Below are 115343 nucleotides of genomic sequence, written 5' to 3' on the forward strand. Positions count from 1 at the left end.
GGTCGACCATCCGGAACCTATGCTAAGTCTGAAGTCAGTTTCTTTAGAACAAGATGTCAGGAACTTTGATGAGACCTGCCGCAAAGAACTTGATACCGATGATCCTGTTTACATTTGTGAACCAAAGTACGACGGACTTGCAGTAGAAATTATTTATGAAAATGGCAGACTGACTCAGGCAAGTACGCGTGGCGATGGCCAAACAGGAGAAGACATTACAGACAATATTAAAACTATTGGAGAGCTTCCGCTACACCTACTGAAAGAATCTGAAAAAGATGTTCCTGAAACCTTGGTTATTCGCGGAGAAGTATTTATTCCTAAGAATGAATTCGAGGAAATGAATAAGCAAAGAGCCGAAGAGGATAAAAAAACCTTTGCCAATCCTCGCAATGCTGCCTCAGGGTCACTTCGGCAGCTTGACCCAAAAGTTACGGCTGAACGACCGCTCCATATTTACATATTTCAGATGCTGTCTCCACAAGATCATGGTTTTAAATCGCATTGGAAGGTACTTCAATCATTGCCAAAGTGGGGATTGAAAGTCAATGAAGAACTGAACAAAAAATGCTCAAATATTGATGAAGTAATAGAAGCTTATAAGGAATTCTCCGAAGCACGCGAAGACCTTCCTTATGAAATTGATGGAATGGTATGCAAGATAAATAAATTTGAGCATCAACAGGCCTTAGGAGTACGCAGTAACAACCCGCGCTGGGCACTGGCCTGGAAATTTCCGCCCAAGCGTGAAACTTCGAAGATAAATAAAATTAAAATTCAGGTCGGGCGAACCGGTAAACTCACACCTGTTGCACAGCTTGAACCTGTAAACATTGCAGGAGTAACGATGACCCGCGCATCTCTTCACAACCAACATGAAATTGATGAGAAGGACATCCGAGTGGGCGACACAGTACTAGTGGAGCGCGCCGGCGATGTGATTCCACAAGTTGTTAAACCAATCAAAGACGAGAGGGATGGTTCAGAAGAAAAATTCAGTATGCCGGAAGAATGCCCTGTCTGTGGGGCTGAAGTGGTAATGAGCGATGATAAAAAACAAACCCATTGCCCCAATATAAACTGTGAAGCTCAGGTCCTTGAGCGTTTAAAACACTTTGTATCAAAAGATGCAATGGACATTGAGGGCCTCGGTGAAAAGCGAATAAAAAAACTACTTGATCATGATTTGATATCACAGCCTCAAGATCTATATAGTATCACCGAAGATGAGCTGAAGAAGCTGGATGATATAGCAGAAAAGACTGCCCAAAATTTATTAAAGGAAATTGAAAATAGTAAAAATAAGCCATTCGATCGTTTTCTTTACGCCCTCGGCATTCCACACGTTGGCAATCATATGTCACGAGTACTGGCAAGGAATTTCACTACGATAAACGATTTGGAAAAAGCTGATAAAGGTAAGCTAACCGATATTGACGAGATCGGGCCTGAAGTTGCTTCAGCCATCACTGTTTTTTTCGCGGAAGAGAATAACTTGAAAGTTATCGAAAACTTAATGGAATCCGGTTTAACACTGGAGAACCCATATTCAGAACAAAAAGAGCAGCCGCTCGCAGGTCTCAAATTTGTTTTCACTGGTAATCTCGAAGAGTGGACTCGCGACGAAGTGAAAGAGTTGGTAGAGCAACTAGGCGGACGAGCCACATCCAGCGTTAGCAATGAAACAGATTATGTTGTAGCAGGCCCGGGTGCCGGCACCAAAAGAGATGATGCCAAGGAAATGGGCGTCCAAATTATCGATGAAGAAGAATTCAAAAAACTAATTGACTAAAAAGGTCAATTTGGTCTGTTGAGGCATTTCTAACAGTTTAAGTTCATATTAAACTCCTAGCCGCCCTTTAAATAATATCATTCAATAAAAAAGACCTCAGGTAAAACCCGAAGCCTTAAAATAATGCTCATAATTCCCTGGATGATTCTTCTATATATCCAATGTAGAGTGATCACCTATATCCATAGTTCCTTTAACGTTTTTTAGTGTTGTGTGGGCACCGATAGTTGATCCTGATGTCTCCACACCTTCAAGGAAAGCGTGATCGCGAATGATCGTATTTTTCAGTTTGGAATTTTTGATAACTGTATCACTCTCAATACTCACTTTTGGGCCAACGGTACTGTTCTCGATCTTTACGCCCTCCCCAATATAAACCGGAGGAATAATGGTTGTACCGGGATATTTATTCTCATCTACACCGTCAAATTCTTTTTCGGTAATGATACCGGTCGTTTCCAGCCATGCAGGCAAGGTTCCGCAATCAAGCCATTCATCAACCGTAGCAGTCTTAAAAATCTTCCCATCTTTGATCATCTTATCCAGAGCTGCAGTAAGGAAATATTCACCACCAGGGCCTTTCATATCATTATCCAACACCCATTCGATCTGCTTCTTGAAATAATTACCATCTTTAAAATAATACACACCAATGATAGCGAGATCTGAAATAAACTCTTTAGGCTTTTCCACGAACCCTGTGATCTTGTCTCCCTCATGCACAGCCACGCCAAATCGTGAAGGATCTTCTACTTTCTTCAACCAGATAACACTGTCGGCATCTCCAAGATCAAACTTTTCTTTGCTGTCAAAAATGGTATCAGCGAAAGCAATAATAACCTCTCCATCTAGATGCTCTTTGGCCATAGCGACAGCATGAGCAGTTCCCAATGCTTCAGCCTGAACTTCAAAAAGAGCTTTTGCATTATGCCGCTTGCTCATTTCTCGTAAAGGCTGTTTGATATCTTCACCAAAATCGGGGCCTAATATATACACGATCTCGGTAATGTTGCGGTCGAGTGTCCGGTTAAAAGTTTCGACAATGCGCTCCACGATCATGGTACCGGCAACCGGTAACAATGGCTTGGGAACCGTGTGAGAATGAGGTCGGACTCTGGTACCCCGACCGGCCATTGGGATAATTAATTTCATATATTTCTCTTTCTTTTATTGAAACATTTACATTTAGTGCGCGGTGAATATACCAAGCTTATAAACCGATTTCGAATATTGGTTTATTTCATAACTTAGTATCATCATAAAAGGCTATTAATCACTTAAACAAACCCTCATAATTTGAATTGGTACTACACGACTCTTAATGTCGGCGCCATCCTTATTAGTGCGATCTTTTTGCGTTATATCATTTACAGAATGCGTTTCTTCTTGCACGCCTATCAGCAGGTGGGTTATAAGAATAATGAGTTCTGGCAGTGGTTAAAAGACCATTGGGAGGAAAAAGTTGTACCTCCCTCCCTTTCTATGCTCATGATACTGATCTTCATTTTGGTCTTGGGCGGTAGCTGGCTGTTAGAATATCTGACATACACATCATTAACACTGATCGTTTTTATTTTAGCGTTATTTTGGTTTGGTTCAGTCAAGAACTACAGATCTGAAAAAGTTAAAAAACCACTTGTTTTTACCCCGCGGCTATATAGATTAATAGTACCTTTTGTACTTTTGACCTCCTTGTTTCCTCTTTACTTTTCGTATATGGCATTCACGGGGTTTATGCCTTTTACACAACAAGCAATCCCGTCTTATTTTGCCGGTGTCTTAAATTTTGACCTGACGATTCTAATAGCCGGATGGGGTTTTGGGGCCATTTTGGTTCCCTTTTTTATACTCCTGTCCGGTTTGTTTACTCGACCCGTTGAAACTTACATCCAAAATGGATTTAAAAAACAGGCTCGAAAAAAGCTAGCTTCCATGCCTGACCTTGACGTAATTGCTATCACAGGCAGCTATGGTAAAACAAGTACCAAATTTATGATCAGGGACTTACTTAAGGAGCGGTTCAACGTATGTTCAACCCCAGGCAGCTATAACACCCCCATGGGAATTTGTAAAGTCATAAATAATGATCTACAGGCCAACCACCAAGTCCTTATCCTTGAAATGGGCGCACGATATCAGGGCAATATTCAGGAACTCTGCGACATCGCCAAACCAGATATCTCAGTTATAACCAATGTTGGTGTGGCTCATCTGGAAACCTTTGGTTCGCAAGATGTAATTGCAAAAGAAAAAGGTACTTTGGTCGATAACCTGGAATCAGGGGATGTTGCCATTCTTAATGCCGATGACCCACGGGTCTCTGAAATGGGCAGTGACAGACAAGACATCAACCGGGTCCTCGTGGGTTTAAACAATGGTGAGATTCAGGCTTCTGGTATCAGCTATAACACCTCAGGCATGTCATTTAATGTTACCTTGGGAGATGAAACTGAGTCATTTCAGACGAAACTACTTGGTGCACATAATGCCCAAAATCTTCTGCTGGCTATAGGGGTCGGCCATCACTTTGGACTGCGATTAAAGACCATGGCCATAGCAGCCCAAAAGATAGAACCTGTCGAACATCGCCTTGAATTAAAACAAAATGGAGATCTATTTATTATTGATGATGCTTTTAACTCCAACCCTGTTGGAGCAAAAAATGCCGTTGAAATCTTAAGTCAGTTCGACACAGGCAAACGTATTATCATAACACCTGGAATGATAGAGCTTGGGGATATCGAAAAGGAAGAAAACTATAAATTTGGTCAGACTATAGGCAAAGCCAACTTGGATCTTGTGGTTTTGGTGGGTAAAGATAGAGCCAAACCTATTCAGGAAGGTATCCGATCAGAGGATTCTGCATCCTTGAACGTCAGAGTTGTTAATAGTCTCTACGAAGCCAATGAGCTCATCCAAAAAGTAGCACAACCGGGTGATGTGATCCTTTATGAAAACGACCTGCCAGACGTATATAATGAGTAAATTGTTAAGCTATATATATTTTCATCACTCGAAGCGGACGGCATCTGCCGGTTGAATCTGGGCGGCACGATGAGCCGGATACCAGCTTGCCAACACACTTAACAATAAGCTGACCACAAGAATTAGTACTATATCCAATGGGTTGATCTGTACCGGATAAGCATCAATTATAAAAGCCGATGATAACTTCACCAATCCAAATTTCATCTGAAGCCAGGTGATCAGTAAACCAAGTGACCCTCCAATTCCGCAACCGATCAACCCGATGTACAGACCCTGTTTTCTGAATATAGACTTAATACCCGCTTTACTGAATCCCATCGACATTAAGATTCCAATATCTCTTTGTTTTTGGATCACGATCATCGTTAACGACCCAATAATATTTAACACAGCTACTATCACAATGAGGATCAACACCACGAAGGAACCCCATTTTTCCAGGTACATGACATCGTAAAGAGGCTTCTGCAGGTCATACCAGGTTGAGATCTTGTAGTCAGGCCCTAATAATTCAGTTAACCTCGATTTTACTGCTTCTGCCTTTTCATTATCAGTAAGTTTAATATCCAGCCCGGAGATCTCATTTCTTACCTTGAACAGCCTTTTTGCCGCTTCAATATCCACAAATACTTTTGGCCCGCCTGCTATCTGTTGCAAATAATAGGCTCCACGAAGATCAAATCTATATGTTTGAGGAACCGTGATCTGCGTAAGCGCATTTTTCATACCTGCTGCACTTAGCAAAGCCAAATCATCGCCTAAGTTAATGCGAAGCCTGTTTTTTAATTCCTCATGCAAGATTATACCCGGAGTTCGTTCACGCACACTTACATCAAAAACGCCGGTAGTTACGCTGTTTTCGATATCAACAAGCTGAAAAAAAACATCTCGCTCTACTCCTTTAACATCTACGACTTCATTTTGAACACCTTCCATGGCAAGTAATGCTTTGCCCTCAACATAAGGTGATATGATACGCACTTCAGGAAGTGACCGGATCTGTTCCATCATTTTCTCATTTTGTGCGAAGGTAGAGGCCCCCGAAGCTTCGATCCTGACATCCGGATCATATGAAAGCAGAAAATTTTTAATGACATCAAAGAACCCATTGAAAACTGATAGAACCACTATCAGCAATGCTGTACCAATGGTAATACCGGTGATGCTAATAAAAGTAAGGGTAGAGATCAGCGATATGTGTTTACGTGAAAACAGATAACGCCGCGCTATAAATCCGGATTTATTCATGACAACAAAATATAGAAACAAGCAATTGAAAGCACTTTAAATGACCTCATACATTTGATAAACTTTTAGTATCTTTTATGCCCTTTCGAATCCAATAACGGTGATGAGTTCAACACTTACAAAAGAAATTATTTCTTCCATATCAGACGGCTCTCATGGAGATCCGTTCTCAGTTTTAGGGTTACATGAAATTAAAATTAACGGTAAGACTAAACTCGTGCTTCGAGCATTCAGGCCGGAAGCAAAAACCGTAACCGCTCTCATTGACAAAAAGTCTTATGAACTGGATCAGATCTCTGATGAAGGTCTTTTTGAACGGGTCTTCACCCGACGGAAGAATCGGTTCAGCTATGAACTTGAGATCAATCCCCACGATGGTAACACCTTTATTATCACGGATGCGTATGAATTCGAATCTTTGATAAGCGATTTCGATCTTCAGCTTTGGGGTGAAGGAAATCACAATCAGGCTTATGAATTTATGGGTGCGCACCCTCGAACCATTGATGGGGTAAAGGGAACTCATTTTGTGGTTACAGCGCCGAGTGCTACCCGTGTAAGCGTGATCGGGGAATTCAATAGCTGGGATGGTCGAGTTCACCGTATGAGAAAATTTCACGACCAGGGTATCTGGGAGATATTTATCCCTCATGTTCAATCCGGTGATTACTACAAGTATGAAATAACAAGCCCCGTTCAGGATCCGCCGCTTAAAAAATCCGATCCTTTTGCTTTTTATTCTGAATTACGTCCGGGTACCGCTTCCATTGTTACAGAAATTGACGACTACGAATGGGATGATGAAGAGTGGTTAGAGTCAAGGGCAGACCGACAAGCCCTTGATCAACCCATTTCAATTTACGAAATGCACCTTGGTTCCTGGAAACGCAAAGTTGGAGAAGACCCCGGTTTTCTAGGTTATCGTGAAACAGCCGACCAATTAGTGCCTTATCTCAAAGAATTAGGCTACACCCATGTAGAGCTCATGCCGGTAGCAGAGCATCCTTACGATCCTTCATGGGGATATCAGATCACAGGATATTATGCTCCAACCAGTCGCTTTGGCGCCCCTGAAGATTTTATGTATTTCGTTGACAAATGCCATCAGGAGGGAATAGGAGTACTCGTTGACTGGGTTCCGGCTCACTTCGCAAAAGATGATCATGGACTTCGCCGATTCGACGGCACCGGTTTATTTGAGCATGATGACCCACGCAAAGGAGAGCACAAAGACTGGGGCACCTGCATTTTCAATTATGGCAGGACTGAGGTTCAGAACTTTTTAGTTTCTAATGCCGTCTATTGGTGTGATAAGTTTCACATAGATGGCCTCCGTGTTGATGCAGTAGCTTCCATGCTCTATCTTGATTATTCAAAAGATGAAGGTGAATGGGTTCCCAATAAATATGGTGGCAGAGAAAATATAGAAGCTATCGATTTCTTGAGAAAATTTAACGATATCGTACATCATCATTTTCCCGGAGTGATCACTTTTGCTGAAGAATCAACATCTTGGGGGGGTGTTTCCCGCCCAACTGAGACGGGGGGCCTTGGTTTTGATTTCAAGTGGAACATGGGTTGGATGAATGATACCCTTACCTATATTGAAAAGGACCCTATCTTCAGAAAATATCATCAGGATCAGTTGACCTTCTCTCTCATCTATGCATTTTCAGAGCACTTTACCTTGCCTTTTTCGCATGATGAAGTTGTTCATATGAAACAATCCATGATATCGAAGATGCCTGGTGATGACTGGCAAAAATTCGCCAACCTCAGATTGCTCTACACTTATATGTACGCACACCCGGGTAAAAATCTTTTATTTATGGGATGCGAATTCGGACAATGGTCCGAATGGAACGAATCAAATTCCCTTGACTGGCATTTATTGGAATGGGAGAAGCATAAGGGATTACAACTGTTAGTTAAAGACCTTAACAAGATAAATAAAGCTGAAAAACCCCTTCACCAACTCGACTTTGACTGGCGTGGATTTGAATGGATAGATGCCAGTGACGCTGATAACAGCATTATTTCTTTCATTCGTCGTGCTGAAGATCCGGATGATTTTTTGATTATCTTATTAAATTTTACTCCAACTGTACATTATGGCTACAAAGTTGGTGTGCCCCATGCCGGAGAATATGAAGTGCTTATAAACAGCGACTCAGAATATTATGGTGGCAGCAATGCCGGAGATAATAAGATTCATGGCGAGTGGGGTGAATGGCATGGCCAAAAAGCAAATATATCAATTACAATACCGCCTCTTGCAGGTGTAATTTTAAAACCAAAGAGTTAGATATTTCATGAGGTTTCCACGCTCTTGCGGTACACTGGTACATCCAACATCTTTTCCCGGTAAGTATGGAATGGGTGATTTTGGATATGAAGCCCGCAATTTCATCGACTTTTTAGAACGAACCGATCAAACCATATGGCAGGTACTGCCATTAACCCCCACAGGATATGGAAACTCACCATATGCCAGTTATTCTGCTTTTGCAGGAAATGTATACCTGATAAGTCCGGATCTTCTCCACAAAAAGGGCCTGCTTACACAGAAAGAAATTGAAGGCATTGAATTGCCTTCTAAGACTGAAGCAGACTACGACACTTCCTTTGAGAATAAAGACAAAGTTTACAAACTAGCCTCTGACCGGTTCTATGAAAAGATGACCAAAGAGGAAGAGAAAACCTTTGATGCCTTTAAAAGCCAGAATAAACACTGGCTTGATGACTACGTACTTTTTATGGCATGCTCACTGCATTACAATAAACAACCATGGAATACCTGGGACGAAGATATTGCACAAAGAAAACCGAAGGCATTAAAAGCCTACCGTAAAAAATTCAAAGATCAGATCGACTTTCAGTATTGGTTACAATTTGAATTTTATAATCAGTGGATCGCCCTAAAAGAATATGCTAATAACCGCAACATCAGAGTTGTTGGGGATATACCGATTTTTGTTGACCACAATAGTGCCGATGTTTGGGCTAACCCGCAATATTTCGAGGTTGATAAAAAAGGGAATCGTCAGCTTGTTGCCGGTGTACCTCCTGATTATTTCAGTAAAACCGGACAACTTTGGGGCAACCCTCTTTATAAATGGGATGAACTTGAGAAGGATGGGTTTTCATGGTGGGTCGATCGGTTCAAACACATGTTTGAAGCCTGTGATGCCATACGTGTAGATCACTTCCGTGGTTTTGATGCCTATTGGGAAGTAAAAGCAACTGAAAAAACGGCTGAAAAGGGAGAGTGGGTGGAAGGCCCGGGTGAAAAGCTCTTTGACACGATCTTAGAAAAATGTGGAGAGCTGCCGATAATTGCCGAAGATCTTGGATTTGTAACTGAAGGTGTTGAAAAACTTCGTGACAAATATAATTTCCCGGGAATGAAGATCATACAGTTCGCTTTCGATTCAGACTCAACAAACAGTTTTTTACCACACAATTACTCGCAGAACAGTGTGGCTTATTCTGGAACTCACGATAACGATACCGTAATTGGCTGGTATAATTCTGCTGATGAAGCTGAACAACACAGAGCAAGGATCTATACCCGCACTGACGGAAAAAATATCCATTGGGAATTTATTCGCTTGGGTATGTTGTCTGTTTCTGATCAAGCGATATTTCCACTTCAGGATTATATGGGTCTCGATGATGCACACCGCATGAATATTCCCGGCACATCATCTGATAACTGGCTTTGGAGATATACATCTGACATGATGGAGGCAGTTGATGAAGATCACATTCGCCACCTCATTGAGCTAAGTAACAGGAACATAAACCGAGATAAATAACTATAGTTTAGCCCGATTTCATATACAGGTAGTGTTTTTGTATATTTCAGGCTTACATATTTCAACTAATTTATGGCATTTACACTCAAAAATTTACCCTACAGAACTGAAAAACCCAGAATAAAAGGCCTAACACTAGCCTTGGACAAAGGTTACAGCGTAAGGCAAGCCGAAGACCTTGTTGAAACCAGCTCTAACTATATTGATGTAGTTAAACTTGGATGGGGAACTTCATACGTAACTCAAAACCTCGAAGAAAAGATCGCTGTTTACCAGAATGCTGATATTCCGGTTTATTTTGGCGGCACTCTTTTTGAAGCCTATCTGCTCAGAGACCAACTTGATGCTTACGTAAAGCTGATGGAAAGATATAACATATCTCATGTTGAAGTCTCTAACGGAACCATTTGGCTTTCTGATGATCGAAAACAGTCTATAATCAGCGAATTAAGTAAAGATTTTACGGTTTACTCAGAAGTTGGGAGTAAAAATCCTAACGAGATCATTCCTCCTTACAAATGGGTAAAAGTTATAAACGAAGAATTAAATGCAGGTTCTGAAAAAGTAATTTGTGAAGCTCGGGAGAGTGGAACAGTGGGTGTTTTTCGACCAAACGGGGAAGTTCGTTCAGGTTTGATCGAAGAGATCACAGATCAGATCTCTCAGGACAAACTCATTTTTGAAGCACCTCAGAAAGAGCAACAGGTTTGGTTCATCCGAAAATTTGGAAGTAACGTAAACCTTGGGAATATTGTCCCTGCTGATGTTATAGCATTGGAAACATTAAGACTCGGGCTACGAGGTGACACCCTCCTGGATTTCTATTCATTGGATGATGACGAAGACTTAAATCAAGTAATAAAAGACAATAATACAATCTCTAACAAAGAGTAATCACTGAGAGTATATATTTATGAAAATTCTATACGTTGCAGCAGAAATTTCTCCATTTGCACGCATGACCTACACAGCAGACCTACTTAGGTTTTTGCCTGCATCACTTCAAGACAAGGGATTTGAAATTCGGATCTTGCTTCCTAAATACGGTACTATCAATGATAGGAGAAACCGTCTGCATGAAGTGATCCGTCTCTCCGGTATTGAAGTTGAAGTAGGGGATAAAGTTGAAACCATGAAGATCAAGGTGGCCAGCATTCCCAATGCTAAACTTCAGGTTTATTTCCTCGATAATGACACCTATTTCAAAAGAAAAGGATTATTCAGAAAGCCTGATTCTGAAGAATTTTATGAAGATAACGACGAGCGCTTAGCCTTCTACAATAAAGGCGTGCTGGAAACAGTTATTAAGCTTGGCTGGGAGCCGGACATCATTCACTGCCATGATTGGCCTGCAGGATTGACGCCATTATTGGTTAAAACCCTGTATAAAGATGAGAAGATCTTCAAAGACACTAAGATCGTTTACAATCTCCATCACCCAATTAACGAAGGTGATTCAGATTCAGCACGGGTGCTAGAACTTCTAGGATTACCGGCCGATACCGACATTGATAACCTGACTGAAGAAGGAAAGGTTGATCTATTAAAACTTGGACTTAAATATAGCGATCACGTCGTCACCGGAAATTATCTGAAGGATGAATTCGATGACGTATTTGATGAACTTGGCATTACACCAGAAAAAATTCAGGGCTCTCCTGAAGACGTTTCTGACAAATTTGCTGAATACTATCGTACAATTTCTGACGCAGAATAACAGAAAGAGAACTTTTTAAATATTTTCTTAATGACAACACACAATAAGGGTTTTGTTTCCTTATATATTTCGCTGTTAACTTTAATATTAGTTTTTAACGGATGCGAAGACCCCGGCAGTGTAGGAAGTGGCTTTATTAATGAGCCCTCTATCGTTACTGATACCTTAACACTTGACAACACTGCTTCTGAAAATTTTATAGGCTATACCGGGAATTTTAGCCTGTTCAGTATCGGCAGTTACTCCGATCAGCTATTTGGTGATGTAAGCACAGTTGGTTTATTAAAACCGGTTAGAAGCGTTGACATCCCTGATAGCCTTGGCATCGTAGGTGATAATTTTTCCATGAAACTGGAAATTCAACTTGATAGTCTCAACACCTATGGTGATACGCTTTTCTCATCTGAGTTTTCAATTTATGAAGTCTCTGAAACCTGGAGAGGTAATGAAATAAAAACGGATTCTGAAGTGACTTATAACAGTGCTTCACCTATCGGTTCATTCACCATTGGTCAGGAAAAGAACATCATAGTTGACCTGAATGAGGCCTGGAAAGATCAATACTATACCTATTTTAGTAGCACCGAAGCAGACGCAGATTCAACCTATCGCTATGAATTCCACGGTTTGGCTATTGTTCCTCAAAATAATACCAATAAGATCTCATTCGTTAGTTCCTCAGCCAGTCAGTTTCTGATACTTAGCCCTGATGAGTCAGACACTGTTAGTGTTGGCTTAAACAACTGGGCTTATTTATTAGAGAGAAACGGTAGCACGCAAACTGCTGAAACAACCTCTCTTCATACAACGATAGAGGAAATGATGAGGATCGATCTTCCCCTTGAAACACTGAAGGCAGAATACAGCGCTAAAAATATTTTAAGCGCACGGTTGTTAGTTCAGGAAAATACTAATGACTTAACCAGCACACTTGCTGCCAACCATACCCGGCCTAATATCAATTTGTTAAACCTACATCTTGGTACTGAGTTTGACGAATCTTATGAATATCAGCTTACACAACCTGAGTTTAGTGCTCTAAGAGACACCGTTGAAACCGACACTTTCAAAAGCAACATCACTCTTCTCCTAAACAATGTGTTTTACGGTAGTGAAGTCACTGACGAAATATACGTCGGAATTGGCTCTCTGTCCGGAGTTATTCGGTCCACACAGGTTTATAACGGAAACGCACCTGAAGAATTCCGCCCCAAATTAATTATCTCATATATAGTGAATGAATAAATTGAAATTACAGACCTATTTCACTTCGTTATTTATATTACTCTTCGTTCTAAACAGCAACACTTTTGCCCAGAGCGATGAAAGCAGCATTAGTAAAAGTGGCTCCTTTTATTCTCTGTTTGGAATTGGATTTCCGGTAGAGGCCAATACCTCCCGTGAATTGAGCATGGGTATTTCCGGGATTTCTTTAGATAATACCCAATCCAATGGATTACATAACCCGGCATTATGGGGAACCAATACTTTCTCCACAGCTTCTACCGGCTTCAGTTTTTCAAAGATCCTATCAAAAGACAATACAGCTGAAAGTAAAAATACCGCACTTCAAGCCGGGTATTTACAGCTTACCTTTCCCATTTATCGAGAAAAGTTTGGGATCTCAGCTTCCATGTACCCGGTTACTCGTTCCAACTATCGATTTTTCAGCACCAGCAGTATTTTGAATGAACAGAATCAAACTATAGATTATGCCTCTGACGCTTACGGAACCGGTGGCATAAACAAACTTGAGATAGGATTTGGATGGAGTATAAATAAGAATATTTCCTTAGGCTATGCTCCATCACTCGTATTTCTATCTCAGAATAATACAAGAGAACTCTTTTTTGATGACGGTTCTTTTACGACCAATGTTATTGATTCTAAGATAACCGGCTCAGATTTTAGCCATAAATTTGGATTACTAGCCTCCATCCCAACAATATTCAATTCAGGAGACAGGTTAAGTTTTGGTGCTACTGCAATACTACCGGTAGATATTGATACCGATGAGGCCATTCTGAGTAGAAGACGTGTTAACAACCAGGTTCAGGAAGTTACTTTAGATGAAAATATTGGCGGAGGTGCAAAACTTCCATTAGAACTAAACAGCGGCTTTACGTATTACCCAAGTACACTTTTCAATGTTTCTTTAGAGGGTAAGTTTCAACAGTGGAGTGAAACAAATTCAAATTTAAATACCACTAATGACACTTTTGAGCTTTCAGACCGATACAAGTTGGGCTTAGGCACAGAATATCACGCTTACAGAACTAATTCAGACAGTTTTTTTTCCAATTTTCGGTATAATGCCGGTTTATCCTATGATTCAGGCCATCTCAAAACCGCACAAGAAAAAATCAATACACTTTGGTTTTCTGCCGGTTTAGGAATAATTTCATCGTTCTCCAATTCAACCATCGATCTAAGTGCCCGTTACGGTTTGAGAGGAACCACGGCTAATGACCTCATACAGGAAAGAATTTGGTCTTTCAATATTTCTGTGAACTTAACTGAGCTTATGTTCTTCAGACCTAAATTGAACTAATTATTCCTTTATTATAATAAATAAACACTCTGATTAGTTTTATAAACTAACAGCTCTAATTACAGTTAAGAAAAATGAAACAAATAATTACGCTTTTAGGGATTCTCTTTGTTAGTTCTCCTATCATCAACGCACAGGCAGAATGTCAAGCAGAGCCACCAAGTGGTTTATCACCTCTGGCAGCCTATTCTATATTCTATGAAAATTATCGTTCCGGCGACTATGAGTTTGCCCTCGACTATGGTCGGTGGATGGCTTGTGCTAAACCGGAAACACTTGAGGGTAATCCTCGCTTCAGCCTTAAAACTCAATACGAGCGTCTTGTTAAGATCTATGACGAGGTTGGACGAAGTAAAGAAGACCCTTCCATTAAAGCGGCTTATATTGATACCGCTGAAACGTTGCTAAATGAGGCTATTGAATTATTTGGTGAAAATCCACAAGACAGGTTTGACCTTGTATTTGATAGAGGACGATTCTACCAGCAAAATTACAATGTTATTGATGGTGGCCTTCAGAAAGCCTATCAAGACTATGTAATGCTCTTTGATATCGACCCTGAGCGAGCAGCAAACATGGGTAACGGTTATTACCTCAGACAAGCCCTCAATTATATTATTGACGAAGGACGTAAAGAAGATGCCCAGAATCTTATAGACACCGTAAAACCATTGGTTGATGGCGAACTGGCAAATTTTCTTGAAGAGAAACAACAAGATATTCTTGGATCTCCGCAAGAACAGGTTGCATACTTTACTCCTATAGTTGAGGAAGATCCAAATAATCTGAAAGCCTGGAAGGCTCTTGAAGATGCCTATGAAAGTCTTGATCAACGAGATAAACTCAACGAGGTCAAGATGAAGATCAATGAGTTAGAGCCTACTTATGAAAGTGCCTATAATTTGGCAGAATTCGATCGTAGTAATGCTGACTATCGTGAGGCTATCACATACTACGGACAGGCCCTTGAAAGAGCCGAAACAGACCAACAGCGCAAGCAAGTCTATCTGAGACTGGCAGATATGAATATTAATCTTGAAAATCTTCAGGAAGCTAAGCGGTACGTGCAACAAGCACTTCAGATAGATCCTAATGATGGTAATTCCATCATTAAGATGGCAACCATTTATGGCGCTGCAGTTACGAAGTGTACTCAAGGCAGAAAACTTGAAGCCTCTGACAAGGTAGTATATTGGGTGGTTATCGATTATTTAAATAAGGCCAAGCGTGCCGATCCTTCTGTTGCCGGAACTGTTAATCAACAGCTTTCAACTTATCAAGATGTGACTCCAAACTCTGAAGATAAGTTCTTTACCCTCAATCTTGAAGACGGAGATACAATAAGAGTAGATGGTTCGTTAAGAGACTGCTACAGCTGGATCAACGAAACAACAACTGTTCGTTAGTTTGGTATCATTAAAAACATTTGTATCTTTTCTCATCCACTAAGATTTCAGGTGCGGATCTTGGATCCGCACCATTTTTTCTCTCCCTCCTATCTAATTACTAAAACATTTCTGGTTTTCACTTCGATATCGGGAGAATTTCATAATAATTCGCATCAACTATATGGCACGGAAAAAGAATTATAAAAACCGTAACAAGAATCGCAATAACCGCGGTAGTAAAAATAATAACGTCTTTATACCAAAGTTTAACTGGAAAAGTAACCAGGGTGTTGCGGGCCGATATGCCGGCGTGTTAGAAATAAACTCTAAAGGTTGGGGCTTTATCAGAAAGCTTGATTATGAGTTTACCTATCAGCCTCAGGACCCTTTCTTAAAACCAGATGAAGTTAAAGAGCTGGAACTACGCCCCGGCCTCATTTTAGAAGGTGAATTCGAAGAAGATAATAAAGGGCATAAACACGTTTCTTCCGTTGATGTTATCAACGGAAGACCGGTTGAAGCCTGGAAAAAGTCGAGCCGATTTGAGCGTCAAACTCCAATTATGCCGGTAGACTGGATCAAACTTGGATATCAGCCGGATGATGTTGAAATGCGTGTTATCGATCTTGTTGCCCCAATTGGCAAAGGACAGCGTTCTTTGATCGTTGCTCCTCCTAGAACAGGTAAAACCGTGTTACTTAAAAAAATTGCCAAGTCGCTTACAGATAATTATGATGATATTCATGTAAGTGTGCTATTAGTGGATGAGAGACCTGAAGAAGTTACTGATTTCATCAGAACCACACAGGCCGAGGTATTTGCTTCCTCAAACGATAAAAACACCGAAAGTCATATCCGTATTACTGAAATGGCTCTTGGATATGCCAAAAGAAAAGCAGAGATGGGTGAAGACGCAGTTCTTCTCGTTGACTCGCTGACTCGGCTTGGTCGTGCTTACAATGCCATTCAGACAAACAGTGGCAGAACACTTTCAGGTGGTCTCGATATAAGGGCACTTGAGATACCTAAAAAGATATTCGGTTCAGCACGTAAAATTGAAGGTGGCGGTTCACTTACTATTATTGCGACCTGCTTGATCGAAACGAATTCACGAATGGATGACCTTATCTTTGAAGAATTTAAGGGAACAGGTAATATGGAATTAGTTCTGGATCGTGAACTGGCAAATGATCGTATTTATCCTGCTATAAATATTCAGGCTTCCGGGACTCGAAATGAGCATAAATTCATTACAGATTCTCTTGAAGAACGTAATATGGTGAGACGATATCTTCTTAAGAAGTCACCAAAAGAGTCAATGCTTGGATTACTGAAAGTACTTAAGAATACAGACAGCAATCAGGAACTTTTGAATCAAATAGCAGCCTTAGCTTAGATCAGGTTAACAATTAAATAACAGGCAGTGAAGGGTCAATTTCTTTGGCCCATCGCTTCATTCCGCCTTTCAGGCTTATCACATTTTTAAAGCCAGCTTCCATCAGCTTTTTACAGGCGTCAATACTGGTATTACCCGAACGGCACATCACAATTAACTCTACTTCCTTATAGTCATCAATCTCATCCAATCTGTTATCAAGATCATCATAAGGGATATGATAGCCACCTACGTTCGAAACTAAGTATTCATGGTAATCACGTACATCCAACAAGAAAAAAGAGTCCCTATTTTCTTTTTTTTGTTTCAGGTTCTGAACTGTGATCATTTTCATAGACATTAATCTGAAGTGTATCGGTCTAGTTTAAATTGTTTGCCTAAGTATAATTTCTTTGCCTTTTCATCTTCAGCCAGCACATCCGCCGAACCTTCCATCAGAATCTTTCCTTCAAACATGAGGTATGCACGATCAGTTATAGCTAAAGTTTCGTGTACATTATGGTCTGTAATAAGAATACCAATATTCTGATACCTCAATCCAGATACAATTTGTTGAATATCTTCTACAGCGATGGGATCTACACCGGCAAAGGGTTCATCCAACAGAATAAACTTTGGATCGGTTACGAGGGCACGGGCGATCTCACATCTTCGGCGTTCACCACCAGACAAACTGTAACCCTTGCTGTTTACAACTTTGTGAAGGCCAAATTCTTCTATTAGCTTCTCAACCTTAAGATCGATCTGTTTTTTTGGAATCGACAGAAATTGTAAAACCGACTCTAGGTTTTCACGAACAGTCAGATTTCTAAAAACACTGGCCTCCTGCGACAAATATCCGATACCCATGCGGGCTCTTTTATACATTGGCATCTTCGTCAGGTTCTTTTCATTTAAAAAGATCTTACCTCTGTTTGGTCTCACCAAGCCAACCATCATATAAAAAGTAGTTGTTTTACCTGCTCCATTTGGCCCAAGCAATCCTACCACTTCACCCTGTTTAACTTTTATAGAGACTTCATCCACAACCGTACGCTTCTTATAGCGCTTAACCAAGCTTTTGCTATGCAACGTAAGTTCAGGTTGTGTTTCTGTACTCATATTAAAGTTTTAAGCTACAGAAAGTGAATTCAGAATAGATTCAAAAATCGGTTTTCCATCCTCTGAACCAAGTAATTTTTCCATCGCACGCTCAGGGTGGGGCATCATACCCAATACATTACGCTGTTTGTTAACGATACCGGCTATATGATCTACAGACCCGTTGAAATTAGATTCTTCTGTCAGCTCGCCATTTTCATTGCAATAGCGAAACAAAATTTGATCATTATCCTGCAGAGATTTCAAGCCATCTTCTTCGATAAAGTAGTTTCCTTCTCCATGCGAAACAGGAATATCAAGAATCTGACCTTTTTCGAGGCCTGAAGTAAAAATGCTATCCGTGGATTCCGTACGTATATACACATTCTTGCAAACGAATTTGAGCTTTTCGTTATGCATCATGGCACCTGGGATCAATCCGGCTTCCAGTAATATTTGAAACCCATTGCATATTCCCATCACAGGGCCTCCTTTTTCAGCGAACTTAATTACCTCTTGCATAACCGGTGAGAACCGCGCTATAGCGCCTGAACGCAAGTAATCGCCATAAGAAAATCCACCGGGAACGATCAAGAAATCAATTCCGGAAAGGTCGGTGTCTTTGTGCCAGAGGAACTTAACATCAGAGTTCATCACGTGTTTCAAGGCATGATAGGCATCATGATCGCAGTTAGAGCCGGGAAATACTAATACGCCAAATGTGGCCATTTTTCTATCCTTTTATTTCAGTAACAAGTTGAATTTCTTTGAGCACACTGTCAATTTTTAGGCATTCTTCAAACTCGCCCTCATGAACAGTTGCTTTGCCATCATTATGCACTTTCCAAGTCATGTCTTCAGCCTTTTCTAAGCTGCATCCGGTGGCTTTCATTAGTTGTGCGATGACCTCATCAAAGGTGTGAATATCGTCGTCATAAAGAATGAGTCGCCAAGGTGTATTAATGGCTTCCTCAACATCGGTTTCCTCTTTGGTTTCCGCACCATAGTCAACGCTTTCTTCGCTCAGTAAAATATCAATGATATGTTTTTGAGCAAGAGGACTCATGAATCAGGATTCAATCGTAATTTCGAAGTTTTCCATAACTTCATTGGCCAGCAACTGAGCGCAGGCTGATTCTACAATTTCTTTAGCCGCAGCTTCATCTTTGGCATCCACATCAAGCTCAATGAATTTACCTATGCGAACCTGCTGAATTTCATTCAATCCAAGGTTTTGAAGTGCATGATGTGCGGCTTTTCCTTTGGGATCCAAAATTGACGGGCGGAGCGTCACATTTACTTTAGCTTTGTACATAGTCGGGCTTCGTTTTAAATGAGTTCCAAAGTTAACCTTTCTGTGACTTAGCTGCTAACTTCTCTTTGAGAATACAAGAGTGAGTGCTCAGGATTCAGAATTCTTCTCTGAGTACTGAATTCCGAGTTTTGACTTCCTTTTAATATTTACTTAGTCAGTTCAATTCATTAATAATTTTTTTCTTCATCCTCTCAACACTCATCTCGTCCGGCTCCAACCATCTAATGAAATCCCAGCGTTTGTACCAGGTCATTTGCCGTTTAGCATATCTTCGGGTACTCGTTTTAATCTTTTCGATGGCTTTTTCCAGTGTCCATTCTCCATTCAGATATTTTAAGATCTCCTGATACCCTACCGTATTCAGGGATTGGAGGTCTTTAGAATGACCTGCTCCAAGAATAGACTCTACTTCATCAACTAAACCTTTTTCAACCATTTGATCTACGCGTCTGTTAATACGAGCATACAACTTTTTTCGAGGCCACCTCAAGCCAAACACGATAGTGTTTTCATCTGGTTTAATCTTGCCACTTTGATGAAAACTGCTGAAGGGCTTCCCGGTCTGCATCCATACATCAATCGCGCGAATGATTCGCTGCCGATTCATCCCGTCCATCTTTTTAATATACTCGGGATCTATTTGTCTAAGCATTTCATATAGCGATTTGAGTCCTTCACTTTCAATTCTTTCATTTAATTTAATAATGTTTTCTTCATTCGCTTCCGGCATTTTATTGAAAGGTTGAATAAGACTTTGAACATGAAGTGTACTTCCACCCACATACAATACATGATCAGAGTTCTGCAAAATTCCCTGTTCCCATTTTTCAGCTCTGCGCTGAAAACTCATGGCATTATCATCTTCTTCCAGGTCCAAAAGAGAAATGTTATGATGACTCACTCTTTGTAGCTCTTCAGGTGAAGGTTTTGCAGTTCCAATATCTATATGCTTGTAGCATTGCCTAGAATCTGCTGAAATGATAGACGTGTCCAGTTCATCTGCAAGTTGAGTGGAGAGCTCGGTTTTACCGGAGGCAGTAGGGCCTAAAATTATAATGCGCAAAATATAAATAGGGTTTTAATGTGATTGTATTAAAGTAAGAAGGTGTTATCAAATAAAAGCTAAAACTCCATAACACCATCACCCTGAGACAGGATCTGATATAAAATAAGACACCCTACAGCTAAACCAATATCAGTCCTACCCGTTACTAGGGCGATGACACCAATTTATACAGACAGAAAATCATTCCTCTACTTAGTTTGTTAGTTTGGCCAAAATGTGCCATTGTTGCAATGGTCAAAATTAAGAGAACCCAAAGCGTCAGATGAAAGCAGCTTTTTTAATGGTTAAAGTTTTAAATTATAATTACGCTAATTAGTTACAATCAGTTACTTGACGAGCGTAGAAATTGCACTTTCTGTGGTTGCAGAGAGAGTCAGTATTTCTTAGTATAAGCACACTTCAATGAAAGGGCAATATCGGATTAAAACGCCCTTAAACCACATTAAAACCTGCGTATATGAAATTTTCCGTATCGAGTAATGAACTGAACAAAGGACTTTCGGCCGTTATTGGAGCCGTTCCTTCTAAAGCCACTTTGCCCATCCTGGAAACCATTCTTTTTGAGAGTGAAGACGGAAAGCTTAAACTGACCGCCACCGACCTTGAGATCTCCATCATTGAATACATCAATGCGGATATTGAGGAAGAAGGTGCCGTTGCCATTCCTGCACGTCGTTTGCTCGAAACCTTACGTCAGCTTCCAAACATTCCGGTGTTCTTCGTTGTAGATGACCGCAAGAATATCAACTTCCGCACCGATAAGGGTACTTACAAACTGGTTGGGGATGATGCCGATGAATTCCCTGAAGTTCCAACTTTAGATGATGGAACTACAATCAGCACAACAGCTGACCTCATGCACAATGCCATTCATAAAACACTATTTGCCGTTTCAAGTGATGACCTGAGACCGGCCATGATGGGTGTTTATTTTCAGATCGGAACTGATGAAAGCAAGTTTGTAGCAACCGATGGCCACCGTCTTGTTAAGTACACCAATCGTGATATTACTGCAGATAACGATGTGAATTTCATTGTACCGGATAAAGCCTTGAGTCTCATCCAAAAAACCATTGAAGGTGATAACTGTGACCTGACCGTAACTGAAGATCACGCACGGTTCAAAAGCGGAAGTACTATCGTAATAACCCGACTGATAAATGAACAATACCCTAATTACGATTCTGTAATTCCAAGAGACAATGACAAGTTTTTAACGATCAACAAAGAACAAATTCTTTCTACCGTAAAGCGTGTATCTATTTTCTCAAGTACGACTACCCGTCAGATCAGACTTCAGCTTGGATCGGATAAATTGACTATCAGAGCAGAAGATCTGGATATGAGCAGTGAAGCTAAAGAAACCATTGAATGTGAATATTCAAATGATGAAATGGAGATCGGCTTTAATGCAAAATATCTTGGAGATGTACTAAGCAATATTGACGATGACGAAGTAACGTTTGAGTTTTCTTCACCAAACCGCGCCGGTATCGTAAAGCCATCCGAGGAAAATGAGAACGAAGATATCCTAATGCTTGTAATGCCTGTTATGCTCAACAGCTATGCCTGATGAGTCAAATAATAACCCTCACAACTGATTTCGGTTTACAAGACCATTACGTGAGCGCCATGAAGGCGGTCATGCTGGGGATTGCTCCTAATGTCCGTTTTGTGGATGTATCTCACGAAATTCCTGCTCAGGATATCATGGCCGGAGCCTGGGTCGTTAAAAACACCGCTTTTTTATATCCATCCGGAACCGTTCACCTCGTGGTTGTTGACCCCGGTGTTGGCACCTCTCGCCACCCCATTGCGCTCAAAGTCAAAGATCAATATTTTGTCGGGCCCGATAACGGCATCTTCTCTCTTCTGTTCAAAGAGTACAATTACGAAGCATATAAACTAAGCAATAAAGAATACTGGAGGCAAGGGCTCTCAAACACTTTTCACGGGCGAGATATTTTTGCTCCTGTTTCTGCTCACCTGAGCTCCGGAATACCCCTTGATAAGATCGGTGAACCCATCGATGATCTGGTCACTTACCATTGGGCCGTTCCCATTGCTGATAAAGATGGGCTACAAGGGTGGGTCGTTCACATCGATCGTTTTGGCAACCTTATCACGAATATCTCGGATAATTTGATCGAGGATCACCTAAAAAGGAAGAGTGTTAAGATATACGTTGGCAATACGATGCTTAACAAAGTTGTCTCGACTTTTGGGGATGTTGAGGAAGGTGAGCCGGCAGCTTTTATTGGTTCTTCCGGCATGCTTGAGATCGGCATAAACAAAGGAAATGCTGCCCGTATGCTTAGTGTTGATAAAGGAGCCCAGATTTCGATCGTGCTACAGAAGTAGTCGCTTAATTTATATTCTTATTTCAGTCTTTTATAAAGTAGCTGAAACACACTCATACTCAAAAGCGTATGCCCATTAAAAATGACCTATTATGAAATTAGAATTACGCTCGCCCATAGATGAACGTGCCGGAATCTCAGTCCCTGATGAAGTTGAAAAGCTTTCCACACCATTTAACGGTACACTCGGTTCCAAAGAGGGAGATGAATATCAGGTTAAGAATAATATCATTGATCTTTTAGGGAAAGAACCTGAATTCACTTCTATCGCCCAAAGCACCAATCACTGGAAACTTACCGCGGCAATGTATGAGGATATCTGGCGCAAGCGATCACTCTCATTATTATCAGGAGAGGATTTTCCCATTGAAAAAGAACATGAACTGCTGATCGATTGGACAGAACCAAAAGAGGGAGGGTGGTATCTGGATCTTGGCTGCTCCACTGCTCTGTATGGCAGAGCCCTTAAAGCAGCTCAAAAAAAATCCCATATTGTAGCACTCGATTTTTCATCTCAAATGCTGGAAGAAGCTCGTCTCAAAGCCGAAGCCGATGAAACCGACATGTATTTTCTTCGTGCAGATGGCCGGGAATTACCGTTCTTTTCTAACACCTTTGATGGTATTGTAATGGGTGGCACTCTCAACGAACTCACTGAGCCACTCAAGGTTTTATACGAAGCCAAACGAGTTCTGAAAAAAGAGGGGATCTTCTTTATCATGCACCTCATCAGGTCAGATGTATGGTATGGCCGCCTTTTACAGGAATCAGCTGCCCTCGGTGGTATCAAATTCTGGTCAGTCAATGAGAGCAACAAACTATTCGATCAGGCTGGATTTAAAGTTGAAGAGCAACTGGTCAAAGGGATTGTTTGCTTTACGAAATTAAGGCCGGCGTAGCTGAAATGAGAATTTTTAATGTTGAATGTTAAATTCACTCAGCGCCAACGGCGCAGTAACATTTAAAATTGGCTTCAGAGTGGAAACACTCAATCTATTCCTCAAACCTTTTAATCTCTGTTCAAAACTATTTTAATAAAAGAATTAGGAACTTCTGCTTCTCTATTTAGGGAATAAAGCGTATCTGTTTGATGCTCGTTGAACAGAATTAAGGGTACATCCGATGATTCTTTTAATAATTCTCCACCATTCGTAGTCAACATAAAGCTTACCGACTTTCCACCTTCTCCGGTTAAGTTTTTCATAAACTTAATACCAACATCGCCATTACGCATACAATACAGCCCCGCAATCCAAGAGGCTTCTCCATATTTTTTAACCGTTTCATTCGGGTTATTTGGGTTTTCTACTGTTTCCATCACTGAAAATAATTCAGAATCGATAGCTTTATTTTCAATTTTTCTTCCTTCAAAATCAAAGAAAAAAAGTTCTGGAAGCATCGAGTGGGTCGCAATAACTCTATCTCCACATACTATAGCGTAGGAAGACTCTGCCAAAGTTAATGGTTGCATGGCATACTTTTCCGGATCAAAGGGCAATGGAAAGAATTCTTCATTTACAACCATATCATCCGGGTCAAAGAGGTAAAGTAAGTAATGATCTTCAGCTGTGTATTTATTACCGGTTAAAAGAACTTTTCCATTTGGCAGGAGTAAACTTTTGTTGAGGCGATTTATTTTCGTTGCTACTATATCTATCACTTTTCCTGAAAATGAAAATTTAGTAATCCTGCCATTAAATTCCGTAACTAAGATATTACCATTCGGGAGTTTTAAAGCTGACGTTGGTTGATTTAGATCTCCGGGCCCATTTCCTTTTCTTCCCCAAAAAGATAATAGATTTCCGTTTCTGTTGTAGGTAAGCAGGTGAGATTGAGCTTTATCAACAACCAGAATGGTATCATCTTTAACGTTTTGAATTTGTGTATTTCCACTCAACAAAATCTCATCAGTTTCCTCAAAAACCAGTCTATCAATCGTCTTAAATAATTGAGCGTAAATATTACAAAATGGAAACAAAACGAGAATTAATACCGATAAGAATAGCCGCTTCATTGAGTCCTGTTGATCATTATTTAGACGAAACTAATCTTCAAATATCATAATTCAAAAGTTATATAACACATGGATTAAATTAAAATATTGACTTTAAGATGAGTCCGGCTCCATTTAACATTCAACATTCTCTCATTTAAAATTACCTACATCTGTTCCGGTGCCGAAATACCTAAGATTCCCAGGCCATTTCTTAGAACCTGTGCAGTTGCTCTTGCCAATTCCGTTCGGGCTTGAGCCAGTTCTTTATCTTCACCCAAAATCCTACAATCGTGATAGAATGAGGTAAAGTCTGATGCCAGGTCATTTAGGTATGTTATAACATGATGAGGTTCTCTTAATCTGGCTGCATTTCCTATTGTCTCAGGAAACTTGAGCATGGTTTTTATAAGAGCGATCTCACTTGGATGATTCAGCAAACTTAAGTCTGCCTTTCTCGTGATGTCGTATTCATCAGTCACCTTTCTAAGTATACTTGAAATTCGAGCATGAGCATACTGCAGGTAAAACACCGGGTTTTTTTCACCGGCTTCCTTAGCCTGAGCGATATCAAATTCCAGATGAGTATTTGGGGAACGCATTAGGAAGAAGAAGCGGGTTATATCGGCTCCAACTTCATCCATCAGGTCATCCAAAGTAACAAAGTTGGCCTTACGGGTACTCATTTTGAACGGCTTACCGTCTTTCACCAACGTAACGAATTGATAGACCACAACATCTACTTTTTCCGGATCGTAACCCAACGATTTGATCCCGCTTAGCACGTCCGGATATGTTGCTATATGATCGGCTCCAAAAACATCCACACATAGATCATAACCCCGATCCAGCTTGTTGGCATGATAAGCAATATCCGGAAGTCGGTATGTCGGTTCACCTGAACTTTTCACTAAAACCGTGTCCTTTTCTTTTCCAAACTTCGTGGTTCTGAACCACACCGCTCCATCTTCATCATAAGCGAGGTCTAGATCACGTAACTTCTGAATAGTGTCCTCGATCTTACCATCTTCATAAAGGCTGTGCTCATTGAAGTACGAGTCCATTTTGATATTCATTCGCTTTAAAGTAGCACTGATATCAGCAAAGATCTCTTCTTCTGCTTTTTCCTTGAAAGGTTTTTCATCCTCTGCACTTAGAAGTTCTTCACCAAGTTCATCAATCAGGGCTTTTGCAATATCTTTGATATACTCACCTTCATATCCGCCTTCAGGGAACTCTACGTCCTTACCCAAGAGCTCGAAGTAACGGGCACGGACACTTTCACCCAATACCCGCATTTGTCGCCCGGCATCATTGAAATAATATTCTCTATCTACTTCGGCGCCGGTCCATTCAAGCAAGCGAGCTACTGTATCTCCTAACACTGCATTTCTGCCGTGACCAACTGTCAATGGTCCGGTTGGGTTTGCACTCACAAACTCTACAAGAACTTTCTTGCCTTCATTTGTATCACTTTGTCCAAATGATTCACCTTCTGTCAGGATCTCACTCAACTCATCAAACAGATAATCATCCGAATACCGGAAATTGATAAATCCAGGTCCGGCTATCTCAACGGCCGATATTTTATCGGTGTCATATTCAAGTCCATCAACGATCTGTTGAGCTATAGCCCGGGGATTGTTTCTAAGAGGCTTAGCCAGCATCATGGCCACATTTGACGAGGCATCTCCGTGTTCCGGTTGATTAGGAGCCTCAATTCTGATCTCAGGCTGCTCTTCCAGATCAAATTGTTTCAGTGAATTGCTGATAATGTCAGCTAAATATTTCTTCATGGTAAATAAGAGTTTCTGGTTGTTATAAAGATAAGACAAAAACAGACTATGAATCAGCTTCCTTTATAATCTCTGCAGCATAAAAAAAGGGACAACATTTCTGATGTCCCTCAAGATCTTCTACAGTTAAAATTAGTTCATATGACTCTCAACGAGTGCTTTGAATTCCTCAAAAGTACGAGGGTTTTGTTCTACTTTTACTCCGTTGATGTAGAATGTAGGAGTTGAATTTACGTTGAGGCGCATTCCTTGTCTTTTATCAGCCATTACAATTCGCTGCATGTCAGCAGAATTAAGATCGGCCCGAAATTTTTCGATATCCAGATCCAGGCTATTAGCATAACCGATGAACATAGATTCTGCATTGCCACGTGACCACTGCTCCTGACCCGCAAAGATCATGTCGTGCATCTCCTGGTATTTCCCCTGAACCCGAGCGGCCTCTGCTGCCCGTGAGGCAAGCTGAGCATATTCGTGCATATTCAGCGGAAAGTGTTTGGTAGTCATTGAGATATCATCACCGTATTCTGCTTTCAATTGTTCTTCGATGGGAACGTAATACTTACAGGCCGGACACTGGTAATCACTGTATTTAACGATCTCAACTTTTGCATTCGAGCCCTCACTGCTTTGAGCCATAAGTGAACCACTGAACATCAACGCAAAAATAGTGAGTAAAAATAATCCTCTTTTCATGATCCTATCCTTTCTTTCTGTAGAAATTTACTTTATCAAAATGTCGTGCTAAGATAACACTCATTTTCTCAATTATCTGTGGAATTTGACCAACATTGTTTCCTTTTCCAAAAGATAAACGTATAAACTCCCTGGCTTCTTGCTCACTTTTTCCTAAAGCCATCATAATTTTGCCCGGCTCTTCTGAACCTGCCTGACAGGCGCTGCCCGTTGAAACTGCCAAACCGGCCTGATTACATTCCAACATTAAGTATTGCCCTTCCATACCGGGAAAACGGAGTCCCAAAATATTAGGAACACTGTCACTTAAGTCTCCTTCAAAACTTACCTCAATGCCCATTTTTCTGATCTCACTGATCAGTTCTTTTCTGAATTTTTTTATGCGCTCCTGTTCTAAATTTTTTTCATTATTGATCATCTTTGCTGCTGTTGCAAAGGCCGCAATGGAAGGCACATCCTCCGTTCCCGACCTCAATACACCAGGCTTGTCAGGATTTGGAATAACAGGTTTTCGGCTAACATTGGGATCTATCCAAACTGCACCCACACCTTTTGGACCATAAATTTTATGAGATGAAATTGTGATCGCATCTACATTGAAGGCCTGCATATCTAAAGGCAGGCGACCGTAGCTTTGTACACAATCACTGTGAAATACAACTCTTTGCTTCTGTAAAAAGCCTCCGATCTTTTGAATATTCTGAATTGTACCGATCTCTGAATTCACGTGTTGTATTGAAACCAAAATGGTGTTCTCTCGGATCGCCCTTTCGAGCTCCTCAAGATCCACTCTTCCTTTCTCATCAACTGAAAGTCTGGTTACCATGTAGCCTTCTTCTTCTAGTTTCAGAAAAACATTATTAACCGATGAATGCTCAATTTGTGAAGTGATAATATGATTCCCCTCCGTTGCATTTAACAGGGAGTTGATTGCCAGGAAGTTTCCTTCTGTTGCTCCCGATGTAAAAAACACATCCTGCGCACGTGCATTCAGCGTGGTGGCAATAGTCTTTGCTGATGCCTCAAGAATTTGCTTGGCGGCAGAGCCTTCGTCATGCAAACTGTTTGGGTTACCAAAATAATGCTTGGCTACGTTAACATATACTTCCAGAGCTTTGTCGCTCATTGGCGTTGTAGCCGCGTGGTCTAAATAGATCATCAAAGATCGCTCTTGAGATTAAAAACAGGTATCTTTATCAGCCTCAAAAATAGATAAATTAAACGCCTCAATCATAATGATGCATCTACTTGAGCTAACAAATATTCTTGAAAAAGCTTTTATCGAAGATATTGGAATGGGTGATATAACCTCGGAGCCCATTTTTTCATCTGAGGCAACCGGGAATGGAGTTTTTACCGCTAAGGCAGATGGCGTCGTGTCAGGACTTCAGACCATCGAAACAGGCTATCGTATTTTAGACCCAAATATTCAGGTTACCTTATTTAAAAGTGATGGAGACAATGTTATAAAAGGAGACAAGATCGCAGAGGTTTCAGGTGCTACCCGAGCACTTCTGACCGGAGAACGCGTGATCCTGAATCTGATCCAGCATCTCAGTGGAATCGCAACTTCTACGCAGGATGTAATTACCCTGCTTGATGATCCATCCATCAAGGTTACCGATACCCGCAAAACACTGCCCGGATTGAGGGTTCTTCAAAAATATGCTGTGCGATGTGGTGGAGGCAAGAATCATCGATTTCGTTTGGACGACGGTGTGATCATAAAGGATAATCATATCAAAGCGGCAGGCAGTCTTACACAAGCTGTAGAGTTAGCTCGAAATCATTGTGGGCACATGGTCAATATTGAAGTGGAAACTGAAAGCAGGAACCAGGTTGCAGAAGCAGTCTCAGCAAAGGCTGATGTGATCATGCTCGATAACAGATCAGCGAAAGAGGTTAAAGAACTTAGAAAAAATATTCCTGAAGGCATCTTAGTTGAAGTATCGGGTGGCATCACTCCCAAAAATGTCGGTAGCTATAAAAACTGTGGCGCAGACATAATATCACTTGGCTGGCTTACTCATTCTGTAAAAGCTCTTGATATCAGTTTTAATCTTAATTAAAAGCCTGTTTACAAACCTAATTCAACGAATATTTTCATACCTTTATGGTTGACTCAAATTGAATTAGCTGTAACACAGTTGTTGTTTTCAAAGTATCTGAAAAGTTTATGGAAGTTTTAGACCTGTTAGAGATCGAATCAGAAGTTTCCCTACCTAAACGCTACAGTGAATTAACTGTGGTAGAAATGAAAAACAGGGTAAAGGAGATCAAGGCTAAATTTGGAGAACGACTTTTCATTCCGGGCCATCATTACCAAAAAGATGAGGTTATTCAATTTGCTGATGCTCGCGGTGACTCTCTGAAACTTGCCCGGATCTGTTCTTTAATGCCCGAGGCAGAATACATCGTTTTTTGTGGTGTACACTTTATGGCTGAAACAGCAGATATGCTTACCGGGTCCGACCAAAAAGTGATCTTACCGGACCTTCGCGCCGGCTGCTCTATGGCAGACATGGCCGATATCGATCAAACTGAAAGTGGATGGAGTAAAATGCAAGAGATCTGGGGCGATTCTATTTTACCTCTTACCTACGTGAATTCCACAGCTGCCATCAAGGGATTTGTTGGTAAACATGGTGGAGCTACGGTTACCTCATCCAATGCCAAAAAAATGCTGGAATGGGCTTTTACTCAAAAAGAACGCATCCTGTTTTTACCTGATCAACACCTTGGGCGAAATACCGCTTACGATCTTAGTATTCCCCTCAAACAAATGGCCGTTTATGATCCAATACAAAGAACGTTTGAATGTGAAGGGAAGCTAGAGGATGTGAAAGTGATACTCTGGAAAGGTCACTGTTCCGTACACGAAAAATTTAACGTGAAGCATATCCACAACCTTCGAAATCAGAAACCTGATATGAAGGTCATTGTGCACCCCGAGTGCACCTTTGATGTAGTTCAGGCTTCGGACCTCAATGGGTCAACCGGCTTCATTATAAACACCATTGAAAATGCGCCTTCCGGCTCTAAATGGGCCATAGGCACAGAAATGAACCTCGTGAATCGGCTGGCTCAGGAGCATCCCGATAAGGAGATCATTTCCCTGAATCCTTTTATGTGTCCCTGCCTAACTATGAACAGGATCGACTTGCCGCATTTATTATGGTCTTTGGAAAAACTCGAACAAGGAGAGGTTGTAAATCACATTACTGTTCCGAAAGAAATTACTGAGTATGCTGTTCTTGCACTTAACCGAATGCTTGAGCGGTCTTGATGATCAATCCATGGAGGTGCTGTGATGCTTCATTCCGGAACAATAGGCCATACTTGCAGTACATCTTTTTCATTAGCTAAGCCTTAAACCTTCTCTCAATTTTTAGTACATTCAGGAAACGCAATTCTATGATGAGTAAAACACCTATATTTTTTCTTTTTATTGCATGTTTATTTCCGGCTATCACTATAGCTCAAGACCGTCAGGCTGGAGCAGATAATACACTTTTACCGGAGATCAACCCACAGGATATTGAGATCCGCAGTGAATTTAAAGCTCGCTTTCCTGGGCTTAGACGGCAGCCTATTCTTGGTTTCAACCCAACACCGCGTGTATTTCAGATCGACCCCAATCGAATTCCATTTATTGAAACACGAGAAGAGGCCGTTGCTAATATTGCTGTAACCCAGCTTGGCCGTCCTGAGCCTCCAACCCGTTCCGTATTGAGAGATCCTCAGCGAGTGAACGGTTACCTTCGCTCCGCTTTGGGCAGCTATTTATCTCCTGATATTAACGGTTATGGTTATTATGCTCTCAGTGAAAATAGTGCCGTTAACGGAAACGTGAACTTGCGCGGCTCAACAGGCCACCTTGATGGCCCTGAAAGTTCCTTTCGTTACCTGGATGCCAATGCCAGTTTCGTCCACAAACTGAAAAATGGCATTCGCCTTTCTTTCGATGTAGGAGCACTAAATGATTTTAATGATCTTTACAACATCGATGATCCAAACATTCAAAGCCAGATCGGAGAAACTGCCTCCAAAGATTATTATGGCTTTAACGGACAACTACGCCTCCAAAAAGTTAAGAATACATTGAATGGATGGGACCTGACTTTAGGTGGTAATTTATTTAACACCACTCTTGATGCAGGTTCAACCGCACTTAGTGGTGAAACTGATGAAAAAGTAAGTCACTTATCCTTTTCATATTATTGGCCCGGCCAAAAGATATACGAAACCATTAGGGTCACGGGTAATCTGGAATCAGCGACCTATTCGGCTGATACTTTTGATCCTGAAACCTGGGTAAACGCAGAAGCAGCTCTCACCTATGAAAGGCTGTTCAACTTTTCAACCAGGGTTAAAGCTAAAGGAGGCGTCAGCTATATTACTGATGCCTTTGACAGCAAGGTTATGCTGAGTCCTGAAGTAGAAATTATTCACTATTTGAATGAACGGTTATCTGTGACAGGGACTGCATTTGGCCGACCGAAACTAAGAACCCTTCAGGAACATCATCAATATAATCGTTTTCTTTCCGCTGATAATCTTCTGAGGCATTCCTATGATATTGGAGCAGGGGCAGAAGCCAACTTTCAACTTTTTGGAGGCAACAGGGTCTTTGGAGGAGTTACATACACCCGCACACAAAATTACGCCTTTTACCAGCGAACACTTCTGGCACCAAATGACACTCCCGGTTTTTATTCTTTAACCTATGGTGACGCGAACATTTTTGAGATCTATGCAGGTGCAAATCAACAGTTAGTACCTCATAAATTCTGGGCTAATGTTAAAGCCTATGCACGAAGCCCTAAACTATCTGCAGGCGGAGATATTCCATATGAGGAAAAAATTGGCCTGGAAGGCGCTCTTTCCTTTAAACCGGTCAAAGAACTGACGTTGAATACCTGGGTGGAATACCTTGGAAAGAGACAATCACCGGAAACCGGTACCGAATTAAAAGCATTTGCATTACTTAACGCAGGTGCCGAATATCAGGTTAACGACAAAATTGGCGTTTTTGCTAAATTATTAAACATCACAGGACAGGAATACGAGATTTGGAAAGGCTATCAGGAACGTCCTTTTCAGATCTTTGGCGGTATAACCTTAAAACTATAATTTCTTATGACGGATAAATTTTTAGAGGCATTAGGTATTGTAATACGGGATCAGATCATAATGAAAAATTCTGTTGAGATAGATGGACTTGGTACATTCAAACCGGTTCATCACAATCAAAAACAGGAAAAGCGGGCTGATGGCACAAATGTAATGCAGCCTCCTAAAGATACCGTAGAATTCACATCCGCTAAGAAGGGATAAGCTATGCATATAGATCATTCAAAACTTGTAGAACTGCTCGTTGAAACTTCAGGAATTGAAAAAGAGAAGATAGAAAACCAACTTGCCGATCTCGTTGAGGAGATCAATGAAGCTATCGATGAAGGTGAAGCCTATGAAGTGGAGGGCTTTGGTGTATTCAGCGCTATTGGTAATAATGTGGTATTTATTCCTTCCGATGAGCTTGCCACAGAGATCAATTACAAATACGTTGGCATGGAAGCCATCGAAATGGATGAAGCTGTTGGAACTGCGGATGAACCTGATGCTCAGGATCAGGATGATCCTTTTGCCGGATTGCTTGATGATGAACCTAAAGATACTTCAACGCCAAAGTCTGATATTATAGACGAATCGGAACCGAAAAGTGAAGGCGACGCAGCGAAGGAACAAGATGATATGGATGGTGATTCACCTTTTGGTTTTGAAGATGAAGACCAGCCTGGGACGGAAGAAAAAGACCTTGAAGAGAAACCCGGCCCTGATAAATGGGGAATAGACACTTACAAGGATGAAAGTGATGAAAATATGTTCTCCGGTCTATTAGGTGACACTCCCAAAGAAGAAAGTGAACAGGAGGAAGAACATTTTAAAGCAGTATTCGACCATGAAGAGGATGGGGACGAAGATCTTGAACGAATATCCGAGATAGAGCGTGAACTTTCTGGCGAGGCTGATAGTGACAAAGGATCCAAAATTGATGAAGAGGATGAAGACGATATTGATCCTTTTGCATCATTGGCAGGACTCGATGAAGGGGATAATAGTGAAGAAGAAAAAAACCTGGATCGAGCACTTGAGTCTTCAATTTCAGATGATAAAGACGAAGATGATCTGGAAGAGGCTCTTTCTTCTTCTATAAGTGAGAAAGATGACGAAGATGATATTGAACCGGTTCCGGTAATAAAAAACATAACTTCAGGTAAACCCGGAAAGGAAGAAGAGCCAAAAACAGAAGACAAGAAAAAGGATAAAAAGCGTAAACCTTTTAAACGTCCGCAAAAAGCCAAAGGGCCGGGTAGTCAATCAGCTATACTTCTTATAATTATCATAATTATAGTACTTGGAAGTGGCATCTATGGGCTCGGTTATTTCGGCTTTGTCAATATTCCTGGAATTACACCTGCTGAGATTCCTGCAACAACTCAAACAACACCACCTGCGCCGAACCCTCAAGTTACTGAGCCTCTGCAAGAGTCAACCGAGTCAGGTGAACAGTCACCGTCTGAAACGACTACGGATGAAACATCACCAACAGAGCAAATTATAAGTGAAACGGAACAAGAGTCCGAAACTCAGGTATCAGAAACACAAGAGATACAGGAACAAGCACCTGCCGGAGAAACCTCGTATGGTTTAAGAGGGACACTCAATGAATCAGCCAATGATGGTTATACAATCGTTGTTTATTCACTGACCAATGAAGATAATGCCCGGGCCAAAGTTTCTGAATTATCCGAACAAGGATATCGTGTTATTTTAGCTTCAATACCGCATCAACAATATGGAACGCTTTGGAGAGTTAGCTTAGGGCAGTTTGAAACCATGCGCGATGCAGCCTTGGCAGGTCAAGATCTCGGCGATCCTTTTACAGACAATTATTTCATAACTCAAATTCAGTAAATCTAAAGATCATCTACATGCACCCTTTATTGATATTTTTGCAGGACACTACTGCAGTTGACTCCCTGATGGCTATGCAGGAAGAAACCATTTCATTCTTTGACCTTCTTATGGAGGGAGGCGTTTTAATGATCCCGATCGCTCTCTTATTTATGATCGGTATGTATGTTATTGTTGAACGATGGAGGGCCCTTAACCGCTCTCATGTTGATCCCGACAAGTTTCTGAATACCATAGGAGATATGCTGAAATCCGGTAAAGGGGGAGCAAAGAACGCAATGGATTACTGTGATGAATTCGACAAGCCTATTTCCCGCATCATTAAAGCAGGTATTCGTCGCCTCGGCCGACCAATAAGAGATATTGAAGATGCCATTGACAATGCAGGTAAGAAAGAGATTTTCTTCCTTGAAAAGCGCATGAATTGGCTGGCTACTATTGCCGGTGTGGCACCATTGCTAGGTTTTACAGGAACCGTAACAGGTATGATCGAAGCCTTTATGGATATTCAGTCGCTGCAGGGAAATGTAAACCCAAGTGTTCTTGCCGGCGGTATATGGGAAGCCCTTATAACTACAGCTGCAGGACTTATTGTTGGTCTGATCGCCTATGGTTTTTACAACTTCCTTCTTGGTAAGATCAGTCGGTCAATATTTGAACTTGAAAATGCCTCTGCTGATTTTCTGGATCTGTTGCAATCACCTGCTAAAAAAGAGAATAACTGATTATGTCACGCGATTTCAGAAGAGGAGATAAACGGTTGCCACCCCTGTCATTGTTTTCACAATCGTCACTGACGGATATCGTGCTCCTGTTGCTTATTTTCTTTCTCTTAACATCTTCTTTTGTTACCAACTTCGGCATTCGTGTTGAAGTACCTAAGGCAGAAAGCAGTGCGGCTACTGAACAGCAGTTTATTTCTGTTGCTGTTACCAAAAATGGCGAGTTCTATGTGGATGGTGACCTGACGGCACGAGGTTCTTTAGCTTCCGCAATCAGAAACGCTCGAAATAATAAGCCTCAGGGAACCGTTGTATTAAGAGCCGACAAGGATGCCAAAGTTGATGACGCTGTAAGAGTGATGAATATCAGCAAAGCATTGAATCTAAAAATTATCATGGCTACAGAACAAGGATCCTAACCGTTATGGGCCGCTATAAATTCACAGAAGATGATCGTTTTGCACTAAAGGTTACCCTTGGTGTAAATGCCGTACTCTTGATCTTTTCTCTGATTTACACCTTTGAAATGAATGCCAACGTACGGCCGTCTTATATTGAAGTGGAATTTGGTGAATTCAGAACCGGACAGCTTGCCGAATATTCTGAAGTGCAAAATGAAGAAGTGGCGCAACGACCGAATCCCTCTGAAGTTGAGCCTGACGAACCGGTAGAAGAAGTTCAGGAGCCAGAAGTTACCCCACAAACAACAACCGAAGAAGATACCAAACCGGTGGACTTACCCGATCAGGTTGAAGAGATTGAAGCAGAAGAAGTAACCACTCCTGATACTGAAAAGATCGATCCTTCTCAACAAGAGACCCAACCCCAGGAAGAGGAAGTTGAAATTCCCCCCGTTTCCCAAGAAAATGAAACTATTACCGAAGGAGCCGATGAAAGTGGTGATGTTGATGGAGCTATCGGAGATATGCAATCCGATCAGGGAATTGGTAATGATGAGGATAAAACATCTCCTTATGAATTAAGCTGGGAAGGTGAAATTGATCGCTCACCTATGGTCCAACCCCTCCCACAAAACGCCACCAATTCAGAAGCTGTTATTACAGTACGATTTGAAGTAAGACCTGATGGAACTGTAGGCCGTATCATCCCTCTTAGAAAGATGAATCCTGAATTGGAACGTGAAGTAATGAGTACATTGCGATCCTGGAGGTTTTCAAGGCTGCCGGGTGGGGTACCCCAACAAACTCAATGGGGAACCATTACTTTCCGTTTCGTAGTCCAATAAATTGACCCCAATATGAAATTTTCGCTATTAATATTGCCTGTATTGCTTTTACTAAGTATAGGGTGCTCAACAGGTCAATCAATAGATGATTCAAACTATGAGACGGTTTTACCTGAACAGTTAGAAGTGATCGAACAAAATGAACGTTCTGTAACCTTCAAAATGTCTAATTCCTGTGGATCAGCTTGTTGGGCAAATCTTCAGGAATTAATTGAACGGGATGAAAATACCTTTGAGATCAAGACCGTTGCCGAGGTAACTTCTGAAATTTGTACGGAACAATGTGTTCCTTATGAGAGAGAGTACACGCTCGAAATTCCGGCACCAGGTTATTATACCTTTCAATTCATTCACCGAGACAGTGTTTATCAAAGTCTGGATCTCAGCTTCCCTTAAGTTTCAGTAAATAAAGTTATTTATCGGAATCAGTTTTTGAATCTTCCGAGCCGTGTTCAGTGTTCTTTTTCCCCTCATGCAGTCCTGATCTAACGTGTAAATCGCGCTGTGGGAATGGAATCTCAATATCATACTCAGCAAATTTCCTTACGATAGTCTGATTCAGATCATTCTGAACCTTATATCTTTTTTTCACATCTGGTACCCACACTAATAATTTCATGTCCCAGGATGAATCCCCAAAGCTGCGTAAATGCACATCGTGTTCCGGATATTTAAGAACGTCTTCACTCTCTTCTGCCACTTCATTCAAGGCTTTCAATACTTTATCCAGATCTGAAGAATAAGAGACCCCAACATCGATACTCAACCGGTACGTTGTATCACCATGAGAAAAGTTGATCACATTTCTGGAAACAAATTCAGAGTTAGGAACAATGATTGAAATATTATCAAGTGTTTTTACCTTGGTCGACCTAATATTGATCTCCTCAACATCTCCCTCTATATCACTTACAGAAACACGGTCACCAACGCTAATAGGGCGCTCAAATAACACGATCAAACCTGAAATAAAGTTTGAAGTAACATTCTGTAAGCCAAAACCTATCCCTACAGAAAGGAAACCGAAGATCACAGCGAGTCCGGTCATATTTATCCCCAGAAACTGGAAAGAAATAAATATTCCAATTACTATAATAATGTACTGAGACATCCGAGATAGGGTGTAGCAAAGGCCACTGTCTTTGATGAAACGAGGCAGTATTCGGTTATTCAGTGTCCGCTTCACAAATGAGGCGAGCAATGAAAATCCGATCAGAAGTAAAACAAAAACGATCACTTTCATAAAAGTGACCGGTGTATTTTGAATTGTGAATAATTGTACCTGAAGAAGATCCCAGATATACTCAAATGTATCACCAACTGTATATTCGGATGGATCGGGCAAATTGAGTGCAGAATCAGCTGAAATAATGTTATCGGCACTGTCAGTTACCAAAGAATCAACTTGTGGTGTGGATGTTGTTATCTGGAATTTTTTCATGGTTCTAAGATAAAATTTTTATCATGACAATCGAATATGGTTACAAAAAAAAGAGGCTAACCAAATGGCTAACCTCTTTCTCAAATACCTTTGCAGGTAGCACTAATTATTTCAGGCTCTCTTTCGGTGCCTTCCAGATCTCATCATTGTAATCATTAATGGTTCGATCACTTGAAAACTTACCGATATTGGCGGTGTTGAGTATCGCTTTGCGGTTCCATTCTTCCTTATCTTTAAAAGCATCAGATATCTCATCTTGTTTTTTAACATAGGCCTCATAATCTGCCATTACCATGAAGTAATCACCTTCATGTAGCAGGGCATTAATGATCGGTTCAAACAGCGACTTATCTCCGTTACTGAAAAATCCATCACGGATCTGATCCACTGCCTGCTTTAATTCAGCATTGGAATTGTAGTAATCCCATGGATTGTAGCCTTCTCGCCGCACCTGTTCAATTTCTTCTTCCTCCAATCCGAATATGAAGATGTTTTCATCTCCAACTTCTTCCTTGATCTCAACATTAGCACCATCCAGAGTACCGATAGTAAGCGCACCATTTAAGGCAAACTTCATGTTACCGGTTCCTGAGGCCTCCATTCCTGCCGTTGAGATCTGCTCAGATAAGTTTGCCGCAGGAATCAACTTCTCAGCCAATGTTACGCTGTAGTTTTGAAGAAATACACACTTAAGCTTTTTATTCACATCCGGATCCTTATTCACAATTTCGGCAATACTGTTGATAAGCTTAATGTGCAATTTGGCCATCGTGTAGCCGGGAGCTGCTTTACCCGCAAATATTACCGTTCTTGGTGAGATATCAAGATCCGGATTTTCTTTAAGTCGATTATATAACGTGATCACATGAAGGGCTGCCATCAGCTGACGCTTATATTCATGTATCCGCTTGATCTGAATGTCGAACATGGACTTTGGATCCACATCAAGATGGTTATTTTCTTTTATGTAATCAGCCAGGCGTTTTTTGTTCTCCAGTTTTATATCAGCGAACTGCTTTCTGAATTTCTTGTCCTCAGCATATTCATTGATTTTTTTGAGCTCATCCAGGTCCGTTACCCAATCCTCACCGATCTTTTCAGATATCAAACCTGAAAGCGCCGGGTTGCATTGCTTAAGCCAGCGGCGTGGGGTGATGCCATTGGTTTTGTTGGTAAATTTATCCGGATACATCTCTGCAAAGTCCTTGAACATGGATTTTTTCAGCAAACGGGAATGCATTGCTGCAACACCATTTACTTTTCGGGCACCCACAATCCCGAGATGGGCCATATGTACCACGGGTTGCTCACCTTCACTTACAATGCTCATTCGGCTTTGAAGGTTCTTGTCATCACCTAGCTTAACCTTTACATCGTCAAGAAAACGCCTATTGATCTCATAGATGATATTCAGATGACGTGGCAACAGATTTCTAACCAGAGAAACCGGCCATTTTTCAAGTGCTTCAGGCAGTAAAGTATGGTTGGTATAAGCCATTGAGTCTACTGTAATGTCCCAGGCTTTATCCCAATCCATGTGCTCTTCATCCAGCAGGTGACGCATCAGTTCAGGGATGGCAAGATTAGGGTGAGTATCATTGCACTGAATGGATACTTTATCAGGAAACTTCGTGAAATCGTTATACTGCTTTTTGAAACGGCGTATTATATCCTGCATAGACGCTGAAACAAGGAAATACTCCTGCTTCAGTCGCAGCTCCTGACCAACGAACACCTTATCGTTCGGATACAATACTCGTGAGATATTTTGTTCAAGCTGATTATCCCTGACTGCATCTATATACTGCCCCTGATTAAAACTCTTCAGGTCAATAGACGAAGAGGATTCAGCTTTCCAAAGGCGTAAATAGTTTACAATACCATTATCATAACCGGGAATTGGAGTATCGTAGGCAACGGCTTTAACCCGATGTGTGTTTTCCCATTTATAGTAGGTATTACCGTTGCTGGATTCTTGAACACCCTGATTCCCGTAAAACTCAACAGGATACTGAACCTTAGGTCGAACTGTATCCCACGGATTTCCATATTTTAGCCACAGATCCGGCCTTTCAACCTGGTAGCCATCCTGAATTTTTTGATAGAAGATGCCGTAGTCGTAACGAATGCCATGACCAATTGCAGGAATTCCAAGTGTTGCCATGGAATCAAGGAAACAGGCAGCAAGCCGGCCAAGCCCTCCATTACCGAGTCCAGCATCCCATTCCTGATCGCGAATATCTTCGTAGGAAAGATCCAACTCATCCAAAGCTTCAGCCACCAGATCTCGGACATCTAAATTCACCAGCATATTATCCAACAGGCGACCGATCAGGTACTCCATGGAAAGATAGTAAACGCGCTTGGCATCGGTCTTATAATAATGTTGCTGAGTATTGAGGAGCCGATCATTTAACCGGTCCATGATAGTGAGAGTTACGCTTTTGTAGCGATCCCAGTTTGTTGTGGAATATTCATCCTTAGCCAATGTATGCCGAAGGTGGAGTTTAATGTCTTCACGAAGAGAATCTTTGTCCATCCCTGAGCGAGTGTTCACGCTTGTTGTTTTTTTCTTACTCATAATTACTTTTCTGATCTAAATAGTCTTTTACTTGATGAAGTGAGGAGTGATAATATAAGATGTATTATGATAACTGATTATAACAGATAACGTAAAGCTGTTATAGCTTCTTTATTTTCATAGGAGTTACTAGATTACTCCTTATTCTATTATCCTTCCTTTAAATAAATTCCTTGGTCCGGCTTAAATTTTGGTCTGGTAATATTGGCCGGAAAACCGAGCTTATGAAACGATTCATACGCATTAATTGCAACAAAATCCTGTTCAAAAACACCAAAAACACTGGAACCGCTTCCACTCATACTGGCATATTCAGCACCGAACTCATAGAATTGATCTTTTATATTTCCAACTAAATGCAGCCGGGAAAAGATTACCTTTTCCAACTCGTTCAGCAGCAGGTATCGCCACTCCTCCGGTTCCTCGTCCAAAAGTACATTCTTCAGTGAAAATTCAGGTTCTGGATTCGGTTCACAATACTGGTAGGCCTTTTCGGTACTGCTTTCAATATTTGGATAGACGGTAACAATAAAAGCATCGGGTTGAATATCCAAGGGTTCGATCTCATCGCCTAAACCGGTTGCAAACCCGGGCTCTCCTTTAATGAAAAAAGGTACATCGGCCCCGATATTTTTGCCTAACTTTATGAGGTCATCCTGGGAAAGACCGAGGTTCGCTATCTTATTCATCATTCGCAGAGTAGTAGCGGCATTACTGCTTCCGCCTCCCAAACCCGCTCCCATGGGTATATTTTTCTCTACTTTAATATTATACTCATCCTTTAAACCGGCTTCTTTTTGCAGAAGTTTAATCGCCTTTACGATTAGATTTGTATCATCAACCGGAATTTTTGGGTCGCTCATTTCCAGATGCATCCTGCCCGGTTTTACCTCAAAGCGATCTTTCCATTCTATGAAACAGAAGCCCGTTTCGATGGAGTGATAACCGTTTTCAAGTCTCTCAAGTATATTCAGACCCAGATTTATTTTACCATAGGAATCAGAGATCCAAAGTTCAGCCATTGTTTAAAAATTCGTTTTTGTGTTCCATCATATAATTAAAAGCCGCATCATGATCGTTTGGGATATCTCCGTTCAGGATCGCCTCTTTTATGGTGTCTTTGACATCGCCAACTGTTCTGCTTGGTTTGATATCCAAAGCTTTCATTATCTCCTCACCGGAAAGCGGGTTCTTCCAATTTCTGATTCGATCTTTTTCCTCTACTTCTTTAATCCGTTGTTCTACATAATCGAAGTTCTGCTGATACTTCACCTGTTTATAATCATTCTTTGTGGTGATATCTGCCCGGCATAATTTCATCAGGTCGTCAATGTCATCTCCCGCTTCGTAAATTAACCTGCGTATAGCAGAATCCGAAACCTCATCTGACACCAAAGCAATAGGCCTTAGGTGCAGACGCACCATTTTTCGCACGTACCGCATCCGTTCATCTAGAGGCAGGCCAAGCCGGCGAAAAATTCTCTTGGTCCATTTAGCACCCAAAGCATCGTGGCCGTGAAATGTCCAGCCTATTTTTGGATGGAACCTCTGAGTAGGCGGTTTGGCAATATCATGCATAATGGCGGCCCAGCGTAACCAAAGGTCAGCCCCAAGCTCGATCACGTTATCCAATACTTTAAGTGTATGCCAAAAATTATCTTTGTGGCGAATTCCCTTGATCTCCTTAACACCATGCAACTCGTGCATTTCCGGAAAGAATTCTTTCAGTAAACCCGTCTTAAAAAGCATGGTAAAACCTAGGGAAGGATTATCGCTTAATATAATTTTATTCAACTCATCAATGATCCGCTCTTTAGAGATGATATTGATACGCGAAGCCATTTCAGTGATCGCGTTAAAGGTTTCTTCCTCTATCCTGAAATTGAGCTGAGAAGCAAACCGTATGGCCCGCATCATTCTAAGCGGGTCATCACTAAAGGTTTGGTGGGGATCGATCGGCGTTTTTATATTCTTATTCTGCAGGTCCTCCATTCCGCCAAATGGGTCAACCAGCTCACCATAATTATCTTCATTAAGCGACCAAGACATAGCGTTGATGGTAAGATCGCGCCTGAGCTGATCATCCTCGAGCGTTCCGTCTTCCACGATCGGCTTTCTGGAATCTCTTCGATAGCTTTCCTTACGAGCACCCACAAATTCCAATTCCAGTTCCCCGGTTTTTACTTGAGCGGTTCCAAATTGTTTATAAACAGCCAGCGAAGAGTCTTTTATCTTATTTGAAACAAGGGTAGCTAATTTTATTCCGGAACCGACTGTAACAAAGTCGATATCCATAGCTCCTTCTTTTAGTCTGTTTAGGTAATGATCGCGAACATAGCCACCTACCACATAAACAGGGTAGTCTAGTTCCTCGGCAGCTTTGCTTATGATCTTAAAGACTTCTTGGTGCGACGTTGGTATGTTTTTCATGTGTTTCAAAGCACATCAAAGATAGGAATGTTAAGCATTGCTTTCAGAGGATTACTGAGATATTTTTATTACCATGGTACATTAAACAAAGACGTCCATTAAGACAATAAATTGATATGGGAAATACGAATACATGGGTTATAGCAACAAATGGAACGAAATACGCCAGTGAAGCTGTAAAATATGCAGCTGAATTATATCGAGACCTGAGAACAGAACCTGAAATATACATCTTGGTAGTGGCAACAGATGATACCGCCGTCACACAAGCCAAAGCTATCCTTGAAATGGCAAAATTTACATTTGAGGACATTGCCGGAAAGGAAGGAACCCTGACAACCCTAGTTGAAACCGGTGAACCGGGGGATGTCATCATCCATCAGATGAATGCCCTGAAAGGAGACCATTTATTCATTGGTGGTTCAGATTTCAAGTGGGATATAAATGAAGAGGGAGAGGGTGGTATCAGTAACTACATTATTGAGAACATTTCGGGTGGCATAACTCTGATCAAGTAAAGTACTTACGTACAAAAACAATTTGTTAAAAAACCTACTGATTTAGATTTTACATATAATATTCACATCTGCCTGTATATTATATAGTAAATAAACTTTATGCATCATGGAAGCTCATTTACTTTTGGAAGCAAGACTACCGATGCTGGGCTCTGCCACGGATTTCACCTACAAATGGTGCGTGAACATGGGCTTGGAGCGAAATGATGCCGCAAAAATGGCTTTGGCTTCTGATGAAATCCTTACGGATGTGCTTCTTCATGGCTATAAAAATGAATCTGGCTACATCGAGATCTGGTTTCAGTACACCTTTTCAGAAATTGAGATCGCCATTCAGGAAAAGGGAGAGCCATTCGATCCGGAAAAACACACCTATGATGCTGAAAAAGCAATCAATGAGCATGATTTTGAAGGAGCTGCCTTAAAGACGGTTAAAAAGATGACGGATCAGTTTCTTTTTCTGAACCGCGGAAAAGATGGGAAGGAATTTCGACTCGTCAAGCAATTCACTTCTTCACACATCAAAGATATGCTTCCCGAGCACTTTGAGCCTGAAGATCTGGATGAACCTGAACCGGATAGTGATTACCTGTTAACCCCTGCTACATCAGAAGATGCGGAAGATATTGCAAAGCTAATATACCAATCTTACAGTTATACATATTCAAAAGAAGACCTGTATTTTCCAAAACGAATCGAAACAGCTATCAAACATGAATATAAGTTTGGTACCATTATTCGAACTGAGGGAGGTGGTCCTGTCGGTTATTTTGCGGTCATCAGGAGTACAGATTCTATGATCGGCGAGGTTGGTGAAGCTGTTGTCTCACCCAATCACCGCGGCCGTGGCCTCATGAAAAAAATGATGAATGAACTCATAAAAATGAGTAAGCAAAGGGGATTAAAGGGCTTATTTGGTATGGCATCCACCTTTCATATCATAAGTCAGAAGGTAAATGACAAGTTTGGCTTCAAGAGCACCGCTCTTATTATTGCAAAATCACCCAGGAAGCTTTACAAAGGTATGACCTCAGAAACCTCTGAAATTGTAAGTGTTATCATGGATTTTCTCCCACTTACAAAGCTCTGGAGGAAACCGGTTGTACTGCCTGAAGCTTACAAAGAGATATTAACTGAGATCTATGCTCAGTTCACCGAACAAAACAATTCTATAAGTTCAGGTAAACCAACCTTCGAACAAAAAGATAAAACCGATCTTAGCCTTACCATTAATTATGAAACAAAAAACGTATTGATCACTGTTAAACAATACGGTAAGACCTTTGAGACAAGCTGTCTGAGATTATTTCGAAGCATAGAAGAGCTGAACCTGAATGCGGTTTACATTGATCTGCCCCTTAATAGCCCTCGAATAAATAGAGCCCTTGAATGGCTCAAAGAAGAGAAATTCATTTTCAGTGGGTTAATGCCTCTTTTCCATCAGGAAAGCGACCATATGCGTATGCAGAAGATCAAGGTTGATATGGATTTTGAGCAGATCAAAACTTACACTGATCTTGCTGAAAAAATGAAGAAACTCATAAAGCAGGAGTATGATGCATTACAAGAAAGATAGACGTAAGATCGAAATTGAACTGCCGGGTGATTTTAACCTGAATGCTGTTCGCCTCATCAGTGAACAGCTGGGTGAGCGTAAAGATCTGCGTATCGATCTTTCGAAAGCTCATTTTGTAAACAGCAAAGCTATCATATTTTTGCATAAACTTATGTTCGGCGAAAAAAAGGTAAGGGTAAGGCTTAAAGATCCTCCAAAATTATTTTTTGAAATCCTTCAAACTCTCGGCCTCCACCATAAGTGGAAACTAGATGAAATTGTAGAACCTTAAAGGACACCCTCATGGTAAATAAAAACGAAAATGCTATAACACGGCTTAACCTTGAGTTTCCTGTTTGGGACCAGATATTTACGGTTCATCCCCTGGTTATCGTAGGAACGATTGAGCCGGATTCTTCTCCCGATTTCGCCCCCAAACACATGGCTTTTCCTCTTGGTTGGAAGAACTATTTTGGCTTCGTATGCACCCCGAATCATTCAACCTATCAGAATATAAAACGTACCGGCGAATTTACGGTAACTTATCCAAAACCGGATCAACTGGTTTTAACGAGCCTGACAGCTTCTCCACGCTGTGATGATAATACCAAACCCGAATTGAAAAGCATAGAAAGCTTTCCCGCCACTGATATTGATGGTAAATTTATACAAAATGGCTACATCTTTTTAGAATGTAAACTCAAACGCTTTGTAGATGGATTTGGTGAAAACAGTCTAATTCTGGGTGAAGTTGTTGCTGCTCATGCTGCTAACGATTTCATCAGGAAGCCATCACAACCGGATGATGAAAAGCTTATCAAAAACCCACAGTTGGTGTATGTATCTCCGGGACGTTATGCCACAATCGATGAAACACAAGCGTTTCCGTTTCCCAAGGACTTCAAGAAATAGGTTATGAAGAAAGCCGCAATCAAGATATATGATATTGATATTGAATCCGGGTATAGATCCTATTTTCTAAAGCTTCTAAAAAAATTGGTTGAAACTGAAACACCACCCGCTAACGCCTCTTCTCATCAAAAAATATTCTCTATCCTTCAGAAAGAACTTGAGAGGTTTGATTATGACGTACAGTTGTTGAAAGGAAATAATAGCGGCGGGCAGTTATATGCCCGGCCTAAGACAACGCAAAGCAATTGTTATCAGATGCTACTTGGTCATGTTGATACGGTATGGCCAAAGGGTACCCTTAAAAAAATGCCATTCAATATTGAAGATAATATTCTGACAGGGCCTGGAATTTATGATATGAAAGCCGGCATCGCCATGATGCTGACGGCGCTCAAGATCATCCGAGATGATAATAAAATAAATCCTGAGGTTAGCCCTATACTCTTTCTTAACTCAGATGAAGAAAGCGGCAGCACTGAATCAGCCTCAAGAGTCAGATTACTGGCAAGACCCATGAACCGCGTTTTCGTTCTTGAACCGTCTTTGGATCCTGATGGCAAGATAAAAACCCGGAGAAAGGGAGTCGGACATTTTGATATTATTATTAAAGGAGTTTCATCCCATGCCGGTATTGAACCTGAGAAAGGCAGAAGTGCTATTCTGGAGTTATCCTATCTTATACAAAAACTGCATAAGCTAAACGATCCTGAAAATGGGGTGTCTGTTAATGTAGGAACCATTGATGGAGGTATCAGCACAAATGTGGTAGCAGCAGAAAGCAGGGCCTCAGTGGATGTAAGAGTACAGACCAAAGCAGATGCCAAGCGCCTTACTAAAGCTATCACCTCCATGGTTTCTGATACCGACGATGTAACACTTGAAATCAAGGGCGGTTTTCGACGTCCCCCACTGGTTCAAAATAAACGTAATCGAGCCTTATGGAATTTAGCTCAGGAGATCGGAAATGAACTTGGACTCGAACTGAAGGAAGGCACATCCGGCGGTGGCTCAGATGGCAGCTTTACCAGCCTTTATACGGCCACCCTCGACGGACTGGGAGCCGTAGGTGATGGAGCCCATAGCCCAACTGAAAGGGTCTTTCTGAATGAGTCTCTCGACAGAATTCCCCTCATCGTAAATTTGCTGATTCAGCCACCTCTAACAGATTGAGGAGCGATGTCAGGAATTATTCAAAGATGAAACCTTGAATATTTCCGGCAAAGGATCCTGAAGCGCATAATACAAACCGGTTTGCCGGAATGAATATGAATGTTCTTTATTAAATTTAAACATTTCTTTGATAGCCGATCTTGTTAATACAAAGTGAGTATCATCGTATTCAGGAACCGGAAATGTTTCTCCAAGTGCACTTTGATAAGCCAAGTATGGAAAGTTTACGCCTGCTACCAATGAACCGAGAAGAGTGGTCCAGAACCGAGCATTAAAGTCTATCAGTTTATAGTTTTTTTCCCGTTCGTCATACCGGAAGTCAAGATGGCAAATTCCTGACCATTTCAATTTATTGATGATCTGTTCTATCTGATCGAGAAATTCAATATTATGGAGAAGCTCTATCGCCGGGGAATATTGAAGTGGCTGCAAGATAAACCCCTTTTGTATAGTATGAGCCAATATTTCTCCTTCCTTGCAATATAAACTACAGTCAATATCATAACCAGGTATATATTCCTGAAGGAAATAATCATCAGAACTTATTTCGTTCTCGCCAAAATAGTTAATCATTTCTTCCCTGCATCGAAAAATATTGATAAAAAGTGCATCAATATCTCCGCCTCGGTCCCAAACTGGTTTAAATAGCACTGGAAAGGTCAAAGAATCCGGGATATCAGCCTCTACATCTGTTGGAATCGGCCAGATCTTGGCATATGGTATATCATTGCTCTCCAACCATTCGTTCAGGGCATTCTTCATGACCATCTGATGGAAAGTTTTTAGGTCGGCTAGATGGGGGATATTTATGCTATCTGTAATTTTGTCTCTATTTTTAATAACAAGCCTTACCGATCTTTCGTCTATAGGTATTAGTACTTGTGATCCCGTATTGTTGATAATCTTGATTAGGCTTTCAAGTCTTTCCTGCTCAGTTGTTCCGGAAATCAGCTGAAATGAACTTAAGTACCGACTGAACCTGGTAGTTGTTTTTTTAATTGCTGCATAATGAATAGGTATTCCAGAAAAATACCCCAAACAACGGATGACCGGTAAGCCTAAATTCTCCTCACCGCCAAATAATAAAACTGATTGTTTTTCCCTATTCAAAATACCCCTTTCTTAAATTTTACTTACCAAGTGTATTGCCAAATCTAATACTCTAATCTCATTATTTCTTTGATCTTATTCAATGGCCAAAAATTAAATTCATGTAATCTGAATAAGTGGTTTGAAGAAAGCCATATATCTGCCATATTATGTGCATGAAGCAACAAACAACTGATAATACCAAACTGATCAGAGTTGCAGCCCTGTTGATCATCGGGGTATTGACGGTCTATATCATGATCGAGGCTCAATTCATTTTGTTGCCGTTAGTTTGGGCTGCTTTCATTGCTCTGCTGATCCTGCCTCTGACTGAAAAACTTGAACAGATCAAGTTTCCTCGCTGGTTATCCATCATCACTGTTCTGACCATCGTTACTGCAACTTTAAGTGTGATCTTATACCTTTTATCCATTCAGGTAGCCGGATTATTGGGAGACATACCTGCTGTGACCGATACGGTTGATGCGTGGATCACAGACCTGCAGCATTTTCTTGAAGTGCAGGTTGGAATTTCTCATGAACTACTGACCCGTCAGGCAAATAACTCAGTTTCACAGATCATCAACACTGGACTGACGGAGCTGAGAAATTCATTGTTTTCTGTATTCAGATTACTGACTGTTATCAGTGTGATTCCCCTCTACATTTTTTTTCTACTCTATTACCGGGATGCCTTTTACCAAGGTTCCCTCCAGCTATTTATCAATTACCACGACCAAACCCGGTCACTCTTCAACAAGATAATCAAAGTAGCTCAGCAATATTTGAGAGGACTCATGCTGGTTACCCTTATCGTTGGGATTTTGTTTTACATTGTCCTGACAGTTTTAAATATCAAATACGCTTTTTTCTTTGCCATACTTCTTGCAGTATTCAACCTGATACCTTATATCGGAGTTTTTATTTCATCACTGCTGGTTGTGCTGTACTCGATCACAACCACCGATTCCATGTTCTATCCTATAGCCATTCTTATATCATTATGGCTTATACAGCTTCTGGAAAACAACCTTATCACTCCCTACGTGGTGGGCTCACAAGTAAGAATTAATCCATTGGTCGCACTGATAGCCGTTTTTATGGGAGCCTCTATCTGGGATGTTTCAGGAATGATCCTTTTTATACCCTTGGTCGGTGTACTTAAAGTGGTTTTTGATGAATTTGAAGGGCTGAAATCTTATGGTATATTTTTAGGTAAGTCTTGAATCGTATACGACTCAGTAGCTTTTGAGTTTTTTGAATTAGTTTATGTCATCGATGATCCACTTAACCTACTTTCCGATCCTGTTAAACAACAAATAACGTTATGAAAAACACAGTCATTTTCCGCACATTTCTTCTTTCAACCATCTTATTAACAATATCCTGTATTTCAGACGAACAATTTTCCCTGAGTTCTCCTGATGTTGTTACCTCCGGCTATCAGTTTACGGAAGGCCCTCACTGGCTCGATGACGGGAGCCTGATCTTCAGCGACATTCCGGCTAACAAAGTCTATCAGTGGCGACCCGGCTCTTCTGAAACCTCTGTGTTTATAGATTCTTCCGGTCGATCCAATGGTATTGAAGGCATGCCCGACGGTACCGTTGTTCTTACTCAACACGACGGTCGTGTTTCAAAGTTGCTGGAAAACGGAAAGTTAGAAATTATCGTCACAGAATATAAGGGAATGAGACTGAACAGCCCTAACGATCTTGCCATTCGATCAGATTCACTTATCTATTTTACCGACCCGCCTTTCGGCGTTTCCTCTGAAGATCAGGAGCTGGATTTTGCCGGTGTTTATAGAATAGATAAAAACGGTGAATTGATACTGCTGTACGACCAACTTGCCCTGCCTAACGGGATCGCATTTTCACCTGATGAGTCCTTCTTATACCTTAGTGATTCTGAAACCGGAGATATCCTTAAATTTGAAGTTCTACCTAACGGAGATCTTTTTAATGAAATGCTATTTGCTAACATTGACCCCCCGGGTGATAAAGGTGCTGCTGATGGGATGATCACCGATTCTGATGGCCGGCTTTACACCACAGGACCCAATGGTTTAACCGTTTTTGATACAGAAGGCAAACAGCTTTCGAATATAAGTTTTGAGGAACAGATCACAAATGTAGAATGGGGAAGCGATGAATCAGAACTATACATTACAGCAGCTAATTCAGTTTATCGAGTAATGGTAACTAAGTAATAATCTAACTAAAAGTGACTCAAAATTAGTTTTAATTATTTTGAATCTTTTTTAATCAATATGATCATTGAAACTTAATTTATTATAATCACTAACTCAGTTACGTGGTCTCTTTGCTCGGTCTATTTTTTGTATAGATTCCTTTCCAATTCGTTTAACTGAATGACAACTTTGGTATTTCCAGGCTTAAAAACAGATAGCTCATTCCTCACAGTATAAATCTTTATCAAGAAAGACGAAGCGAACGCTAAAGTATTCATTTGGAAAAGTCAGGGTCTCATAAACTTTATTGAATGTACCTCTTATCGTCGGTTCTGATGACGTTACATTATTTTTGCAACTAGTTATCAAAAATGTAGGAAGAATAGCATTTTTAAGGACTCTCATATATTTCCTGCCTTTGAGGTTTCTCCCATTTAAACTTTAGTTGCTTTATCGATCATGTGAAAACCCCATTTTCTTTATAAGCACTTTTAAGTAATCCATGATAACCCTAAAAGAACACCAATAGGATCCATAAAGGCTGAAAGTTTCCTTCAGACTTTTGAAACGACCTTTCTACAGCATAAAATGTTAAAATAATACTTATTTAACTGATGTATTAAGGGCTCCTCATGTTACCTTTTTTTAACTCAGTAAATGAGATTTACTTTTACTGCTCCTACAATCGATAGACCTAAAATGCTTTATTAAGATGTATTCTAAATATTTGAATATTCATGAATCATTCACATCTGCCTAATATAATACAGCGTAGTTAGTACTAAAAAATCTAGATCTTAGATTTTTTTGATCATAAAGGTAATACAGACAAGCCTGAACATTTTATAAATCGAATAATATTAACCCCCATAACTATGAAGAAATTTATTTTATTAATGGCCTTTACGTTTTTTTCAACAATGGCTTATTCACAAGTAGGTCATGTCATGCAGGGAGTCGGTGCATTTAATATGTCTATGGGTGGTGCTGCAACCGGTCAACCTCTTGATATATCAGGAGCTTTACAATGGAACCCCGCTGCCATATCCAGCTTTGACCAACAAATATTGAATGTGGATGTTGGTCTTTTCTTTTCCTCACCTGAATTAAATAGCACAGTCCCAGAATTTGATCAAAATGGGCAACCAACAGGAAACTATTTCAGTGGCACTACTGCCGATGACCGCGGAATCTCCCCAATGCCTGCGGTGGCTTATGTTTGGGCATCAGAGAAGAGTAAACATTCATTTGGTTTATCTGTCTTTGGAATCAGTGGTTTCGGCGTGACCTTCCCTGAAAACATGGCGAACCCTATTAACATGCCCCAAAATATGGGTGGCTTTGGTCATATTGAATCCGACTACATGTTGTTGCAAACAGGTATAACGTATGCCTACCAACTATCTGATAAGTTTTCTATAGGTGTGGAACCTAATTTCAGTTTATCATCCCTTGAATTAGCTCCAAATCCAACAGCTTCACCATCTCAAACTGCCGGTTATCCATCCACCAACAAAGCAACAGCCACTGGTTATGGAGCACAGGTTGGATTATTCTTTGATTCGGGATCCGGATTTAAGTCAGGTATTGCCTATAAAACAAATGTTCATTTCAGTGATTTTGAGTTTGAGAACACATACCTGGATGGATCAACTTCAACCAATTCTTTTAATATGGACTATCCATCCATTTTTTCTGTTGGCCTTGGCTATTCAGCTGATGTACTGGATCTGGCATTGGATTACCGATTTGTAAATTATGAGAATACGGATGGGTTTTCTGAATCAGGCTGGACCAATACAGCATCTGTAGCTGGTTTTGGATGGAAGAATATTTCTGTCATATCAACCGGTATTCAGTATAAAGGCATTGACAACCTACCATTGAGACTTGGATATACTTACTCCAGCAATCCAATTGATGAAGAATTAACCTTTTTCAATATCCCGGCTACTGCTGTGATAGCTAACGCTTTTCAGGTTGGAGCCGGTTATAACATCGGAAATAAGATAAACTTTGATATCGTATACCATCGGGGAATGAGTGCTGGTAAAACCAGTGGCCCTGTCCTCAATCCTCAATTAGCTCAGCAATACCCTAATGGGGCCATTCCCGGAAGTGAAATAAGTTATGATATGAACACTGATCTTATAATGGTTGGCTTCAAATATCTATTTAGCAGTAAATAAACTTATCTTTGCTATATCTGAGGCATCTTAGTTTTTCTAAGGTGCCTTTTTTTGTTAAGTAAACCTCCTAAATCCGGTGGATATTGAATCTCGCTTTCCCCTATTTTATCTACTGTTTTAGCAATCTTAATAATTACTCTACGTGACCTTAGATCTGTTTGAGCCCGCGGCCGTCACCCAGAAAGAACGGGTAAATAATGCTATGGGGGATGAGTTACCTCCTCATGAACCCGGTGTATATACCATGTACGACAGGCATGATCAGGTAATGTATGTGGGAAAAGCCAAAGACCTGCAACAGCGAGTCACTTCCTATCGCTATTCCAAGTCTAAAAAAATACAGCGAATGATCGCGCACCTCGAAAGAGTTTCCTATGAGGTCTGTAATTCTGAAACGGATGCAATTCTGTTGGAGAATCTGCTTATACGTTCACTGCGTCCTCCCTTTAATCATGCTAACAAAAAACCGGAGACCTACTACTATATTTCTACCACAAGACGGGGCAACAGCCGGGAATTTCGCCTTTCCATGCGTGTGATGGAAGATTACCCCAATGTGTATGGCTGCTTTAAAGGTCATCTCAAAACTCGGAAGGGACTAGGTGCCATGCTGAAGCTGTTGTACGTGATGAACCGGCCGATCCTAAGTGCCACATACTTACCAAGTCAATTATTGAACCGTATCACCCCTCAAAAATTTCACATCAAGCTGGATACTCAAACAGGTGTATTGGTGGACCAGTTTCTGAAAGGCAGCTCCGGGTTATTGGCTGACCAACTTGAGGAACACGTTATGGGAATCAAATTCAAAGATCGGTTCACCGTAAATTATTTCGACAACGAACTGGAGCAACTCCGTATGTTCTACACACTGGGACCCAACAGGAACTTTAGACTCAAACAAGAACTAGGGCTGGATACCGTGCTCATAGATCAGGATGAGATCGATGACCTGATGGCGCTGATGGGTTCAGCATCCAACAAGGAACATTCAACATCCATCTAAGAAGAATGGAAATGTTTAGGGTACAGAGCTATCTGAGCAAACCCTTTTAGTTTATAACCATTGCCTAGCTCCAAGGCAGAGCGTAAGTAGAGAGGCGTTTTAAGTTGAATGTTGGTTATTCGATATTGGCTGTTTTCACTCCGGCTCCACCCAATCCATATAATCACCAAGCCCGCCGCGGTTTGTTACATTCTTTCCGATTTTTGTTTGAACCGATTCAGGATACTCATTGGGGAAGATGAAGATAGCTCCCAGCAGGATCTCATGTTTTGGTATGCCCAAATATTTCAGCAGTTTAGGCTTTCGAAGGCATCCACCTGATGACCAATACGCATTTATATCGCAAGCAGTGGCCGCCAGTAAAAGATTCTGTATCGCTGCGCCGGTGGCTGCAATATGTTCCATATTCTTTACGTTTGGATGATATTTCCTTCCTTTCTTCCGGCTCTTTTCAGGAATCCAGGTTCCAAGTATAAGTGTGTCTGAAGCAGCCAGCATCTCTTTTATCCCATCGCTGGACTTCACCGGTTTTTCATCAATAAGTTTGTTTAGAAGTGTTCTGCAACCCTTTCCGTCTAAAGCGTGAAATCGCCATGGCTCTGATCCTTTCAATGTTTCGGATCGCTGCTTCTCAGGACTTTCGTGATGAAAGGGTGCTTTCCCCGCCAGCTCGATCAGTTCATTTATAGTGTCTTTGAATCCTTCTCCCTTGGTTACCGGCAAAGGGTTTTCAGGGTCGGCTCTGAGCTTTAGAGTTTTTCGGACGCGAATGGTTTCATCGGTGGTCATTTTGATCTTTTTGAAATGGATTTTGAACCCAAAGATACGGAAGAAATTAATGTATCTTATCGTAACAGAGATAGAGTGAAGAAGCTCCCCGTAAGACGTAGCAAGCTGCACTTACTGTCCCTCCAGAGGGACACAAATTCGAGGCCTAAACAGCCTCTTTAGTTAGATTTAAATTGGTTTATATACCAAGAACTTGTCTCTCTTTGGGGAGAGACAGGGTTCAGCTCTGCTGTAATTCAGAGAGAGGAAAGTGGTTGATATATGCAAAAATGCTAGAACTGGAAATAATGCACCCATTTCACTACAATTTAAAGAAGAGAGGGTTCAATATGACTAAAAATATTTCAAACCATCATTACAATAAACACTTAAAACCGATCGCAAAAACGTTGCGAAAGAATATGACCAAAGCTGAAGCTGCTCTTTGGAAATATGGGCTAAGAAAAAAACAACGACGAGGTTATAGCTTCAACCGTCAGCGCCCTATTCTAAAGTATGTCGCCGATTTTATGTGTAAAAAGCTCGACTTGATCATTGAAGTAGATGGTTGTAGTCATGATCACGCTGAAGCACAGCAGCAGGATAAGGATCGGCAGAATACCTTAGAAACAGCCTGATTTACCATTCTACGTTTCACCGATGAGGATGTACTTCAGAATATGGATTCCGTTTGCCGAAGAATTGATGAAGAGATTGTCCTTTTGGAGAACACGAAACCTAAATAACCACTGACCTCCCCGCAAGCAACAGCGATCTGCTCTTGCTGTCCCTCCAAAGGGACACAGGGTTCTTGGCTTTGGCTAGCAAGTTTAATCAAGTCCAGACTGCTTAATCTGCCAAGAACCTGTCTCTCTTCGGAGAGAGACCGATTTCAGCTTTGCTGGAAATCAGAGAGAGGACAGTGTTCGGTATTGGCTACCTACTCGCTACACCAGAATATAATTCTTCGCCACCTGCTTGTATTCCTTCACTTCCTGTTTCACCCAAGCCTCATCTTTGCCGAATTCGCGGGCTATGAGCCTACCAACTTCCGGTGCCATTTCCACACTGGCTTTAGCATCCAGCAGTAAAGCACGGGTTCGGCGAGAAAGTATATCCTCAATGGTTTGTGCCATTTCGTTTCGAACCGCCCAGATCACTTCGGCTTTCAAATAAGGCAAGTCAGGGTGAAGTCTTTCTCCCAACTTCGGTTCGTTTTTTATGAGTTTTTCCAGGGCTACCTTATCAGATCCATACACATACAAGTGATCATCCCTATTTACATTCTTCAGCCAACCGTGAATGCGAAGTTCTTTGGTAGGCGTTTCTTTAACATCCAGACCGGCAACCATCGCAGCCTGATCGATCGTATCCTCCGCCATCTTTCTATAAGTTGTCCACTTTCCGCCGGCTATGGTAACCAAGCCGGATTCGGAAACCTGAATATGATGACTTCTTGAGATCTCGGAGGTATCCTTGGCATCAGCCGGACTTACAAGTGGACGAATTCCAGCAAATACACTTTTCACATCCTTTCTTTCAGGATCTTTGGTCAGATACTGAGCTGCGTGCCGTAATACAAACTCTATCTCTTCCTCCAGGGCAACCGGCTCGAGGGTCGCTTTATCAACCGCAGTATCTGTTGTGCCAACAATCACTTTATCATGCCACGGAACCGCAAATAATACGCGCCCGTCATCTGTGTGGGGCACCATAATAGCAGAATCACCCGGCAAAAACTCCTTATCCAATACAATGTGAATTCCCTGTGCATACTGTATGATCTTAGTGTGGCCTTCCTCATCCATTTCCAGGATATCATCCGTAAAGATACCAGTTGCATTAACAACCACACGTGCGCTTACTTCAAAGTCTTCTCCAATAAGCATATCGCGGATCTTCACCCCTTCAACAAGATCCTGACCATTTTTTTTCAATCCCGTTACCTTCATATAGTTAAGAGGAAAACCTCCTTCATCATGCATAGTCTGTGCCAGGTTTATGGATAAGCGGGAGTCATCAAACTGACCGTCATAATAGATCACGCCACCACGTAAGCCTTCAGGTTCCAAAGTAGGGATTTTCTCCAGTGTCTTCTCCTTGGACAGGTTTTTTGACTTATTGATGCCCAATTTACCTGCCAATGCATCATATACTTTCATTCCTACACCATAAAAAGGCCCATTCCACCACTCATAACTTGGCACAATAAACGACTGATGACTCACCAAGTGAGGGGCGTTTTGTATCAGTAATCCTCGTTCATGCAAGGCTTCTATCACCAGAGAAACATCACCCTGTTGCAAATACCTGACTCCGCCATGTACAAGTTTTGTGCTTCTGCTTGAGGTCCCTTTCGCAAAATCATGCATTTCAAGAAGTAAGGTTTTATAGCCCCGTGATGCGGCATCAACTCCAACTCCCAATCCGGTAGCACCCCCACCTATAACCACCACATCCCAGTAATCGTTGAAATTTTTAACTTCTTCAATAATCTTAGACCTGTTCATATAGGCTCCTTTTTTCTATAGTTGGTTATCTGAAATAATATGAAACAAATAGATATAATCTGGAAATAAATTAGGTTCTTAGGCAAACCCTTTTATCATATATGCTAACCTAGAACTTTTTGATAGGAGTTCTTTCCAATATCGTAGACCCGTTTCCCCTGATCGAAATCAAAGACCCCGCACGCATTTCTTGGGATGTCGATGAGATGATCCGGTTTGTACATTTCGATCATTAGGTCCGTTAATCTATCCTGTGTAAAACTGAAAGTACTGTCCATCAATTCGATCAATGAAAATGATTCCTCTTTGGCCGGTAATTCTGCTTTTTGTTTTGTCTTACTTTTCGATTTCATAGAATCTGGCAGTACTTTATTAAACCATTTCTGAACTTCATCTAAAGTATCAGGCTCAGTTTTGGGTTTTTTATTAAATTTTTGATCCGGTTTACCATTAAGGTTAACAGCTACAATTATTGCTTCTTCCTGCTTTTTAACAAGATTAATGGGAAGAGGGTTAAGTACACCCCCATCCACTAAAACCATTCCATCTTCAACCACAGGAACAAAAAATCCGGGTATGGAGACTGAGGCACGAAGGGCTTTATACAGATCTCCTTTTGTGAAATGTACCTCTTTATGATGACGCATGTCGGTTGCTACGGCTGTAAATGGAATAGGAAATTCATCAATTTGTTCTTGACCGGTTACCTCTACATGCTTGGCAAAAAGCTTTTCCCCTTTAACAAAACCCTGCTTGGCAAAGGTAAAATCCAACAGATCAAATACAGCTTTCTTATTAAGATTAAGTATCCACTCCTTATAATCCTTTAAGTGACCGGCTGCATAAATGCCTCCTACCACAGCCCCCATTGAACAGCCAATAACCTCTATTATCTCATAACCGGCCTTTTCAAGTTCCTCTATCACTGCTATATGAGCAATTCCTCGTGCTCCGCCACTTCCAAGTACTAAATGAACCTTGCCCTTAGTCTTTTCAGGTTCTCCTTTTTCGTTGTCTTTCATATTAAACCATGGTTGTTCAACATTTGCATATAGTCATATTTTCTATAATCAATATCACTAAATAAACGAAATAATCCCGTCTTTCACATCAACCAGACTTTCTGTCTTTTCAAATTGATGAACATGATTTCCCAAAACAAATAATGGTACTTTATTTCGGGTATGCGTTTTAGTGGAAAGATCTTCAAGGTTACCATGATCACTGGTAATGACCAAAGTATCCGAGCTTTTCATCTTATTTATAATATACAGCAGAAACTCATCCAGAGGTTTCAATACGCGTTGTGCATCCTCATTTTTTTGGCTATGACCTGCTTTGTCAGTCAGATAGTATTCATATAGTATAAGGTCATGTTCCGGTACCACATTCAATAGTCTTTTAGCTGCATCGGTTGGAGTGATTTTTGGTATATCAATTCCAAGTTTTTCCCTCCAGACATTTTGTACGATCTCTGCTGTCAGGGCTGTCTCATTCAGCACATCCTCGATGGTGTTCAGTTTTATGCCGGAGCTTTTGGTCATAAGAGTGGTACAGCTCCATCGATTACGCTTTTTTGCATGTTCAAAGAATATCGGAGGGTAGGCATTCAGAAAGTATGGCCTTTTATCTCTTTCCAAGACCGCGTGAAATACACTTTCCTTTTTCAAGAACCGTTTTATACCTGTGTGAGGAAAGGGACCAAAATGCTTTCCGATTTCCTTTGCAGCATTTCGACCGGTGAACAGAGTGGTCTGTCCGGTTCCGCTTTGGGGCAGACCTTCTATGCCAAGGTTGGCATCAATAGGTTTAAAGAGTAGATCTTTTTCTAATTTTGGTTCTGCTCTTGAGTTAAATGATCCATTGGTTAGAATTTCAAATGACTCATATCTGTTGTTAAAAAATGGATTTTCAGGGGATTCTTTACCCAAACCGACCCCATCAATAAATATGAATATAACTGACATGTATATTATTCTTAATTCAATATTGAAATCCATCTAATCAGACAATTGGTCAGACCGACTTTGAATCGTCAAACCAGAAAGTATCTCTTACTTCTCCAAAATGATCGTTACCGGGCCGTCATTAACTAGCTTTACACTCATCATAGCACCAAATTCTCCGGTTTGGATGTCGAGGTCAGTATTAGCTTTAAACCACTCGATCATTTCCTCATACATGGGCTCCGCTTTGTCAGGTTTAGCTGCCTCAATAAAACTTGGCCGGGTTCCCTTATCTGAATTGGCATATAAGGTAAACTGTGAAACCAATAATATTCCTCCATTCACATCCTGAACAGATCGGTTCATTTTTCCATCTTCATCCTCAAAGATCCGCAGTTTAGTTATCTTGTTACAGAGCCACTCCATTTGCTCTCTTTTATCATTTTCATGGATGCCGATCAAGATTAAAAGCCCCTGATCTATGGCTCCGGTGATCTCATTATCTATCATGACGGATGATGAACTAACGCGCTGAATAACTGCCTTCATAAACTGTTGATATGTGGATTACTATGTGGATTACTCGATAACAAATATTGGATAACTAAAAACACTCATAATTGTGCACATGATTCCACAAACATTCAAGACTATCAACATCCAAAAAGAATAACTTTTGGTGTTAACAGCTATTCGATCTTTTTTATGTATAAAGTATATAGAAATGTGAACAATTTTATGTTACCCCTGTTAAAGTACTGATTTATATGAACGAGTTATAAACAAATCTATCCACAATAATTATCAGTAGGTGATATAAAATTGGATAAAAAAGTTATCCACTTATCCACAGCCTCTACTACTATTACTAAACTATATAAATCTCATACTTATAATCTCTTTGGTGTGGAAAAGAATCGGAAAAAGTACTTAAAACACTCTGATAATCCTTCTATATTTGTGTGTCATGAATAAGCAATATCCCATAGGAAAACTTTCGTTCTCAGAAGATCATTCACAAGAAGATCGTGAATCCTGCATGGATGATATTGCCTTACTTCCAGAACGTATCAGGAATGAAATTGAGGACTGTTCTGATGATGTTCTCATGATCCCTTATCGGGATGATGGTTGGACTATCAGAGAGGTGATCACTCATTTACTTGACGCCCATACCAATGCTGTTATCAGAATTAAAACGGCTCTTACTGAAGATGATCCGGTAATAAGAGTTTATGATCAAAATGCTTGGGTGAGAATTGAGGATCAATTTGAAATACCACTGGAGCTTACCCTTCAAATGCTGGAAGATACTCATGAAAAGATGATCCGCATTTATGAATGTCTGGATGAAGAGCAATGGAAACGTTCTTACACTAAGCCGGGAGCAGGTTCATTTACTCTGGCAAAATCTGCTGCGCTATACGCCTGGCATTCAAACCATCATTTAGCACACATACGACTAGTAACCCAACACGAAAAATCATAGCGATCTATGTCTGATAAAAAACAAATGACCTACAAAGATTCCGGAGTTGATATCAAAGCCGGTGAAGAAATGGTCGAATCCATAAAGGGTGTAGTTAAAGACACTCATGGTCCGGAAGTACTTACCAATATCGGTGGGTTTGGTGGTTTTTTCAGACCGGATCTTGGTTCATATAAAAAACCAGTATTTGTAAGTTCTGTTGATGGCGTTGGAACAAAATTGATCGTCGCTTTTAAAACCGGTAAGTATGATACCGTTGGGCAGGATCTGGTAAATCACTGTGTAAATGATGTTGCTGTGTGTGGGGCCAAACCTCTTTTCTTCCTGGATTATTTTTCAACCGGAAAGCTTGAGCAACATGTCGGTGTGGATGTGGTAAAGGGATTTGCCAAAGCCTGTAAAGAAAATGGAGTAGCCCTGATAGGTGGTGAAACAGCTGAAATGCCGGATATCTACGATGAAGGTGAATTTGATCTGGCCGGAACCATCGTTGGTATTGTAGATGAAGACGAGGTGATCAATGGATCGGAAATTCAAAAAGGCGATGTGCTTCTGGGATTTAAAAGTTCAGGCTTACATACCAACGGATACTCCTTAGCCCGAAAAGTGCTGTTCAGTAAGTACAAAGTTGAGAATTATGTGGAAGATCTTGGCAGTACGGTTGGTGATGAACTTCTAAAGGTTCACCGCTCTTATTTGTCATTGATCACAGAATTGAAAACACTAAAAGGTGTGAATGGGTTTTCACATATCACCGGTGGTGGTATTGTTGGAAACACAAAGCGTATTCTCCCTGATGGACTGAAACTCAATATTAACTGGGATGCCTGGGAACGCCCTCCCGTCTATAATCTGATCAAAGAAGTTGGTAACGTACCCGAAGATGACATGCAGGCTACTTTCAATTTAGGAATCGGGTTGATCGCCGTGGTTTCTGAAGATGAAATAGATGCTGTGAAGAAAAAAGCAAAAGATTTGGGAGAAGAGGTATTTGAAGTTGGGGCTGTAGAGTAATTTTATATCTTTAATATGAAATACTCTAAGTAATTATTTAATATAGCTATAAAATAGGTATTGATAAGAGAGAGTTAATGCCATAATCTGTGCTAACTGCTAATTAAAATAAGTTTAGCACATGGATATAAAAGACATATTAAAATTAGATCAAGAGCAAAAAATTGTTGCTCATTACACAAGAAGAGAAACTGCTGTTAATTACATACTTAAAGATAAAAGTATCAGATTTAATCCAATCATTTATTCAAATGATCCTTTTGAGTATAAAGGAAAAATAAATGGAATTAGTGCACAAAATTTAACTGAAGAAGTTTTACAAAAACTAAGAAAAGAGATTAATAATGAGACTGATTTAACTACTGTAAAAGCGAAAAGCTTTTGCTGTTCAATATCAAATCATAAAGATGATTTTAAAGTAAAAACAAGCTCTTTTGGTAACATGATGATGTGGGATAGGTATGGAGAAAATCATCAGGGAATTTGTCTCATTTTTAGTAAGGAAGAATTAGATACGATTTTTTATAGAAAAGTATCTGATTATGAAATAATTAGGAGTAAAGCCCTCACATATGAAGATATTAAGAATCCTTTTGTCGATTTAAAAACGGTTAAGATTAATGAAAATAAAAGTGGCAAAGAATTGGTCTTTGATCACTATGAAAAATATATGGACGACTTATTCTTTTATAAAGATTCCAGCTGGTCAAATGAAAATGAATACCGTTATTTAATAATTGATCAAAAGGAAAGTGATATAAAAATTAATTTTAAAGATGCCCTGATAGGAATAGTAGTTGGTGAAAGATTTGATGATTTACTGTTACCTCAGTTATATCAATTTGGATTACCAGTTTATCAATGTTGTGTTACTAACAGGGCTGATGAGATAGATTGGGTATTGTTACCTTTATATCCAAATAATCCGCAAAATCAACCTCATTCGTGTTCCATTTATTGAATTGATTCCGGTTCTAGTTTTCAGCTCTTAATTACTCGCCTTATTTTCGTTTTATGGAAAATGAAACTCAGTTCGATCAAAAGAAGAATGATCTATCGGGATTAACCACCGGAAAGCTGTTGATCATGTCGGTGGTTTCGGCCAATATCTACCTTTTTATATCACTGCTCATTATAAAATACTTGCACGAAGGCTGGGTGGTTGATCTATTTGACAGTAACTATATGGTTTTTGAACAGGTTGGTTTTGGGGTGGGGGCCGGTTTACTATCATCTGCTATTATATTTCTGATCATCAAAATACCACCAGTCTCAAATGTGCTTTCTGATTTTTCAGTCTTTAAAGCTCTTTCAACAGTCCATTTTTCTCTCTTTGATAAGATACAGATATCAGTATTTGCCGGTGCCGGTGAGGAAATATTATTCAGAGGAGCAATTCAGCCACTGATCGGAAATGTATTTACATCCATCATATTTATTGGGATCCATGGCTATTTCAAGTTCAAGTCACCGGGACATATTCTATTTGGACTGATGATGTTCGGTCTGAGTTTGATGCTTGGATTTCTTGCTTTATATGTTGGACTGATCGCAGCCATGATAGCTCACTCTGTTTATGATCTTGTTATGCTCATATTGATCCAAAAGAAGTAAAAAGGACCATTATTTTTAAACTTATATGTATGCAATGAACCCTGTTTTTGGACTGTATTGTGCATTTGACTGTAAAATTTTTTTAAAGGACAGACTAAAAAGTTAATATATTTTGAATATTAAATCATCATAAAAATATAATTAATATGTACTTATATAATTTATTAATTTTTATGATCCGTCCTGTCTTTTCTTATTAGGCTATTGAGGTTTAGCTCTCATTTAGGTAATTAGCGTGACTTCCAACTAAGGAAGTATTTAGATGTGCACTAACTAACTCTAACTTAAATTCACGCTATATGAAAAACTTCTACAAACACGCGTTGTCATTTGCATTGTCGCTGTTTGTTCTTACTGCCAGTGCTTATGCACAATTTACGGTGACAGGTACGATCACCGATGCAGAAAGTAATGAACCATTGTTTGGTGTTACCATACTGAATGTAGATTCAGGTGGTGGTGCTGCTACAAACATTGATGGCGAATTCTCTTTGGAGGTACAAGGAGAATCAGCTACCCTAAGAATAACCTATGTGGGTTATATAACAAGAACTATGGAGGTCAACCGAGACGGTAATTCAGTTGTTGAACTTGATATTGAATTGCGTCCGGATATTTCCAGACTTGATGAGATCGTCGTTTCCGGTCTTGCCTCAAATGTGAAACGAAGTAACCTGGCTAATGCTGTAAGTACAGTATCTGCTGAGGAACTTGCCGGAACAACTGTAAATGAGTCTGTTGATGCCGCTTTATCGGGTAAACTTCCCGGTGTTAATATTGTTGCCAGTGGTGGTGCTCCCGGTGGTGGTAGCAACGTACAGTTACGCGGTATTTCAACGCTTGGTGCAGGTTCATCTCAGCCACTCTATGTTATTGACGGTATCTATGTCGATAACTCAGTTATCTCAACTGGACGTTCTTCTGTAAGTGGTGCCGGTGGACCAAGTCAGGATGGTGTTGCCAGCCGTGTATCTGATCTTAATCCGGAAGACATCGAATCTATTGAGGTTCTTAAAGGTCCTTCTGCTGCTGCTATTTATGGTAGTCGCGCCAATGCCGGTGTAATTATCATTACAACCAAAAAAGGTAAAGCAGGAGACACCAGAGTTAGTATTAAACAAGACGTTGGTTTTGCCAGTGCTTTGAATCTGCTTGGATTTGATAAGTGGAGTGAAGATAAGATCAACCTATTATACAGTGGAGCTAGTCTTACAGAAGAATTAGCAAAATTTCAGCAAAATGGAAATCTCCTGGATTATGAGGAAGAGATGTATGGTGAGAACGGTTTACTTACCAACACCCAAATAAGTGCCTCCGGTGGTAGTGATAAAACACAGTTCTATTTAAGTGCCGGACTTCAGGACGAAGAAGGTATAATTAAGAATACCGGGTTTAACAGAAATAATATTAGGTTGAATGTAGACCATTCGATAAATAATAATATTTCAGTTTCATCCACTTCTAACTTTATCAGAACTGATTCAGATCGCGGATTTACCGGAAACCAGAATGGTACCGGTGGTAGTATTGGATACAATATCGCATACGTTCCCAGTTATGCAGATCTGAGACCTGATGAAAATGGTGTATATCCAAACAACCCTTATTTCGCAGAAAATCCATATGCGCTGCGCGATCATGCGGTTAACAATCAGATCGTAAATCGGTTCTTGCAGAGTCTTGGACTGGAAGCCCAGCTTTATTCTGATGAGAATAGCTTCCTGAGTTTTAATACGCAGGTTGGTTTTGATTACCTGAATGCAAACTCTGAAGTGTATTTCCCTGAGTGGTTTCAGTCCCAGCAGGCAAGTTCTACTCCAGGTGATGTGATTCATGGTAAGCAGGATAATTTTAATCTGAATTTGCAAGCCTTCCTGGTTCACAATATTGATGTTGAAGGATTTAATTTTAGTACGCAGTTGGGTTATACTCGTATCTATGAAGAATCCAATCGTCTGTTGAATAGAGGTAGAGGTTTGGCTCCGGGTCAAACGAACTTAAATCAGGCTCAGGTACAGTCTGTCTTCGGTCAGAGATTCCAGGAAGTTTCTGAAATAGGATTGGTTGCACAAGAAGAGATCAACTGGGAAGACAAGTTGATAGGTACTTTAGGTGTTCGATTTGATAAATCAACACTGAATGCCAAGCAAAATGAGTTCTATGCTTTTCCAAAGGCTTCTCTTGCAGCTAACCTTACCAATTTTGGTTTCTGGAATATCGATCAGATCGATCAGTTAAAACTGAGAACAGCCTATGGTGAAACAGGTGGTAAAGCCTCTTTTGGTTCTACATTTGAAGCACTAGGCGGTGTTAATATTGGTGGAAATCTTGGATCCGTTATCTCAACAAGAGCTATCGATCCTAATCTGAAACCTGAAACAGCCAGTGAGATCGAATTTGGTGCAGACATTAGCGTATTCCAAGGTAAGATTGGTTTAGAAGCTACTTACTACATCAAAGAAGTACGTGATCTGATCCTTGACCAAAGCCCCCCTGCCTCAACCGGTATCAGTGCCATTGCAACTAATGCTGCTGATCTTGAAAACAAAGGTTTGGAGCTTACTTTGACCACATCTCCTGTACGAACAGCTAACTTATCGTGGGTTTCCAAGTTGTTGTACTGGAAGAATGATTCAGAGATCACAAGATTGGATATTCCATCGTATGAAACCGGTGGATTTGGACTTTCACTCGGTCAGTATCTGATCCGTGAAGGATATTCACCGACTACGATCGTTGGTAATCCTCAGGATCCCGGTCTCACTTTTTATGGTGATGCTCAGCCTGACTTCCAGATGTCTTGGTATAATGAGCTTAACTTCCTTGCTAATTTTGAGTTTAGTTTCTTGTTTCAATACAGCAAAGGAGCTGATAACATTGACCTGACAAGATTCTTGCTTGATGGTGGTGGAAACACACCCGATTGGAGTGAAGATTCTGATAATGATGGTGTTCCAAACGGCCTTGATCGTGGTCCTTTTAATCCTAGTCGTTTTGTTGATGATGCAACTTATCTGAAGCTAAGAGAAGTTGGTTTCTACTATACGGTACCAACTAACTTGGTTGAAAGTTTAAACGTTGAACGAATCAGATTAGGTGTTTCAGGTAAGAATCTTCTCTTATTCTCCGATTACAACAGCTATGATCCTGAGGTTTCTAACTTTGGTGCTCAGCCTGTGGCTCAATCGGTAGAGGTTACTCCTTATCCGAGTTCAAGGAGAGTTTTCTTTCACATTAACCTCGACTTTTAAGAATGATTATCATGAAAAATATTAAACATTACATATTTAGTACTACTATTGTACTGTTATCAGCTTTTATGATGACAGGTTGTAATTTAACGGAGGTTGATGAGGTTTTAGATCCTAACAACCCATCCGTTGCAGGCGTCTTACAAGATGCCTCTAAAGGTGAACTCCAAAATATGGTAACGGGTCTCGAAGCTCGTCATCGTAATTATGTGGATAATGCTACGGAACTCTACGGATCATTTGGCCGTGAAGTGTGGGCATTTTTTGAATCAGATCCACGATTTACCATTGACTGGTTAGGACAGGAGGGAATAACTCCCTATCCAAATTTCTTCGGATCAGGCGGAGTTTATAACACACCTTATCAGACAATAAAACAAGCTAATTTGCTTATTGGAGCAGCAGAAAACACAACCAGTGTTACTGATGCAGAAAAGAATGCAATTTTAGGTTTTGCCAAAACGATCAAAGCGTTTCAGTATTTGATCCCGCTACATGGCCAATATCAGAACGGAATCCGATTTGATGTTGACGAGCCACTTAACCCGGGACCATTTCTTGGTTACGATGAGGCTTTGACAGAAATACTGAATCTACTGGATGAAGCGAATTCTGATCTTAACGGTGCATCATCAACATTGCCCTTTAGTTTAACAGAAGGCTTTGGTGAGTATGGTTTCGATTCAGTTGCAGGTTTGCAACAGGTTAATCGTGCTATAAAAGCACGTGCTTCTATTTATGCAGAAGACTGGACCGGTGCACTGGATGCTTTAGATGATTCATTCATGGATCTCACTGCAGGTGAGGCTAGCATGAATGTTGGTGTATACCATGTGTATGGAAATCCACCGGATGCATTCAATCCTCTGTTTTATCCATTGGATGCTAATACCAACCAGATAATGGTGGTTCATCCTTCAATGATCGATGATGCAGAAGCGGGTGACCAACGTGTTGCCAATAAATTTTATCAGCGAGCTGATCCGGTATCAAACGCTAATATTCCTGTAGATGCTGAATACCAGGATGCGAGATGGGCAAGTAACACATCACCTATCCCGTACCTGAGAAATGAGGAGTTGATCCTTATTTATGCTGAAGCTTTGGCTCAGAGAAATCAGGGAACGGATATTGCAGATGCGGAAGCAGCGGTTAATCTAATCCGAGATACTTGGGGACTACCTCCGGTTGCCTTAGCAAACACGGGAGAAGTGATCGACCAAGTATTGTTTGAGCGACGTTATTCTCTTTGGGCAGAAGGCGGTCACCGCTGGATAGATGCCAGAAGATATGATCGTCTCAACGAGATCGATGCTCGTTATGGAACGGTGTTTACACAGTTAGAAAGACCAACAAGTGAAACAAACTGGGAAAACAACAACTAAGGAAATTTAAATTTTCCAATTATTAAAAAGGCTGTGTTTAATAACACAGCCTTTTTTAATGTCTTTATATTTTGGTTTATCTGATCAATTCTTAACGATTGGAAGCCTGATCTGGCTTGGATACTCCCTGGAATGATGAATCGAATTGGTAGCTGTAACTCCTTCAGTTTCATCGTAATTATTGCCGCCGGTATTAAGGTTTCGGTCAAACCGCGGGAAGTTGGAACTGGTGATCTCAATTCTTATGCGATGACCTTTCTCAAAATAATTACTGGTAGACATCGGTGTCAGGTTAACCTCATATACCTTTCCTTCTTCCATAAACACTTCTTTTTCATATCCTTCACGATAGCGAACTCTTTGTATGGTTTCATCAAGATTGTATGCCCTTCCATCAGGATAAACGTCTATCAGTTTTATGGTGATATCTGTGTCTTTTACATCTGAAGACAGAAACAATTTTGACTCAATAAAACCACTGACTTCAATTCCCTCTTCAAGCGGTTCGGATGTGTAAACCAGGATATCATCTCTCAATTCCATTTTCTGCTGATCAAATGCCCCTCCTTGAACGGCATTTCCGGTACAGCAAACATTTCCTCCATAGGAAGGAACCGGATGCATTGGGTCGTAGGTAAATGAATCAGGATTATCACTGTTTGGTGCAGAGTCAGTTAAAATACCATCTCCCAATCTCGAATTGGCCCTTCCATCACTGTCTAAATAATACGTCGTCATTTCTGCATTTTTTGGTGGCCATTGATCGGCAGTTTGCCATTCATTCATACCCATAGTGAAATAGCGAACTCTTGGCATTTCTTCGGTGACATTATTTTGTTCTCCTTTAAGCCAAAAATCGAACCAGTCGTAGACCATCTCATTATAGGGCAGGGTTGCATCACCTACACTACGTTCACCAACAACGGTATTTTCAGTAGCACGTGTATAGCCGCAATGTAGGGTCGGAGCAATAACAAGGTATTGGTTATCTCTGATCTCAGGATCGGAAGCATTTTCTCTTACATAGTTGAAAAGCGCCAGATTTGGGCTTGAGGAAACGTCATACCAGGAAACAAACCAAAAACTTGGAACACCAAAATCCATATCGTCATGATACAAACCACCTTGATACCATTCTGGATCGTTTGGCTTTCGGGTGATCATATCTTCATAAATACCTTCGGGTCCATTTACATTTTCTATGATATCTTCCACCGGCAGATGCCTTAATGCTTCTGACCAATCAACTCGTGGATATTCAGGAGCCATATCATAAAAACGTTGTAAACGAAGCAGATCTTCCTGTGATATACCTTTTGGTAATTCCGGTGCCATAGGATCGTGCTGGGTTGAATATAGCCAAGCTGTAAAGAGCATTTGTCCTGCGCCGCCCCGGTACCAGTTTCCTTGCTCGTAGTATTCACCGATACGTCCAACACCGGCACCGTAGCCCTGAGGGACCATAGCAGCATGTGCGGGGTGATCCATTGCTGCTACAGCCATTTGCCATTCCGCGGTTGAAGAACATCCAAGTGTTCCCACTTTGCCATTGCTCCAGTCTTGTTCAGACATCCAGGTAAAAGCATCGTAACCATCTGTTAGAGGTGTTCCAAGAATATTCCAGTTACCTTCTGAAAAGAATCGGCCACGTTCATTTTGAACAACATAAGCATAGCCCCTTTTGACAGCTTCCAGGGCTGTATTTAAGGTTCTGGTTGATAATTCACCATCACGGTAGGTATTGAAATTGTAAGGGGTTCTAGAAAATATGATCGGAACCGGTCCGTCTGTTTTTGGGCGATAAATATCAGTTGCCAGTCTTACGCCATCACCCATAGGCATCATGACCTTTTGGTCGATAACGGCGATCTTTTCGAGTTCCTCAAGGATATTTACTTCCTGAGCGAATGAATTGATCGATAATGAAAGGGTGAGAATTACTAGGAGGGAAAGGGATAAACGTTTCATAAGGAAGGAGTTAGTTAGAAATACAAACGTAATGTACTTTATTTGTACAAATAATAAACTTGTTGTTACAATTATTTATGAATCGTTCGAATCACTTGTAACGATACTCCTTTATGATCGGATTTAGAATGTCATCAAGGCCATTGGTTTTGATCTCAAACATAGTGGCCAGGTATTGACCGAGCTGCCCGTTCGGAAACCCCTTTCTTGAAAACCACTCAAGATAATGTACAGGCAGGCTAGTAATATATCGGTCTTTGTATTTACCAAAGGGCATTTTAGCCTGAACTAATTTGATTAGAAATGTTGAGTCGTACACCGGAAATGTTAAATGTTTGTATTAGCTGTGATGGTGGTTGCTGAAGTTTGCATAACAAAATGAAATGTAGTAAATAAGATGCTTTATGGCTGAGTATTCTGAAATTAAATGAGATAACTTTATGCAGGCAAGCTGGGTAGCGGCACTTTCTCTTTTTCTATTCTTTATTGGTTACCGGTATTATTCGAAGTTTTTGGCTGAAAAGATCTATCGGCTAAATCCAGATTATATGACCCCGGCACACGAATTCCAGGATGATGTGGATTATGTGCCGGCTAATAAATTTGTTCTTCTCGGGCATCACTTTACATCTATTGCGGGGGCAGCCCCCATTGTTGGTCCGGCTATTGCTGTTTACTGGGGTTGGTTGCCGGCTATGTTGTGGGTTGTGTTTGGGACTATACTTGCTGCCGGTGTTCATGATTTTGGTACTCTTGTCTTATCTGTGCGTAATAAAGGGCAATCTGTTGGTACCCTTGCAGATAAACTGGTTGGTCACAGAGCGAAATTGCTATTCCTGTTTATTATTTTGATCCTAGTCTTGATGGTAAATGCTGTTTTCGCATGGGTCATTTCTAATCTATTCATCAATTTTCCGGCCACGGTCTTATCCATATTTATTCAAATACCTCTTGCCATCTGGATCGGGATCAGAGCCTATCGAAAGAGTGGGAATATGGTAGTACCGTCTATAGTGGTATTATTTGTGATGTATTTTACGGCCATTATTGCAAGTTACGTTCCTCTGCTTCAAATTGATCTGGTTCAATATTTTGGCGGAGCTGATTCTAATGTGATCTTCGGCTTGACCGGAATAGAAATGGCCTTTTTTGTATGGATCATGGTGCTGATGGTCTATGTATATTTTGCTTCCACCTTACCCGTTTGGAAATTGTTGCAACCCAGGGATCTGATCAATGCTTATCAGTTGGTTTTGGGACTTTTGATCCTCTATTTAGGTTTGTTTGTGAGTAATCCTGAAATTACCGCACCTGTAACAAACACGGAAGCTAATGATGTAAGTTGGTTTCCCTTATTGTTTATAACGATCGCTTGTGGTGCCATTTCCGGCTTCCATGGATTGGTTTCATCAGGAACAACAGCCAAGCAGCTGGATAAAGAAACAGATGCACGGTTTGTTGGATATCTTGGGGCTGTTGGCGAGGGAGCGCTGGCATTGATCACTATCGTAGCCGTTGTAACTTATTTTAATACCACGGGTGAGTTTACAGATGTGTATCATTCCTTTTCAGAAGCAGGAGCCGTTGGGTTGAATATTTTTGTGGAAGGTGCTGCGCAACTTGCCACATCATTGATGATTCCACTTGAAGCCGCTAAAACCATAATTGCGGTTATTGTGATCAGTTTTGCTGCAACCACTCTGGATACTTCTGTTCGGTTGATGCGATATATTCTTAATGAGCTGGGTGGGGAATACAATGTTAAACCGTTGACTAAAGTGCACACTTCAACACTCATTGCTGTAGGAGCCAGTGCAGCTTTGGTGCTGATACCTGAAGGGCCAAGGGGAATCGGTTCAGGAGGATATCTATTATGGCCATTGTTTGGTACATCCAATCAGTTATTAGCCGGTATAAGTTTGCTGTTAGTTACCATATGGCTGAAAAGGCAGGGTAGATCAATTGTCTTTACTTTGATTCCTATGATATTTTTGATGGCCATGACACTGTGGGCTATGACAGAGCAAGTGATCTTTGACTGGTCGGGCTACAGCGGCAACGATGCAAACATGCTGTTATTCATATTTGGTGCCATTATTCTGGGTTTTACCATTTGGATCATTTTGGAAGCGGTAGTTTTGATCCGAAAAAAAGAGTAAAGGCTATTCTTTTTTATAATATTCAATAAAGCGTTGCTCATCTTCTGATTTACCGATCAAGATGATCTCACTGTTTGGCGGGATAGGATCATTTGGATCAGGGTTGATCCGTTGCTCTCCTTTAACTTGATATGCAATTACATTACAGCCGGTCTTATTACGAATGTCCATCTCTACCAATGTTTTGCCGATGAGCTTTTCAGGGGTTTGCAGGCTAAATACATTAAGTCCCTGGGCTACCATTACAATGTCATTATCTTCAAAAATATTGAATATAGCATTGGCACCCATAGCGGCATAACTCATCACAAAATCGGCACCTGCGCGGTGAAGAGTATTGACATTTCTCTCAAATGTAGATCTTGATACAATATGAATATTTGGACGAAGGCTTCTGCAGTAAATAGTAAGATAAATGTTAACATCATCCTGATTAGTGGTGATTATGACGTTTGGAGCATTATCTATACCGGCTTTTTTAAGTGTATCAAGATCTGCAGCATCACCCAAAATGAAATCTTCAGTATCCAGAACACGATCGGGATCTTTATCTATGATCCTGTATTTAATGTTTCTCTGTTTTAAGTGACGTGCTGTGGCTCTGCCAACTCTTCCGGCACCTATTATGATAAGTGGCTCATCACTTATACCATAAATACCAAAAAGCTCATCATACTTTCTGAGTTGGTCTACCGTTCCTGCAAGTACCAATACACTGTGAGGGTGGATCTCAAGATCCGGATGTGCGCTATAAAAATCCCCTCTTTCCCAAACACCAACAACATTTATTCCAAAATTCTCTCTGATCTTACTTTCTTTGAGCGTTTTGCCAACCAGTGGGGTATCAAAAGTTGTGGCTTCTGCGATAATTAATTTACCGAACCGACCAACGGTATGTACTCTCGCGTCTTGCCCAAGCGTTCTTCGTGAAAGCGCCCGCCCTAAAATATTCCCCATGTGTAGTACATGATCGCTTCCGGCTAACTTCAAGACATCCATTGAGTCATAGGAATTTGCCGAGGATATGATCTTTACTTCTTCTGTTAGTTCTCTGATCGTATGTGCAATGTTAGAGTTAAACATATCATCCCCACCGGTGTAAACCAATGCTGCTTTTTCAACATGCATTTTCCGAAATGTTTCGGGATCATCCGGTTCACCTACCATAACCCTATAACCTTCATCGTAGAGGTCTAAAGCCTGTTCAAGTTCATTTACCAGCAGTACATACTCATGCCCGTATTGATCAAGTTTTTGGATGAGTGACCGCGTGATAGCATCAAAACTGGTAATGATGATATGTCCACTGGTATCGTCCGGCAATTCACGGGGAGCTCGGGCCCTGTGTTGTGCTTCCATCCATGGAGCGTAGAAAAACTCAATAAAAGTGAATGGCAGCATGATCAGAAGTGATATAACACCGGTTCCCAAAACTACGATAGAAAACATTCTACCCAGATCAGACTGGAAGGTTATATCACCAAAACCGAGCGTAGTCATGGTCGTTAACGTCCAATAAAAGCCTGTTAACCAAGAGTGGTCCTGACCTTCCATAGCCATGATCTCATGAAACAGAACACCGAATACAAGGATCATGGCTATCAGTATCAGCACAAAACGGATGAGTCGCTTTATGTTAATCTTGGTATTACGGTTAGCAACAAAATAGCTGAGCTGTGAGGTAAAGAATTTCATTTATATAATATGAGGGTTAGCTTATTGAAAAGAAATAGCTTTAGGTGTTTTGTTTAAGAAAGTCATAATTCGGAAAATAATATATGCGTCTATACTTTCCTTTCTTAAAACAGGTATATTTATTTTGATTCAAGAGAAACCAACAGCTTATCAAAAAATTGATCCATGCATTATACTGAAGAAAAATGGCTGGTTTGGATGGACCAACTGGCTAAAAATGATTATGTGATCGTTGATGATTTCATAAGTGAGGCCTTGTTTTCAAACATCATGGATTTTTTTCATGAAATGGAATCAGCCGATAAATTAAAAAAAGCAGGCATTGGTGCTCAGCAAGATTTTTTAGTGAAAGCTGAGATACGAGGTGATTTTATTTATTGGCTTGAAGAGGAAAGAGATACGGTGTTAAAACCATTTTTTGAGTTAAAGGATGAACTCATCCAAATGTTAAAGCGATTTTGCTATTTGAGTTTATCAGGTTCTGAATTTCATATCGCCAAATACCCTGCAGGTTCCCATTACCACCGGCATCTTGATCAATTCAACGAAAGAACAAACCGGCAGATCACCGTTCTTATATATTTAAATAAGGATTGGAAAAAAGGGGACGGTGGGGAACTCGTTATCTATAATGAAGGAGAAGAAATTTTAGTAGAACCGGTGGCAAAAAGACTTCTCTTATTTAAAAGCGATGTAATAGAACACGAGGTGCTTACCACTAATGTTCCAAGGTATAGCCTAACGGGATGGCTTTTACATCAACCTGCAGGTATTGGGTATCTGCTCGGTTAAAAACATTGACCGTGATCCCATAACAATTTCTTAATGGCTACAAATTTTCTATTAATACAGTACATTAGTACCATTGTATAATTAAATCCCAGCATCTAAATCCCGTTATTGTGGCTGATAAAACAATTCTTGTCGTTGACGATGAAAAAGACCTTTTAGATCTCATTGAATATAATCTGAAAAAAGAAGGCTTTAATGTTATAAAAGCTGAAAATGGGGAAGAAGGTATTGAGAGAGCAAAAGAATTTAATCCTGATCTTGTTTTAATGGATATTATGATGCCTAAGATGGACGGCATGGAAGCTGTTGAAAAAATGCGCAAGGATGATCAACTGAAATCAATCCCTATCATATTTTTGACGGCCCGCAGTGATGAGAAGACCGAAGTTGAAGGGCTAAACAAGGGTGGGGATGACTATATAACAAAACCCATAAGTACTACAAAATTGATCTCAAGGATCAAAGCTGTCCTCCGTCGATTTGATGAAACTGAAGAAGAAGTTAATCGCCTTGAAGTACATGACCTCGTTATAGATAAAGACAGGTATATAGTTACTCGAGATGATGAAGAATTTCAACTTCCCCGCAAGGAATTTGAACTTTTATATTATCTGGCAAGCCGAAAGGGTAAAGTCAGAGATCGACAAACTCTTCTCAATAAAGTATGGGGAGATAATATCTATGTGGTAGATAGAACTGTTGATGTTCATGTCAGAAAGATCCGTGAAAAATTGGGCGATCATTACATTGAAACCATTAAAGGAGTCGGATACAGATTTAAGGAATGAGTAAATCCACAAAGACAAATAAAGGGATTTATAGACTCGGAATTCGGTTAGGCTTTTTAGTTTCGATAATTTCTTCCGTCGTACTGTTTTTGATCTCATTGCTTGGTTTTGACATTGATGCTTCAGATGCAGCCTTTCTCTCCGCAATTTCAGCTGCTTTAATTTTTGTAGTTGGCTATATAGTTACGTTGAGGCTTACGGGGAAAAGATTTGATATCATCGAAAGAATGTTCAAAAACATATCTCGAAAACGATTTATTGAATACAACGATATCCCCTTTGGCAAGAAAGATGAATTGGATTATCTGATCAAGCAGGGAATAAAATCCAGTCGGACTACAGAAAGAGAGATTCAGCGTTTAAACCGTATCGAAAATTATCGTAAGGAATTTATAGGGGATATATCTCACGAGCTTAAAACTCCCATCTTTGCTATTCAGGGTTTTATAGAAACTCTGCTAAATGGTGCTCTTGAGGATGAAGAGGTCAACAGGGATTTTCTCAGGAAAGCCATGAGAAATGTAAACCGATTGATTTACCTTACCAAGGATCTCATGGAGATATCTAAATTGGAAACCGGTGAACTAAAGTCTGAAATAGAAGAGGTTTATCTGTTTGAGATTTTGAATGATATTATTGAAAGCCTGAATTACAAAGCTGAAAAGGAAGGCATTCAACTTATTATCAATGATTTTGATCGTAGTATCAAGGTCAAGGCAGATAAGAATCAACTCAAGCAAGTATTGATAAATCTTATCGAAAATGGCATTAAATATAACGTACCCAAAGGGAAAGTCGAAGTATCGGTGTTTACAAAACCGAAACAGCAGGAAAAAGTTTTTGTTTCAGTAGTTGATACAGGAATGGGTATTGATGAGAAAGATATTCCCAGGGTCACGGAAAGGTTTTTTAGGGTAGATAAATCCAGATCACGTGAGAGAGGTGGAACCGGGCTGGGATTAGCGATCGTAAAACATATCATGGAAGCTCACGGGGAGAAATTCACTATTAAAAGTGAGCCTAATAAAGGATCCACATTCACGATCAGTCTTACAAGAGCAGACCTGGTTCAGGTTTGATCAATAATATCTTACCTTCTTTGCTAAATAAAGTAATATAAAACGAAGCTGATATTATGATATACGCAGTTATAATGGCCGGGGGATCCGGAACTCGCTTTTGGCCAAGAAGCATAAAAGAATTACCTAAACAATTTCTTTCTCTGTTTGGTGAAGGAACCATGATTCAGAATACTGCCAGGCGGATAGAATCCATGATACCTCAGGAAAGGATACTGGTTGTGACTAATGACAACTACGTAGATATAGTTAAGGATCAGCTTCCATCTGTCCCTGAGGAAAATATAATAGGTGAACCGGTTGCAAAAAACACTGCCCCTTGTGTAGCTATTGCAGCTCAATTACTCTATAAAAAAGACCCGGAGGCAGTGATGGTCGTGTTGCCCGCTGATCATCATATTGAGCAACCTGATGCTTTTAAGGAATATCTCACTGCAGCTATAGAAAAAGCGAAGTCAGGGTCAAATCTTGTTACTATCGGGATCGAACCTGACCGACCGGAGACCGGCTACGGATATATTCAGGGTGATATATCAAAATCAGAGAAAGTTAATGGTAAGGATGTTTATTCCGTTAAAGCCTTTAAAGAAAAACCTGATCTGGAAACGGCAAATAGATTTCTTCAGGAAGGTAATTATTATTGGAACAGTGGTATGTTTATTTGGAAAGCAGAGACTATTCTGGATGAATTTGAAAAGCATTTACCGGGAATGTATAAAAAGGTATTAAAAGCCAATGATGGTCTCTTTGAAGTAAATCATAAAGAGTCTATCGATCAATTTTACCAGTCATGTGAATCCATTTCTATTGATTATGGGATCATGGAGCACGCTAAAGAAGTATTTGTAGTGCCCGGAGATTTTGGATGGAATGATGTAGGCAGCTGGACAGCTGTATACGACCTAGGCGAAAAAGATGAAACCGGTAATGTAGTTAAATCACAAAATTCTACATTCAGTGAAACAAATAACAGTTATGTCTATTCTGAAAGCGGTAAAATGATTTCATTGGTCGGCGTGGATAATGTAGCCGTTGTAGAAACCGAACACGCTATATTAGTTTGTAACCTCGAAAATGCCCAAAATGTGAAAGATATTGTAGAACAACTTAAGTCAAACCCTGATTTGAAGAAATTTTTATAGATCAAACGTTAATGACCTGTTGGTCATAGGCTAGTTTAATATGATCAGGTAAATTTTTATTAGTCTGCTCATGATCTACATAACTATTCATATGTATAAGATAAGCTTCCGGTATCTTCAGTTCTTCGATGATCTCTACAGCTTGTGGAATAGTTAGGTGAGTGGGGTGTTCAGGATTCCAGCGGAGGGCTCCTAATACCAGGACTTTTGAACCTCTTATCTTTTCCAGTGTTGAATCAGGAATATCTTTCACATCAGTTACATATGAAAAGTTATTTATGCGATATCCGAAAACTTCAGTTTTACCATGCATTACCGGTAATGTAGTGATTTTTAGGTTTCCCAACGAAAACTCATCTTCTGCTTCAATTAATTTTAATGAGGTTGAGCCCGGATATTTGTTTTTACCAAACATATAGTCAAATCTTCTCCTTACTGACTTAATACAGTTTTTGGAGGCATATGCCGGTATAGCAGATTTGTTGATATAAGAATAGATCCTAAGGTCATCAAGGCCTGCAACATGATCCATATGCTCATGAGTTATCAACAGATGATCGAGCTTCTGTAATTTTGCCTGTATACTTTGAATTCTAAATTCGGGCCCGGCATCTATAAGAATAGATTGACCTTTGTGCTGTATCCAGGCAGAACATCTTGTTCTAAAATTTCTTGGATCATGAAAAAGTTCTTCACTCCTGAATCCTCCTGCAACGGGTACGCCCATGGAAGTTCCGGTACCTAAAAATGTTACTTTCATTCTAACTTAAAATCTTCCGTGGTTTCTACGGGCGTGACTTGTAACTGTTCCCATAGGTCTTCTAATTTTCGTCTAACTGCCGGTTTTATATATACGCCTGAAAGATCTATTTCACCTAATACCCTCCCCATAGTACCTAGTTGAGACTCAATTGGTTTGTTTTTATTTACAACAACGAGCTTTTGGCCTTCTATTATGCATTCGTCTCCTTTAAAGGATCCTCTTTCTTTTCTTAGAGTATATCCTGCCTGTTCAAGAACCTGTTCCAATTCAAGAAGTAATTTATCGGGTTTCAAAATGATACTCCTAACGTTATTGTGTGGCCTGAAAGATCATAATCTAATCTCTCTTCATCAATATCATATGAATCAAAAATGTAGTCATAGCCAAAACTTATGTTCTTACCGAATAATAAATTATAAAAATTTATTCGGGCATTTCCGTTTAAACTAAATACACTTCCTCCCAAAAACCCCCCACTTGCTGAACTAAAACCGTATGAGGTGAGAAATTCACTCGTTATACTAAATCTATTCTGTTTTATAATTGCAGCCGTTAAACCTGCACCCGCACTTAAAGATGTTTGTGAAAACTCCTCATTAATATCATCATTTCTTACTGATACCAAACGGCTGTCTAATTTTACCGGTATACCCGCTTTAAAGCTTTGACCATTGATCAAATAAAAAGGGTTTATGAAGTTTAAATTCAAACTGAAATACTTGGTGTTGTTTAATCCTGTTATGGTGTTACCCAAAACTGCATTTATATTAAAACCTAAGGATTCATATGCTATATAGGCTGCTTCCCCATTAAATGTTAATGGGGTATGTATCAAATTATTACCAATATTTGATCCTTTATATTTAAAATCAATGAATTGAACACCTGCACGAGCATAGGGTGAATATATATTTCCAAAATTGGTACGGTTATCAGTTCCAACTGAAAACATCTGTGCCTGTGAAGAGAATGGTAAGATCACCAAGATAAGTGAGCAAAAAAGGATTAACTTAATTTTATTCATTTTGGAATGATTTAGATTCTTATAACAGTTTAAACAATACCTAACTAAATAATTAATCGGTTATGAAAATATTATCAATTTTAATAGCACTGTCTTTGGGATTTAGTATGAATACAACTAATGATAGTATCTTTAATTATAAGATGAAGGATATTGATGGCAAAGAAGTTTCCTTAGATAAATATAAAGGTAAAGTAATCCTTGTTGTGAATGTAGCCTCAAAATGTGGTTACACTCCACAATATGAAGGGTTGCAAAATCTCTATGAAAAGTATAAAGATGACGGATTGGTAATTCTTGGTTTCCCTGCCAATAATTTTAATGGACAAGAACCTGGATCCGATGAGGAGATCAAACAGTTTTGCACTCTTAACTATGGTGTTGAATTTCCAATGTTTTCCAAGGTTTCTGTTAAAGGGGAGGATCAATCGAAATTATTTACTTACTTGACTCAAGCACAGAACCCTGACTTTACCGGAGAGATAAAATGGAATTTTGAAAAGTTTCTTATCGATAAAGAGGGCAACTTGATGAGAAGATTTAGAAGCGATGTTAAACCTGAAAGTGATGAGATCGTTACTGCTGTCTCTGAGGCTCTTTAATTAATTATTTATTATTCATCCTGATCTAAGGAACATGGTTGTATCCGTGTTCCTTATTTTTTTGAATAGTTTTTAAAACTTCTTGACATCGAAGTATAATGGTCCGTATATTTAGTGCTCTCTCAAAAAGGTCCGGTAGTTCAGTTGGTTAGAACGCCTGCCTGTCACGCAGGAGGTCGAGGGTTCGAGTCCCTTCCGGATCGCAAATCAAAGCTTTCAACATTTGTTGGAAGCTTTTTTTGTTTAAGGAATATTTATATAAACATATAGTAATGCCTGCCATAAGACCGAACGTATAGTAGAGAGAACTGTAATTTCTTATCTTAGTTATCATAGCGGGTTTAAATAAGATATAAATAAATAAAAAACAGTAAGTAATGGATCATATAAATCCAAAATACGATGTCATTGTTGTAGGTGGTGGACACGCTGGTAGTGAAGCGGCAGGTGCCGCGGCCCAAATGGGAGCCAAAACACTATTAATTACAATGAACCTGGAAGCAATTGCTAAAATGTCTTGTAATCCTGCCATGGGCGGTGTTGCGAAAGGACAATTGGTTCGAGAGATAGATGCTCTTGGGGGGCTCTCCGGAAAAGTAAGTGATGAGACCGGTGTTCAGTTCAGGATGTTAAATCTTAGCAAAGGACCGGCCATGTGGAGCCCCAGATGCCAAAGTGATCGTGTGCTCTATAATCAAACTATGAGGGAGAAACTTGAAAAAAAGGAAAACCTCTTTTTCAGACAAGATAATGTTGTTGATCTAATTGTTTCTGAAGACCATAATAAAATCGATGGTGTAATCACTCAAACCGGTCAAAAGTTTTATTCTCACAGTGTGATACTTACCAGCGGGACTTTTTTAAATGGTTTGATCCATATTGGGGAAACTCAATTTGGCGGTGGCAGATCAGGTGAGCGAGCTTCTGTTGGTATATCAGCTTCACTGGAAGATCTTGGCTTTGAAGTAGGTAGATTAAAAACAGGAACACCGCCAAGAATTGATGGAAGAACCGTCGACTATTCTAAATTAGAAGTACAGTACGGTGATGAGGATCCTTCAGGTTTTTCCTTTATGACTGAATCACTGCCATCTCTGGAAGAGCAGTTAACTTGCTGGATCGGCTACACTAATGAGAAAGTGCACGAGGTACTTAAAACCGGGTTTGATAGAAGTCCAATGTTTAATGGTCGTATTAAATCAATTGGCCCCCGTTACTGCCCAAGTATTGAAGATAAAATTGATAGATTTGCTGATAAGGATCGGCACCAATTATTCCTTGAGCCGGAAGGATGGAGTACTTATGAGATGTATTTGAACGGATTCTCTACATCTTTACCCGAAGATGTGCAATATCAGGCACTTCGGACTATACCTGGTTTCGAAGAAGTTATTATGATACGACCCGGCTATGCAATTGAATATGATTATTTTCCACCTCATCAGATTCGTCGCTCTTTAGAAACAAAACTGGTTGGTGGGCTGTATTTTGCAGGTCAAATTAATGGTACTACAGGTTATGAAGAAGCAGCTTGCCAGGGATTGATGGCTGGAATAAACGCAGCCCTTAACATTCAAGGTAAAGATCCATTGATTCTTCAAAGATCTGAAGCCTATATCGGTGTACTTATTGATGATCTTATAAATAAGGGGACTGAAGAGCCGTATCGAATGTTCACCTCAAGGGCAGAGCATAGGATTTTACTTAGGCAGGATAATGCTGATCTAAGGCTTACTGAGATAGGGCATAAGATCGGATTGGCCACTGATGAAAGATTAAAAAAAATGGAAGTAAAAAGGGCTGCACTGAAAAAGCTTGATTCTATTATTAAAAACTACACCGTGCGGCCTGAACAAATAGACCCCCTTCTTGAAAGCAAAAATAGCTCTTTAATGCCTCAGCCCATGAAGGCGCAAAAAATACTGCTTAGGCCGGAAATCAATTTAAATGACATGATGGAGCATGATCAGTCTCTGAGGAATGAGATCTCTTCTGTTACGAATGACGAAAAAGTACTTGAGCAGATAGAGATCCAGATCAAGTATGCCGGATATATAGAAAAAGAATTCGAGATGGTTAAAGAGCTGGAAAAACAAGAGAACATGGAAATACCTGAACAAATTGAATACTCAAATATAAAAAGCCTTTCTACTGAAGGTATGCAAAAGCTAAGAAAGGTTAAGCCGGAAACAATTGGTCAGGCTAGTAGAATAAGCGGTGTTTCGGCTAGTGACGTGTCTGTTTTAATGGTTTATCTTAAAAATTAAACAAGGTGTTTCACGTGAAACATGAGATAAAATTTCAAAAATTTACTGATTTTGCCTTAGCAGAGAAATTGCTGCAAAAACATTCGGAAAAAATAAGAGAATACGTTGATCATCTTCTATGGTGGAACGAACGAGTTAATCTTGTAAGCAGAGATGTTTCACGTGAAACTATTGTCGAACACGTGAGGCACTCTTTGGTGATAGCCAGTTCTGATATCTTCAGGCGGGCCGATAAAATTATTGATGCAGGGTCGGGCGGGGGGTTACCGGGTATTCCCTTATGTATTTTAGATGAGGATAAAAAAGTTGTGCTAAATGATATCGTTTCAAAAAAGATCATGGCTTGTAAGCAAATGATTTTAAAATTACAGCTAAATCACTGTAAGGCAGTTAATGGATCAATAGCTGATATTGAGTTAACTGAAGGAGCATGTGTCGTTTCTAAGCATGCTTTTAAGATCAATGATTTATTTGAATTGATAGGAGAAAAGCCGTGGCTGGGCATTATCCTGTTAAAAGGAGGGGATGAAGTCGAGAAAGAATTAGAAGGAATTGTACAACCATTGAAAATTAATGTGTTTTCACTTGAGCAGAAGAATAATCCTTTTTATGATGGTAAGGCATTGGTTGAAATAACAAGGCTCAAACATGAATAGCTCTGAAAGAAGACTGAAATTAATGCTGTTGTTGCAGCAGCCCGGTAAGAGTAAAACAGTTAACGAACTGGCAGAACACTTTGGCGTAAGTAGGCGAACTATATTCAGGGATTTCAATGCTTTAGAAGAAATTAATGTTCCTGTGACGTGGGATAGGTACTCAGGGTATGGTTTGATCGATGGATACAAGATCCCGCCCTTAATGTTTACATCCAAAGAGCTCGCAACCATCATGGTTGGGCTTAATTTTGTGAAATCGCAGGTTGATGAAGGGCTTGTTGAAGATGCAAAAGGTGTTGATGTGAAAATTAAAAATGTCCTCCCTGATGAACTAAAAGAATTTATGGTCTCACTAGAGGGTAGGACCATTGTAGATCCTTACCTTAAATTCGGGGGCGAGAAAAAGAAAGGGGGAAACTGGTATTTGATCAGCAGTGCGATTGCCCAGGAAAAAAGAATGCAATTTAAATACACAACTAAGTCCGGTGAAACCGGGATCCGAAAAATTGATCCATATATTTTGGTTTTTTACGAAGATCACTGGAATGTAATTGGGCGATCTCATCTTAGAGGCGAAAGCAGGAATTTTATACTCGAAAGTATTGAAGAAGTTAAAATTCTCGAAGAGAATTACACACTAAAAGATGAAATTGATGTAGAGCGCCTTATTTACGGCTCAGAGACGACATCAGAAATGATAATACTAGATATCGAAAAAAAAGAGTTAGCGCGCTTAGAAGCCAATATACCGGCTAAAATTATTAAGAAAGAACCTTTAAATTCTGAAATTATTAAGGTGAGTTTTAAATTTGATAATTTAGCTTTTATAAACGAGTGGTTGCTTCAATTTGGAAGAAAAGTGAAAATTGTTGCACCGGAAAAGTTAATTGAAAAGAGAAAGTTACTTTTAAAAGATATGTTAAATCAATGATTCCTTGGGTATATGGTTTCAGAAGATCTTTAAAATGCAGGTAATTAAAGGGATTTGAATTTTGGAGTCCATCTAATGTTCCAGATGGGTGAACGCTAATACCTTCGTCTTATTAGGTTTTTTAGTTTGAGATGTAAAGGGATAGATCATGAAACTCCAAAGAGATCAAATTATCGAATGGTTTTATTTTGTGTCGAATTTTAAAACTGCAGACTTTGATGAATAAAAAAAGGGCTTCACTTCTGAAGCCCTTTTTAGGTCAATAAATTATCTGAAGATCAGGATGTTAATCCTCATCTTCCTCTTCACCTTCTTCCTCGTTAACAACCCGAGTTATAGCGGCTATTGCTCCATCAGAATCTAAGCGCATTATTCGGACACCCTGTGTATTTCTACCCATGGTTCTAATTCCACCGCAATTCATTCGAATCACTTTGCCTTTCTCAGTTATGATCATCAGATCATCCTGATCTGTTACTTCTTTAAGAGCGATCAAGTTTCCGGTCTTAGGAGTTATCTTTAATGTAATCACTCCTTTACCTCCTCTGGATTGCTCTCGATAGTCGTCCACTAAAGAACGTTTGCCATATCCGTTTTCAGACATTGCGAGAACCGTTGCCTCATGTGCATTTCGGATAACGACCATGTCCACGATCTCTCCGTCTTTACTAAGGTTCATGCCCTTAACGCCTGATGTGTTACGGCCCATATCCCGAACTTCACTTTCATGGAATCTGATAGCCCGTCCGTTTTTATTAGCAAGAATGATCTGACTGTCACCGTCTGTAAGCTGAGCGCCCAGGAGACTATCACCTTCTTTTATATTAATGGCGATGATGCCATCTCTTCTTGGCCGACTGTAAGCTTCAAGGGTTGTTTTCTTAACAAGCCCATCCTTGGTTGCCATGATAATAGAATGATCATTTATATAATCTTCATCATCAAGAGTTTTAACCGGAACAAAGGCTTTGATTTGATCATCCTTATCAATATCGATAAGATTCACGATAGCTCGTCCTCTTGCAAGGCGTCCACCTTCTGGAATTTCATAGACCTTGAGCCAGTAACACATTCCTTTCTCTGTAAAGAAAAGAATGTAATTATGAGTTGTAGCTACAAATAAATGTTCTACATATTCCTCATCGCGTGTGGTGGTTCCTTTCATTCCTTTTCCGCCACGACGCTGTCGCCGATAACCGCTTACGGGCATTCGCTTAATAAAGCCTTTATTGGAAATAGTAACCACCACATCTTCATTGGCGATCATATCTTCAATGTTAAAGTCCTCAGCAGAATGAACAACTTGTGTTCTTCTTTCGTCACCATAACGATTTTTGAGGTCTGCAAGCTCTTCCTTGATAATAGCTGTTTGTTCATCTCGATTGGAAAGTATCTCGCGATAGTCAGCGATCTTTTCAATGATCTCACGATATTCACCGTCAATTTTCTCTCTTTCAAGTCCGGTGAGTTTTTGCAAACGCATATCCAAAATGGCTTTAGCCTGGATATCTGTCAAGGCAAATTTCTTACGAAGTTCAATATTTGCTTCGTTAGGACTGTTTGAAGCTCGAATTGTTTTAATGACTTCATCAAGATTATCAAGAGCGATCTTGAGACCTTCAAGAATATGAGCCCTGGCTTCAGCCTGATCAAGATCATAAATAGTACGACGAATAATGATATCGACACGGTGCTCAACAAAATGATAGATGAGCTCCTTCAGATTCATAACCTTTGGTCGACCTTTGACCAAAGCAAGGCTAATAATACCAAAAGTGGTCTGCATTTGAGTGTACTTGTACAATTGGTTCAGAACCACTCCAGCGTTGGCTGATCGTTTTAAGATAATAACGATTCGAATACCCTCGCGATCAGACTCGTCTCTTACTTCTGATATTTCAGTGATCTTTTCATCGTTAACAAGAGCTGCGATCTTTTGGATTAAGGTACTCTTGTTAACCTGATACGGAATTTCGGTAATTACGATCTGTTCACGGTTTCCACGTAATTCCTCAGTATTGGCACGAGCACGAAGAGTTACTTTACCACGACCTGTCTCATAAGCTTCTTTAACACCTTCATAGCCATAGATAATACCGGCTGTTGGGAAATCAGGAGCTGTGATATGTTTCATCAACTCTTTGATCTCAATATTAGGATCATCTATATATGCCTGAACTCCATCAATGACTTCAGACATGTTATGTGGAGCCATATTAGTGGCCATACCCACAGCAATACCGGAAGAACCATTGATCAGAAGATTTGGCAGCATACTTGGAAGCACTGTTGGCTCTTCAAGTGTGTCATCAAAGTTAGGGGAAAAATCTACTGTTTCTTTGTTGATATCAGCCAACATTTCTTCAGAAAGTCGGTCCATGCGAACCTCAGTATAACGCATGGCTGCTGCACTGTCTCCATCAATAGAACCGAAGTTGCCCTGTCCGTCAGCCAGTGGATATCTGAGTGAGAAATCCTGTACCATCCTAACGATCGAATCATATACTGCACTATCACCGTGAGGGTGATACTTACCTAAAACCTCACCAACAATACGGGCACTTTTCTTATAATTTCTGTTGTGAAGCATGCCAAGGTCATTCATACCGTACAGAATACGACGGTGAACCGGTTTTAATCCGTCCCGTACATCGGGCAGGGCACGTGAAACAATCACAGACATCGAGTAATCGATGTACGAAGATTGCATTTCGTCTTCAATAGTTATTGGAATAATTTTTTCTCTGGCCATAAATCAGCTATAAAAGTCAGTTAAATTCTTAGTGAATTGATTCTAGTTTAGATGTCAATGTTGGCATATTTGGCATTACGCTCAATAAACTCTCGGCGAGGTTCAACATCACCACCCATGAGAGTGGAAAACAATTTATCTGCTCCCGCAGCACTTTCAACATTAACCTGTTGCAGTGTTCTGGTTTCAGGGTCCATCGTTGTTTCCCAGAGCTGCTCAGGATTCATCTCCCCGAGTCCCTTATACCTGGAGACATCAAATTTTCTTCGCCCTTTTTTCAGTTCTTTTACGAGTTTATCCCGTGTGTCCTCATCCCAGGCATATTCAATGTTCTTTCCGACAGTGATTCTGTATAGAGGAGGTGTAGCTATATATACAAAGCCATTTTCGATAAGAGGGCGCATATATCGGTAGAAAAAGGTCAATAATAGTGTGCGAATGTGCGAACCATCCACATCTGCATCTGTCATGACGATTATCTTGTGATAGCGAAGTTTATCAACATCAAAATCTTCATCACCATGACCAACACCTGTTCCAAGTGCTGTGATCATGGCCTGAATCTCTTTGTTTTCAAGGATTCGGTTGATCTTTGCCTTTTCCACATTAAGTATTTTACCTCTTAGTGGCAGGATAGCCTGGAAACTCCTATTGCGGCCCATTTTAGCAGAACCACCGGCAGAATCACCCTCAACGAGATAAATTTCACTATGTTCAGGATCTTTTATGGAGCAATCAGCCAGCTTTCCGGGTAAACCGCCTCCGCTCATAACACTCTTGCGCTGTACGAGCTGTCGCGCTTTACGGGCAGCTTCTCTTGCCTCAGCAGCCAGCACTACTTTTTCGATAACCTTTTTAGCCGCTTTAGGATTTTGTTCCAGGTACTCATTCAGTTGATCATAAACAACAATTTCAACGGCACTTTGAACTTCTGAATTACCCAATTTAGTTTTGGTCTGGCCCTCAAATTGAGGCTCCTGAACTTTGACACTGAGTACAGCAGTCATCCCTTCCCGGAAGTCTTCGCCTGATACATTGATTTTACTATTCGACTTTATAAGACGGTTTTTCTCAGCATAAGATTTCAGAGAACGGGTCAGGGCTCTCCGGAATCCGGAAACATGAGTACCGCCTTCTTTTGTATTAATATTATTTACATAAGAATGTACGTTCTCTGAAAAGGAACTATTATACTGAATTGCAATTTCTACAGGTACATTGTCAATGTCTCCGGTAATGTGAATTGGCGTTTCAAGCATAGATTCACGGTGTTCGTCAAGAAAATCGACAAAATCTTTTACACCGCCTTCGTAATGGTAAACTTCCTTTTTAAGGTCTTCGTCTTCTTCCCTTTCATCTACAAGGTCAATGGTTATCTCAGGATTTAGGAAAGCAAGTTCGCGCATGCGTTCTGCGATAATATCAAACTTGAATTCGGTTGTCTGGGTAAAGATCTCAGGGTCAGGAGTGAAGGAGATCTTTGTACCTGTTTTGTCTGTTTTTCCTTTAACTGAAAGAGGAATAGTAGTTGCGCCTTTGGAAAACTCCATCACATGAATTTCGCCGTCTCTGTGAATCTCAGCACGGAATTTACTTGCAAGGGCATTCACACAACTAACACCGACACCGTGTAAACCACCGGATACCTTATAAGAATCCTTATCAAATTTACCACCGGCGTGAAGTTTGGTAAGAACAACCTCAACGGCAGGAATTCCGAGTTTTTCATGAGTGTCGACGGGAATACCACGACCATTATCGAAAATGGTCATTGAGCCGTCTTCATTGATGGTAACATTTATATAGTCACAATAACCGGCAAGGGCTTCATCAATTGAATTATCTACAACTTCATTGATAAGGTGGTGAAGTCCGCGCTGTCCTGTGTCCCCGATATACATAGAAGGACGCTTTCTAACCGCTTCCAGCCCCTCCAAAACCTGTATGTTCGAAGCCTTGTAGTCAGATCCTTGTTTTTTTGCCATAATTTATGGAGTGATAGCTTTGTTAGATGAGTTGATTGATGGCAGAAAATAGAGCTTACACAGGCAAAATCAAAAAAAGGAAAGGTATTTGTTCAAATTAATAGAGGAGTGCGTTCTGGGTTAAAATACAGAGCCAACAAAAGGCTTCACAGTGTGGATAATTCAGAAAAATGTGGATAATTCAAATTTTCGTGTTCAAAATCATTGAACTTTGATGTTTATAGCTCTATCTTTGGTGTCTATTTTCATTATGAATTAACCTAAGAGTACGATGTCGCGAAAAGACGATATTACAGGCAAAGGAGCTTTGAACGGTTACCGTTCATCTAAGTCGAATAATAAAACGAAACACCGCTTTCAGTTGAACTTGCAAAAGCGTCGTTTTTATGTTCCTGAAGAAGATAAGTGGGTGACACTTAAGGTTTCTGCTAAAACTGTGAGAACAATAAACAAGAAAGGAATTTCTGCGGTGCTTAAAGACGCGCGGAAAAATGGAACTCTTTTAAAAGAAGTATAAAACCATGGCAAAAGGAAACAGAGTTCAGGTAATTTTAGAGTGTACCGAAAAACCCGGTTCATCTCGCTATGTTACGACAAAAAATCGAAGAACGACTACTGATCGACTTGAACTGAAAAAATACAATCCGGTTCTTCGTAAACATACTGTTCACAAAGAAATTAAATAACCAGAGATATGGCTAAGAAGCAAGCATTTGGACAAGACGCACTATCAGCAAAAGCAGCGCACCGAAAAATGGCAAAGGTTATTATGGCCACCAAGAATGACAAAGGTAAGTATGCCTATAAAGAGGTGATGATGGATCAGGATAATGTGCAGGAATATATTAAGCAGAATAAATCCTGATAGCTTATTCATAAAGAATGTCTAAGGTTACGCAATAATGATTGTGTAACCTTTTTTTTTGGTTATTTTTAGAGAGGAGGAACATATATGTCTATTAAAGAATTATTAGCATCGGATATTAAGAAAGCAATGAAAACTCAAGATCAAGACCGTCTTAAGGTTTTGCGTTCATTGAAATCGAAACTGATGGAAAAAGAAATCAGTGAGCGAAAAGAAGGTGAAGCTGAGCTTACGGATGAGCAATCTGTGGGGGTATTAATGAAAGCTGCCAAGCAGCGCAAAGAATCTATCGAGCAGTTTAAAGAAGGTGGAAGAGACGATCTTGCTGATATTGAACAGGCTGAACTGGAGATCATAGAGCAATATCTGCCAAAAATGATGGAGGAGGAGGAAGTGCGACGAATTGTAAAAGAAAAGATACGCAGTGTCGGCGCTTCCGGTATGCAAGATATGGGTAAGGTAATGGGCCCGATTATGGGGCAATTAAAAGGAAAAGCAGAAGGGGCAATGGTTAGTAAAATTGTAAAAGAAGAATTGGGAGGCTAATTCCCGAATGTTGATCCTGGATCTGATTATCGCAATACCTGTTTTGTATTTTGCCTATAAAGGTGCGGTAAATGGATTGGTCAAAGAAGTACTCAATATCGTAGGTATAATACTGGCGGTATTTATCACATTTAAATATTTAGACATGTTTACAGGCCTTATAGGCCCAATGTTCGAAGAGGGTGCATCATATGTACCCTTTATTTCAGGCACTATTCTTTTTGTCGGCACACTTGGTATTGTCGCAGCTATAGCATACGGTACCAAGGAGTTCTTAAAAGTGATCAAACTCAGTTCAGTGAATAGAATACTGGGTGCTACTTTTGGTATACTTAAAAGCTGTATAATAGTCAGCACTGTTCTGTTGTTGTTATCAGGTTTCAATATTCCTGCCGAAGAGAATCGAAAAGAATCTTATTTATATCCCGCAATTATTTACGTAGCTCCATTAGCCTATGATTCAGTAGCCTTGATCTATCCCGGTGCTGAAACTTATTCAGAAACACTTAAGAAAAACGTTGGAAGCTACAATCCATTAGATAACATTCCATTCTTAAACGATAAATAAATAAAATGGCATTTATACCGGTTGAAGACCAATTAGAGATCATTCGGAGAGGAACGGTTGAAATTGTACCACAAGATGAACTCATTGAAAAATTAAAAAGGTCTAAAAAAGAAAATAAACCTCTTAAGATAAAACTTGGCGTTGATCCGACTAGACCTGACCTACACTTAGGTCACTCAGTGATCCTTAGAAAAATGAGGCAGTTTCAGGATCTGGGGCATGAAGTCATATTGATCATTGGTGGTTTTACAGCTATGATCGGGGATCCAACCGGACAGAATAAAACCCGACCGGCATTAAGCCTTAATGAGGTGAATGAAAATGCGGATACCTATATAGAACAGGCTAAAAAGATACTCGATGAGGATAAACTTACTTTGACCAATAATTATGATTGGTTGGGGGAGATGGACTTTATGGATGTCGTTAAGTTATCCTCTAAGTTGACGGTTGCCAGAATGATTGAAAGAGATGATTTCTCAAAACGTTTTGAAAACAATGAACCGATCTCATTGCATGAGTTTTTATATCCCCTGGCACAAGGGCAGGATTCTGTTTACCTGAAGTCTGATGTAGAACTCGGAGGAACTGATCAGAAATTCAACCTACTTGTAGGACGTCAGTTGCAAAAGGAAGATGGACAGGAACCACAGGTTTGCCTTATGATGCCGTTACTGGTTGGTACTGATGGCAGTATGAAGATGTCAAAATCGTATGACAATTATATTGGTATCAATGAGGATCCAAATGATATGTATGGAAAGTCATTATCTATTCCGGATGACCTCATCTACACCTATTTTGAGTTAGTTACAGACATTGAAACAGAAGATCTTCCTACCGTCAAAGAAAAAATTGAGTCGGATCCACGAAACGCGAAGCATGATCTGGCTTATACTATTGTTAGAATGTATCATGGTGAAAAAGCGGCCAAAGAGGCTAAAGAACATTTTGAAAAAACGGTGATCAATAAAGAAGTTCCTGATGATGCTCCTGAGTTTAGTTTCCCGTCAGGAGAAGAAATTCGTTTGTTGGATATTGTAGCAGAAACAGGTTTTTCGCCAAGCAACGGTGAAACCAAACGTATGATAAAGCAGGGTGGAATCAGTATAAATGATAAAAAGATAACGGATAAAAATTACTCAATTACTTTTAAGGAAGGAGATGAATTTACACTGAAAGTAGGGAAGAGAAATTTTGCAATTATAAAAGCTAAATAAGTATAAGGTTTTGAAAAAGATTAGTTCTTATAACGTAAACGGTATCAGAGCAGCTCACCGTAAAGGATTTGTAGACTGGGTAGAAGAAAGTAAACCGGACATAATATGCATCCAGGAACTCAGAGCTACTGAGAAACAGGTGCCGAATGATATTAAAGACCTTGATTATCAGGAGTTTTATCATGTTGCTGAGAAAAAAGGCTATTCAGGTGTAGCTATTTACAGCAAGGAGAAGCCTCTGCAGGTTGAAACCGGAATTGATGTAGATTGGATAGACTCTGAAGGTCGAATCATTATGGCTGAATATGATAAATTCAGAGTCTTCAGTGTGTACGCCCCAAGCGGAACCACCGGTGATATAAGACAGGACATGAAAATGGACTTCCTGGATAAATTCATTCAATTTGGTGAGCGGTTCACGAATGATGACAAACCATCCGTCTTCTGTGGTGATTTTAATATTTGTCATACCGAAATTGATATTCATAATCCTGATAAACAGCATAAAACATCAGGGTTTTTGCCGGAAGAACGGCAATGGGTAAGTGATTTTCTGAAACGGGGGTATGAAGATGTATTCAGACGACTTCATCCGGATAAAAAAGACCTGTACAGCTGGTGGAGTTACAGAGCGGCCTCTAAAGATCGAAATAAAGGCTGGAGAATTGATTATCATCTGGCTACACCAAACTTAGCTGAAATGGCCACTCAGGCAGAGATCGAGAAGAAATGGGATCTTTCGGATCATGCACCGGTAAGCATCAGTTATGATATTTAAAAAATAAGCTGAATATGATAAATGTATTCGGCTAAAAACTTGATCAGATGGGAACACACTTTAAAGGCGATAAAGAAGAAAAACGAACGCTTAATGCGTTCATTAAGCTAACGCGAGCCAGTGAAAGTGTGAATGGCCGGCTATCCCGACATCTGTCAGATGCAAACTTAACCGTAACCCAATTCGGTGCCCTGGAAGCATTGTTGCATCTTGGTCCGCTGAACCAAAGAGAACTTGGCCAAAAATTACTTAAAAGCGGCGGAAACATAACACTGGTGATCGATAATCTTCTAAAAAATGAGATGGTTGAAAAGGTTACTGACCCCAATGATCGCCGTGCCGTAATTATCAGTCTGACGGATAAAGGGAGGAACTACATTGAAAATTTATTTCCACAGCATCTCGAAAGAATAAAAGAAGAATTTTCGGTACTCACCTCTGAGGAAAAGGAACAATTGGCTTACATTTGTAAGAAGCTTGGGCTAGAACGAGAAGAGTAGCTTTAAATAATTGTAGAATATTTAATAAAATAATAGGTGCCCAATGATGTTTAGTGTAAGTATTGGAAATGAAAAACAATCAAAAGAACAAAAGCTGATAAATGTATTACTTACGTTGGCAACTGGTGTTCTAACTTTGGCTTTCCCAAACTTTCTCTATTTGATCGCCGGTGGATATTTGTTGGCACTTGGGCTCATGTTTATGGCCTTTAAGTTTCCCGGTGCTGTAACGGCCTTACCTATCGTAGCGGGTATTCTGATCTTTATTTTTCCTGAGTTGATCCCCTTTACCTTTGCCGGCTTTTTGGGGCTTTTTGGAATCCTGATGCTATTTGGCCTTTCGTTCAGTGTACTTGGTATCATTACCATCATCATAGCGGTTATGATCATTATGAATCCGGATTCAGTGGCTTACTTCATTGCATTTTTTATGCTGACCTATGCTGTCTCAAACCTCATTCAGTTCTTTAATCAGTGGAATAATAAAGGCCCCAAAGAAAAGGGTGATGGGGAGATCATTATTGAATAGGGTGGCCTGAAGGGAACCTAACTTCATTTAAATAATGATCAAAGATCCCTAGAACTTCGTTTAATCTTTAATGGATTCGTAAATGAAGTAGGGGGGAATATTCTTCCAGCAAAATTCGGTGGTAAAATTACCGAATGCCTCTGTTAATGGTTCTTTAAGATGGCCTGAGGTCTGATAAGCTAAAAATGATCCTTCAAATTTTAGTACGCCTTTAGTTTTGCTTAGGATATCCATTTTCATATCCCAGTCGAAAAAAGAAAAAGGGATCCCTGAAATCACATGATCAACATTCCCGACCAAATCATCCGGAAGTAAAGTTAAAATATCTTCAACGGATTCATGAAAAACGGTTAAACGGTCATCGTCAATGCTACTGAGTAAATCATAGAAATTGTCGTTGGTCTCAAACACAAAAAGCCGGGCATTGGGGTGCATTTCTTTTAAAAAATGCTTGGTAAAAACACCGGTTCCGCCACCATATTCTACGATAACATCCGTTTTGGGGAAATCAATATATTTACAAAGCTGTCGAACGCAGTACTTTGATGAAGGAGTAATGGATGCGACATCTTTATCAGATGCAAATGATTTCAAAAACTCGATCGTCCCTTTCATGTAGTCTCTATTAATTTAAATATTTAATGGTTGTTTTCGCCCGGCGAAATTACTAATTACCATTAACTAACTATAGTTCATTTTCCAATTTTCCAATTTGATCGCGGATACGTGCCGCTTCTTCAAATTCCATATTTTTAGCTGCATGATACATGGTTTCACGTAAATGGTCTAACAGTTTGTCCTTACTTTCAAAAGTCACTTCTTTCATAGCTGGACTCGCTTTATACTGAATACCTTCATCTGCTACTCTTATGACCTCAAGAGCATCTTCTTCAGGTTCCTCATCTTTTCTGGCAAAGTCAAAACTTTGGCTGGAGATAAGACTAGGATCAACAAGAGGTTTTAATTCTTTCTTAATGGTTGAAGGAGTAATACCGTGTTTCTCATTGTATTCTTCCTGAATTTTTCGTCGCCGTTTGGTTTCTTTTACGACTTTATCAATGCTTTTTGTGATCTTATCAGCATATAATATAGCTTTGCCACCTACATTTCTGGCTGCACGACCAACAATCTGAAATAATGATGTTTCAGACCGCAAGAAACCTTCCTTATCAGCATCCATGATGGCTACCAGGCTGAGTTCAGGAATATCGATACCTTCACGCAGCAGGTTGATCCCCACAAGTACATCAAAATCACCGCGCCTGAATTTATATAAAACTTCAATTCTTTCAAGGGCATTTAATTCACTGTGCATATATGCCGCATTAATATTGAGGTTCTTGAGGTATTCACTCAGTTCTTCACTGAGTCGTTTGGTAAGTGTAATGACCAATACGCGCTCTTTTTTAGCGATTTTCTCTCGAATCTCCCCAAGAAGGTCATCTACCTGATTACCGAGTGGCCGGATCTCAATTTCAGGTTCCATCAGACCGGTTGGGCGTATGATCTGCTCAGTATAGACGCCACCTGATTTCTCCAATTCATAGTCACTGGGTGTTGCACTTACAAAAATGACCTGACTAACCAATTCTTCCCACTCATCAAATGTGAGAGGACGGTTATCGAGAGCAGATGGAAGTCGGAAACCATGTTCCACTAATTCCACTTTTCTTGAGCGATCGCCGCCGTACATGGCAGATATTTGAGGAATGGTTTGATGACTTTCGTCCACCACAACCAGATAATCGTCAGGGAAATAATCTAGTAGACAATAAGGTCGTTCACCTGGTTTACGGGCACTTAAGTACCGTGAATAGTTTTCAATTCCCGAACAATACCCGATTTCCTGGATCATCTCAATATCGAAAAGGGTGCGCTGCTCAATACGTTTGGCCTCCAGAAATTTTTCTTCGTCGATCAACACTTTTTTGCGCCATTCCAGTTCTTCCCGGATCTGTTCAATGGCAGTTTCCAATCTCTCCTTGGACGTAACATAATGCGATGCCGGATATACACGGAATTCATTAACGTTATCAATGATGGTACCATCATTGACATCAAACAGCTGTAGGGACTCAATTTCATCGCCCCATTGTGTAATACGCAAACCTTCATCAGAGTAAGCAGGATAAACATCGATCACGTCTCCTCGCACTCTGAAAGTACCACGTTTGAAATCGAGGTCGTTTCGGTTATAGTGGAGATCAACAAGATCATAAAGTATGGTATTGCGAGGGATCTCCTGGCCGACGTTTAAATTCAGGATAAGCTTTTCATATTCTGAAGGAGAACCGATACCATATATACAGCTCACTGAAGAGACAATGATCACATCGCGGCGCCCGGAAAGAAGTGAACTTGTAGCTCTTAATCTCAGCCGCTGGATCTCTTCATTGATGGAAAGGTCTTTTTCAATATACTTATCTTGTGTAGATAAATAGGCTTCAGGTTGGTAATAGTCATAGTAGGAAATGAAAAACTCAACACGATTTTCAGGGAAAAAATCACTGAGCTCGCGATATAGCTGAGCGGCCAGGGTTTTATTATGGCTCATCACTAATGTAGGCCGTTGTACATTCTCTATAGTATTAGCTACAGTTCTGGTTTTTCCTGAACCGGTAATTCCAAGTAAAGTCTGGAACTTATCACCGGCTTCTATGCCTTCAGTTAATTCGGCAATGGCAGCAGGTTGATCGCCAGCAGGTTTGTAAGGGGAGTGTAGTTTAAATTCAGCCATAAATAGCTTTTAAAGGTACAAACTGTAGTGTAACTTAGGAAACAATTTTATTCGTTAATTTATAACGTTAACAAACGACAAAACACATGGTTGTCATTATCATTCCTAAGTGTTTATACACTGTTAATAAAAAATTATTGGGTGTTTGCTAGACAATAAAATGCATAAGTATCCAAAGTACCACCAATTATTATCCTAATAAAAAAATATAAGCCAATATGTCCCACAGGCATAAAGAACTAGAGTCCCCACGTAAACGGATTGATGAAATTGATGAACAGATATTAGACTTGCTATCAGAGCGGGGTGATATTGTTCGGGATGTGATCAAGAGAAAAGTTGAAAACCAGCTTCCGGTTTTTGTGCCGAAAAGGGAGGATGAAAAATCCAAAGCATTTAAAAAGCTGGCCAAGTCAAAAGGAATTGATCCGAATTGGGCAGAAGATTTCTTGAGAATGATAATGACAGCATCGAGAGCGACTCAATCGCAGGAAAAATTTCCGATCGCAACCAAAGAACCGAAGCATATTTTATTTTTAGGTGGTGAAGGAGGGATGGGTAGTCTCTACAAACGCATTGCAGAGCAAACCGGACACATCACATACTCGATAGACAAAGGTAACTGGCATGAACTTGAGGAAGTTACTCCCGATCTGGACATGGTGATAGTGACGGTTCCTATAAAAGTAACTGAAAGTGTGATAGAACGGCTTGGTGGCAGACTTAATGAAGAAACAATACTGGCCGATTTCACGAGTAATAAAACAGCACCTATTGAGGCTATGCTGAAAGCACATGAGGGCCCTGTTGTTGGCTTACACCCTATGCATGGCCCCGATGTACAAAATCTGTCGAAGCAGCTAATGGTGTTTTGTGGGGCGCGTAAAGCAGACAAAGCAAGTTGGTTCATCGATCAATGTGAATTGTGGGGTATGAGGGTAATTGAAGCAGACCCGGAAAAGCATGATCACGTTATGCACTTGGTTCAGGGACTCCGTCACTTTGTGGCCCTGTTGCATGGTTCCTTCATGGAGGAATACGACCTAAAGCCAACTGATATGCTTGATTATTCCTCCCCAATTTATCGCGCAGAATTGATGATGACCGGCCGGATCTTTGCTCAGGATGCTGAATTATATGCAGATATCGTGTTTGCGAATAAAGAGCGCAGAAATCTGCTATTAAAGTTTTTCGAACATCATCAAAAACTCGCAAAATTGGTTGAAGAGAATGACAGGGAAGGATTTATAAGAGAATTCGAAGGGGTAACCGATTTCTTCGGAAAATTTGCAACCCAGGCACTTGAGGAAAGCGGTTATCTTATAAACCGGTTAGCGGACCGTTTTGCTTAGGTTTGTGCTAGAAAGCTAAAATAATTTAAATTGTTCAGGTATTAAGGAAACTGTTGTTCAGCTTTTCATCCGGCTAAACCGTAAAGCGCTTATCATCCAGTTAGGCAGGTTTTTTCGGGGATCACGTTTGGTCATGTCTATATACCAGCCTATCTTTTTCATGATAGGTACTTTGTGGGTTTCCACGAACTCGATCAGAGTGCCGTCCGGGTCTTCTACATAGGTAAACCGGCCGGCTGCTTCTCCCATATCAAAACTGTTTGCCGAATCGACTGTAAAAGGAAAGCCCTGAGCTTTGAGATCATTTTTAAGGGCATCCATACCCTGTATATCAAAGCAAAGATGAATAAACCCAAGGTCGCCCCAATATCGGTCTTTGTAGATCTTTTTGGGGTCACGCCCATGCACTTCAATCAGTTCTATTTCAGTTGGACCAAACAAATGACTGAATCCGCCCTCCCTGTTTTTAGAATGACGTAATAAAACCCTGCGTACTTCATGGCCAGCACCGGGTAACCCCATGAAATCTTTAAAACTACCGGTTTCGTCATAAATTACATGATCATATCCTAAAACATATGAATATAATTTACGAGCTTCTTCAATGTTTGTGGAACCGATCATAGCACCCACAACCCCACCGGTTGTTTTAGGCGTTTTCTTCTTAAAGAACTCTTCCCCACTTACAACCTGCCAGATATTACCATAAAGGTCTTTAAGAAAAAAGTTCAGCTCTCCACCCGGATTTTCTTCCAGTGAAGTAATGATATTGAGACCTGAAGATTTCATTTCCTTAAAGGTCTGCTTAACATCTATTGACTTTATCTTTCCGTAGTTAATGCCAAGATCGCCTAACAAGATATCAAAATCCGCAGGCTGAGGCTTTCGGCTTGTGTATTGCCAGATCTCGAAACCCCCTCCACCCTTCATATTCAAAGTCAAAATCGCTGTGCGGTCATGCGGTTTATTGCCGGTGTAGGGTAGCATCAACTCTGCCGTAGCTTCGTCCTCAAAAACCTTAATATCCATTCCAAAATGTTCTTTGTACCAGTTGGTGGCTTTGTGAACATCGGGTATGCCTATTCCAATTTGCTGAATCCCTGAGATGACTTTTTCCATATTCTTTTTGTGATCCTGAACGAGTTTTTTGGGAGTGAACTTAGAGTAAACTGTAAATCAGGATGCAGATAATTTTTTGAATAGTTTAATACGCTAACAAGCATAAAGGTAAGCTATTTAAGGAAGCTGATAAACTATTAATAAAGTGAGTAAACGAATTTTACAAGCTCGAAACTGATCTTAAGAACTTCTTGAATTCTTCAGTGTCATATTTGGCCATGCCCTGATGTTCCATGACGATATCTCCCTGTGGCGAAATGACATAAGTGGTAGGTACAACAGAGCTGTCATACACTCTAGGCTTTGCAATAACAGAGTAAACCGGAAAGGTAAACTCCTTCCTGGCCACGAAATCCCAGGCTTTTTGAGGATCCTGATCTAATGATGCCATCACAAAAACAATATCTTCATCATCAATATCATTATACAGGCGCTGAATATTGGGCATTTCAGCAATGCAAGGTGGGCACCAGGTAGCCCAAAGGTTCATGAAGATCGTTTTGCCCTCAAACTCAGATAAATAGATCCGGTCTCCGTCTATGGTTAGAAGCGGCATGCTGTATTCCGCTCGCTCCCCGTGCATGATTGAAGATTCCGTATTCGGTTGTAGTATACCGGTATAAAGCAGTACACTTTGTATTTTGCCGATCACTTCTGTGTGGTATCCACTTGCATACAGTGCACCACCGATCAAGAGGATGAATATCCACTGTGTGATCTCCTTCTTGAGAGATGATGACTTTTCCTTATTTGATCCTTTCTTGCTCATGAACTAAATATCGGGTTATTTATTCTAAATAGATCAGTTGTAGTAACCAATGATATAACGAGCGAGATCATAAAAAAGTGGCGATCTCATCCAGTGATTTTTTAGAAATTTCCGGGACCTGAACACCTTCTTCAGGATAGCCTACAACCAGTAAAAGAAAGGGTTTTTCATGTGATGGTCTGCCCATGATCTCATTCAGGAATCCCATGGGACTGGGTGTATGGGTGAGAGTTGCCAAGCCGGACTTGTGAAGTGCTGTGATAAGAATACCCGTAGCTATGCCGACCGATTCCTTCACATAGTAGTGTTTTTCCTTTTCGCCATTTTCATCAAACTTATAGTTTTGGGCGAAGATGCCGATCAGATAAGGGGCTTTCTCGAGAAAGGGTTTGTTTTCATTCGTGCCAAGGGGTTGAAGATCCTCCAACCAATCTTCCGGTGCGCGCCGGTTATAAAACTCGTGTTCTTCGTTTTCAGCTTCAACTCGGATCTTTTTCTTTGTTTTGGGATCACTCACTAACACAAAATGCCAAGGTTGTTTATTGGCACCATTAGGTGCGGTACCAGCAGCAAGTAGACAATTTTCTATGATATCGCGGGGAACTGTTCGATCTGAAAAATCACGAACCGTTCGGCGATGCTTCATATCTTCATAGAATTCAAAGGCACGTTTCTTCATTTCTGAGACAGGACGCTCTTCATAATCGGTATGGGGAACAAAATTGGGGTCTCGCATGATTGGTTATTTAATTGGTTTAGACTTTAGATAACAAAAAGGTTAATTGAGCTGTTATTATTAAACTACTTGACACCTGACCCTATAGCCAGCCACCAGGGATGTACTTCAACTCTTAAACGGACTGTTTTAACCATTGGATCATTTTCAGCATATTTTTTCACCTGTTCCATAGTGGCACTATTGTAGACCGAGAATCCACGGATATCACTGTCGCCACCATTTGGTCCATTTAGGGTGATGCTTTTCTCATGCAAACCACCTAAATAAGCAAAGTGTTCTTGCTGTAACTGCATAGACTTTTCCTTACACTGACTTCTATTCTCTCCATTCTTTAGGAACAAGATGAAATACTTTTGCATGGTCATTTTTTCACCGGCCCATTCGTACTCAAAGGTTTCAGGTTGAGCCCCAGAATCAGCTTCTTGAGCATAGGTAAATTGGCATATTAGAAATAGTAGGATAAGAAGGAGTAGTTTTTCATAAAGAAGTAAGGGGTAATAATATGGATTAAAAGCGAATATAAGATTCAGGGTTTATATGTGTACCATTTTTTATGATCTCAAAATGAAGATGTACTCCGGTTGAGGTGCCGGTATTTCCGGCGCGACCTACTTCCTGACCTTTTTTAACGGTATCGCCTTCTTTAACACTGATCTTACTCATATGTGCGTAAACGGTTTCATAGCCATTACCATGTTTGATGCGAACCATTTTACCATAACCACGTCCGGTTCCAGCCTTAACAACCACACCCGATTCAGCTGCTACAATCTTGTCGCGCAAGTTTGCTTTAAGATCAACTCCCTGATGCTCACTTCTCCATCGCGGACCAAATGCTGAGGTTACAAAGGTATTACCCAACGGTTCAGAAAAACTCACAGAAGAGCTTCGGACCAGCGGTGGCAGATCGCGATCTGGTTTAGAGCCTCTTCCTTTCGATCGGCTCCATGGAATACCGATTGAAATACCAACAGAAAAAGAGACGGGGCTGAAGTCAAAAGAGCGAAAAGCGGGATTTTCATTGAAGCTGCGTTGTGGCATGATCGAGGTAGGTGCATTATAAGTATGGTTCACCGTCGCCTGAAGCCTTACAAAATTGAGCAGGTAATATTTGATACCTACGGTAAAAGCACCGGTAATATTATTTTCTCCACCGGTTGTTTCGGTCCAGATCGGCTTATTATTCTGATCAGTCGACCGCATAGTGATATCCCAGATCTTCCCTGTTTTAACACCGCCAAATACCCCGAATTTTGGCCATTGTAAACCTACCGTAGCCCCCAAGTTAACCTGGTTGAAGTCTACCGGACCACCAATGAAAACATCCTGTTGATCGTGAATGAGAAATTCAGTTTTACCGGCAAAATAGAGCCTGTATAAAAGATATCTTTCCAATTCAATTTCAACCATGCCTTTGGAAACACCATCTATATCGTAAGGGTAAGTGTCATTGGGAATGTAATTCAGGCCGAAATTCTTGAAATTATATCCAGCAGATAGTCTCCAGTCCTGCCCCACGATGGAACTGTTGATCAGTAAAAATAATAACCCAAATATAATAACAGGCTTTATCATTCAGTCAGACAGTAGAAAATATTTAAAGAATTATTGACCAATATAGTTTCTGTTTTGCAAAAATGAGACCCAATTTAATTGTTCTGAAAGGCGCTCTCCATAACGAGCCCTGAGACTCAAATTGTTCATGTTATCGATCAGATTATTGGCGACCGTATATTCACCTATAAAAGCTAATTTATGAATGGCTTTTTCAATGATCTTGAACCAATGCTGCTTGTAAGCCGTGTCCGGCATTAAACTGAGGTAATCATGAGCTTTATCAAAATGGTTAAGATCCAGAGCTTTACCCAGTGAAAGCATTTTATTTGGAGTATTCATTTTCAAATAATCCTCATTACCAACCAGTTGATCCGAGTACCTTTGTTTGAGAAGGAAACTCCATTGTGTACTGTCTCTTCTTAATTCTAATGTAAATCTGAAGTTTTCAGCTGATGATTTTGTAATATCACTACTGTATTTGCTAAGATATTGAGCAGCTTGCTTATAGCCTTTTGATAGAAACAGGGCATCGGCCTGTAAAACTTTAAGGTTTAAAAGAGAGTCTGAATCAGATATCTGTTCAACAACAAGACCCGGTTCATTCAATTCGAGTTTGGACCGGATCCACTCTGCTTTAATTAAAGCATTCTCTGAATTCAATTCATAGAGATCGTTTAACACATTGTAAGCACGGATGGTATCTTTAGATGCAAGCAGGTAATTGTATTTATCCCAATGTTTTAACTCTTCTGATATTGAGTGTGGACAGTCCTTCTGAAAGAGGGAACGTTGCGCAAAGATGAATTCAGATACTTGCTGGTCCACCGAGTCGATTTCCGTGTTTTTTAAGGTTCCATGCCAGCCGTTTATCAATTCATTAAATGAAAAGGGATAAGCCTTTTCAATATTCGCTGTGTGATAAGCCTTTTTAAAGTACTTAACAGGATAATTGGTCAGTAAATATTTAACAAATGAACCGGATGTAGTGTAACTGATTGCTCCGGCGCTTCCATAAAATCCTGTTAGTGATAAAGCTGATCTCATTTCATCAGCATCTGGCCAGGGTTGCTCTGCTGCTACGATCTGATGCAGCGTAGAAAGAGGTGAAGCATCCCCGGAAATTCCTTCTGAAAGTCCCTCAATAAGACCAATGCTCCAGCTACCGTTGAACAAAGAATTCCCAAATTGTTTGGAGATCACATGTACAAGCTCGTGCCTAAGAACCTGATCCAGTTGTTGTTTAGCAATGTGAAGCTGATCTTGATCTAGCCAAATCGGAACATAACTGGTGAATTTGGCACCCGTAATGGTCTTCTTTTGCCATGCATGTGCATAAAGATAGGATTCTATCTTATGCTCTTCAGGCCACTCGATATCCAGCTGATGTATGATCTGATGAAAATTAAATTCGTGATGCACTGCCCAGTATCGGACCTCATCCGGTGAGTAGAATTCTTCATCGTAATAAAGCTCAAAATGTTCTGTTTGATGATGACCTCCAAGTTCCGCCTGAATGGATTTTGTTGGACTGATTATTCCGGCTCCATCCAGATTGAGGTAACTAATTGTCAATAAAACCAGCACAAATGCGGAAATCAGTTTTGTGGTTAATCCCTTGTTCCAGTCAGGTATGACCCACAACAGAATGATCCAAAGCAGGGTAATAAATCGAAAGAGTAGAAAAGAGTCGGTCAAATTCACTGCTTCATCATAAATAGGTCCCGGCCACAGCCCCCAAACATGATTGTAGAAGTAAACCTGAGGTAACCTAAAGAATTCTATCAGTAAAACCCCAACAGCACAAAGCAGCAGCGTTAAAATAACTATGAAGTTGGGATAAGGGACCTTCAATTTGCGTAGGAATCGCCCGGTGGCCGTTCCCAAGAAGACACTGGGTACGGGAATGAAGATCCAAAAACCTATACCGTTTAACGTCAGGCATCCTGAGATAACCGCAAATACGAAGAGCGGGATGGCAGCAATATATATAATACCGAGAATCCGAAGACTGTTAAAAAGATCTTGTTTTGAAGTGGACGAGGCTGCTAGAATTCCACCCCAAAAACACCCGATTGTACCTGCCAGCATGGCCGATTCAAAATGCAGATCTCGCAAAAGTGGAATTGGTAATAAAGTGATTCCAATTAAAAATGGGAAAACATATTTGAGTGACTTGTTCAAGTGTTGAAATAAAGTGATGAGTTATAAAATAAGTTAGGAAAACAGAATGAATGGATATAAAAATTCTGAAGAACATAAACTAATAATATAGCTTAACTTCATCGTTCATCACTTCATCAACCCTGCCCAGTACACCCACCATATCAACATAAATTGAAGAGGCAAACGAAATAATAAGGCCCAAACATATGGAGTGAATCCTTTTTTGCGATAGTATTTCTGAAACATCTCAATGTTGGCAGGGAAAACAGCGAGAAGAAGGAGTGTCAAGCCACAGGCAGCATAGATTTGTACAGACGGAATCATTAAGCCAATTCCACCCGCAATCTCAAAGAATCCGCTTATTAGAACCAGGGATCTATGCCATGGCAAATATTCCGGCATGATCCTCATAAAAAACGTTGGTTTCATAAAGTGCAATATTCCTGCAAGTATGAAAAGAGAGCCAATGAGATACCGATGTAGTTGAGGGTCTGAAAGAGTGTCCATAAATAATCTTAAAGTGCGATGGCGTTACAGTGTTAAAGTAGAAATTAACTTTAACACCGTAACACATTAACATAATCGCACTGTAACGACAAACTCACTTCTTAAACATCGTGCTTAGAACAAACCAGATATTTTCTTTACGCTCAGCAAGTCTGCGTGTGAAGTAGGGAAGCCAGTCAGTTCCAAAAGGAACGTAAATACGTGTTTTATAACCTTCCTCATTTAGCTGAACCATAGTTTCTTCCCTTAGGCCGTACAGCATCTGAAATTCAAATCGGTCTTTTGAAATATCGTTTTCTATGGTGTAATCTTTGATCCAGTTTACAAGTTCATCATCATGGGTGCCAAAACGAGGGAAATCAGTTTTTGCCAGTAATACCTTTGTCTGATCTTTAAATGCCTCCCGAATGTCCGCCATTTTTTGAAGGGCAATTTTTGCAGGCTCATTATAAGCACCTTTCACTAAACGGATATCTGAACCCATTTCGGCAAGTTCATTGATATCGTTTTTGCTGCGATAAAGCATAGACTGTATCACAGTGCCAACATGATTACCGTATTTTTTCTGAGCCTCTTTGAAGATATCGAGGGTGATCTGTGTGTTATCTGAGCCCTCCATATCAATTCGAACGAACTGATCGTGTTTTTGGGCTATGTCCAGTAGTCGGAATAGATTTTCACGACAAAAGTCCTCATCAATATCGAGACCCATCATGGTCAGTTTGATAGAAATACTGCTATCAAGGTCATGTTCTTTAATGCCATCCAAAAGTTTGATATAAGAATCGACTGTGTCGGTGGCTGTTTGCCTGTCTTTGACGTTCTCACCCAGAAGGTCGAGAGTCAGTTTTAGATCTTTATTGTTAAGCTCTTTGGCTTTTGGAACAGACTCAGTAAAGGATTCACCGGCAACGAATCGTTTTGCAAAAATGAAAGGTAACTTCATAAAACTCCAAAAATGGTTAGGCAAAAAAGTTAATCATAATTACAGACTCAATCATTGTTTATAGTGTAACTATCCAAAAAATTATTCGTGTAACATTCACAGGTTCAAACAAACGGATAAAATTATGAGTAGAAAAAGAAGATTTATATGGATTTTAGCGGTCTCTTGGCTGATCGTGGGTGCATTGCTTTTATTGGCAGTTCAAACTGGACTGGCTCAGTCCTCAAGTGATGTATACAGGTCTGAGGAATTCAGTGTGTCGGGAAATGTTAGCCTGGAAGTACGTACGGCCGGTGGTAGTATCAAGGCGATCGGGTCTAATGATGATAAGGTTAGAGTTGAGATGTACGTAAGAAAAAGAGGTCGGTACATCGAGCCCGGTGAAGCAGATCTAAGTAAATATGATATTGAGATCACTGAAAATGGTAACACTGTCAAAGCGGTGGCTGAAAGAAAAGGAAGCTGGATCAATAAGGATAATTATTCAATATCATTCATTGTCTATACACCAAATGAAACAAGAACCAGGCTTAGAACTTCCGGTGGAAGTGTTTCAGCAAATAATCTCACAGGCACACAGGAATTGAGAACCAGTGGCGGAAGCGTGAATGTAGAAGGTATTGATGGAAATATGGTTCTGCGGACTTCAGGTGGCAGTATTGGTATTACCGATGCAGAGGGTAATGTTGAAGCAAATACCAGCGGGGGAACCATTAGGGTTAAATACCTTACCGGAGCTTTGGATGCCAGGACATCCGGTGGAAGCATCAACCTGGAACAAGTTACAGGTAATATTGAAGCAAGAACCAGCGGTGGTTCTATCAATGCTGAAATTTTGAGTCCTGCTGATAAAATAGAACTTAGAACGAGTGGAGGGAATATCAGGATCAAAATTCCGCGTGAGAACGGATATGACCTGGATCTAGATGCCAACCGGGTTTATGCTGAGCTAATTAACTTTAATGGAAGGGCAGAAAAGGATAGAATAGTCGGAGATTTTAATGGTGGTGGAACCAAGATTGAAGCTAAAACAAGCGGTGGTTCCGTTCGTATAGAATATTTGTAATCAAAACAGGTACAGGTTAAGATAAAACAGAAGAGCCGGGCCAAGTGTCCGGCTTTTTTGCTTTCCTGAAGTTTTGTGAAGTAATCTAATATATGGTCGGTAATATCAAATAAAGTGTAAATTACGGATAGGTTGTGTCGGTTTTTTTGTTTGAACCTTATGTCGGTTTGCCGCCGGTAAATCCTTATATTCAAGGTTCGAAAAATTCAGGAAAGATCATACATGTCCAAAACTAAAACGGCCTCTAAAGAAGCAAAAAAACAGGAAGAAGAAAGACCCATCATTATTAAGGGTGCCCGGACTCACAATCTGAAAAATATCGATGTTGAGATCCCTCGTGGCAAACTAACAGTAGTGACTGGAGTATCGGGCTCCGGAAAATCAAGTTTGGCTTTTGATACGATCTATGCTGAAGGTCAGCGCCGATATGTAGAGAGCCTTTCAAGTTATGCGCGTCAGTTTTTGGAGCGCATGGATAAACCCGATGTGGATTTTATGCAGGGGATATCGCCTGCCATGGCCATTCAACAGAAAACAACCTCCAGCAATCCCAGGTCAACGGTGGGTACTACAACAGAGATCTACGATTACGTGAGGTTACTGTTTGCGCGCGTTGGAAGAACTATCTCTCCTATTTCAGGTGAACAAGTCAAAAAAGATTCTCCCAGAACCGCTATAAAAAAGTTATATAACACTCAGGAAGAAGGCAGCCGTTTTTATATAGTGCATCCCATACCTCATCACGATAAGAAAAAGCTGGATGAGGAGTTAAAGGTATTGAAGGAAAAAGGGTTGACCCGCTTGCTTAATGTTGAAGATGAGAGCATTATCGATCTGAATACTGACGAGATCGATCTGAAAAAGTTTAAAGCAGATAAGCATAGGGTTCTGATCGATCGATTGGTTTTGAAGGATGATGAAGCTACAAAAACCCGTATTGCTGATTCACTCGAGACCGCTTTTCAGGAGGGCGCCGGGCGCTGTTCCATCAAGATGCGTAATGGAGAAGAACTTCATTTTAGTGAGCGTTTTGAAATGGATGGCATTGAATTCCTTGAACCCACTCCGCAAATGTTTTCATTTAACAATCCTTTTGGAGCGTGTGATAAATGTGAGGGTTTTGGTAAAGTGGCCGGTATTGATGAAGATCTGGTCATTCCGGATCATCAGAAAACGATCCGAAACGGAGCCATTGCGCCATTTACTTCACAAAAATTCAGTATGCACCTGCGGGACCTGATCAAGGTCTGTGCCCGAGAGAAGATCTCGATTGATACTCCTTACGCAGACCTTCCCAAAGAGGTGAAGGATATTATCTGGAAAGGAAAAGACGAATATATCGGTATCTGGAAGTTCTTTGATGAGATAAAAAATCAATCTTACAAAGTTCATATGCGAGTGTTGTATTCCCGATATCGTGGTTACAGTCGGTGCCCGGAATGTGAGGGATACCGGGTTCGTAAAGATGCGTTGTATGTGAAAGTAGGAAATCTGCATGTAGGGGAAGTTTCGGAGCTGACTATAGGACATGCCAGAGACTATTTTGATAAGCTTGAACTCACTGATTTTGAAGAAGATGTTGCAGGACAGATCTTGTATGAGATAAGAAAACGACTCAAATATCTGGACGAAGTTGGGCTGGATTATTTAACACTTGATAGACTTGCCAACACCTTGAGTGGAGGAGAGTCACAACGAATAAGTCTTGCAAATGCTCTGGGGAGTTCACTGATCGGAAGTATGTATGTTTTAGATGAACCCACGATCGGATTACATCCACGTGATAACGACCGATTGATCAAGATACTCGAATCTTTACGTGATATTGGAAATACAGTATTGGTGGTAGAGCACGATCCCGAAATGATAAAAGCCGCAGATAATATCATTGATATTGGTCCTTTTGCCGGGGTACACGGAGGCGAGGTTGTCTTTCAGGGTTCGGTCGATAAGCTCATCAAATCTGATACATTAACGGGTAAGTTTCTAAGTGGAAGAAAAGAGATCCCGATCCCTAAGAAACGAAGAAAAGGAAATGGGAAAACTATTTCGCTGGAGGGTGCTTCTGAACATAACCTCAAAAATATTGATATAGATTTTCCGCTTGGCATGATGACAGTTGTGACAGGAGTATCCGGTTCTGGTAAATCTACCCTGGTTCACGATACTTTGTATGCAGGAATCCAAAATCATATTGGTTCTTATAATGATAAGGTCGGTCGCTTTTCTGACTTGTCGGGTATGGCTTCTATACACGGAGTGGAAATGGTAGATCAGAGTCCGATCGGAAGATCTTCAAGGTCAAACCCGGCTACATATACAAAAGCTTTTGACGGTGTCAGGGATCTGTTTGCCAATACTAAGCAGGCTAAGATAATGGGATACACACCGGGGCATTTTTCTTTCAATGTACCGGGAGGGCGATGTGAGAATTGTCAGGGTGAAGGTGTGCAGCGCATTGAGATGCAGTTCATGGCTGATATTGAACTTACCTGTGAAGTCTGCAATGGAACCAGATATAGAAAGGATGTGCTGAATGTGAAATACCGGGGGAAAAATATTCATGATGTATTGGAGATGCCTGTTTCTGAAGCCATTGAATTCTTTGTGGATGAAACCAGTATTGTTAATAAACTGCAGCCTCTCGAAGACGTGGGGTTAGGTTATTTGCAACTAGGGCAGAGTGCAACCACACTTTCAGGTGGAGAGGCCCAAAGGGTAAAATTGGCCCGTTTCCTGTCTAAGACATCCACAGATCACACACTCTATTTCTTTGATGAACCCACAACCGGACTTCATTTTGAAGATGTGGCGAAGTTATTGGATTCATTCAATGAATTGGTGGAAAAGGGACACTCGGTCATAATCATTGAGCACAATATGGATATCATAAAATGTGCTGATTGGGTGATAGACCTTGGACCTGAAGGAGGCTTTGGTGGCGGTCAGGTCATTGCTGAAGGAACACCTGAAGACATTATGAAAATGGATAAGAGTCATACAGGCCGTTTCCTTAAAGATTATTTAGGAACATAAAATAACCGAAACAGCAGGTACATCTGAAGATCAAATAATATTGTGAAATGGAGTCAATTTCGTTAAAATGATTAGATGAGGTTAAAGAGTTTAAAAAGCTGAATATCAATAAAAACAAGGGTCAAAATGAAAAGTAAAGTTACCATTCTCAGTATAGTAACAGGATTTATTCTTCTGTTCAGTATAACGGCGCATGCTCAGGTACTGCCTAAGTTCGGTGTTAAAGCCGGTCTAAACTATTCTACTTTCAATAATGCAGACGGAGCCGAATATAAAGCCGGGTTTTTAGGCGGAGTGTATGCCAACTTTAAAATTCCGGCCACGCCGATGGCGATCCAGCCTGAGATCCTGTATGCTCAGTACGGAGCAAAAGCCGAAGGTACAGACGTTAAATATTCCATTGATTATGTACAAATTCCGGTACTGGCTAAGTTTGGTTTTGGTGCACCGGGCGTTCCTGTAAGGCCTGAAGTATTCTTTGGACCGTATGCAGGATTCAATATTAACGCAGACGTAGAGAATAGTCCTTTTCAGGTTGATGCTAACGAGCTGGTCAAAAATTCTGACTGGGGAGTGGTGGTTGGAGCAGGAATTCAGGTATCAAAGTTGAACTTTGAGTTCAGATATACAGCCGGATTAACGGATGTTTTTGAGGATCAGTATGCTGATGGGGAGAAAAACGGCGCGTTCTCTCTGACAGTTGGTGTGAATTTTTAAATGATCAGATCGGTATCGATTATTCGATAATTTAAAAGGCAATGATTCATCATTGTCTTTTCTATATCTGATAGATTTTATTCACCATAAAACCTGATGGGGATATTGACCTGAATGAGACCCCATTTTAGTGACATGGTTGTCATATTGTGCTGTGCCTCTGAAAACTCGATAGTGAATGCCTCAACAGGATCTGTCAGTTGAGTGACGGGAAACTTCATGCGCTTATAATCTCTGTCAGGGTTATAACTAAAAGCGCCCCACTGTCCAAGATCATGATTCAGAATAACCGTAAAAGAATCAGGTTCGGGAATAGTAAATAAGGCATATGTTCCCGGTGAAATTGCCTGCTCACCCATCAGTACCGGTTCTGTGATAGTGATCTCGGTAGCTTCGTTAGCTCCGGTTCTCCAAACTTCACCCCAGGGCTGCAGATCTCCAAATATGGTACGATCACGTCTGTAAGGCTGCCCATAAACCACTTTAATGTATGTGCTGTTGCTCTTGATGGAAGCGATAGCGATCGGACTTTTGCGAGTTTCAACTATTCCATCTTCGTCAGAATTTTTATTACCACATCCAATTATGAAGGATACAGAAATCAAGAATGCTACAATATAAATTGAGAATGTACTGAGTGATCGATTCATTAGAATTGTCCAAATATGAATTGAGTCCGTTTTCTGGTTGGTTCGTATGCAAGTCCAACTCCGAAGTCGAACAGGACGTTCGACACCTTAAATTGAAGGTGAAGGCCTCCACCGAAAATACTTCGGCTGGCATCAAGCAGGTCATTTGAATCCATATCAGCCAAAGTATGAGAAAAGGCTGTTAAATAGATGCTGCTTAAATATAAAGGGACGGTCAGTCCGCCATTATCAGGGTAAAATAACGGGATGGTGTAACGTGTACTGATACGGCCAATGTGGCTGAAACCTTCACCGGAAGTGAGGTTGAAATTTGGGAATTCATCATTATCAAAACCAAGGGGTACAATGGTGTCGTTGCTGTAAATGGGTGAGTCGCTTTGCTGTAGAAACTGTAAGTCTAACCGAAGAGATTGATTCCATCTTCTGAGCGGGGATACAAATCCAAAAGCACCATAGTAGGCTGACCATTGATCAGAGAAAACACGGTTTGCAGGTCCACCGGGAAATTGAATAACAGCCGTGGGTTCATTGAGTGTCTTTTCATAAATACCAAAGAAAGAGATGCCGGAAGAAGGCTGTATATCCCGGGAAAGATTCAGGATACCAAGGCTTAACTGCGTGAAGACCTCGGCACTGTAGCGTGTAGAGAAGTCAGACAATTCATTGGGACTCAGATCATAATACTTGAATTGTTCGGCATTTATGGCGGGGTAAAAGCTCAGTGAGCTATAACGAGTATCACCGCGGAATGTGTAATTAAAGGGGAATGTCAAGCCAAAACCCCGATCCTGTCTCATTAACGAGAAAAGGTCACCTGAATTGGGATCCTGGGCAACAAAGAAATTTGGATCACTGTAAGCTGAAAGTTCAAATCCGGGATAAAAGGTTTTGTTCATGTAAGTAGCATCATACCAGATCCGGTCTTGAATACCAGAAACTTCTATGGAATAAGCTTGTGAAGAGAGGGGATCGATACTTGAGATAACGGCACCAATCTGAGCTGAACCTGATTTATCCTCATAGGATGGGAATATTGACCTAGGTTTTAACCAGCTTAGATCCCCTCGATAAGAGGTTTTCTGAATGCTTTTGATCTCATCGATGATCTTATGGCCCAAAAGTGGCCGGCTTAACTCTTCATTCAAATCATTACCGGTCAGGAGTGCTGAGGGTAACAATTTTTGGTCATGGAAGTTGTTTCTGTCGAGCACAGCCAGTTTGCGTTCGCTATTCTGTTGCAGGATGTAAGCAATGCTATTTCCATCTGGAGAATAGGATCCCTCAAAAGCATTGAATAGAGAGCTGGTAATTTGGGTTATGTCTCCGGTATCAAGATCATACTCGTAGATATTCATAGCCGGTGCACCATCCAGGGTAAACATGAGTTTGTTTTGTGTTGGGTGCCATTCAGGATCATGGACTGAAGCATCTTTAAAAGCAAGGGTTGGTTCCTCAATCAGATCGGTTGATATATTATTCAAAGAAGTGATCCACATTGCCTGAACGCCTCGCTGGTTAACAATAACTGCAATCTGATCCGGTTCATTGGGATTGAACTCAAGGCTGATCGGGTTGGCATCCGTGAACTCTTTAACTGTCCGGGTTTCCCCATTTTCCATTACTTCAACGATTCTTCCATTTGTACCGGCTGTTTGAAGGGCAAGTGTGATCTCCCCGTTTGAAGTAGGAGCAAAGGTTCTCTTATTTCGAGTGAGTTTTTGAGTTTTTCGAGATGACAAGTCTAATCTGTTAACATCAGAAATATACGTGCGCGGAAAAAGAGGGTCTCTCTGGTAGCTGCTATACAGGAGTTCTCCATTTTCGATCTCAAAATTGTAATCAGAAACGCCAAAAGTTTCTTTGAGGAGCTTGAGATCACCTGTGGTCAGGTCATATCGGTAAAACCCGACGCGGCCATTGTAAAAGGAACCATAGAATAAAAAAGAATTGCCATCGATCCATTTTGGAGCATGAGTTTCTTCACCTTTAAACGGAGTATCAATGATCTCGGATCGTTCTGTCGTATTTACCGAAATATTTGAAATGCGATTCTCTTCTTCAGCTTCCAGGTCGGCCTCGTACATATCATAAAGCTTACCGGGCCATTCACCTGTTTTCATGCGAAGGGCAAACCCATATCCCAGAAAGAAATTGTGATAGTGATAACGGATCGCATTTTTAGATACCTCATCACCGTACTTATTTTGCATCCAGTCCACAAATGAATATCCGGAAATGTAGTGTCGGTTAAATGGCTGTGTATAATCAGATGGGATAAGTGTTTGCCCCATGTTCCAGCGGTTTGGTCCTGCAAAGTTTGAGTTGAACCGGTTCATGGTAAAGGTGTAATTACCCCTTCCTCCCATAGGTGCTACTGATTCTGTTTCGTAATACACGGCAAGCCCTTCGTGTAATCCATAGGGAGGGAAACCATGGAAGGTCCGAGCCAGATCAGGCGAAAAGAGACTTACAAAATTGGGAATACTGATCTTCTTTTCCTCAAGTGGCATTTGGATATTGAAATGGGCTGCATGTACGAGCTCATGGGGTAATACAGTCTCAAGCCAATCGCCGGATTGAGGATTCATTCCCTTACCTCTGATAGACGGAAGTTCGATCTCAGAGCGGAAGTTGATAGAGGTCACATATCCATTCGACAGGTCATTATAATTATTCAGAATAACGGGAAAGTTCTTAAGCGTACCGCCCGTAAGTTCATAAGTTTTTGCATAGTGACTCTCAAGAATGGCTGCAGAGCGGTAAGCAAGAGAATCCTCACCGTTTGGAAAGATGATACGGAAGTGTTCGGTCCTGATCTCCTGCCAGTCTAGCCCACCCGGCCGGTTAACTGTCAGAGGCACATATAGTTGTGAAAAGACAACTGATGGAAAGAGTAATAATGCGAAAAGGATGGCAACCTTAAAAAATTTCATCATGCAACAAATTTAAATTCAGGCAAATAGTGATAGATCGCCCAATAATGTGAAAAAGCCCCGCCCATTACAAATAAGTGCCAGATCTCATGGAAACCAAATGCAGTTGGAATTGGGTTCGGTTTTCTGATGGCATATATAACAGCTCCAACGGTATAAAACAACCCACCCAATGCTATCCAGTAAATAAATGCAGGTGGCAGGATCTTCCAGATCTGGGGGAGGATAATCACAGATACCCATCCCATTAAAAGGTAAAGGGCTGTAGAAAGCCAGCGGGGGGCATCAAGCCAAAGAGTTTTTTTAAGAATGCCGGCAAGGGCAAAGACCCAGATGCCGATCAGCATACCCCATTGCCAGGCCCCTTGCAGAGCTATGACACACATTGGAGTATAACTGCCCGCTATCACAACATAGATCATGATATGATCGAACAGTCGAAATAATTCTTCTGTTTTATTTTGAACATTCAAAGTGTGGTAGATGCCGCTTGAGAGAAACATCAGGATCACAGATAACCCGTAAATAAAAAACGAGACCTGATAGGTGAGTGGACTGTCAGAACCCGCTTTCATTAAAAAGTATAACCAAACGGCTGAGATCAAAGCTCCTAAATAATGGGAATAGGCATTAAAGGGCTCTCTTGGAGGATATAACTGTTGCAAAACGGATAACTAATTATAGGCTAACAAATCAATATATGGTTTCTGAATCATATATAAACGAATGTAATAATAAGTATTAAAAACAGCTTACATGAAAAATCGCCAGTAGAAAAATATAAGGGCAAAAGTGGTTAGAAAGACCAAGCCGATCCAGCTGAGATAGATCAACCATTTTTTAGGTTGGAACCCTTCATCCACCTGATCGGAAGTAATGAGCTTGTAATTAATATAGGCCAGGGCCGGTGCCGTTAAAAATGAAAGGGAGGTGGCAAGATCAATGATGTATGTAAACTGACTGCCGGTTATGTAGAGCAATCCAATAGAGATTAATGAAATGAGAATCATAAGGTTCTTGTAAGAAAATAGTTTTGAAATTTTCACTGAATTTGGATCCAGCACTCTGATGATCTCCCGGCTGACTCTGGGATAGGAATCCGTAACGGTGAGTGTGGTACTGAACATGGTGGTAAAGGCACAGATGACAATGATCCAGTGCGCCCATTCACCAAGAGTTTGAGTATAAAGATCGATAAGCTGTCCGGCAAAAGCGGTTCCGGCAGATGAAAAGCTAACGCCTGCTCCAAACATGACCATGGCCCCGAGTCCCAGGAATATTAGCGCAAGTATCGCTGAACCGATATATCCGATGTTGAAATCCAGCAAGCTTTCATTGAGAGTTGACCGGTGGTTGGTCTGTTTACTGCGCTCAAGGGTCCACAGTGAATGCCAGGCTGCGGCATCGATGGGGATTGGCATCCAGCCCATTAAAGCGATCAGGAAAGTGATGCCCGCTACATTCCAGATAGAGGGGGCTTCAGTCAGGGATGGAGTGTGACCGTCAAAAAGAGCCACACCAAAAGCAGCAAGGGTAGATAGACTCAATACAACCATCACCACTTTAATGATAGAGTCTAAAGCGGAATATTGTCCCCGGATCAAAATAGTGACACAGATTGCCAGAATGATCACACACCAAGCAAGCAGTGGCAGATTGAAACCGGTTAGTTCAATGGCCAAACTAGCTGTTACAATAGTTACTGCCGCCTGTATGGCAAACATGGTTCCAAGCGTAAAAATGATATAGATCCATAATGCCCATTTGCCCATTTTTTGGTACCCTTCAATAAGGCTTTTTTCCGTAGCAACTGCAAAGCGTGGACCAAACTCTAGAAAAGGATATTTCATTAAGCTGGCCAGGATCACCGCCCACACAAGTGTGAACCCATAATCAGCTCCGGCGCGCGTGGACTGAACCAGGTGAGAGACGCCAACTGCCGCTGCCGCAAGAATAAGGCCGGGGCCAAATGCGTATTTAAAGGTAGAGTTTATCTTGATCAATGGTAGAATTATTAAGTATTCAAGGTTTGTGATGATACATAAACCATAGTAGTCTCACTAAATCATTTTAAAAACATTTTTCATTTTGAAGTAGTACCATACTATTCGTAATTAAAGATATAAACACTAATTAAATTAAAAGCCCATGAAAGCTATCTTTACAGCTGTTTTTTCGTTGCTATTTGGGGTGATGGTTCACGCTCAGGTATTGAATCCTGAGCCCGTCAC

The 115343-nt window shown here is 40.5% G+C and carries 105 protein-coding genes, 1 tRNA gene and 1 pseudogene (2 of these 107 only partly in view); 63 read left to right on the forward strand and 44 right to left on the reverse strand.

Annotation, left to right across the window (positions count from 1 at the left end; genetic code table 11):
* Positions 1 to 1792: the 3' portion of an NAD-dependent DNA ligase LigA gene (gene ligA, locus ACKGJO_RS11910; RefSeq protein ID WP_411323663.1), read on the forward strand. 278 nt of this gene lie to the left of the window's left edge; the window shows 1792 of its 2070 coding nt (coding positions 279-2070); its start codon lies beyond the left edge, outside the window; the stop codon is at positions 1790 to 1792.
* Between the two features lie 150 nt (positions 1793 to 1942).
* Here ligA and ACKGJO_RS11915 read toward each other — a convergent pair whose 3' ends face one another.
* The gene (locus tag ACKGJO_RS11915) at positions 1943 to 2944 is read right to left on the reverse strand and encodes a sugar phosphate nucleotidyltransferase (protein ID WP_411323664.1); all 1002 of its coding nucleotides are present in this window, start codon (positions 2942 to 2944) and stop codon (positions 1943 to 1945) included.
* A gap of 144 nt (positions 2945 to 3088) precedes the next feature.
* Here ACKGJO_RS11915 and ACKGJO_RS11920 point away from each other — a divergent pair, with 144 nt between their 5' ends.
* Positions 3089 to 4777 carry a Mur ligase family protein gene (locus ACKGJO_RS11920; RefSeq protein WP_411323665.1) on the forward strand — a complete coding sequence of 563 codons (1689 nt, stop codon included), beginning with the start codon at positions 3089 to 3091 and terminating at the stop codon, positions 4775 to 4777.
* Between the two features lie 24 nt (positions 4778 to 4801).
* Here the strand turns inward: ACKGJO_RS11920 and ACKGJO_RS11925 are convergent, their stop codons facing one another.
* Entirely contained in the window at positions 4802 to 6028 is a 1227-nt protein-coding gene (locus tag ACKGJO_RS11925; RefSeq protein WP_411323666.1) for an FtsX-like permease family protein, read from the reverse strand.
* 103 nt (positions 6029 to 6131) lie between these two features.
* Here ACKGJO_RS11925 and glgB point away from each other — a divergent pair, with 103 nt between their 5' ends.
* The 8 genes from glgB to rho all read left to right on the forward strand — a co-directional run bounded on the left by glgB (position 6132) and on the right by rho (position 16898).
* Positions 6132 to 8333 (forward strand): 1,4-alpha-glucan branching protein GlgB, encoded by a 2202-nt coding sequence (gene glgB, locus ACKGJO_RS11930; protein ID WP_411323667.1) that lies wholly within the window; start codon positions 6132 to 6134, stop codon positions 8331 to 8333.
* A gap of 7 nt (positions 8334 to 8340) precedes the next feature.
* On the forward strand, positions 8341 to 9846 hold the full coding sequence (gene malQ / locus ACKGJO_RS11935; protein WP_411323668.1) for a 4-alpha-glucanotransferase: 1506 nt from the start codon (positions 8341 to 8343) through the stop codon (positions 9844 to 9846).
* A 72-nt stretch (positions 9847 to 9918) separates the two neighbouring features.
* Positions 9919 to 10740, forward strand: coding sequence for a phosphosulfolactate synthase (locus ACKGJO_RS11940; RefSeq protein ID WP_411323669.1), 822 nt, complete (start codon positions 9919 to 9921; stop codon positions 10738 to 10740).
* Between the two features lie 19 nt (positions 10741 to 10759).
* Positions 10760 to 11563, forward strand: coding sequence for a glycogen/starch synthase (locus tag ACKGJO_RS11945; protein WP_411323670.1), 804 nt, complete (start codon positions 10760 to 10762; stop codon positions 11561 to 11563).
* Between the two features lie 30 nt (positions 11564 to 11593).
* The gene (locus ACKGJO_RS11950; protein ID WP_411323671.1) at positions 11594 to 12808 is read left to right on the forward strand and encodes a hypothetical protein; all 1215 of its coding nucleotides are present in this window, start codon (positions 11594 to 11596) and stop codon (positions 12806 to 12808) included.
* On the forward strand, positions 12801 to 14114 hold the full coding sequence (locus tag ACKGJO_RS11955) for a hypothetical protein (protein ID WP_411323672.1): 1314 nt from the start codon (positions 12801 to 12803) through the stop codon (positions 14112 to 14114). Before ACKGJO_RS11950 ends, ACKGJO_RS11955 begins: the two co-directional genes overlap by 8 nt.
* A gap of 74 nt (positions 14115 to 14188) precedes the next feature.
* Positions 14189 to 15520 carry a tetratricopeptide repeat protein gene (locus ACKGJO_RS11960; protein WP_411323673.1) on the forward strand — a complete coding sequence of 444 codons (1332 nt, stop codon included), beginning with the start codon at positions 14189 to 14191 and terminating at the stop codon, positions 15518 to 15520.
* Between the two features lie 163 nt (positions 15521 to 15683).
* Positions 15684 to 16898, forward strand: a complete 1215-nt coding sequence (gene rho, locus ACKGJO_RS11965) for a transcription termination factor Rho (RefSeq protein ID WP_411323674.1) — start codon at positions 15684 to 15686, stop codon at positions 16896 to 16898.
* Positions 16899 to 16911: 13 nt separating this feature from the next.
* On the opposite strand, the gene ACKGJO_RS11970 is transcribed toward rho, so the two are convergent.
* From ACKGJO_RS11970 to miaA, 6 genes are all read right to left on the reverse strand, one after another.
* The gene (locus tag ACKGJO_RS11970) at positions 16912 to 17232 is read right to left on the reverse strand and encodes a rhodanese-like domain-containing protein (RefSeq protein WP_411323675.1); all 321 of its coding nucleotides are present in this window, start codon (positions 17230 to 17232) and stop codon (positions 16912 to 16914) included.
* A 5-nt stretch (positions 17233 to 17237) separates the two neighbouring features.
* The gene (gene lptB / locus ACKGJO_RS11975) at positions 17238 to 17999 is read right to left on the reverse strand and encodes an LPS export ABC transporter ATP-binding protein (RefSeq protein ID WP_411323676.1); all 762 of its coding nucleotides are present in this window, start codon (positions 17997 to 17999) and stop codon (positions 17238 to 17240) included.
* Positions 18000 to 18008: 9 nt separating this feature from the next.
* On the reverse strand, positions 18009 to 18707 hold the full coding sequence (purQ, locus tag ACKGJO_RS11980) for a phosphoribosylformylglycinamidine synthase subunit PurQ (RefSeq protein ID WP_411323677.1): 699 nt from the start codon (positions 18705 to 18707) through the stop codon (positions 18009 to 18011).
* Between the two features lie 4 nt (positions 18708 to 18711).
* A complete protein-coding gene (locus tag ACKGJO_RS11985) occupies positions 18712 to 19044 on the reverse strand; it encodes an ATP-dependent Clp protease adaptor ClpS (RefSeq protein WP_411323678.1) in 333 nt (110 codons plus the stop codon).
* 3 nt (positions 19045 to 19047) lie between these two features.
* A complete protein-coding gene (purS, locus tag ACKGJO_RS11990; RefSeq protein ID WP_411323679.1) occupies positions 19048 to 19293 on the reverse strand; it encodes a phosphoribosylformylglycinamidine synthase subunit PurS in 246 nt (81 codons plus the stop codon).
* A gap of 154 nt (positions 19294 to 19447) precedes the next feature.
* Positions 19448 to 20356, reverse strand: a complete 909-nt coding sequence (gene miaA, locus ACKGJO_RS11995) for a tRNA (adenosine(37)-N6)-dimethylallyltransferase MiaA (RefSeq protein WP_411323680.1) — start codon at positions 20354 to 20356, stop codon at positions 19448 to 19450.
* Between the two features lie 460 nt (positions 20357 to 20816).
* Here miaA and dnaN point away from each other — a divergent pair, with 460 nt between their 5' ends.
* From dnaN to ACKGJO_RS12010, 3 genes are all read left to right on the forward strand, one after another.
* On the forward strand, positions 20817 to 21932 hold the full coding sequence (gene dnaN / locus ACKGJO_RS12000) for a DNA polymerase III subunit beta (RefSeq protein ID WP_411323681.1): 1116 nt from the start codon (positions 20817 to 20819) through the stop codon (positions 21930 to 21932).
* Positions 21932 to 22720: an SAM hydrolase/SAM-dependent halogenase family protein gene (locus tag ACKGJO_RS12005; RefSeq protein ID WP_411323682.1), complete on the forward strand. Its 789-nt coding sequence runs from the start codon at positions 21932 to 21934 to the stop codon at positions 22718 to 22720. Before dnaN ends, ACKGJO_RS12005 begins: the two co-directional genes overlap by 1 nt.
* A gap of 91 nt (positions 22721 to 22811) precedes the next feature.
* Entirely contained in the window at positions 22812 to 23618 is an 807-nt protein-coding gene (locus ACKGJO_RS12010; protein WP_411323683.1) for a class I SAM-dependent methyltransferase, read from the forward strand.
* Positions 23619 to 23728: 110 nt separating this feature from the next.
* On the opposite strand, the gene ACKGJO_RS12015 is transcribed toward ACKGJO_RS12010, so the two are convergent.
* The 4 genes from ACKGJO_RS12015 to ACKGJO_RS12030 all read right to left on the reverse strand — a co-directional run bounded on the left by ACKGJO_RS12015 (position 23729) and on the right by ACKGJO_RS12030 (position 28363).
* Positions 23729 to 24733, reverse strand: a complete 1005-nt coding sequence (locus ACKGJO_RS12015; RefSeq protein WP_411323684.1) for a 6-bladed beta-propeller — start codon at positions 24731 to 24733, stop codon at positions 23729 to 23731.
* A gap of 146 nt (positions 24734 to 24879) precedes the next feature.
* Positions 24880 to 26508 carry an arginine--tRNA ligase gene (gene argS / locus ACKGJO_RS12020; RefSeq protein ID WP_411323685.1) on the reverse strand — a complete coding sequence of 543 codons (1629 nt, stop codon included), beginning with the start codon at positions 26506 to 26508 and terminating at the stop codon, positions 24880 to 24882.
* Positions 26509 to 26640: 132 nt separating this feature from the next.
* On the reverse strand, positions 26641 to 27204 hold the full coding sequence (locus tag ACKGJO_RS12025; RefSeq protein ID WP_411323686.1) for a DsbA family protein: 564 nt from the start codon (positions 27202 to 27204) through the stop codon (positions 26641 to 26643).
* A 4-nt stretch (positions 27205 to 27208) separates the two neighbouring features.
* Positions 27209 to 28363, reverse strand: coding sequence for an IscS subfamily cysteine desulfurase (locus ACKGJO_RS12030; RefSeq protein ID WP_411323687.1), 1155 nt, complete (start codon positions 28361 to 28363; stop codon positions 27209 to 27211).
* Positions 28364 to 28442: 79 nt separating this feature from the next.
* Between ACKGJO_RS12030 and nadC the strand changes: the two genes are divergently transcribed.
* From nadC to ACKGJO_RS12075, 9 genes are all read left to right on the forward strand, one after another.
* On the forward strand, positions 28443 to 29273 hold the full coding sequence (nadC, locus tag ACKGJO_RS12035; RefSeq protein WP_411324087.1) for a carboxylating nicotinate-nucleotide diphosphorylase: 831 nt from the start codon (positions 28443 to 28445) through the stop codon (positions 29271 to 29273).
* A gap of 107 nt (positions 29274 to 29380) precedes the next feature.
* Positions 29381 to 30490, forward strand: coding sequence for a quinolinate synthase NadA (nadA, locus tag ACKGJO_RS12040; RefSeq protein ID WP_411323688.1), 1110 nt, complete (start codon positions 29381 to 29383; stop codon positions 30488 to 30490).
* Positions 30491 to 30618: 128 nt separating this feature from the next.
* Complete coding sequence (locus tag ACKGJO_RS12045; protein WP_411323689.1) at positions 30619 to 32337, forward strand: TonB-dependent receptor; 1719 nt, start codon at positions 30619 to 30621, stop codon at positions 32335 to 32337.
* Between the two features lie 6 nt (positions 32338 to 32343).
* Complete coding sequence (locus ACKGJO_RS12050; RefSeq protein ID WP_411323690.1) at positions 32344 to 32541, forward strand: HU family DNA-binding protein; 198 nt, start codon at positions 32344 to 32346, stop codon at positions 32539 to 32541.
* A 3-nt stretch (positions 32542 to 32544) separates the two neighbouring features.
* On the forward strand, positions 32545 to 34182 hold the full coding sequence (locus ACKGJO_RS12055; protein WP_411323691.1) for an SPOR domain-containing protein: 1638 nt from the start codon (positions 32545 to 32547) through the stop codon (positions 34180 to 34182).
* A 17-nt stretch (positions 34183 to 34199) separates the two neighbouring features.
* Positions 34200 to 34907, forward strand: a complete 708-nt coding sequence (locus tag ACKGJO_RS12060) for a MotA/TolQ/ExbB proton channel family protein (protein WP_411323692.1) — start codon at positions 34200 to 34202, stop codon at positions 34905 to 34907.
* 2 nt (positions 34908 to 34909) lie between these two features.
* The gene (locus tag ACKGJO_RS12065) at positions 34910 to 35323 is read left to right on the forward strand and encodes an ExbD/TolR family protein (protein WP_411323693.1); all 414 of its coding nucleotides are present in this window, start codon (positions 34910 to 34912) and stop codon (positions 35321 to 35323) included.
* A gap of 5 nt (positions 35324 to 35328) precedes the next feature.
* Entirely contained in the window at positions 35329 to 36150 is an 822-nt protein-coding gene (locus ACKGJO_RS12070; RefSeq protein ID WP_411323694.1) for an energy transducer TonB family protein, read from the forward strand.
* Positions 36151 to 36162: 12 nt separating this feature from the next.
* A complete protein-coding gene (locus ACKGJO_RS12075; protein ID WP_411323695.1) occupies positions 36163 to 36546 on the forward strand; it encodes a hypothetical protein in 384 nt (127 codons plus the stop codon).
* Positions 36547 to 36562: 16 nt separating this feature from the next.
* Here ACKGJO_RS12075 and ACKGJO_RS12080 read toward each other — a convergent pair whose 3' ends face one another.
* From ACKGJO_RS12080 to ACKGJO_RS12095, 4 genes are all read right to left on the reverse strand, one after another.
* Positions 36563 to 37591, reverse strand: a complete 1029-nt coding sequence (locus ACKGJO_RS12080) for a mechanosensitive ion channel family protein (protein ID WP_411323696.1) — start codon at positions 37589 to 37591, stop codon at positions 36563 to 36565.
* Between the two features lie 106 nt (positions 37592 to 37697).
* Entirely contained in the window at positions 37698 to 40172 is a 2475-nt protein-coding gene (locus ACKGJO_RS12085; RefSeq protein ID WP_411323697.1) for a glycogen/starch/alpha-glucan phosphorylase, read from the reverse strand.
* A gap of 149 nt (positions 40173 to 40321) precedes the next feature.
* Positions 40322 to 41194: a 4-(cytidine 5'-diphospho)-2-C-methyl-D-erythritol kinase gene (gene ispE / locus ACKGJO_RS12090; RefSeq protein ID WP_411323698.1), complete on the reverse strand. Its 873-nt coding sequence runs from the start codon at positions 41192 to 41194 to the stop codon at positions 40322 to 40324.
* Positions 41187 to 42602: a CCA tRNA nucleotidyltransferase gene (locus ACKGJO_RS12095; protein WP_411323699.1), complete on the reverse strand. Its 1416-nt coding sequence runs from the start codon at positions 42600 to 42602 to the stop codon at positions 41187 to 41189. The genes ispE and ACKGJO_RS12095 overlap by 8 nt, the downstream gene beginning before the upstream one ends.
* A 116-nt stretch (positions 42603 to 42718) precedes the next feature.
* Here ACKGJO_RS12095 and ACKGJO_RS12100 point away from each other — a divergent pair, with 116 nt between their 5' ends.
* The 5 genes from ACKGJO_RS12100 to ACKGJO_RS12120 all read left to right on the forward strand — a co-directional run bounded on the left by ACKGJO_RS12100 (position 42719) and on the right by ACKGJO_RS12120 (position 46757).
* The gene (locus ACKGJO_RS12100) at positions 42719 to 43120 is read left to right on the forward strand and encodes a universal stress protein (protein WP_411323700.1); all 402 of its coding nucleotides are present in this window, start codon (positions 42719 to 42721) and stop codon (positions 43118 to 43120) included.
* A 106-nt stretch (positions 43121 to 43226) separates the two neighbouring features.
* Positions 43227 to 44696: a GNAT family N-acetyltransferase gene (locus ACKGJO_RS12105; RefSeq protein WP_411323701.1), complete on the forward strand. Its 1470-nt coding sequence runs from the start codon at positions 43227 to 43229 to the stop codon at positions 44694 to 44696.
* A complete protein-coding gene (locus ACKGJO_RS12110; protein ID WP_411323702.1) occupies positions 44674 to 44967 on the forward strand; it encodes an STAS domain-containing protein in 294 nt (97 codons plus the stop codon). The genes ACKGJO_RS12105 and ACKGJO_RS12110 overlap by 23 nt, the downstream gene beginning before the upstream one ends.
* Before the next feature lie 11 nt (positions 44968 to 44978).
* The gene (locus ACKGJO_RS12115; RefSeq protein ID WP_411323703.1) at positions 44979 to 45587 is read left to right on the forward strand and encodes a flavin reductase; all 609 of its coding nucleotides are present in this window, start codon (positions 44979 to 44981) and stop codon (positions 45585 to 45587) included.
* 3 nt (positions 45588 to 45590) lie between these two features.
* Positions 45591 to 46757: a M20/M25/M40 family metallo-hydrolase gene (locus ACKGJO_RS12120; RefSeq protein WP_411323704.1), complete on the forward strand. Its 1167-nt coding sequence runs from the start codon at positions 45591 to 45593 to the stop codon at positions 46755 to 46757.
* Positions 46758 to 46766: 9 nt separating this feature from the next.
* Here the strand turns inward: ACKGJO_RS12120 and ACKGJO_RS12125 are convergent, their stop codons facing one another.
* Positions 46767 to 47867, reverse strand: coding sequence for an ATP-grasp domain-containing protein (locus tag ACKGJO_RS12125; protein WP_411323705.1), 1101 nt, complete (start codon positions 47865 to 47867; stop codon positions 46767 to 46769).
* 155 nt (positions 47868 to 48022) lie between these two features.
* Between ACKGJO_RS12125 and ACKGJO_RS12130 the strand changes: the two genes are divergently transcribed.
* The 4 genes from ACKGJO_RS12130 to ACKGJO_RS12145 all read left to right on the forward strand — a co-directional run bounded on the left by ACKGJO_RS12130 (position 48023) and on the right by ACKGJO_RS12145 (position 53235).
* Positions 48023 to 49072 (forward strand): AI-2E family transporter, encoded by a 1050-nt coding sequence (locus tag ACKGJO_RS12130; protein ID WP_411323706.1) that lies wholly within the window; start codon positions 48023 to 48025, stop codon positions 49070 to 49072.
* Positions 49073 to 49173: 101 nt separating this feature from the next.
* A complete protein-coding gene (locus tag ACKGJO_RS12135) occupies positions 49174 to 50058 on the forward strand; it encodes an SMP-30/gluconolactonase/LRE family protein (RefSeq protein WP_411323707.1) in 885 nt (294 codons plus the stop codon).
* A gap of 857 nt (positions 50059 to 50915) precedes the next feature.
* Complete coding sequence (locus ACKGJO_RS12140; RefSeq protein ID WP_411323708.1) at positions 50916 to 52229, forward strand: OmpP1/FadL family transporter; 1314 nt, start codon at positions 50916 to 50918, stop codon at positions 52227 to 52229.
* Positions 52230 to 52371: 142 nt separating this feature from the next.
* Positions 52372 to 53235 carry a GIY-YIG nuclease family protein gene (locus ACKGJO_RS12145; protein WP_411323709.1) on the forward strand — a complete coding sequence of 288 codons (864 nt, stop codon included), beginning with the start codon at positions 52372 to 52374 and terminating at the stop codon, positions 53233 to 53235.
* A 135-nt stretch (positions 53236 to 53370) separates the two neighbouring features.
* Here the strand turns inward: ACKGJO_RS12145 and ACKGJO_RS12150 are convergent, their stop codons facing one another.
* Positions 53371 to 54024: a nitroreductase family protein gene (locus ACKGJO_RS12150; RefSeq protein ID WP_411323710.1), complete on the reverse strand. Its 654-nt coding sequence runs from the start codon at positions 54022 to 54024 to the stop codon at positions 53371 to 53373.
* Positions 54025 to 54293: 269 nt separating this feature from the next.
* On the opposite strand from ACKGJO_RS12150, the gene ACKGJO_RS12155 reads away from it, so the two are divergent.
* Complete coding sequence (locus ACKGJO_RS12155; RefSeq protein ID WP_411323711.1) at positions 54294 to 54641, forward strand: endonuclease domain-containing protein; 348 nt, start codon at positions 54294 to 54296, stop codon at positions 54639 to 54641.
* 309 nt (positions 54642 to 54950) lie between these two features.
* On the opposite strand, the gene ACKGJO_RS12160 is transcribed toward ACKGJO_RS12155, so the two are convergent.
* The 4 genes from ACKGJO_RS12160 to dtd form a co-directional block, all read right to left on the reverse strand.
* Positions 54951 to 56513 carry a glycerol-3-phosphate dehydrogenase/oxidase gene (locus ACKGJO_RS12160; protein ID WP_411323712.1) on the reverse strand — a complete coding sequence of 521 codons (1563 nt, stop codon included), beginning with the start codon at positions 56511 to 56513 and terminating at the stop codon, positions 54951 to 54953.
* Between the two features lie 104 nt (positions 56514 to 56617).
* Positions 56618 to 57535, reverse strand: coding sequence for a patatin-like phospholipase family protein (locus ACKGJO_RS12165; RefSeq protein ID WP_411323713.1), 918 nt, complete (start codon positions 57533 to 57535; stop codon positions 56618 to 56620).
* A gap of 57 nt (positions 57536 to 57592) precedes the next feature.
* The gene (locus ACKGJO_RS12170) at positions 57593 to 58480 is read right to left on the reverse strand and encodes an alkaline phosphatase family protein (protein ID WP_411323714.1); all 888 of its coding nucleotides are present in this window, start codon (positions 58478 to 58480) and stop codon (positions 57593 to 57595) included.
* A gap of 87 nt (positions 58481 to 58567) precedes the next feature.
* Entirely contained in the window at positions 58568 to 59008 is a 441-nt protein-coding gene (gene dtd / locus ACKGJO_RS12175) for a D-aminoacyl-tRNA deacylase (protein ID WP_411323715.1), read from the reverse strand.
* Positions 59009 to 59426: 418 nt separating this feature from the next.
* Here dtd and ACKGJO_RS12180 point away from each other — a divergent pair, with 418 nt between their 5' ends.
* The 6 genes from ACKGJO_RS12180 (at position 59427) to ACKGJO_RS12205 (ending at position 67212) form a co-directional block, all read left to right on the forward strand.
* Positions 59427 to 59948, forward strand: a complete 522-nt coding sequence (locus tag ACKGJO_RS12180) for a YfiT family bacillithiol transferase (protein ID WP_411323716.1) — start codon at positions 59427 to 59429, stop codon at positions 59946 to 59948.
* Positions 59949 to 59972: 24 nt separating this feature from the next.
* Positions 59973 to 60962: a phosphoribosylformylglycinamidine cyclo-ligase gene (purM, locus tag ACKGJO_RS12185; RefSeq protein ID WP_411324088.1), complete on the forward strand. Its 990-nt coding sequence runs from the start codon at positions 59973 to 59975 to the stop codon at positions 60960 to 60962.
* A 121-nt stretch (positions 60963 to 61083) separates the two neighbouring features.
* Positions 61084 to 61923 carry a DUF2971 domain-containing protein gene (locus ACKGJO_RS12190; protein WP_411323717.1) on the forward strand — a complete coding sequence of 280 codons (840 nt, stop codon included), beginning with the start codon at positions 61084 to 61086 and terminating at the stop codon, positions 61921 to 61923.
* A gap of 53 nt (positions 61924 to 61976) precedes the next feature.
* Positions 61977 to 62576 (forward strand): CPBP family intramembrane glutamic endopeptidase, encoded by a 600-nt coding sequence (locus tag ACKGJO_RS12195; protein WP_411323718.1) that lies wholly within the window; start codon positions 61977 to 61979, stop codon positions 62574 to 62576.
* Positions 62577 to 62875: 299 nt separating this feature from the next.
* On the forward strand, positions 62876 to 65827 hold the full coding sequence (locus tag ACKGJO_RS12200) for a SusC/RagA family TonB-linked outer membrane protein (RefSeq protein ID WP_411323719.1): 2952 nt from the start codon (positions 62876 to 62878) through the stop codon (positions 65825 to 65827).
* Between the two features lie 11 nt (positions 65828 to 65838).
* Positions 65839 to 67212, forward strand: coding sequence for a RagB/SusD family nutrient uptake outer membrane protein (locus tag ACKGJO_RS12205; protein WP_411323720.1), 1374 nt, complete (start codon positions 65839 to 65841; stop codon positions 67210 to 67212).
* 84 nt (positions 67213 to 67296) lie between these two features.
* On the opposite strand, the gene ACKGJO_RS12210 is transcribed toward ACKGJO_RS12205, so the two are convergent.
* Positions 67297 to 69180, reverse strand: a complete 1884-nt coding sequence (locus tag ACKGJO_RS12210; RefSeq protein ID WP_411323721.1) for a CocE/NonD family hydrolase — start codon at positions 69178 to 69180, stop codon at positions 67297 to 67299.
* Between the two features lie 91 nt (positions 69181 to 69271).
* Positions 69272 to 69499 (reverse strand): DUF3820 family protein, encoded by a 228-nt coding sequence (locus tag ACKGJO_RS12215; protein WP_411323722.1) that lies wholly within the window; start codon positions 69497 to 69499, stop codon positions 69272 to 69274.
* Between the two features lie 121 nt (positions 69500 to 69620).
* On the opposite strand from ACKGJO_RS12215, the gene ACKGJO_RS12220 reads away from it, so the two are divergent.
* Positions 69621 to 71339: a carbon starvation CstA family protein gene (locus ACKGJO_RS12220; protein ID WP_411323723.1), complete on the forward strand. Its 1719-nt coding sequence runs from the start codon at positions 69621 to 69623 to the stop codon at positions 71337 to 71339.
* A 3-nt stretch (positions 71340 to 71342) separates the two neighbouring features.
* On the opposite strand, the gene ACKGJO_RS12225 is transcribed toward ACKGJO_RS12220, so the two are convergent.
* On the reverse strand, positions 71343 to 73034 hold the full coding sequence (locus tag ACKGJO_RS12225) for a potassium channel family protein (protein ID WP_411323724.1): 1692 nt from the start codon (positions 73032 to 73034) through the stop codon (positions 71343 to 71345).
* Between the two features lie 165 nt (positions 73035 to 73199).
* Between ACKGJO_RS12225 and ACKGJO_RS12230 the strand changes: the two genes are divergently transcribed.
* From ACKGJO_RS12230 to ACKGJO_RS12245, 4 genes are all read left to right on the forward strand, one after another.
* A complete protein-coding gene (locus tag ACKGJO_RS12230; protein WP_411323725.1) occupies positions 73200 to 73826 on the forward strand; it encodes a 2OG-Fe(II) oxygenase in 627 nt (208 codons plus the stop codon).
* Positions 73827 to 73936: 110 nt separating this feature from the next.
* Complete coding sequence (locus ACKGJO_RS12235) at positions 73937 to 74614, forward strand: response regulator transcription factor (protein WP_411323726.1); 678 nt, start codon at positions 73937 to 73939, stop codon at positions 74612 to 74614.
* A complete protein-coding gene (locus ACKGJO_RS12240; RefSeq protein WP_411323727.1) occupies positions 74611 to 75693 on the forward strand; it encodes a sensor histidine kinase in 1083 nt (360 codons plus the stop codon). Before ACKGJO_RS12235 ends, ACKGJO_RS12240 begins: the two co-directional genes overlap by 4 nt.
* Positions 75694 to 75749: 56 nt before the next feature.
* Entirely contained in the window at positions 75750 to 76835 is a 1086-nt protein-coding gene (locus ACKGJO_RS12245) for a mannose-1-phosphate guanylyltransferase (protein WP_411323728.1), read from the forward strand.
* 1 nt (position 76836) lies between these two features.
* Here ACKGJO_RS12245 and ACKGJO_RS12250 read toward each other — a convergent pair whose 3' ends face one another.
* From ACKGJO_RS12250 to ACKGJO_RS12260, 3 genes are read right to left on the reverse strand one after another with little or no spacing between them, the layout of a single operon-like run.
* The gene (locus tag ACKGJO_RS12250; protein WP_411323729.1) at positions 76837 to 77595 is read right to left on the reverse strand and encodes an MBL fold metallo-hydrolase; all 759 of its coding nucleotides are present in this window, start codon (positions 77593 to 77595) and stop codon (positions 76837 to 76839) included.
* Positions 77592 to 77891 (reverse strand): hypothetical protein, encoded by a 300-nt coding sequence (locus ACKGJO_RS12255; RefSeq protein ID WP_411323730.1) that lies wholly within the window; start codon positions 77889 to 77891, stop codon positions 77592 to 77594. Before ACKGJO_RS12255 ends, ACKGJO_RS12250 begins: the two co-directional genes overlap by 4 nt.
* Complete coding sequence (locus ACKGJO_RS12260; protein WP_411323731.1) at positions 77888 to 78622, reverse strand: hypothetical protein; 735 nt, start codon at positions 78620 to 78622, stop codon at positions 77888 to 77890. The genes ACKGJO_RS12255 and ACKGJO_RS12260 overlap by 4 nt, the downstream gene beginning before the upstream one ends.
* A 107-nt stretch (positions 78623 to 78729) precedes the next feature.
* Here ACKGJO_RS12260 and ACKGJO_RS12265 point away from each other — a divergent pair, with 107 nt between their 5' ends.
* The 6 genes and pseudogenes from ACKGJO_RS12265 to ACKGJO_RS12285 all read left to right on the forward strand — a co-directional run bounded on the left by ACKGJO_RS12265 (position 78730) and on the right by ACKGJO_RS12285 (position 83078).
* Positions 78730 to 79224, forward strand: coding sequence for a glutathione peroxidase (locus ACKGJO_RS12265; RefSeq protein WP_411323732.1), 495 nt, complete (start codon positions 78730 to 78732; stop codon positions 79222 to 79224).
* Positions 79225 to 79353: 129 nt separating this feature from the next.
* Positions 79354 to 79427, forward strand: a tRNA-Asp gene (locus ACKGJO_RS12270).
* 174 nt (positions 79428 to 79601) lie between these two features.
* Positions 79602 to 81491, forward strand: coding sequence for a tRNA uridine-5-carboxymethylaminomethyl(34) synthesis enzyme MnmG (mnmG, locus tag ACKGJO_RS12275; protein WP_411323733.1), 1890 nt, complete (start codon positions 79602 to 79604; stop codon positions 81489 to 81491).
* A 14-nt stretch (positions 81492 to 81505) separates the two neighbouring features.
* A complete protein-coding gene (locus ACKGJO_RS12280; protein ID WP_411323734.1) occupies positions 81506 to 82147 on the forward strand; it encodes a 16S rRNA (guanine(527)-N(7))-methyltransferase RsmG in 642 nt (213 codons plus the stop codon).
* Positions 82140 to 82304 (forward strand): annotated as a pseudogene (locus tag ACKGJO_RS14670) (helix-turn-helix transcriptional regulator); the annotation flags it as partial. The gene ACKGJO_RS12280 and the pseudogene ACKGJO_RS14670, both read left to right, overlap by 8 nt.
* A 45-nt stretch (positions 82305 to 82349) precedes the next feature.
* The gene (locus ACKGJO_RS12285) at positions 82350 to 83078 is read left to right on the forward strand and encodes a helix-turn-helix transcriptional regulator (protein WP_458860088.1); all 729 of its coding nucleotides are present in this window, start codon (positions 82350 to 82352) and stop codon (positions 83076 to 83078) included.
* A gap of 286 nt (positions 83079 to 83364) precedes the next feature.
* Here the strand turns inward: ACKGJO_RS12285 and gyrA are convergent, their stop codons facing one another.
* Positions 83365 to 85830 (reverse strand): DNA gyrase subunit A, encoded by a 2466-nt coding sequence (gyrA, locus tag ACKGJO_RS12290; RefSeq protein ID WP_411323736.1) that lies wholly within the window; start codon positions 85828 to 85830, stop codon positions 83365 to 83367.
* Positions 85831 to 85877: 47 nt separating this feature from the next.
* Positions 85878 to 87815, reverse strand: coding sequence for a DNA topoisomerase (ATP-hydrolyzing) subunit B (gyrB, locus tag ACKGJO_RS12295; RefSeq protein WP_411323737.1), 1938 nt, complete (start codon positions 87813 to 87815; stop codon positions 85878 to 85880).
* A 271-nt stretch (positions 87816 to 88086) separates the two neighbouring features.
* On the opposite strand from gyrB, the gene rpmB reads away from it, so the two are divergent.
* The 9 genes from rpmB (at position 88087) to ACKGJO_RS12340 (ending at position 92821) form a co-directional block, all read left to right on the forward strand.
* Positions 88087 to 88332, forward strand: coding sequence for a 50S ribosomal protein L28 (gene rpmB, locus ACKGJO_RS12300; protein WP_411323738.1), 246 nt, complete (start codon positions 88087 to 88089; stop codon positions 88330 to 88332).
* Positions 88333 to 88336: 4 nt separating this feature from the next.
* Positions 88337 to 88501 carry a 50S ribosomal protein L33 gene (gene rpmG, locus ACKGJO_RS12305; protein ID WP_103664281.1) on the forward strand — a complete coding sequence of 55 codons (165 nt, stop codon included), beginning with the start codon at positions 88337 to 88339 and terminating at the stop codon, positions 88499 to 88501.
* Between the two features lie 8 nt (positions 88502 to 88509).
* Entirely contained in the window at positions 88510 to 88680 is a 171-nt protein-coding gene (locus tag ACKGJO_RS12310) for a DUF4295 family protein (RefSeq protein WP_411323739.1), read from the forward strand.
* An 87-nt stretch (positions 88681 to 88767) separates the two neighbouring features.
* Complete coding sequence (locus ACKGJO_RS12315) at positions 88768 to 89226, forward strand: GatB/YqeY domain-containing protein (RefSeq protein WP_411323740.1); 459 nt, start codon at positions 88768 to 88770, stop codon at positions 89224 to 89226.
* 7 nt (positions 89227 to 89233) lie between these two features.
* A complete protein-coding gene (locus tag ACKGJO_RS12320; RefSeq protein WP_411323741.1) occupies positions 89234 to 89794 on the forward strand; it encodes a CvpA family protein in 561 nt (186 codons plus the stop codon).
* 5 nt (positions 89795 to 89799) lie between these two features.
* The gene (gene tyrS / locus ACKGJO_RS12325) at positions 89800 to 91014 is read left to right on the forward strand and encodes a tyrosine--tRNA ligase (RefSeq protein WP_411323742.1); all 1215 of its coding nucleotides are present in this window, start codon (positions 89800 to 89802) and stop codon (positions 91012 to 91014) included.
* 10 nt (positions 91015 to 91024) lie between these two features.
* Positions 91025 to 91792 carry an exodeoxyribonuclease III gene (locus ACKGJO_RS12330; RefSeq protein ID WP_411323743.1) on the forward strand — a complete coding sequence of 256 codons (768 nt, stop codon included), beginning with the start codon at positions 91025 to 91027 and terminating at the stop codon, positions 91790 to 91792.
* Positions 91793 to 91839: 47 nt separating this feature from the next.
* Entirely contained in the window at positions 91840 to 92292 is a 453-nt protein-coding gene (locus ACKGJO_RS12335) for a MarR family winged helix-turn-helix transcriptional regulator (RefSeq protein ID WP_411323744.1), read from the forward strand.
* 43 nt (positions 92293 to 92335) lie between these two features.
* The gene (locus ACKGJO_RS12340) at positions 92336 to 92821 is read left to right on the forward strand and encodes a hypothetical protein (RefSeq protein ID WP_411323745.1); all 486 of its coding nucleotides are present in this window, start codon (positions 92336 to 92338) and stop codon (positions 92819 to 92821) included.
* 60 nt (positions 92822 to 92881) lie between these two features.
* Here ACKGJO_RS12340 and ACKGJO_RS12345 read toward each other — a convergent pair whose 3' ends face one another.
* Positions 92882 to 93436 (reverse strand): class I SAM-dependent methyltransferase, encoded by a 555-nt coding sequence (locus ACKGJO_RS12345; RefSeq protein ID WP_411323746.1) that lies wholly within the window; start codon positions 93434 to 93436, stop codon positions 92882 to 92884.
* A 70-nt stretch (positions 93437 to 93506) separates the two neighbouring features.
* On the reverse strand, positions 93507 to 95558 hold the full coding sequence (gene uvrB, locus ACKGJO_RS12350; protein ID WP_411323747.1) for an excinuclease ABC subunit UvrB: 2052 nt from the start codon (positions 95556 to 95558) through the stop codon (positions 93507 to 93509).
* Positions 95559 to 95776: 218 nt separating this feature from the next.
* On the opposite strand from uvrB, the gene tyrA reads away from it, so the two are divergent.
* Positions 95777 to 96910, forward strand: a complete 1134-nt coding sequence (gene tyrA, locus ACKGJO_RS12355; protein WP_411323748.1) for a bifunctional chorismate mutase/prephenate dehydrogenase — start codon at positions 95777 to 95779, stop codon at positions 96908 to 96910.
* Between the two features lie 57 nt (positions 96911 to 96967).
* On the opposite strand, the gene ACKGJO_RS12360 is transcribed toward tyrA, so the two are convergent.
* From ACKGJO_RS12360 to ACKGJO_RS12395, 8 genes are all read right to left on the reverse strand, one after another.
* Positions 96968 to 98029 (reverse strand): VOC family protein, encoded by a 1062-nt coding sequence (locus ACKGJO_RS12360; protein WP_411323749.1) that lies wholly within the window; start codon positions 98027 to 98029, stop codon positions 96968 to 96970.
* A 160-nt stretch (positions 98030 to 98189) separates the two neighbouring features.
* A complete protein-coding gene (locus tag ACKGJO_RS12365; protein WP_411323750.1) occupies positions 98190 to 98798 on the reverse strand; it encodes a TlpA family protein disulfide reductase in 609 nt (202 codons plus the stop codon).
* 67 nt (positions 98799 to 98865) lie between these two features.
* Entirely contained in the window at positions 98866 to 99534 is a 669-nt protein-coding gene (locus tag ACKGJO_RS12370; protein ID WP_411323751.1) for a nitroreductase family protein, read from the reverse strand.
* 65 nt (positions 99535 to 99599) lie between these two features.
* A complete protein-coding gene (locus ACKGJO_RS12375; RefSeq protein ID WP_411323752.1) occupies positions 99600 to 99896 on the reverse strand; it encodes a YciI family protein in 297 nt (98 codons plus the stop codon).
* A 148-nt stretch (positions 99897 to 100044) separates the two neighbouring features.
* A complete protein-coding gene (locus ACKGJO_RS12380; RefSeq protein ID WP_411323753.1) occupies positions 100045 to 101112 on the reverse strand; it encodes a M23 family metallopeptidase in 1068 nt (355 codons plus the stop codon).
* Positions 101113 to 101142: 30 nt separating this feature from the next.
* Positions 101143 to 103275 carry a hypothetical protein gene (locus ACKGJO_RS12385; protein ID WP_411323754.1) on the reverse strand — a complete coding sequence of 711 codons (2133 nt, stop codon included), beginning with the start codon at positions 103273 to 103275 and terminating at the stop codon, positions 101143 to 101145.
* A 108-nt stretch (positions 103276 to 103383) separates the two neighbouring features.
* A complete protein-coding gene (locus ACKGJO_RS12390) occupies positions 103384 to 103764 on the reverse strand; it encodes a DoxX family protein (RefSeq protein WP_411323755.1) in 381 nt (126 codons plus the stop codon).
* A gap of 94 nt (positions 103765 to 103858) precedes the next feature.
* Positions 103859 to 104710: a proline dehydrogenase family protein gene (locus tag ACKGJO_RS12395; protein WP_411323756.1), complete on the reverse strand. Its 852-nt coding sequence runs from the start codon at positions 104708 to 104710 to the stop codon at positions 103859 to 103861.
* A 124-nt stretch (positions 104711 to 104834) separates the two neighbouring features.
* On the opposite strand from ACKGJO_RS12395, the gene ACKGJO_RS12400 reads away from it, so the two are divergent.
* The 3 genes from ACKGJO_RS12400 to ACKGJO_RS12410 all read left to right on the forward strand — a co-directional run bounded on the left by ACKGJO_RS12400 (position 104835) and on the right by ACKGJO_RS12410 (position 109529).
* Positions 104835 to 105776, forward strand: coding sequence for a DUF4097 family beta strand repeat-containing protein (locus ACKGJO_RS12400; RefSeq protein ID WP_411323757.1), 942 nt, complete (start codon positions 104835 to 104837; stop codon positions 105774 to 105776).
* Positions 105777 to 105998: 222 nt separating this feature from the next.
* On the forward strand, positions 105999 to 108812 hold the full coding sequence (gene uvrA, locus ACKGJO_RS12405; RefSeq protein ID WP_411323758.1) for an excinuclease ABC subunit UvrA: 2814 nt from the start codon (positions 105999 to 106001) through the stop codon (positions 108810 to 108812).
* 126 nt (positions 108813 to 108938) lie between these two features.
* Complete coding sequence (locus tag ACKGJO_RS12410; protein WP_411323759.1) at positions 108939 to 109529, forward strand: porin family protein; 591 nt, start codon at positions 108939 to 108941, stop codon at positions 109527 to 109529.
* A gap of 77 nt (positions 109530 to 109606) precedes the next feature.
* Here ACKGJO_RS12410 and ACKGJO_RS12415 read toward each other — a convergent pair whose 3' ends face one another.
* The 4 genes from ACKGJO_RS12415 to ACKGJO_RS12430 form a co-directional block, all read right to left on the reverse strand.
* Positions 109607 to 110179, reverse strand: a complete 573-nt coding sequence (locus tag ACKGJO_RS12415) for a DUF2911 domain-containing protein (protein ID WP_411323760.1) — start codon at positions 110177 to 110179, stop codon at positions 109607 to 109609.
* Positions 110179 to 113115 carry a hypothetical protein gene (locus ACKGJO_RS12420; RefSeq protein ID WP_411323761.1) on the reverse strand — a complete coding sequence of 979 codons (2937 nt, stop codon included), beginning with the start codon at positions 113113 to 113115 and terminating at the stop codon, positions 110179 to 110181. Before ACKGJO_RS12420 ends, ACKGJO_RS12415 begins: the two co-directional genes overlap by 1 nt.
* Positions 113112 to 113777: a PAQR family membrane homeostasis protein TrhA gene (trhA, locus tag ACKGJO_RS12425; RefSeq protein WP_411323762.1), complete on the reverse strand. Its 666-nt coding sequence runs from the start codon at positions 113775 to 113777 to the stop codon at positions 113112 to 113114. The genes ACKGJO_RS12420 and trhA overlap by 4 nt, the downstream gene beginning before the upstream one ends.
* 87 nt (positions 113778 to 113864) lie before the next feature.
* On the reverse strand, positions 113865 to 115115 hold the full coding sequence (locus tag ACKGJO_RS12430; protein WP_411323763.1) for an Nramp family divalent metal transporter: 1251 nt from the start codon (positions 115113 to 115115) through the stop codon (positions 113865 to 113867).
* A 145-nt stretch (positions 115116 to 115260) separates the two neighbouring features.
* On the opposite strand from ACKGJO_RS12430, the gene ACKGJO_RS12435 reads away from it, so the two are divergent.
* On the forward strand, positions 115261 to 115343 hold the 5' portion of the coding sequence (locus tag ACKGJO_RS12435) for a M14 family metallopeptidase (protein WP_411323764.1). It continues 2500 nt past the right edge of the window; only the first 83 of its 2583 coding nucleotides appear in the window; it begins with the start codon at positions 115261 to 115263; its stop codon lies off the right edge, out of view.

Source organism: Gracilimonas qinghaiensis, from assembly GCF_046602855.1.
Classification (GTDB): domain Bacteria; phylum Bacteroidota; class Rhodothermia; order Balneolales; family Balneolaceae; genus Gracilimonas.

What these genes read in the sequence shown, in the direction of transcription:
- ACKGJO_RS11915 (WP_411323664.1), bottom strand. Translation starts at nt 2,944, where the DNA reads ATGAAATTAATTATCCCAATGGCCGGTCGGGGTACCAGAGTCCGACCT.
- ACKGJO_RS11925 (WP_411323666.1), bottom strand. Translation starts at nt 6,028, where the DNA reads ATGAATAAATCCGGATTTATAGCGCGGCGTTATCTGTTTTCACGTAAA.
- glgB (WP_411323667.1), top strand. Translation starts at nt 6,132, where the DNA reads ATGAGTTCAACACTTACAAAAGAAATTATTTCTTCCATATCAGACGGC.
- malQ (WP_411323668.1), top strand. Translation starts at nt 8,341, where the DNA reads ATGAGGTTTCCACGCTCTTGCGGTACACTGGTACATCCAACATCTTTT.
- ACKGJO_RS11940 (WP_411323669.1), top strand. Translation starts at nt 9,919, where the DNA reads ATGGCATTTACACTCAAAAATTTACCCTACAGAACTGAAAAACCCAGA.
- ACKGJO_RS11945 (WP_411323670.1), top strand. Translation starts at nt 10,760, where the DNA reads ATGAAAATTCTATACGTTGCAGCAGAAATTTCTCCATTTGCACGCATG.
- ACKGJO_RS11950 (WP_411323671.1), top strand. Translation starts at nt 11,594, where the DNA reads ATGACAACACACAATAAGGGTTTTGTTTCCTTATATATTTCGCTGTTA.
- ACKGJO_RS11955 (WP_411323672.1), top strand. Translation starts at nt 12,801, where the DNA reads ATGAATAAATTGAAATTACAGACCTATTTCACTTCGTTATTTATATTA.
- ACKGJO_RS11960 (WP_411323673.1), top strand. Translation starts at nt 14,189, where the DNA reads ATGAAACAAATAATTACGCTTTTAGGGATTCTCTTTGTTAGTTCTCCT.
- rho (WP_411323674.1), top strand. Translation starts at nt 15,684, where the DNA reads ATGGCACGGAAAAAGAATTATAAAAACCGTAACAAGAATCGCAATAAC.
- ACKGJO_RS11970 (WP_411323675.1), bottom strand. Translation starts at nt 17,232, where the DNA reads ATGAAAATGATCACAGTTCAGAACCTGAAACAAAAAAAAGAAAATAGG.
- lptB (WP_411323676.1), bottom strand. Translation starts at nt 17,999, where the DNA reads ATGAGTACAGAAACACAACCTGAACTTACGTTGCATAGCAAAAGCTTG.
- purQ (WP_411323677.1), bottom strand. Translation starts at nt 18,707, where the DNA reads ATGGCCACATTTGGCGTATTAGTATTTCCCGGCTCTAACTGCGATCAT.
- ACKGJO_RS11985 (WP_411323678.1), bottom strand. Translation starts at nt 19,044, where the DNA reads ATGAGTCCTCTTGCTCAAAAACATATCATTGATATTTTACTGAGCGAA.
- purS (WP_411323679.1), bottom strand. Translation starts at nt 19,293, where the DNA reads ATGTACAAAGCTAAAGTAAATGTGACGCTCCGCCCGTCAATTTTGGAT.
- dnaN (WP_411323681.1), top strand. Translation starts at nt 20,817, where the DNA reads ATGAAATTTTCCGTATCGAGTAATGAACTGAACAAAGGACTTTCGGCC.
- ACKGJO_RS12005 (WP_411323682.1), top strand. Translation starts at nt 21,932, where the DNA reads ATGAGTCAAATAATAACCCTCACAACTGATTTCGGTTTACAAGACCAT.
- ACKGJO_RS12010 (WP_411323683.1), top strand. Translation starts at nt 22,812, where the DNA reads ATGAAATTAGAATTACGCTCGCCCATAGATGAACGTGCCGGAATCTCA.
- ACKGJO_RS12015 (WP_411323684.1), bottom strand. Translation starts at nt 24,733, where the DNA reads ATGAAGCGGCTATTCTTATCGGTATTAATTCTCGTTTTGTTTCCATTT.
- argS (WP_411323685.1), bottom strand. Translation starts at nt 26,508, where the DNA reads ATGAAGAAATATTTAGCTGACATTATCAGCAATTCACTGAAACAATTT.
- ACKGJO_RS12025 (WP_411323686.1), bottom strand. Translation starts at nt 27,204, where the DNA reads ATGAAAAGAGGATTATTTTTACTCACTATTTTTGCGTTGATGTTCAGT.
- ACKGJO_RS12030 (WP_411323687.1), bottom strand. Translation starts at nt 28,363, where the DNA reads ATGATCTATTTAGACCACGCGGCTACAACGCCAATGAGCGACAAAGCT.
- nadC (WP_411324087.1), top strand. Translation starts at nt 28,443, where the DNA reads ATGCATCTACTTGAGCTAACAAATATTCTTGAAAAAGCTTTTATCGAA.
- nadA (WP_411323688.1), top strand. Translation starts at nt 29,381, where the DNA reads ATGGAAGTTTTAGACCTGTTAGAGATCGAATCAGAAGTTTCCCTACCT.
- ACKGJO_RS12045 (WP_411323689.1), top strand. Translation starts at nt 30,619, where the DNA reads ATGATGAGTAAAACACCTATATTTTTTCTTTTTATTGCATGTTTATTT.
- ACKGJO_RS12050 (WP_411323690.1), top strand. Translation starts at nt 32,344, where the DNA reads ATGACGGATAAATTTTTAGAGGCATTAGGTATTGTAATACGGGATCAG.
- ACKGJO_RS12055 (WP_411323691.1), top strand. Translation starts at nt 32,545, where the DNA reads ATGCATATAGATCATTCAAAACTTGTAGAACTGCTCGTTGAAACTTCA.
- ACKGJO_RS12060 (WP_411323692.1), top strand. Translation starts at nt 34,200, where the DNA reads ATGCACCCTTTATTGATATTTTTGCAGGACACTACTGCAGTTGACTCC.
- ACKGJO_RS12065 (WP_411323693.1), top strand. Translation starts at nt 34,910, where the DNA reads ATGTCACGCGATTTCAGAAGAGGAGATAAACGGTTGCCACCCCTGTCA.
- ACKGJO_RS12070 (WP_411323694.1), top strand. Translation starts at nt 35,329, where the DNA reads ATGGGCCGCTATAAATTCACAGAAGATGATCGTTTTGCACTAAAGGTT.
- ACKGJO_RS12075 (WP_411323695.1), top strand. Translation starts at nt 36,163, where the DNA reads ATGAAATTTTCGCTATTAATATTGCCTGTATTGCTTTTACTAAGTATA.
- ACKGJO_RS12080 (WP_411323696.1), bottom strand. Translation starts at nt 37,591, where the DNA reads ATGAAAAAATTCCAGATAACAACATCCACACCACAAGTTGATTCTTTG.
- ACKGJO_RS12085 (WP_411323697.1), bottom strand. Translation starts at nt 40,172, where the DNA reads ATGAGTAAGAAAAAAACAACAAGCGTGAACACTCGCTCAGGGATGGAC.
- ispE (WP_411323698.1), bottom strand. Translation starts at nt 41,194, where the DNA reads ATGGCTGAACTTTGGATCTCTGATTCCTATGGTAAAATAAATCTGGGT.
- ACKGJO_RS12095 (WP_411323699.1), bottom strand. Translation starts at nt 42,602, where the DNA reads ATGAAAAACATACCAACGTCGCACCAAGAAGTCTTTAAGATCATAAGC.
- ACKGJO_RS12100 (WP_411323700.1), top strand. Translation starts at nt 42,719, where the DNA reads ATGGGAAATACGAATACATGGGTTATAGCAACAAATGGAACGAAATAC.
- ACKGJO_RS12105 (WP_411323701.1), top strand. Translation starts at nt 43,227, where the DNA reads ATGGAAGCTCATTTACTTTTGGAAGCAAGACTACCGATGCTGGGCTCT.
- ACKGJO_RS12110 (WP_411323702.1), top strand. Translation starts at nt 44,674, where the DNA reads ATGATGCATTACAAGAAAGATAGACGTAAGATCGAAATTGAACTGCCG.
- ACKGJO_RS12115 (WP_411323703.1), top strand. Translation starts at nt 44,979, where the DNA reads ATGGTAAATAAAAACGAAAATGCTATAACACGGCTTAACCTTGAGTTT.
- ACKGJO_RS12120 (WP_411323704.1), top strand. Translation starts at nt 45,591, where the DNA reads ATGAAGAAAGCCGCAATCAAGATATATGATATTGATATTGAATCCGGG.
- ACKGJO_RS12130 (WP_411323706.1), top strand. Translation starts at nt 48,023, where the DNA reads ATGAAGCAACAAACAACTGATAATACCAAACTGATCAGAGTTGCAGCC.
- ACKGJO_RS12135 (WP_411323707.1), top strand. Translation starts at nt 49,174, where the DNA reads ATGAAAAACACAGTCATTTTCCGCACATTTCTTCTTTCAACCATCTTA.
- ACKGJO_RS12140 (WP_411323708.1), top strand. Translation starts at nt 50,916, where the DNA reads ATGAAGAAATTTATTTTATTAATGGCCTTTACGTTTTTTTCAACAATG.
- ACKGJO_RS12150 (WP_411323710.1), bottom strand. Translation starts at nt 54,024, where the DNA reads ATGACCACCGATGAAACCATTCGCGTCCGAAAAACTCTAAAGCTCAGA.
- ACKGJO_RS12155 (WP_411323711.1), top strand. Translation starts at nt 54,294, where the DNA reads ATGCTAGAACTGGAAATAATGCACCCATTTCACTACAATTTAAAGAAG.
- ACKGJO_RS12160 (WP_411323712.1), bottom strand. Translation starts at nt 56,513, where the DNA reads ATGAACAGGTCTAAGATTATTGAAGAAGTTAAAAATTTCAACGATTAC.
- ACKGJO_RS12165 (WP_411323713.1), bottom strand. Translation starts at nt 57,535, where the DNA reads ATGAAAGACAACGAAAAAGGAGAACCTGAAAAGACTAAGGGCAAGGTT.
- ACKGJO_RS12170 (WP_411323714.1), bottom strand. Translation starts at nt 58,480, where the DNA reads ATGTCAGTTATATTCATATTTATTGATGGGGTCGGTTTGGGTAAAGAA.
- dtd (WP_411323715.1), bottom strand. Translation starts at nt 59,008, where the DNA reads ATGAAGGCAGTTATTCAGCGCGTTAGTTCATCATCCGTCATGATAGAT.
- ACKGJO_RS12180 (WP_411323716.1), top strand. Translation starts at nt 59,427, where the DNA reads ATGAATAAGCAATATCCCATAGGAAAACTTTCGTTCTCAGAAGATCAT.
- purM (WP_411324088.1), top strand. Translation starts at nt 59,973, where the DNA reads ATGACCTACAAAGATTCCGGAGTTGATATCAAAGCCGGTGAAGAAATG.
- ACKGJO_RS12190 (WP_411323717.1), top strand. Translation starts at nt 61,084, where the DNA reads ATGGATATAAAAGACATATTAAAATTAGATCAAGAGCAAAAAATTGTT.
- ACKGJO_RS12195 (WP_411323718.1), top strand. Translation starts at nt 61,977, where the DNA reads ATGGAAAATGAAACTCAGTTCGATCAAAAGAAGAATGATCTATCGGGA.
- ACKGJO_RS12200 (WP_411323719.1), top strand. Translation starts at nt 62,876, where the DNA reads ATGAAAAACTTCTACAAACACGCGTTGTCATTTGCATTGTCGCTGTTT.
- ACKGJO_RS12205 (WP_411323720.1), top strand. Translation starts at nt 65,839, where the DNA reads ATGAAAAATATTAAACATTACATATTTAGTACTACTATTGTACTGTTA.
- ACKGJO_RS12210 (WP_411323721.1), bottom strand. Translation starts at nt 69,180, where the DNA reads ATGAAACGTTTATCCCTTTCCCTCCTAGTAATTCTCACCCTTTCATTA.
- ACKGJO_RS12220 (WP_411323723.1), top strand. Translation starts at nt 69,621, where the DNA reads ATGCAGGCAAGCTGGGTAGCGGCACTTTCTCTTTTTCTATTCTTTATT.
- ACKGJO_RS12225 (WP_411323724.1), bottom strand. Translation starts at nt 73,034, where the DNA reads ATGAAATTCTTTACCTCACAGCTCAGCTATTTTGTTGCTAACCGTAAT.
- ACKGJO_RS12230 (WP_411323725.1), top strand. Translation starts at nt 73,200, where the DNA reads ATGCATTATACTGAAGAAAAATGGCTGGTTTGGATGGACCAACTGGCT.
- ACKGJO_RS12240 (WP_411323727.1), top strand. Translation starts at nt 74,611, where the DNA reads ATGAGTAAATCCACAAAGACAAATAAAGGGATTTATAGACTCGGAATT.
- ACKGJO_RS12245 (WP_411323728.1), top strand. Translation starts at nt 75,750, where the DNA reads ATGATATACGCAGTTATAATGGCCGGGGGATCCGGAACTCGCTTTTGG.
- ACKGJO_RS12250 (WP_411323729.1), bottom strand. Translation starts at nt 77,595, where the DNA reads ATGAAAGTAACATTTTTAGGTACCGGAACTTCCATGGGCGTACCCGTT.
- ACKGJO_RS12260 (WP_411323731.1), bottom strand. Translation starts at nt 78,622, where the DNA reads ATGAATAAAATTAAGTTAATCCTTTTTTGCTCACTTATCTTGGTGATC.
- ACKGJO_RS12265 (WP_411323732.1), top strand. Translation starts at nt 78,730, where the DNA reads ATGAATACAACTAATGATAGTATCTTTAATTATAAGATGAAGGATATT.
- mnmG (WP_411323733.1), top strand. Translation starts at nt 79,602, where the DNA reads ATGGATCATATAAATCCAAAATACGATGTCATTGTTGTAGGTGGTGGA.
- ACKGJO_RS12285 (WP_458860088.1), top strand. Translation starts at nt 82,350, where the DNA reads ATGTTTACATCCAAAGAGCTCGCAACCATCATGGTTGGGCTTAATTTT.
- gyrA (WP_411323736.1), bottom strand. Translation starts at nt 85,830, where the DNA reads ATGGCCAGAGAAAAAATTATTCCAATAACTATTGAAGACGAAATGCAA.
- gyrB (WP_411323737.1), bottom strand. Translation starts at nt 87,815, where the DNA reads ATGGCAAAAAAACAAGGATCTGACTACAAGGCTTCGAACATACAGGTT.
- rpmB (WP_411323738.1), top strand. Translation starts at nt 88,087, where the DNA reads ATGTCGCGAAAAGACGATATTACAGGCAAAGGAGCTTTGAACGGTTAC.
- rpmG (WP_103664281.1), top strand. Translation starts at nt 88,337, where the DNA reads ATGGCAAAAGGAAACAGAGTTCAGGTAATTTTAGAGTGTACCGAAAAA.
- ACKGJO_RS12310 (WP_411323739.1), top strand. Translation starts at nt 88,510, where the DNA reads ATGGCTAAGAAGCAAGCATTTGGACAAGACGCACTATCAGCAAAAGCA.
- ACKGJO_RS12315 (WP_411323740.1), top strand. Translation starts at nt 88,768, where the DNA reads ATGTCTATTAAAGAATTATTAGCATCGGATATTAAGAAAGCAATGAAA.
- ACKGJO_RS12320 (WP_411323741.1), top strand. Translation starts at nt 89,234, where the DNA reads ATGTTGATCCTGGATCTGATTATCGCAATACCTGTTTTGTATTTTGCC.
- tyrS (WP_411323742.1), top strand. Translation starts at nt 89,800, where the DNA reads ATGGCATTTATACCGGTTGAAGACCAATTAGAGATCATTCGGAGAGGA.
- ACKGJO_RS12335 (WP_411323744.1), top strand. Translation starts at nt 91,840, where the DNA reads ATGGGAACACACTTTAAAGGCGATAAAGAAGAAAAACGAACGCTTAAT.
- ACKGJO_RS12340 (WP_411323745.1), top strand. Translation starts at nt 92,336, where the DNA reads ATGATGTTTAGTGTAAGTATTGGAAATGAAAAACAATCAAAAGAACAA.
- ACKGJO_RS12345 (WP_411323746.1), bottom strand. Translation starts at nt 93,436, where the DNA reads ATGAAAGGGACGATCGAGTTTTTGAAATCATTTGCATCTGATAAAGAT.
- uvrB (WP_411323747.1), bottom strand. Translation starts at nt 95,558, where the DNA reads ATGGCTGAATTTAAACTACACTCCCCTTACAAACCTGCTGGCGATCAA.
- tyrA (WP_411323748.1), top strand. Translation starts at nt 95,777, where the DNA reads ATGTCCCACAGGCATAAAGAACTAGAGTCCCCACGTAAACGGATTGAT.
- ACKGJO_RS12360 (WP_411323749.1), bottom strand. Translation starts at nt 98,029, where the DNA reads ATGGAAAAAGTCATCTCAGGGATTCAGCAAATTGGAATAGGCATACCC.
- ACKGJO_RS12365 (WP_411323750.1), bottom strand. Translation starts at nt 98,798, where the DNA reads ATGAGCAAGAAAGGATCAAATAAGGAAAAGTCATCATCTCTCAAGAAG.
- ACKGJO_RS12370 (WP_411323751.1), bottom strand. Translation starts at nt 99,534, where the DNA reads ATGCGAGACCCCAATTTTGTTCCCCATACCGATTATGAAGAGCGTCCT.
- ACKGJO_RS12375 (WP_411323752.1), bottom strand. Translation starts at nt 99,896, where the DNA reads ATGCAAAAGTATTTCATCTTGTTCCTAAAGAATGGAGAGAATAGAAGT.
- ACKGJO_RS12380 (WP_411323753.1), bottom strand. Translation starts at nt 101,112, where the DNA reads ATGATAAAGCCTGTTATTATATTTGGGTTATTATTTTTACTGATCAAC.
- ACKGJO_RS12390 (WP_411323755.1), bottom strand. Translation starts at nt 103,764, where the DNA reads ATGGACACTCTTTCAGACCCTCAACTACATCGGTATCTCATTGGCTCT.
- ACKGJO_RS12395 (WP_411323756.1), bottom strand. Translation starts at nt 104,710, where the DNA reads ATGAAGTTACCTTTCATTTTTGCAAAACGATTCGTTGCCGGTGAATCC.
- ACKGJO_RS12400 (WP_411323757.1), top strand. Translation starts at nt 104,835, where the DNA reads ATGAGTAGAAAAAGAAGATTTATATGGATTTTAGCGGTCTCTTGGCTG.
- uvrA (WP_411323758.1), top strand. Translation starts at nt 105,999, where the DNA reads ATGTCCAAAACTAAAACGGCCTCTAAAGAAGCAAAAAAACAGGAAGAA.
- ACKGJO_RS12410 (WP_411323759.1), top strand. Translation starts at nt 108,939, where the DNA reads ATGAAAAGTAAAGTTACCATTCTCAGTATAGTAACAGGATTTATTCTT.
- ACKGJO_RS12415 (WP_411323760.1), bottom strand. Translation starts at nt 110,179, where the DNA reads ATGAATCGATCACTCAGTACATTCTCAATTTATATTGTAGCATTCTTG.
- ACKGJO_RS12420 (WP_411323761.1), bottom strand. Translation starts at nt 113,115, where the DNA reads ATGATGAAATTTTTTAAGGTTGCCATCCTTTTCGCATTATTACTCTTT.